Annotated in this window: 94 protein-coding genes and 3 pseudogenes; 47 read left to right on the top strand and 50 right to left on the bottom strand. The window is 73.2% G+C overall.

Going from position 1 to position 112,554, the window contains the following annotated elements:
- Positions 1-158 precede the first annotated feature (158 nt).
- Positions 159-4,103: a fibronectin type III domain-containing protein gene (locus RNC47_RS04175; RefSeq protein ID WP_311595580.1), complete on the bottom strand. Its 3,945-nt coding sequence runs from the start codon at positions 4,101-4,103 to the stop codon at positions 159-161.
- Between the two features lie 218 nt (positions 4,104-4,321).
- Entirely contained in the window at positions 4,322-6,286 is a 1,965-nt protein-coding gene (locus RNC47_RS04170) for a Dyp-type peroxidase (protein ID WP_311595579.1), read from the bottom strand.
- A gap of 229 nt (positions 6,287-6,515) precedes the next feature.
- Between RNC47_RS04170 and RNC47_RS04165 the strand changes: the two genes are divergently transcribed.
- The 3 genes from RNC47_RS04165 to RNC47_RS04155 all read left to right on the top strand — a co-directional run bounded on the left by RNC47_RS04165 (position 6,516) and on the right by RNC47_RS04155 (position 10,219).
- The gene (locus RNC47_RS04165; protein WP_311595578.1) at positions 6,516-7,058 is read left to right on the top strand and encodes a type 1 glutamine amidotransferase domain-containing protein; all 543 of its coding nucleotides are present in this window, start codon (positions 6,516-6,518) and stop codon (positions 7,056-7,058) included.
- On the top strand, positions 7,055-8,245 hold the full coding sequence (locus RNC47_RS04160) for a baeRF2 domain-containing protein (protein WP_311595577.1): 1,191 nt from the start codon (positions 7,055-7,057) through the stop codon (positions 8,243-8,245). The genes RNC47_RS04165 and RNC47_RS04160 overlap by 4 nt, the downstream gene beginning before the upstream one ends.
- 129 nt (positions 8,246-8,374) lie before the next feature.
- A complete protein-coding gene (locus tag RNC47_RS04155) occupies positions 8,375-10,219 on the top strand; it encodes a transketolase (RefSeq protein ID WP_311595576.1) in 1,845 nt (614 codons plus the stop codon).
- Positions 10,220-10,363: 144 nt separating this feature from the next.
- Here the strand turns inward: RNC47_RS04155 and RNC47_RS04150 are convergent, their stop codons facing one another.
- Both RNC47_RS04150 and RNC47_RS04145 read right to left on the bottom strand, forming a co-directional pair.
- Complete coding sequence (locus tag RNC47_RS04150; RefSeq protein ID WP_311595574.1) at positions 10,364-11,428, bottom strand: hypothetical protein; 1,065 nt, start codon at positions 11,426-11,428, stop codon at positions 10,364-10,366.
- Between the two features lie 20 nt (positions 11,429-11,448).
- Positions 11,449-11,817, bottom strand: a complete 369-nt coding sequence (locus RNC47_RS04145; protein ID WP_311595570.1) for a tetratricopeptide repeat protein — start codon at positions 11,815-11,817, stop codon at positions 11,449-11,451.
- 146 nt (positions 11,818-11,963) lie between these two features.
- Here RNC47_RS04145 and RNC47_RS04140 point away from each other — a divergent pair, with 146 nt between their 5' ends.
- Together RNC47_RS04140 and RNC47_RS04135 are read left to right on the top strand one after the other, a co-directional pair.
- Positions 11,964-13,382, top strand: a complete 1,419-nt coding sequence (locus RNC47_RS04140; protein WP_311595567.1) for a DHA2 family efflux MFS transporter permease subunit — start codon at positions 11,964-11,966, stop codon at positions 13,380-13,382.
- Positions 13,383-13,550: 168 nt separating this feature from the next.
- Positions 13,551-14,543, top strand: a complete 993-nt coding sequence (locus RNC47_RS04135; RefSeq protein WP_311595566.1) for an ATP-grasp domain-containing protein — start codon at positions 13,551-13,553, stop codon at positions 14,541-14,543.
- Positions 14,544-14,607: 64 nt separating this feature from the next.
- On the opposite strand, the gene RNC47_RS04130 is transcribed toward RNC47_RS04135, so the two are convergent.
- Entirely contained in the window at positions 14,608-15,453 is an 846-nt protein-coding gene (locus tag RNC47_RS04130) for a LacI family DNA-binding transcriptional regulator (RefSeq protein ID WP_311595564.1), read from the bottom strand.
- Positions 15,454-15,455: 2 nt separating this feature from the next.
- Entirely contained in the window at positions 15,456-17,942 is a 2,487-nt protein-coding gene (locus tag RNC47_RS04125; protein ID WP_311595562.1) for a glycoside hydrolase family 2 protein, read from the bottom strand.
- Between the two features lie 116 nt (positions 17,943-18,058).
- Between RNC47_RS04125 and RNC47_RS04120 the strand changes: the two genes are divergently transcribed.
- Positions 18,059-20,230, top strand: coding sequence for an alpha-galactosidase (locus RNC47_RS04120; protein WP_311595561.1), 2,172 nt, complete (start codon positions 18,059-18,061; stop codon positions 20,228-20,230).
- Between the two features lie 41 nt (positions 20,231-20,271).
- Here the strand turns inward: RNC47_RS04120 and RNC47_RS04115 are convergent, their stop codons facing one another.
- The 5 genes and pseudogenes from RNC47_RS04115 to RNC47_RS04095 all read right to left on the bottom strand — a co-directional run bounded on the left by RNC47_RS04115 (position 20,272) and on the right by RNC47_RS04095 (position 25,775).
- On the bottom strand, positions 20,272-21,201 hold the full coding sequence (locus tag RNC47_RS04115) for an ABC transporter ATP-binding protein (protein ID WP_311595559.1): 930 nt from the start codon (positions 21,199-21,201) through the stop codon (positions 20,272-20,274).
- Positions 21,198-22,088 (bottom strand): ABC transporter ATP-binding protein, encoded by an 891-nt coding sequence (locus tag RNC47_RS04110; RefSeq protein WP_311595613.1) that lies wholly within the window; start codon positions 22,086-22,088, stop codon positions 21,198-21,200. Before RNC47_RS04110 ends, RNC47_RS04115 begins: the two co-directional genes overlap by 4 nt.
- 81 nt (positions 22,089-22,169) lie before the next feature.
- Positions 22,170-22,856: pseudogene (locus RNC47_RS04105) on the bottom strand (ABC transporter permease); the annotation flags it as partial.
- A gap of 223 nt (positions 22,857-23,079) precedes the next feature.
- On the bottom strand, positions 23,080-24,069 hold the full coding sequence (locus tag RNC47_RS04100; RefSeq protein ID WP_311595557.1) for an ABC transporter permease: 990 nt from the start codon (positions 24,067-24,069) through the stop codon (positions 23,080-23,082).
- Between the two features lie 11 nt (positions 24,070-24,080).
- Positions 24,081-25,775 carry an ABC transporter substrate-binding protein gene (locus RNC47_RS04095; RefSeq protein WP_311595556.1) on the bottom strand — a complete coding sequence of 565 codons (1,695 nt, stop codon included), beginning with the start codon at positions 25,773-25,775 and terminating at the stop codon, positions 24,081-24,083.
- Positions 25,776-26,084: 309 nt separating this feature from the next.
- On the opposite strand from RNC47_RS04095, the gene RNC47_RS04090 reads away from it, so the two are divergent.
- Positions 26,085-27,365: an ROK family transcriptional regulator gene (locus RNC47_RS04090; protein WP_311595554.1), complete on the top strand. Its 1,281-nt coding sequence runs from the start codon at positions 26,085-26,087 to the stop codon at positions 27,363-27,365.
- Positions 27,366-27,371: 6 nt separating this feature from the next.
- Here the strand turns inward: RNC47_RS04090 and RNC47_RS04085 are convergent, their stop codons facing one another.
- Positions 27,372-28,013, bottom strand: coding sequence for a hypothetical protein (locus tag RNC47_RS04085; RefSeq protein ID WP_311595553.1), 642 nt, complete (start codon positions 28,011-28,013; stop codon positions 27,372-27,374).
- Positions 28,014-28,288: 275 nt separating this feature from the next.
- Between RNC47_RS04085 and RNC47_RS04080 the strand changes: the two genes are divergently transcribed.
- Both RNC47_RS04080 and RNC47_RS04075 read left to right on the top strand, forming a co-directional pair.
- Positions 28,289-29,494, top strand: a complete 1,206-nt coding sequence (locus RNC47_RS04080) for a cytochrome P450 (protein ID WP_311595552.1) — start codon at positions 28,289-28,291, stop codon at positions 29,492-29,494.
- A gap of 75 nt (positions 29,495-29,569) precedes the next feature.
- On the top strand, positions 29,570-30,670 hold the full coding sequence (locus tag RNC47_RS04075) for a type III polyketide synthase (protein WP_311595551.1): 1,101 nt from the start codon (positions 29,570-29,572) through the stop codon (positions 30,668-30,670).
- A gap of 58 nt (positions 30,671-30,728) precedes the next feature.
- Here RNC47_RS04075 and RNC47_RS04070 read toward each other — a convergent pair whose 3' ends face one another.
- Both RNC47_RS04070 and RNC47_RS04065 read right to left on the bottom strand, forming a co-directional pair.
- A complete protein-coding gene (locus RNC47_RS04070) occupies positions 30,729-31,250 on the bottom strand; it encodes an NUDIX domain-containing protein (RefSeq protein WP_311595550.1) in 522 nt (173 codons plus the stop codon).
- A gap of 46 nt (positions 31,251-31,296) precedes the next feature.
- A complete protein-coding gene (locus tag RNC47_RS04065; RefSeq protein ID WP_311595548.1) occupies positions 31,297-32,403 on the bottom strand; it encodes an FAD-dependent oxidoreductase in 1,107 nt (368 codons plus the stop codon).
- Positions 32,404-32,457: 54 nt separating this feature from the next.
- Here RNC47_RS04065 and RNC47_RS04060 point away from each other — a divergent pair, with 54 nt between their 5' ends.
- Positions 32,458-32,871: an HIT family protein gene (locus RNC47_RS04060; RefSeq protein ID WP_311595545.1), complete on the top strand. Its 414-nt coding sequence runs from the start codon at positions 32,458-32,460 to the stop codon at positions 32,869-32,871.
- Positions 32,872-32,880: 9 nt separating this feature from the next.
- Here RNC47_RS04060 and RNC47_RS04055 read toward each other — a convergent pair whose 3' ends face one another.
- On the bottom strand, positions 32,881-33,954 hold the full coding sequence (locus tag RNC47_RS04055; protein ID WP_311595543.1) for an ATP-dependent DNA ligase: 1,074 nt from the start codon (positions 33,952-33,954) through the stop codon (positions 32,881-32,883).
- 77 nt (positions 33,955-34,031) lie between these two features.
- Between RNC47_RS04055 and ligD the strand changes: the two genes are divergently transcribed.
- Complete coding sequence (gene ligD / locus RNC47_RS04050; RefSeq protein ID WP_311595541.1) at positions 34,032-35,081, top strand: non-homologous end-joining DNA ligase; 1,050 nt, start codon at positions 34,032-34,034, stop codon at positions 35,079-35,081.
- On the opposite strand, the gene rho is transcribed toward ligD, so the two are convergent.
- Positions 35,059-36,204, bottom strand: a complete 1,146-nt coding sequence (gene rho, locus RNC47_RS04045; protein WP_311595539.1) for a transcription termination factor Rho — start codon at positions 36,202-36,204, stop codon at positions 35,059-35,061. The genes ligD and rho overlap by 23 nt on opposite strands.
- A gap of 382 nt (positions 36,205-36,586) precedes the next feature.
- On the opposite strand from rho, the gene RNC47_RS04040 reads away from it, so the two are divergent.
- On the top strand, positions 36,587-38,047 hold the full coding sequence (locus RNC47_RS04040; protein ID WP_311595537.1) for an aldehyde dehydrogenase family protein: 1,461 nt from the start codon (positions 36,587-36,589) through the stop codon (positions 38,045-38,047).
- A 33-nt stretch (positions 38,048-38,080) separates the two neighbouring features.
- Here RNC47_RS04040 and RNC47_RS04035 read toward each other — a convergent pair whose 3' ends face one another.
- On the bottom strand, positions 38,081-39,772 hold the full coding sequence (locus RNC47_RS04035; protein WP_311595535.1) for an IclR family transcriptional regulator domain-containing protein: 1,692 nt from the start codon (positions 39,770-39,772) through the stop codon (positions 38,081-38,083).
- A gap of 167 nt (positions 39,773-39,939) precedes the next feature.
- Between RNC47_RS04035 and RNC47_RS04030 the strand changes: the two genes are divergently transcribed.
- The 8 genes from RNC47_RS04030 to RNC47_RS03995 all read left to right on the top strand — a co-directional run bounded on the left by RNC47_RS04030 (position 39,940) and on the right by RNC47_RS03995 (position 47,070).
- A complete protein-coding gene (locus tag RNC47_RS04030; RefSeq protein WP_311595534.1) occupies positions 39,940-40,764 on the top strand; it encodes a CoA transferase subunit A in 825 nt (274 codons plus the stop codon).
- A gap of 47 nt (positions 40,765-40,811) precedes the next feature.
- Entirely contained in the window at positions 40,812-41,549 is a 738-nt protein-coding gene (locus RNC47_RS04025; protein WP_311595611.1) for a CoA-transferase subunit beta, read from the top strand.
- Positions 41,546-42,730 carry a thiolase family protein gene (locus tag RNC47_RS04020; RefSeq protein WP_311595532.1) on the top strand — a complete coding sequence of 395 codons (1,185 nt, stop codon included), beginning with the start codon at positions 41,546-41,548 and terminating at the stop codon, positions 42,728-42,730. Before RNC47_RS04025 ends, RNC47_RS04020 begins: the two co-directional genes overlap by 4 nt.
- Positions 42,730-43,530 carry a protocatechuate 3,4-dioxygenase subunit beta gene (pcaH, locus tag RNC47_RS04015; protein WP_311595530.1) on the top strand — a complete coding sequence of 267 codons (801 nt, stop codon included), beginning with the start codon at positions 42,730-42,732 and terminating at the stop codon, positions 43,528-43,530. The genes RNC47_RS04020 and pcaH overlap by 1 nt, the downstream gene beginning before the upstream one ends.
- A complete protein-coding gene (pcaG, locus tag RNC47_RS04010) occupies positions 43,530-44,117 on the top strand; it encodes a protocatechuate 3,4-dioxygenase subunit alpha (RefSeq protein WP_311595528.1) in 588 nt (195 codons plus the stop codon). The genes pcaH and pcaG overlap by 1 nt, the downstream gene beginning before the upstream one ends.
- Positions 44,104-45,516, top strand: coding sequence for a 3-carboxy-cis,cis-muconate cycloisomerase (pcaB, locus tag RNC47_RS04005; RefSeq protein WP_311595526.1), 1,413 nt, complete (start codon positions 44,104-44,106; stop codon positions 45,514-45,516). Before pcaG ends, pcaB begins: the two co-directional genes overlap by 14 nt.
- Positions 45,497-46,636 (top strand): bifunctional 3-oxoadipate enol-lactonase/4-carboxymuconolactone decarboxylase PcaDC, encoded by a 1,140-nt coding sequence (gene pcaDC / locus RNC47_RS04000; RefSeq protein WP_311595523.1) that lies wholly within the window; start codon positions 45,497-45,499, stop codon positions 46,634-46,636. Before pcaB ends, pcaDC begins: the two co-directional genes overlap by 20 nt.
- Positions 46,637-46,743: 107 nt before the next feature.
- Positions 46,744-47,070, top strand: coding sequence for an FKBP-type peptidyl-prolyl cis-trans isomerase (locus RNC47_RS03995; protein ID WP_311595519.1), 327 nt, complete (start codon positions 46,744-46,746; stop codon positions 47,068-47,070).
- Positions 47,071-47,103: 33 nt separating this feature from the next.
- On the opposite strand, the gene RNC47_RS03990 is transcribed toward RNC47_RS03995, so the two are convergent.
- The 3 genes from RNC47_RS03990 to RNC47_RS03980 all read right to left on the bottom strand — a co-directional run bounded on the left by RNC47_RS03990 (position 47,104) and on the right by RNC47_RS03980 (position 50,219).
- Entirely contained in the window at positions 47,104-47,886 is a 783-nt protein-coding gene (locus RNC47_RS03990) for an ABC transporter permease (RefSeq protein WP_311595515.1), read from the bottom strand.
- On the bottom strand, positions 47,883-48,857 hold the full coding sequence (locus tag RNC47_RS03985; protein WP_311595514.1) for an ABC transporter ATP-binding protein: 975 nt from the start codon (positions 48,855-48,857) through the stop codon (positions 47,883-47,885). The genes RNC47_RS03990 and RNC47_RS03985 overlap by 4 nt, the downstream gene beginning before the upstream one ends.
- Before the next feature lie 96 nt (positions 48,858-48,953).
- Entirely contained in the window at positions 48,954-50,219 is a 1,266-nt protein-coding gene (locus RNC47_RS03980; RefSeq protein ID WP_311595513.1) for an erythromycin esterase family protein, read from the bottom strand.
- A 141-nt stretch (positions 50,220-50,360) separates the two neighbouring features.
- Here RNC47_RS03980 and RNC47_RS03975 point away from each other — a divergent pair, with 141 nt between their 5' ends.
- Positions 50,361-51,146, top strand: a complete 786-nt coding sequence (locus RNC47_RS03975) for a TioE family transcriptional regulator (protein WP_311595512.1) — start codon at positions 50,361-50,363, stop codon at positions 51,144-51,146.
- On the opposite strand, the gene RNC47_RS03970 is transcribed toward RNC47_RS03975, so the two are convergent.
- Positions 51,106-52,086: a hydroxyacid dehydrogenase gene (locus tag RNC47_RS03970; RefSeq protein ID WP_311595609.1), complete on the bottom strand. Its 981-nt coding sequence runs from the start codon at positions 52,084-52,086 to the stop codon at positions 51,106-51,108. The two genes, RNC47_RS03975 and RNC47_RS03970, sit on opposite strands and share 41 nt — an antisense overlap.
- A 131-nt stretch (positions 52,087-52,217) precedes the next feature.
- On the opposite strand from RNC47_RS03970, the gene RNC47_RS03965 reads away from it, so the two are divergent.
- A complete protein-coding gene (locus RNC47_RS03965; RefSeq protein ID WP_311595511.1) occupies positions 52,218-53,312 on the top strand; it encodes a LacI family DNA-binding transcriptional regulator in 1,095 nt (364 codons plus the stop codon).
- Between the two features lie 8 nt (positions 53,313-53,320).
- On the opposite strand, the gene RNC47_RS03960 is transcribed toward RNC47_RS03965, so the two are convergent.
- From RNC47_RS03960 to RNC47_RS03945, 4 genes are all read right to left on the bottom strand, one after another.
- Positions 53,321-54,292 (bottom strand): carbohydrate ABC transporter permease, encoded by a 972-nt coding sequence (locus RNC47_RS03960; protein ID WP_311595510.1) that lies wholly within the window; start codon positions 54,290-54,292, stop codon positions 53,321-53,323.
- Positions 54,289-55,248 (bottom strand): carbohydrate ABC transporter permease, encoded by a 960-nt coding sequence (locus RNC47_RS03955; RefSeq protein ID WP_311595508.1) that lies wholly within the window; start codon positions 55,246-55,248, stop codon positions 54,289-54,291. Before RNC47_RS03955 ends, RNC47_RS03960 begins: the two co-directional genes overlap by 4 nt.
- Positions 55,249-55,294: 46 nt before the next feature.
- Positions 55,295-56,620, bottom strand: a complete 1,326-nt coding sequence (locus tag RNC47_RS03950; protein ID WP_311595506.1) for an ABC transporter substrate-binding protein — start codon at positions 56,618-56,620, stop codon at positions 55,295-55,297.
- A 300-nt stretch (positions 56,621-56,920) separates the two neighbouring features.
- Positions 56,921-58,885, bottom strand: a complete 1,965-nt coding sequence (locus RNC47_RS03945; RefSeq protein ID WP_311595505.1) for an AfsR/SARP family transcriptional regulator — start codon at positions 58,883-58,885, stop codon at positions 56,921-56,923.
- 128 nt (positions 58,886-59,013) lie between these two features.
- Here RNC47_RS03945 and RNC47_RS03940 point away from each other — a divergent pair, with 128 nt between their 5' ends.
- Positions 59,014-59,892 carry an alpha/beta fold hydrolase gene (locus tag RNC47_RS03940; RefSeq protein ID WP_311595504.1) on the top strand — a complete coding sequence of 293 codons (879 nt, stop codon included), beginning with the start codon at positions 59,014-59,016 and terminating at the stop codon, positions 59,890-59,892.
- Between the two features lie 309 nt (positions 59,893-60,201).
- Here RNC47_RS03940 and RNC47_RS03935 read toward each other — a convergent pair whose 3' ends face one another.
- Positions 60,202-61,374: an 8-amino-7-oxononanoate synthase gene (locus RNC47_RS03935; RefSeq protein WP_311595503.1), complete on the bottom strand. Its 1,173-nt coding sequence runs from the start codon at positions 61,372-61,374 to the stop codon at positions 60,202-60,204.
- Between the two features lie 149 nt (positions 61,375-61,523).
- Between RNC47_RS03935 and bioB the strand changes: the two genes are divergently transcribed.
- From bioB to RNC47_RS03910, 5 genes are all read left to right on the top strand, one after another.
- Positions 61,524-62,585, top strand: a complete 1,062-nt coding sequence (gene bioB / locus RNC47_RS03930; RefSeq protein WP_311595501.1) for a biotin synthase BioB — start codon at positions 61,524-61,526, stop codon at positions 62,583-62,585.
- The gene (locus RNC47_RS03925) at positions 62,578-63,891 is read left to right on the top strand and encodes an adenosylmethionine--8-amino-7-oxononanoate transaminase (RefSeq protein WP_311595499.1); all 1,314 of its coding nucleotides are present in this window, start codon (positions 62,578-62,580) and stop codon (positions 63,889-63,891) included. Before bioB ends, RNC47_RS03925 begins: the two co-directional genes overlap by 8 nt.
- 1 nt (position 63,892) lies before the next feature.
- The gene (gene bioD, locus RNC47_RS03920; RefSeq protein WP_311595498.1) at positions 63,893-64,588 is read left to right on the top strand and encodes a dethiobiotin synthase; all 696 of its coding nucleotides are present in this window, start codon (positions 63,893-63,895) and stop codon (positions 64,586-64,588) included.
- A gap of 464 nt (positions 64,589-65,052) precedes the next feature.
- Positions 65,053-66,231 carry an NAD(P)/FAD-dependent oxidoreductase gene (locus tag RNC47_RS03915; RefSeq protein WP_311595497.1) on the top strand — a complete coding sequence of 393 codons (1,179 nt, stop codon included), beginning with the start codon at positions 65,053-65,055 and terminating at the stop codon, positions 66,229-66,231.
- A 68-nt stretch (positions 66,232-66,299) separates the two neighbouring features.
- Positions 66,300-67,193, top strand: a complete 894-nt coding sequence (locus RNC47_RS03910) for an RNA polymerase sigma-70 factor (RefSeq protein ID WP_311595494.1) — start codon at positions 66,300-66,302, stop codon at positions 67,191-67,193.
- Between the two features lie 235 nt (positions 67,194-67,428).
- On the opposite strand, the gene RNC47_RS03905 is transcribed toward RNC47_RS03910, so the two are convergent.
- The 3 genes from RNC47_RS03905 to RNC47_RS03895 form a co-directional block, all read right to left on the bottom strand.
- Positions 67,429-67,968: a GNAT family N-acetyltransferase gene (locus tag RNC47_RS03905; RefSeq protein WP_311595607.1), complete on the bottom strand. Its 540-nt coding sequence runs from the start codon at positions 67,966-67,968 to the stop codon at positions 67,429-67,431.
- A gap of 41 nt (positions 67,969-68,009) precedes the next feature.
- Entirely contained in the window at positions 68,010-68,378 is a 369-nt protein-coding gene (locus RNC47_RS03900) for a hypothetical protein (protein ID WP_311595492.1), read from the bottom strand.
- Between the two features lie 609 nt (positions 68,379-68,987).
- Positions 68,988-69,794 (bottom strand): nucleotidyltransferase domain-containing protein, encoded by an 807-nt coding sequence (locus RNC47_RS03895; RefSeq protein ID WP_311595491.1) that lies wholly within the window; start codon positions 69,792-69,794, stop codon positions 68,988-68,990.
- Between the two features lie 581 nt (positions 69,795-70,375).
- Here RNC47_RS03895 and RNC47_RS03890 point away from each other — a divergent pair.
- The 3 genes and pseudogenes from RNC47_RS03890 to RNC47_RS03880 form a co-directional block, all read left to right on the top strand.
- Entirely contained in the window at positions 70,376-70,531 is a 156-nt protein-coding gene (locus RNC47_RS03890) for a hypothetical protein (RefSeq protein ID WP_311595490.1), read from the top strand.
- A 119-nt stretch (positions 70,532-70,650) separates the two neighbouring features.
- Positions 70,651-71,404, top strand: a pseudogene (locus tag RNC47_RS03885) (transposase family protein).
- Between the two features lie 16 nt (positions 71,405-71,420).
- A pseudogene (locus tag RNC47_RS03880) lies at positions 71,421-71,921 on the top strand (transposase); the annotation flags it as partial.
- Between the two features lie 67 nt (positions 71,922-71,988).
- Here the strand turns inward: RNC47_RS03880 and RNC47_RS03875 are convergent.
- From RNC47_RS03875 to RNC47_RS03865, 3 genes are all read right to left on the bottom strand, one after another.
- Positions 71,989-72,417 carry a VOC family protein gene (locus RNC47_RS03875; RefSeq protein ID WP_311595488.1) on the bottom strand — a complete coding sequence of 143 codons (429 nt, stop codon included), beginning with the start codon at positions 72,415-72,417 and terminating at the stop codon, positions 71,989-71,991.
- Positions 72,418-72,776: 359 nt separating this feature from the next.
- Positions 72,777-73,211, bottom strand: coding sequence for a VOC family protein (locus tag RNC47_RS03870; RefSeq protein ID WP_311595487.1), 435 nt, complete (start codon positions 73,209-73,211; stop codon positions 72,777-72,779).
- Positions 73,212-73,330: 119 nt separating this feature from the next.
- Positions 73,331-73,933: an LOG family protein gene (locus tag RNC47_RS03865; protein WP_311595485.1), complete on the bottom strand. Its 603-nt coding sequence runs from the start codon at positions 73,931-73,933 to the stop codon at positions 73,331-73,333.
- Positions 73,934-74,209: 276 nt separating this feature from the next.
- Here RNC47_RS03865 and RNC47_RS03860 point away from each other — a divergent pair, with 276 nt between their 5' ends.
- From RNC47_RS03860 to yicI, 6 genes are read left to right on the top strand one after another with little or no spacing between them, the layout of a single operon-like run.
- A complete protein-coding gene (locus RNC47_RS03860) occupies positions 74,210-75,235 on the top strand; it encodes a LacI family DNA-binding transcriptional regulator (protein ID WP_311595483.1) in 1,026 nt (341 codons plus the stop codon).
- A gap of 36 nt (positions 75,236-75,271) precedes the next feature.
- Positions 75,272-76,525: a sugar ABC transporter substrate-binding protein gene (locus RNC47_RS03855; protein WP_311595480.1), complete on the top strand. Its 1,254-nt coding sequence runs from the start codon at positions 75,272-75,274 to the stop codon at positions 76,523-76,525.
- 7 nt (positions 76,526-76,532) lie between these two features.
- Positions 76,533-77,486, top strand: coding sequence for a carbohydrate ABC transporter permease (locus RNC47_RS03850; protein ID WP_311595477.1), 954 nt, complete (start codon positions 76,533-76,535; stop codon positions 77,484-77,486).
- Between the two features lie 6 nt (positions 77,487-77,492).
- Entirely contained in the window at positions 77,493-78,320 is an 828-nt protein-coding gene (locus RNC47_RS03845; RefSeq protein ID WP_311595475.1) for a carbohydrate ABC transporter permease, read from the top strand.
- A 19-nt stretch (positions 78,321-78,339) separates the two neighbouring features.
- Complete coding sequence (locus tag RNC47_RS03840) at positions 78,340-79,764, top strand: GH1 family beta-glucosidase (protein WP_311595473.1); 1,425 nt, start codon at positions 78,340-78,342, stop codon at positions 79,762-79,764.
- Positions 79,761-82,046, top strand: a complete 2,286-nt coding sequence (gene yicI, locus RNC47_RS03835) for an alpha-xylosidase (RefSeq protein ID WP_311595471.1) — start codon at positions 79,761-79,763, stop codon at positions 82,044-82,046. Before RNC47_RS03840 ends, yicI begins: the two co-directional genes overlap by 4 nt.
- 6 nt (positions 82,047-82,052) lie before the next feature.
- On the opposite strand, the gene RNC47_RS03830 is transcribed toward yicI, so the two are convergent.
- Positions 82,053-82,385 carry an SET domain-containing protein gene (locus RNC47_RS03830; RefSeq protein ID WP_311595469.1) on the bottom strand — a complete coding sequence of 111 codons (333 nt, stop codon included), beginning with the start codon at positions 82,383-82,385 and terminating at the stop codon, positions 82,053-82,055.
- Between the two features lie 196 nt (positions 82,386-82,581).
- Between RNC47_RS03830 and RNC47_RS03825 the strand changes: the two genes are divergently transcribed.
- Positions 82,582-83,235 carry an HhH-GDP family DNA glycosylase gene (locus RNC47_RS03825; RefSeq protein ID WP_311595468.1) on the top strand — a complete coding sequence of 218 codons (654 nt, stop codon included), beginning with the start codon at positions 82,582-82,584 and terminating at the stop codon, positions 83,233-83,235.
- Positions 83,236-83,342: 107 nt separating this feature from the next.
- Positions 83,343-83,687 (top strand): DUF3140 domain-containing protein, encoded by a 345-nt coding sequence (locus tag RNC47_RS03820; protein WP_311595466.1) that lies wholly within the window; start codon positions 83,343-83,345, stop codon positions 83,685-83,687.
- 159 nt (positions 83,688-83,846) lie between these two features.
- Here RNC47_RS03820 and RNC47_RS03815 read toward each other — a convergent pair whose 3' ends face one another.
- Positions 83,847-85,049, bottom strand: a complete 1,203-nt coding sequence (locus tag RNC47_RS03815) for an MBL fold metallo-hydrolase (protein ID WP_311595464.1) — start codon at positions 85,047-85,049, stop codon at positions 83,847-83,849.
- 217 nt (positions 85,050-85,266) lie between these two features.
- Here RNC47_RS03815 and RNC47_RS03810 point away from each other — a divergent pair, with 217 nt between their 5' ends.
- Positions 85,267-86,022, top strand: a complete 756-nt coding sequence (locus RNC47_RS03810; protein ID WP_311595462.1) for a histidine kinase dimerization/phosphoacceptor domain-containing protein — start codon at positions 85,267-85,269, stop codon at positions 86,020-86,022.
- Positions 86,023-86,319: 297 nt separating this feature from the next.
- Here the strand turns inward: RNC47_RS03810 and RNC47_RS03805 are convergent, their stop codons facing one another.
- On the bottom strand, positions 86,320-88,035 hold the full coding sequence (locus RNC47_RS03805; protein WP_311595460.1) for an acyltransferase: 1,716 nt from the start codon (positions 88,033-88,035) through the stop codon (positions 86,320-86,322).
- Between the two features lie 170 nt (positions 88,036-88,205).
- On the opposite strand from RNC47_RS03805, the gene RNC47_RS03800 reads away from it, so the two are divergent.
- From RNC47_RS03800 to metG, 5 genes are all read left to right on the top strand, one after another.
- Positions 88,206-89,087 carry a phosphatase PAP2 family protein gene (locus RNC47_RS03800; RefSeq protein ID WP_311595457.1) on the top strand — a complete coding sequence of 294 codons (882 nt, stop codon included), beginning with the start codon at positions 88,206-88,208 and terminating at the stop codon, positions 89,085-89,087.
- Between the two features lie 134 nt (positions 89,088-89,221).
- On the top strand, positions 89,222-90,484 hold the full coding sequence (locus tag RNC47_RS03795; RefSeq protein ID WP_311595456.1) for a transglycosylase family protein: 1,263 nt from the start codon (positions 89,222-89,224) through the stop codon (positions 90,482-90,484).
- A gap of 186 nt (positions 90,485-90,670) precedes the next feature.
- Complete coding sequence (locus RNC47_RS03790) at positions 90,671-91,483, top strand: SAM-dependent methyltransferase (RefSeq protein ID WP_311595455.1); 813 nt, start codon at positions 90,671-90,673, stop codon at positions 91,481-91,483.
- A complete protein-coding gene (locus tag RNC47_RS03785; RefSeq protein WP_311595454.1) occupies positions 91,480-93,645 on the top strand; it encodes a putative bifunctional diguanylate cyclase/phosphodiesterase in 2,166 nt (721 codons plus the stop codon). The genes RNC47_RS03790 and RNC47_RS03785 overlap by 4 nt, the downstream gene beginning before the upstream one ends.
- Before the next feature lie 139 nt (positions 93,646-93,784).
- Positions 93,785-95,509, top strand: coding sequence for a methionine--tRNA ligase (gene metG, locus RNC47_RS03780; protein WP_311595452.1), 1,725 nt, complete (start codon positions 93,785-93,787; stop codon positions 95,507-95,509).
- 10 nt (positions 95,510-95,519) lie between these two features.
- On the opposite strand, the gene RNC47_RS03775 is transcribed toward metG, so the two are convergent.
- From RNC47_RS03775 to RNC47_RS03760, 4 genes are all read right to left on the bottom strand, one after another.
- Complete coding sequence (locus tag RNC47_RS03775; RefSeq protein WP_311595450.1) at positions 95,520-96,146, bottom strand: GTP-binding protein; 627 nt, start codon at positions 96,144-96,146, stop codon at positions 95,520-95,522.
- Positions 96,124-96,549, bottom strand: a complete 426-nt coding sequence (locus tag RNC47_RS03770) for a DUF742 domain-containing protein (RefSeq protein WP_311595449.1) — start codon at positions 96,547-96,549, stop codon at positions 96,124-96,126. The genes RNC47_RS03775 and RNC47_RS03770 overlap by 23 nt, the downstream gene beginning before the upstream one ends.
- Before the next feature lie 11 nt (positions 96,550-96,560).
- The gene (locus tag RNC47_RS03765) at positions 96,561-97,010 is read right to left on the bottom strand and encodes a roadblock/LC7 domain-containing protein (RefSeq protein ID WP_311595606.1); all 450 of its coding nucleotides are present in this window, start codon (positions 97,008-97,010) and stop codon (positions 96,561-96,563) included.
- Positions 97,011-97,104: 94 nt separating this feature from the next.
- The gene (locus RNC47_RS03760; protein ID WP_311595447.1) at positions 97,105-98,595 is read right to left on the bottom strand and encodes a sensor histidine kinase; all 1,491 of its coding nucleotides are present in this window, start codon (positions 98,593-98,595) and stop codon (positions 97,105-97,107) included.
- A gap of 242 nt (positions 98,596-98,837) precedes the next feature.
- Between RNC47_RS03760 and RNC47_RS03755 the strand changes: the two genes are divergently transcribed.
- On the top strand, positions 98,838-99,638 hold the full coding sequence (locus RNC47_RS03755; RefSeq protein WP_311595445.1) for a tyrosine-protein phosphatase: 801 nt from the start codon (positions 98,838-98,840) through the stop codon (positions 99,636-99,638).
- 6 nt (positions 99,639-99,644) lie between these two features.
- Here the strand turns inward: RNC47_RS03755 and RNC47_RS03750 are convergent, their stop codons facing one another.
- The 11 genes from RNC47_RS03750 to RNC47_RS03700 all read right to left on the bottom strand — a co-directional run bounded on the left by RNC47_RS03750 (position 99,645) and on the right by RNC47_RS03700 (position 111,244).
- Positions 99,645-100,661: a polyprenyl synthetase family protein gene (locus tag RNC47_RS03750; RefSeq protein ID WP_311595604.1), complete on the bottom strand. Its 1,017-nt coding sequence runs from the start codon at positions 100,659-100,661 to the stop codon at positions 99,645-99,647.
- Between the two features lie 104 nt (positions 100,662-100,765).
- A complete protein-coding gene (gene hpnE / locus RNC47_RS03745; RefSeq protein WP_311595443.1) occupies positions 100,766-102,145 on the bottom strand; it encodes a hydroxysqualene dehydroxylase HpnE in 1,380 nt (459 codons plus the stop codon).
- A complete protein-coding gene (gene hpnD, locus RNC47_RS03740) occupies positions 102,142-103,089 on the bottom strand; it encodes a presqualene diphosphate synthase HpnD (protein WP_311595441.1) in 948 nt (315 codons plus the stop codon). The genes hpnE and hpnD overlap by 4 nt, the downstream gene beginning before the upstream one ends.
- Positions 103,090-103,099: 10 nt before the next feature.
- Positions 103,100-104,020 (bottom strand): squalene synthase HpnC, encoded by a 921-nt coding sequence (hpnC, locus tag RNC47_RS03735; RefSeq protein ID WP_311595439.1) that lies wholly within the window; start codon positions 104,018-104,020, stop codon positions 103,100-103,102.
- An 89-nt stretch (positions 104,021-104,109) separates the two neighbouring features.
- The gene (locus RNC47_RS03730) at positions 104,110-104,919 is read right to left on the bottom strand and encodes an ABC transporter ATP-binding protein (RefSeq protein WP_311595437.1); all 810 of its coding nucleotides are present in this window, start codon (positions 104,917-104,919) and stop codon (positions 104,110-104,112) included.
- Positions 104,912-105,823 (bottom strand): ABC transporter permease, encoded by a 912-nt coding sequence (locus RNC47_RS03725; RefSeq protein ID WP_311595436.1) that lies wholly within the window; start codon positions 105,821-105,823, stop codon positions 104,912-104,914. The genes RNC47_RS03730 and RNC47_RS03725 overlap by 8 nt, the downstream gene beginning before the upstream one ends.
- Before the next feature lie 83 nt (positions 105,824-105,906).
- Positions 105,907-106,806 (bottom strand): glycosyltransferase family 2 protein, encoded by a 900-nt coding sequence (locus RNC47_RS03720; RefSeq protein WP_311595435.1) that lies wholly within the window; start codon positions 106,804-106,806, stop codon positions 105,907-105,909.
- 17 nt (positions 106,807-106,823) lie between these two features.
- The gene (locus RNC47_RS03715; protein WP_311595434.1) at positions 106,824-107,609 is read right to left on the bottom strand and encodes a CDP-alcohol phosphatidyltransferase family protein; all 786 of its coding nucleotides are present in this window, start codon (positions 107,607-107,609) and stop codon (positions 106,824-106,826) included.
- Complete coding sequence (locus RNC47_RS03710; protein ID WP_311595433.1) at positions 107,587-108,648, bottom strand: iron-containing alcohol dehydrogenase family protein; 1,062 nt, start codon at positions 108,646-108,648, stop codon at positions 107,587-107,589. Before RNC47_RS03710 ends, RNC47_RS03715 begins: the two co-directional genes overlap by 23 nt.
- The gene (locus RNC47_RS03705; RefSeq protein ID WP_311595432.1) at positions 108,636-109,391 is read right to left on the bottom strand and encodes a phosphocholine cytidylyltransferase family protein; all 756 of its coding nucleotides are present in this window, start codon (positions 109,389-109,391) and stop codon (positions 108,636-108,638) included. Before RNC47_RS03705 ends, RNC47_RS03710 begins: the two co-directional genes overlap by 13 nt.
- On the bottom strand, positions 109,388-111,244 hold the full coding sequence (locus tag RNC47_RS03700; RefSeq protein WP_311595603.1) for a DUF5941 domain-containing protein: 1,857 nt from the start codon (positions 111,242-111,244) through the stop codon (positions 109,388-109,390). The genes RNC47_RS03705 and RNC47_RS03700 overlap by 4 nt, the downstream gene beginning before the upstream one ends.
- A gap of 192 nt (positions 111,245-111,436) precedes the next feature.
- Here RNC47_RS03700 and galE point away from each other — a divergent pair, with 192 nt between their 5' ends.
- Positions 111,437-112,441: a UDP-glucose 4-epimerase GalE gene (galE, locus tag RNC47_RS03695; RefSeq protein WP_311595431.1), complete on the top strand. Its 1,005-nt coding sequence runs from the start codon at positions 111,437-111,439 to the stop codon at positions 112,439-112,441.
- The last annotated feature ends 113 nt before the right edge of the window (positions 112,442-112,554 follow it).

Genomic DNA, 112,554 nt, shown 5'->3' with positions numbered 1-112,554 from the left:
CCCTTCACGCGCGGCAGGCCGCGACGCGGCCGAACGGCCGGGCAGGGCCGGCGTGTCCCGCCGGCCCTGCTCCCCCGGCCGGGCCCCGGCCGCGCGCCGGCCGGGGGAGCCAGGCTCACGCCGGAGACCCGCTCCGGCCGCCAGCAGCCCACACCGCTTCAGTCGCCAAGGCCGGCTGCCAAGCCTCCGCCGTCGGCGAAGTGGCTGGTGACGCGGTAGCGGGCCGTGCCGAACGGGGCGTCGTCGGCGTGTGAGAAGCCGCGCTGGCGGTCGCTCAGCCGGGTCCAGTCGTCGCCGTCGGCGGCGGCCCGGTACAGCGAGAACGCGACCGCGTGCTTCGGCTTGTTCCAGTGGACGACGACGCCGCCACCCGCCGCCCTGGCCACCGTGGGCCGGGCCACGCCGTCCTCGACCTGGTCGACGGCGACCGCCCGGAACACGGTGTCCGCGGTGGCGGCGACGCCCGCGTGCACCACCCCGACCATCGGGGTGACCGAGGCGCCGATCCGCTCCCAGCGCTCGCCGTCGGCCGAGACCAGCGCCGTCACCAGGTGCGAGTCGGCGTGCCTGACCAGCCGGACGAACGGCGTGCCGGCGACCCGGTGTTCGACGCCCTCGCCGAGGTCCACCAGCATCGGGCTGCGGGTGATGCCGCCGGACGCGTTCTGACCGGCGTTGCCCTGGCCGATGTCCTCCCGCGAGTCCAGGCTGCGCGTCCGCAGTTCGAGCCGGCCGGCGGCGTTCGCCCCCAGGTGGACGTAGCGGGCCCAGCCGCCGGTGGCGTCCCGCAGCATCACCCCGTTGACCGATCCGGCGGCGCCCGTGAGCCGCGCGGTGACCGCGACCGAGCCGCTGACCAGCCGGCTCACCAGGTAGAGCGAGTCGTGGTGGTCCCGGTCGTAGATGTGGTCGTCGTCGCCGCCGGCGAAGCCGGTGCCGGCCACGCCCGTCACGGTGACGGTGCCGCCGCGCACCACGGCCGAGCCGGCCGCGCCCTCCCCCACGGGGTCGTCGCGCCAGGGGCCGCCGCGCAGCGCCGGGCTGTGCGCCGGCGTCAGGACGGCGGCGACCGGCGTGGCGGCGCGACCGGCGCCCCGCTCGTTCACCGCCTGTATCCGGTAGTGGTAGGTGGCGTCCTGGGCCGGCACCCGGTCGACGTGACTGGTTCCCCGCAGCCCGCGGGCCACCTCGGTGTAGCGGCCGCCGGCGCGCTCGGCACGGCTGACCGTGTACGAGTCGGCGCCGGCCGCCGGCTTCCAGCTGAGGCCGACCGCGCCAGAGCCTGGCGTGGTGACCACGACGTCCACCGGGCCCGGCGCGCCCGGCTCGGTCTCCGTGGTGTCGAGGCGCAGCACGACGGCCGTGCCGGGGTCGAGCGGCAGCGCGCCGTCCCGCACCGGGAGCCGCCGCCCCGACACCAGGTCGAGCACCCGGTCGACCCGGACCCCGGCGGGCAGCGGCAGCTGGTGGACCCGCTCGTTGCGGTGGGCGGCGCGGGTGGTGTTGGCGGCGAAGAGGTAGCGGCCGTACCGGGCGGCGGCCAGCTCCGGGTAGCCCGCGTAGGGGGTGTCCTCACGGAAGTTGTCGCGGTTGGTGCGGCCGACGCCCGGCTGGAAGGCGACCGGGGTCAGCTCGCCGGCCTGGGCCAGCGGCGGGGCGCCCGGCGCGGTGTAACGGTCGTGGAAGATGGCCTCCTCGACCGAGGGGGCGCGCAGCGTGTACTCCCGGTGGCGCAGCACGCCCTCGGTGGCGAACTGCGCCAGGTGGTCGTGCCCCGCGTGTTGGGCGTGCAGCCGGCCGTTGGCCTGGAAGCCGCCCTTGTTCCGCATGATGAGCGAGGCGAAGAGGTGCGTCTCGCCGTCCCGCACGCAGAACAGCAGGTTGTCGATGTCCACCCAGGCGAACCGCTCGGGCAGGTGGTCGCGGCCGACGCCGAGCCTGGCCAGCTCGGCGTCGGTGTAGCGGTCGAGGTCGGTGTGGGGCAGCACCACGCCGGCCGCCACCCGGCCGAAGCGGGGGAACTCGGCGCGGCCCGCGGTGAGGTACTCCCAGGTCTCCACGAAGCGGAGCGTGTAGCGGTGGTTGGGCAGGATGCGGGAGTCGAAGAGGTTGAAGTACTGGTTGTCCACCAGCTGTTGCTGGAGGAAGCCGACCGCCTCGCGGGCGTACTCCCAGTAGGGCTCCCACTCCGCTCCCCGGTAGCGCTCGGGGTGGCGCGCCATGTGGTGTTCGAGGGAGGCGAAGCCCATGGCCTGGGCCGGGCTCTGCTCGTCGGTCGAGTAGGCGACCCGGCCGGGGTAGGCCGAGTTGCGGTCGTCGACCACCTGCTGCATCCGCATCACCCGCCGGCCGGCGGCGTCGACCGACTGGTGGCGGGTCTGGCCCCGGGCGTGGACGCTGCGCAGCGCGAGCCGCAGGATCTCGTCGTTCAGCTCCTCGTCGCCCGCGTGGCCCAGGGTGCGGTAGAACCAGGACGGCAGGTAGTTGGTGGCCTCCCCGTAGTTGCCGACGTAGCCGTTCTCCCGGGTGAGCCCGGCCGCCGTGAGCCCGGTGTGGTGGCGGCCGTAGGGCAGCCGGCGCACCACCTGCCCCGCCTCGTCCAGCTTGCTGGTGGCCAGTCCGCGCATCACCACCCGCAGGTAGTCCTCGGTGTAGTGGGCGTTCCGGTCGTGCTGGAACAGGCTGTGGTAGAGGTCGAGTTCGCGCCCGGCCCGGTCGACGAGCACCTCCTCGCCGAGGAACGGCGCGGCGCCGAGCGCCTCCAGCGCGATGCGGTGGCTCCTGGCCCGGCCCTCGTAGTGCTCGGAGCCGATGACCCGCAGCCCCTCGTGGGCCTTCCAGGCGCCCTCGTAGGTGTACATCACCTGGTTGTGGATGTAGGAGAGCCGGGAGCGCGCGAAGTCGAAGGCCGCCTTGAGCACCCGCTCCCAGGCGCCGAACCTGGTCAGCTCCCCGCCGTCCCAGCCGACGCCGGCGATGCTGTTGTCGCCGTCCACGGTGCCGGTGACGAAGGGCTCGGCCAGCAGCGCGGCGAAGCGGTCGGCGCCGTAGACCTCCTCGTCGGCGATCAGGTTCTCGACGATGTACAGCGCCTCGCCGAGCGCCGAGTGGTACCCGCCCCAGTCGGACTGGTGGCCGCCGTTGCCCAGGCTCCTGACGTTCCCGTAGTACTGCCGGGTGTGGGTGTCGATCGAGGCGAAGATCCGGTTCAGCGCCGCCCGCTTCTGCTCGGGGGTGGCGGCCGGGCACCAGTCCATCGCCAGGGCCTCGGCGTAGTACCGCAGTTCGTCCTGGTAGCGGACGATCGACATGGTGGCGGCCGGGTCGGCGTCCACCCGCCGGGAGAGGGCGTCGAAGGTCTCGATCTGGCGGGCGCGGTACCGCTCGACGAGGGCACGCTCGGCCTCCGGGGTCAGCGCCGGGGCGGCGTCGGTCGACTTCCGGTAACCGGTTACGTCACCCGCCTGCGGATCCACCCAGGGCGCGGTGTGGGTGAACGCCTCCAGGTAACGGCGGGAGCGCGCGGTGACCCGGCCGGTGACCGAGGCGGCCACGGTGCGCACCGTGATCTCGACGGTGCTCCGGCCGAGGGTGGCGGCGAGCGGCAGCAGCGCGGTGGCGAGGAAGTAGCGACCCGTCAGGGCGGCCGCCCTGGTGCCCGCGTTGATCGGCTCGTAGTCGGCGGCGCCCCGGTAGCTCGCCTGCTCGCCGTCGACCAGCAGGATCGTCTTCTGGTCCGAGTCGTCCTCGCCCCAGAATCTGAGCGTGAGGTGGTTCTGCGCGGTGGGGTCGACGGCGACGGTGAACCGCAGGTCGCCGCCGCGCTCGGCGGGGGTGGCGAGCGGCAGCGCCACCCGGGCCCGGCCACCGGTCGGGCCCGGCACGACCTCGGTGTCCTCGGCGACCAGGCCGTGCGCCCGCTCGGAGTCGGGGTCCCCGAAGAGGACGGTGTCCAGCGCCCCGGGTCTGCCGCCCGGCGCGCCGGCGGACGAGGCCGGTGCCGCGGCCAGGGCGGGCGCGGCGGCGCCCAACGGGAGCAGGCCGGTCGCCGTCCCGGCGGCGGCGACTCGGAGCATGGCGCGACGGCTCGGTTCAGGGGTCATCCGATCGTCCTCCTTGGCGATGGAAGTAACCGTTTTCTCGGGAGGCGGCCTCATATAGAAACCGTTTGTCTCCGAGATCGCTGCGCACGCTAGACGCCTGGTTCCAAGAGCGTCAATGCTCGCGACAGCACCAACCGACGCGCGGCGGCCGAAAGTTGGTAAACGATTTCTTCCGAGCCGGGAAGGCAGCGGCGCCGCCCGGGCGGCGCCGCGCCTGCTCAGCGGGCCGTGCCCGTGCTCCAGAGGACCGTGCCGTCCGCCGCCCGGATCAGCACGTCGCCGTCGGTCAACACCTCGAGCGTCGATCCGGGGCTCGGCTCGGCGGGCGCCGACCAGACCGCACCGCCCTCGGAGTCGGCGAGCATCAGACGCCCGTCCGCGCGGAGTTCGGCCCGGACCGCGCCGAGTCCCGCGGCCCCGGCGCGCCAGCGCTCGGTCTCGTTCTCGTCGCGCACCACCAGGTCGCCGTCGGCCTCGAAGCGCAGCCTGGCCTTGCGGGTGCTGACCACCTCGCCGCGCTGGAGGGTGCGGACGGCGGTGAGGACGCGGTCGGCGGCCGGCCCACCGCCCACCGGGACGGTGCCCTTGGCCAGCCGCTCCAGGGCCGAGAGCGAGGGCGCGAACGCGTAGACCGCGCCCTCGGTGCGCACGAACTGGCGCAGGCTCAGCTCCACCGGGTCGCCGCCCTCGGCCCCGCCGGTCGGGAAGGAGACGACGCCCTCGCGCCCGATCATCGCGTCCCTGCCCACCGGCTTCTCCCGGCTGGGGAAGTCGCCGCTGTCCACCCAGGTGCGCTGGACGAACTCGAACTGCGCGATCAGGTCCGCCTGGTAGGAGACGAAGAGCAGCCCGCGCGGGGCGTCGGGGCCGTTGCCCGCGCCGCCGGCCGGGTCGAAGGGCAGGCCGTAGGGGATGCCGCGGCGCATGATCCGCCGGCCGTCGAGGGCGCCCTTGAGCGCCAACGGCTCCTGTGCCTCCGCGTCCACCGTGAGCCCGTCACGCGGGTTGACCTTGCGGATGTGGGAGCAGAGCGGGGTGACCCGCCCCTCGAAGTCGCCGTCGAAGCTGATGTCGTTGTCCGGCTCCGCGCCCGGGGCGGCCGTGACGTCGGCGTCCGGGGACTTGGCGACCGGGGCGCCCGAACGCCAGCGGCCCACCAGCCGGGCCGCCAACCACTCGGTGGTCGCCTCCTCGGGCACCGCGCCCCGCTCCTTGAGCGCCCGCAGCTGGTCGGCGACCTGGGCCCACCAGCCGGGCACGTCCTGCGCGAGCCGCCTGACCACGTGGAACGAGCCGTCGTTCATCCACTCGGGCAGCCAGGAGGGCAGCCGGTGGTCGGTCGGGTGGCCGACCACGAACTCCCCGGCCGCGATGATCCTGGTGCCCGGCTTGCCGCGCTGGTGCTCGGGGTGCTCGGGATCCGGCTCGTCGAAGCCGGCCACGGCCGGCTGGCTGATGCCGTCCTTGAAGCCGAAGTGCTCCTTGCCCCTGCGCTCTCCTTCGAGCGTGGCGCCGTTCTGCTCGAAGGCGACGGCGAGGCCGTGCCTGGCGATCTCCTCCCGCTCGTGGGCGAGGGCGGCGCTCAGCTCCTCCGAGCGGTCGGCGGCGACGGTGAGCACGGCGTGCACCGGCGCGTTCCGCCGGCCGCCGAAGAGCCAGTGGGCCGGGTCGTTCTGCCCGGTGTCGCCCAGCAGCTCGGCGCGCTTGGCCATGCCCTGGGCGAAGGCCTCCTGGGTGCTGCCGCGCGGCACGTCCGCGCAGGGCGCCCCGCCGATGAGCAGCGTGAGACCGTCGTGGGTGAAGCTCACCGATCGCCAGACGGAGCGGAGGCCGCTCGGGTCGTCGCCGGCCGAGTTGTGCCGGGCGCGGCTGAAGGCGGCGTTGAAGGCGGCGACGTCCCGGGTGGTGGCGATCCGGTGGCGGAGCCGGTCGAGCCAACCGCGGGCGCCGCGCTGGTTGCCGAAGGTGAGCAGGAGGAGCCGGACGTGGTCCTTGCGGAAGCCGGCCAGGATGTCGCCCTGGATCTCGGTGCTGCGGCGCAGGGGCAGCGCGCGATCGGCCGCCTGCGCGGGGATGACGCCCGGCGCGCCGGGCGGGGTGGGCACCAGCGTGGTCGCCGGCGACGCCCCGTTGCCGAAGGTGGCGGGCGTGCCGGGCGCCTGCGTGGTCGTGGAGTCGTTCATGAGCATCCCCCGTGTGCGGTGAGTGGTCCCCTGGTGGCGCGGCGCGGTCACGGACGCCACGAGAGGGCCAACGATCACCGGGGGCCGGCGGGCTCCCCGCGGGAGCCAAACCGCCCTTTCGTGGGGCGCTCGGACATCAGCGGGGGCGCGTGGGCGTTTTCCGGGCGCTCCTTGGGTTACTCGGGTCGTCGACCATCGCGATGTCGCGCTACGAGAGACGGTGAATACGATGCTGATCGCCTTCCTGACGGCGCCCGAGGGGGTCGAGCAGGTGGAGCTGACGGAGCCCTGGCGGGCCCTGACCGAGACCGGCGACACTCCGCGCCTGCTCTCGACCAGGCCGGGCCACGTGCAGGCGTTCGACCACCTGGACAAGGCGGACACCTTCCCGGTCGACGAGACGGTGCGCGAGGCCTCGGCCGACGACTTCCAGGCGCTGGTGCTGCCGGGCGGCGTGGCCAATCCCGACGCGCTGCGCATGGACGCGGACGCGGTGGCCTTCGTCCGCTCCTTCTTCGAGGCGGACAAGCCCGTCGCGGCCATCTGCCACGCGCCGTGGACGCTGGTGGAGGCCGGGGTGCTGCCGGGCAGGACCCTGACGTCCTGGCCGAGCCTGCGGACGGACATCCGCAACGCGGGTGCCACCTGGGTCGACGAGGAGGTGCATGTCGACGACTCCGCGCGCGGCACGCTGATCACCAGCCGGAAGCCGGCCGACCTGCCGGCCTTCGACGACGCCATGCTCCGCGAGTTCGGGAAGGTGGCGGCATGAAGCTCGACTTCCTCGATCCCCTGTTGCACCACCCGGGGCCGTGGGCCTCGGTCTACTTCGACACCTCGGCGGTCACGGAGGACGCGGCGGCGCAGCGCGCGCTCCAGGCGCGCGGCGCCTGCGAGAGGCTGGCCGAGCAGGGCGCGGACGAGGCGACCTGCCAGGCCATGTTCGAGGCGCTGAGCGGGCTCGACCCGGACCCGGCGGGGCACGCCGTGTTCGCCACCGAGGGCCGGGTGGCCCTGGACACGCCGCTGCCGGCGGCGCCGCCCGCTCCCCCGCTGACCGACTGGGCGCCGTTGCCCAGGCTCGGGCCGCTGCTCGACTACGCGGCGCGCGACCCGGTGTGCATGGTGGCCTTCGTGGACCGCAAGGGCGCCGACCTCCAGTTGCTCGGCCACGGCCGGCGGCCGCGCCCCGTCGACGAGGTGCGGGGCCAGCAGTGGCCGCTGCACAGGACCGGGCGGGCCGACTGGTCGGAGCGGCACTTCCAGTTCGCGGTCGAGAACACCTGGGAGCAGAACGCCGCGCGGGTCGCCGACACGGTGGCGGGCGACGCGGAACGGGCCGGCGTCGAGGTGCTGGTGCTCGCCGGCGACCCCCGGCAGCGGCGAGCGGTGCGGGACCGGCTGCCCGAGTGGCTGCGGGGGCTGACCGTGGAGTCCGAGCACGGCGGCCGGGCCAAGGGCTCGGACAACCGGCGTCTCGACGCCGAGGTGGCCGAGGCCAGGGCGGACCGGGCGCGGCAGGACGCGGAGCGCGTGCTGGACGAGTTCCACGCCCGCCGCACTCCGACGCACGGCCGGATCGACGCGGCCGAGGGGGTGCCGGCGCTGGTGGACGCGGCGCGTGAGCACCGCATCGCGGCGCTGTTGGTGCGCCCTGGTGGTCCGGATCTGCGCCGCGACGTCTGGGTGGGCGACGATCCCGACCAGGTGGCGGTGCGCAGGACGGACTCGCAGTACCTGGGTGCCCCCTCCCCGCACCAGGCGCGGGCCGACGACGCGCTGTTGCGCTCGGCGGCGGCGACCGGTGCCGAGGTGGTCGCGCTCGGCGACGGGGACGGTGCTGGGGCTGGCGCGGGCTCCGGGCTGCCGGTGGGTGGCCTCGGAGCACTGCTGCGCTGGCCCTACGAGGGCCCGGTGCCGGGCGGGGGCAGCAGGACGGGGCCGGTCAGCGGCGGCTGACCCCGCCCCGTTAGGGGGCTCCGGGGCGGGGGTACTCGCCCTCGCCCCGGAGGCTACGGACACGAAAGCGACTACACGGCGAGCCGGCCGCGCCCGGGGCGGGGCGGCGGGGCGTCGCGGGAGGCAGGCATGACGACGACAGCGGAGATCGATCTGGCGGAGCTCGGCCAGCAGCTTCGGGTGGACTCGGTGCGGGCCACCGGGGCGGCGGGCTCCGGGCACGCCACCTCGTCGATGTCGGCGGCGGACCTGATGGCGGTGCTGCTGGCGCGCTATCTGCGGTACGACTTCGACTGGCCGGACCACCCGGGCAACGATCATCTGATCTTCTCCAAGGGGCATGCGTCGCCGCTGCTGTACTCGCTCTACAAGGCGGCGGGTGCGATCGGCGACGACGAGCTGATGACGTTCCGCACCCTCGGCAGCCGGCTGGAGGGGCATCCGACGCCGCGGCTGCCGTGGGTGGACGTGGCCACCGGCTCGCTTGGCCAGGGCCTTCCGGTGGGGGTCGGCATCGCGCTCGCCGGCCGCCGTCTGGAGCCGATGCCGTACCGGGTGTGGGTGCTGCTCGGCGACAGCGAGATGGCGGAGGGCTCGGTCTGGGAGGCGTTCGAGCACGCCGGCTACGAGCGGCTGAGCAATCTGACGGCGATCGTGGACGTCAACCGGCTCGGCCAGCGCGGGCCGACCCGGCACGAGTGGGACCTGGACGCCTACGCGCGGCGTGCGGAGGCGTTCGGCTGGCACGCCATCGAGGTGGACGGCCACGACCCGGTGGCGATCGACGCGGCGTACGCGGAGGCGTTGAGCGTCTCCGACCGGCCCTCCGTCGTGCTGGCGCGGACGCTGAAGGGGCGTGGCGTGGCCTCGGTGGAGAACCGCGAGGGCATGCACGGCAAGCCGCTGCCCGAGGTCGACGAGGCGATCGAGGAGCTGGGCGGCGAGCGGCGGATGCGGGTCGACGTCCAGCGGCCGGCGGCCACGACGGCGCCGCGGTCCCAGCACGGGGTCCACGCCGAGCTGCCGGTCTTCTCGGTGGGCGAGAAGGTGGCGACGCGGGACGCCTACGGCCGGGCGCTCGCCGCGGTGGGGAGCGACCGCGGCGACGTGGTGGCGTTGGACGGCGAGGTGGGCGACTCGACGCGGTCCGAGTTCTTCGCGAAGCAGCACCCGGACCGGTTCTTCGAGTGCTACATCGCCGAGCAGGAGATGTTGGCGACGGCGGTGGGCATGCAGGTGCGCGGCTGGCTGCCGTTCGTCTCGACGTTCGCGGCGTTCCTGACCAGGGCGCACGACTTCGTGCGGATGGCGTCGGTGAGCCACGCCCAGCTCAACGTGGCCGGCTCGCACGCCGGCGTGTCGATCGGCGAGGACGGCCCCTCGCAGATGGGCCTGGAGGACCTCGCGATGTTCCGCGCGGTGCACGGGTCCACGGTGCTCTACCCGTGCGACGCCAACCAGACGACGCGTCTGGTGGCGGAGATGGCGGCCGAGCCGGCCGGGATCAGGTACCTGCGGACCACGCGGGGCGGCACTCCCGTGATCTACGGCCCCGACGAGCGGTTCCCGATCGGCGGCAGCAAGGTGCTGCGTTCCTCGGACGAGGACCGGCTGACGCTGGTGGCGGCCGGGGTGACGGTGCCGGAGGCGCTGGCGGCGGCGGACGAGCTGGCGGCCGAGGGGATCCCGGTGCGGGTGATCGACCTGTACTCGCTGAAGCCGGTGGACGTGACGACGCTGCGGGCGGCGGCCGAGGCGACGGGCTGCCTGGTGACGGTGGAGGACCACCATCCGGAGGGCGGGCTCGGCGACGCGGTGCTCGACGCGTTCACCGACGGCCGTCCGGTGCCGCGCCTGGTGCGGCTCGCGGTGACGACCATGCCGGGCTCGGCGACGGCGGCGCAGCAGTTGAAGGAGGCCGGCATCGACGCCACGGCCATCACGACCGCCGCGCACCGGGCACTCGCGGTCTAGCGGGGCGCCGCCGGCGAAAGGTCGTCGGCCCAGGCGTCGAGCGTCGGCAGGAAGCGCAGCACCGCCTCGGCGCGGTAGCGCCCCGAAGGGGCGCGGGGAACTGCGCGATCAGCCACGCACGGCCCGCGGATTCCCTGACAGCGCTCACGCGGGGGCGCCGTGCCCGGCCTCCGCTGGCGGCAGCAGTTCGTCGGCCCAGGCGTCGAGCGTCGGCAGGAAGCGCAGCACCGCCTCGGCGCGGGCCCGCAGGTCTTCGGCGGTGCGGATACCGAGGTCGGCGAGCAGCTCGGCGAAGGCGGGCCGGTGCGCCTCCCGGAGCGCGGCCGGCGCGTCCGCGTCGAGGACGAGGTGGCAGCGGGCGAAGGTGGCGGCGAGCCAGAAGGCGATCTCCCGATGGTCGCCGGCCCGGATCCGGGCGAGGCTGCCGTCGACGGCGATGGGCCTGGCGGCCGCGGTGAGGTCGGAGCCGAACGGGAACGGGGTCCTGGCGACCTCGGCCGCCGCGTCGAAGGTGGCGGCGAGGGCCCGCAGGTGGTGTTCGGCGCGCTCCGCGGTGAGCCGGTGGCTGCCGAGGAGCCGCAGCAGTTCCTCGTGGCGGTCCGGGGTGCCGTGCGTGGTGAGGAGCTCGCGCGTGGCCACGTAGCGCAGCCGGACGGTGGGGTTGCGCAGGCCGGCGACCAGCAGGACGTGGGTGGTGACGCCGGTCGGGAAGAGCCAGCCGAGGACCAGCGCCGGCCAGGAGCGCTCGGGGTCCACGCGGCCGTCGGCGAGGTCGCGCAGCCCGTGCTCGACGCGCGCCCTCGCCTCGGCGCGGCGGCGCAGCACCCAGCGCGGCTCGGCGAAGCCGGCGGCGACCCGGGCGCGGAGCCGGCCGAGGTCTCCGGTGGGGTCGGCGATGACCGTGTCGGTCCTGAAGGGGGTGGCCAGGTGGTAGGAGGACAGCACGTGCTCGGGCGAGGCGAGTGACTCCCAGGGCACCACGGTGACCTCGAGCAGCGCGCCCCGGTGGCGGAACTTGCCCGGCTTGGCGGCGGGCCCGGGGCCGTCGACGACGAGCATGACGTCGGTGTCCGAGCCGGGCGGCACCTCGGCGTCGGCCGGCAGGTCGACGGTCGAACCGCTGAAGTACGCGCCGCGGAAGCCGGGCGTGCGGCCGCCGTGTTCCCTGATCCAGTCGGCGGCCGCCGCCCGTGCCTCGTTCACCCTCATGGCGGACGGTCTACCAGACGTCAGGGCGTCTGCTCGAACCGAGCGGCCTCCAGGTAGTCGGGGCGCGGGTCGAGCGCGGCGGCCAGCCGGAAGTGGCGCACGGCCTCCGCGTTCCGGTTGGCCCGCTGGAGGGTGCGGGCGAGGGCGAAGTGGGCGAAGGCGTTGGCCGGCTCGCGCTCGATGATCAGCTGGAACTCCTGCTCGGCGGCGCGGAGCTGGGCCGCCAGGAAGAAAGCGCGGGCACGCAGCAGGCGGGCCGCGGTGTTCTCCGGGTGCGCGGTGATCACGGGGTCGAGCAGCTTGAGCGCGCCGCGCGGGTCGCGGGCGTCGAGCAGCTGCTCGGCGGCCCGGTAGGCGATGACGTTGGTCTCGGGTGAGGTGTTCGGCACGTGCCCTCCTCGTTGGCTGGGCTTCGGTGCGGCGGCACGCGGGAGAACATCGGACCGCGGGCCGGTATTCCCCTGGTATGCCCGCCGGGGCGTCGGTGTCACCCGCCGTGCGGCGCCGCCGGGCCCGGGGCTAGCCTGGGGGCGACATGCCGGAAACCGAGACCCTCTCCCGCGGGCGCCGACTGCTGGTGCTGGCGATCTGCTGCATGAGCCTGCTGATCGTCAGTCTGGACATCACCGCGCTCAACGTCGCCCTGCCGTCGCTGGAGCGGGAGCTGGGCGCCAGCGTCTCGGGGCTGCAGTGGACGGTGGACATCTACACCGTCGTGCTGGCGTCCTTCCTGATGCTCTCCGGTTCGACCGCCGACCGGGTGGGCCGGCGCCGGGTCTTCCAGATCGGTCTCGTGGTGTTCACCGCCGGCTCGCTGCTGTGCGCGCTGGCCCCGAGCCTGGGCTGGCTGGTGGCGTTCCGGGCCGCGCAGGCGATCGGCGGCTCGATGCTCAACCCGGTGGCGATGTCGATCATCACCAACACGTTCCGCGACCCCAAGGAGCTGGCCAGGGCGATCGGCGTCTGGGGCGGCGTGGTGGGCATCTCGATGGCGGTCGGGCCGATCCTGGGCGGCGCGCTGGTGAGCTCGTTCGGCTGGCGGGCCATCTTCTGGCTGAACCTGCCGGTGGGCCTGGCGGCGCTGGTGCTGACCGCGCGGTTCGTGCCGGAATCCAGGGCGCCGCGGCCGCGCCGGCTCGACCCGGTGGGGCAGGTGCTGGTGATCGTGCTGCTCGGCTCGCTCACCTTCGGCATCATCGAGGGCGGCAAGGAGGGCTGGGGCTCCCCCGTGCTGCTGGTGTGCTTCGGGATCGCGCTGCTCGCGGTGTGCGCGCTGCTGTGGTACGAGCCGCGCCGCGCGGAGCCCCTGTTGGAGCTGCGGTTCTTCCGGAGTGTGCCGTTCAGCGGGGCCTTCGCCATCGCGGTGCTGGCCTTCGCCGGTCTCGGCGGCTTCCTGTTCCTGAACACGATCTACCTGCAGAACGAGCGGCACCTGTCGCCGTTCGAGGCCGGGGCGCACCTGCTGCCGATGGCGGTGGTGACGCTGTTCGCCTCGCCGTTGTCCGGCTATCTGGTTGGCCACTTCGGCGCCCGGGTGCCGCTGCTGCCGGCCGGGGTCGCGATCCTGGCGAGCGGGCTGCTGCTGACCCGGCTGGAACCCGACTCGTCGCTCGGGTTGTTGTTCTCCGCCTACGCGCTGTTCGGGATCGGCTTCGGCCTGGTGAACGCGCCGATCACCAACACGGCGGTGACCGGGATGCCCCGCGCCCAGGCCGGGGTGGCGGCCGGGATCGCCTCCACCGGGCGGCAGGTGGGTTCCGCGCTCGGCGTGGCGGTGGTGGGCACCATCCTGGCCAACGGCTCGCGGACCGCCGGCTGGTGGGTGATCGCCGGCTGCGGGGCGCTGGTGCTGGTCGTGGGGGCGCTCACCACGGGGCGCAGGGCGCGGGCCACGGCGGAGCGGGCGATGGCCTCGTTCGCCGCCGAGCGGCCCGCTGGAGCCGCCCGCCCCTGAGGCGTCGTCGCAGGCCAGAAGGGCCGTTCGGACGTTCGACGGTGAAACACGCACGTCACGCGGCGGGGCTATGATCCGCTTCACATCGATGTGATGAGGGGAAGGTGCGCGATAGCACTACGGATTTGGCTCAGCAGCGCGGGAGCGGCCACGACTCAGGTGATCCGGATGTTGCGGGACAATCCCGACGCCACTCCGGTCCGGATCCTCGGCACCAACGTGGACCGCGGCGCGGCCGCCCTCGCGGCCTGCGATGTGGCGGAGGTCGAGCCACATCGCGTCGACAACCACACCTACGCGGAGTTCGCCCTGGACTTCTGCCGGCGGCACGGCATCGACGTGCTGATCCCGCCCCGGCGCCTGGACGCCCTGGCGGGGCGGGCCGACGACTTCGCGGCGGCCGGCACCCGGTTGATGTCCTCGTCGCCGGCCGCGATCGACGTGCTCACCAGCAAGAGCCGCACCTACGAGGCGGCCAGGGCCATCGGCGTGCCGGTGCCCGAGTGGCGGGTGGTGCGGGACGCGGACGGCCTGCGGGCGGCGGTACGGGATTTGACCGGGGCCGGTGAGACGGTCTGCATCAAGCCGGCCGGCGAGTACTCGGCGTTCGGCTTCCGGATCCTGGACGAACGACCGCTCAGCATGCGGGACCTGCTGGAACCGGCGCGGCCGCTGGTCTCCGTGCACGCGGTGGCCGAGGCGCTGAGGCGGGCCGCCGACGAGCGGGAGAAGGTCCCCGCGTTCATCGTCATGCCCTATCTGGACGGGCCCGAGGTCAGCGTCGACTGCCTCTCGGCGCCGGGCGGCAAGCTGCTGGCCGGCATAGCCCGCGCCAAACAGGGCCGCTACCGGCTGCTGTCGGACAACCCCGCCTACCTGGAGATCGCGGAGCGGCTGGTCAGCCACTTCGAGCTCGCCTACCTCTCCAACGTGCAACTGCGCCACCGGAACGGGCAGCCCATGCTGCTGGAGGCCAATCCGCGCCCCTCGGCCGGCATCTTCCAGACGGCCTTCGCCGGGGTGAACCTGCCCTGGGCCGCCGTCCGGCTGCTGCTCAGCGGCGACCCGGGACCGCTCGCCGAACCGCGCCTCGGCGGCCGGGTCGCGGTCACCGAGATCGCCACCGAGGTCCCGGCCGGCGCGCTGGCCGTGGCCAGCTAGAAACCCGTCTGGCCGGCGCCCCCGCAGCGGCCCGCCGGACGGCGGGCCGCCACAGGTGGCCACGTCACCCGGGGGGCGGCGGCGCCGTCGTCCCCCGGGGCACGAACCGGACCGGCGGCGACCAGCGCCGCACCACCGGCACCCCGTCGATCAGCTCGACGGCGGTGAGCCCCACCGAGACGCCGAACTGGTGCACGTCACCGCGCATCGTGGACAGCGCCGGGCTCGCCAGCTGACACATCGTCGAGTCGTCCCAGGCGACGAGCGACAGCTGCTCGGGGACCGCGACGCCGAGCTCCTTGGCCACGCCGAGCCCGGCCACCGCCATCACGTCGTTGTCGTAGAGGATGGCCGTCGGCCGCTCCTCGCCACGGAGCAGCCGCGCCGTCAGCGCGGCGCCGCTCTCCGCCGAGTAGTCGCCCTCCACGATCACCGGCTCGATCCCGGCCTCCCGGCAGGTGTCGAGCAGGGCTTTCGTCCTGGCCACGGTGTGCAGCAGCTGCGCGGGGCCCGTGACGCGGGCGATCCTCCGGTGCCCCAGGTCGAGGAGGCTGGTCAGCGCCTCCCGCACCGGCTCCACGTCGTCGGTGGCCACCGGCGCGATCCCGGGCCCCGGCTCCCAACTGCCCACCACGACGGTCGGCATGCCGAGCTCGCGCAGCACCGCCGGGCGGCGGTCGTCCACGGTCAGGTTGACCAGGACGACCGCGTCGACCAGGCCGCGCTCGGCCCAGCGCCGGTGGGTGGCGATCTCCTCCTCGTGCGTGGGCACGATGTGCAGCAGCACGGAGAGGCCGCGTTCGGCGAGGGTCTCCTCTATCCCGGCGATGAACTCCATGAAGAAGGGCTCGACGCCGAGCAGCCGGGCGGGCCTGGCGAGGACCAGGCCCACCGCTTCCGACCGCTCCACCCTCACGCCCGAACCGGCGGCACGGCCAGCGAGTTGACGCTGCGCAGCACCGGCGCCGCGGTGAACGCCGCGGGGTCGACGGTGGCCGCGGTGCGCACCGTGAAGGTGTGGCTCTCGCCGGGCAGCAGGGTGACCAGCATCTCGTCGACCTCGGCGTCGGGGGCGACCCGGTCGACCAGCAGCGCGACGTCCCTGGCGAAGGACGCGGCCCGCACCTCGACCCGGTAGCCGCCGTCCACCGCGGTGGCCTCGGCGGTCAACGCGGCCGGGTCGTAGGCGAGTTCACGGTCCTCGCCGAACAGATGGAAGGACCGCGCCTCGTCGACGGCTGCCACCAGCACCTCCCGCGCCGGGTCGGCCGGCTTGACCAGCGAATCGGCGATCTCCAGCTCGGCGGCCGAACGCGCCGCCACGACAAGGGAGATGGTAGCGCTGTCCAGCACCTCGCCGCCGAAGCTGAGCCGGCGGACGGTGACGTCGCCCGACCAGGCGGTGGCGGTGTCGTTGACGGCCACCAGGGTGGGGCGTCCCTCGCGCGGCTGGACGGTGAGCAGCCGGGGCGCGAAGGCGTGCCGCAGGCCGTACCAGAGGGGCTTCCTGCGCTCCTCGCCGTCGACGGCGGCCCAGGAGGTGACCGGCCAGCAGTCGTTGATCTGCCACACCAGGGCCCCGGCGGTCCGCGGCCACCAGGAGCGGAAGTGCTCGATGCCGAAGGCGACGGCCCGGGCCTGGTTGAGCTGGGTGGCCCAGTGCCAGTCGGTGAAGTCGGCGGGCTCCGGCAGGTGCGGGGCCATGCCGCGCTCCAGCTTGCCGTTGCCGTCCTCGGCCTTCTGGTGCAGCAGGAACGCGGGCGAGGTCGGGCTCAGTTCCTCGTCGTGGATCCAGTCGCTGAGGGTGGCCCAGGTGGGCGGGCCCTGGAAGCCGAACTCGGAGCAGAAGCGCGGCACGTGGTTGCGGTAGTTGGTGTAGTCGATCCGGTTCCACACCTCCCACTCGTGGCGGGTGCCGTGGTCCTGGTCGTTGGGGTGCTTCTCCTCGGGCGCGAAGCGGGGGCTGTAGGGGCTGCCGTCCGAGTAGGCGCGGGTGGGGTCGAGTTCGGCGACGATCCGGGGGAAGAGCTCGGTGTAGTAGCGCAGGCCCCAGGTGCGGCCCTCGAGTCGCTCCTGCCAGCCCCAGTCCATGTAGCCCCAGAGGTTCTCGTTGCCGCCGTTCCACAGCGCGAGGGAGGGGTGGCTGGTGAGGCGGGCCACGTTCTCCCTGGCCTCGGCCTCGAACTCGTCCCACAGCGGCGCCTCCTCGGGGTAGGAGGAGCAGGCGAGCAGGAAGTCCTGCCAGACCAGGATGCCGCGCTCGTCGCAGACGTCGTAGAAGTCCTCGGACTCGTAGATGCCGCCGCCCCAGACGCGGAGCATGTTCATGTGGGCGGCCACGGCCTGGTCGACGCGGCGTTCCAGGCGCTCGCGGGTGATCCGGGTGAGGAAGTGGTCGTCCGGGATCCAGTTGGCGCCCTTGGCGAAGATCCGCTCGCCGTTGACGACGAAGGTGAAGGGGGTGCCGATCTCGTCCGGGGTGGTGTCGACGGTGACGGTGCGGAAGCCGATCCGCCGGTCCGCCGTGTCCAGCACCGCGTCGGGTTCGCTGTCGCCGGCGGCGAGCACCACCCGCAGGTCGTACAGCGGCTGCTCGCCGTAGCCGACGGGCCACCAGAGGCGGGCGTCCGGCACCTCGACCACGGCGACGCCGGTGGTGGCGCCGGCCGGGACGGTGACGGTCGCGGTGTGCTCGCCGACGGTGGCGGTGAGGGTGAGCTCGGGGTCCGCGCCCAGTCCGGCGCGCTCCACGGTCACGTGCACCTCGGCGCGGCCCGTGCTGTCCTCCCCGACGGTGACGAGCGGGCGGACCTCGGCGAGTCGGGCGACGCGCCAGCGCTCCAGGTGGACGGGCTTCCAGATGCCGGCGGTCTGCAGGTCGGGGCCCCAGTCCCAGCCGAAGCTGCAGGCCATCTTGCGAACCATGTTGAAGGGGTGGTCGTAGGCGTGCGGGCGGGCGCCGAGCTCGCGCTCGACCTCCTCGGCGTACTCCAGGGCCGAGCGGAAGGTGACCACCAGGTCGGCGGGCGAGCCGTCGACGATCTCGCGCACGTCGAAGCGGTGGGCGCGGTGCATGTTGCGGGTGGTGCCGAGCGTCCGGCCGGCCAACTCCACGGTGGCGACGGTGTCGAGGCCCTCGAAGACCAGGTCGACGCGCTCGTCCTCGGCGGCGGGGGCGGCCGAAACGGTGGTGGCGTAGCGCCAGTCGGTGCGGTGCGCCCAGACCAGCTCGGCCTCGTTGCGGTCGAGGTAGGGCTCGGGGATCAGGCCCGCGGCGAGCAGGTCGAGGTGGGCGCTGCCCGGCACCTGGGCCGGTACGGTGCGGCCCGCGATGTCGGCGGGGACCGGCCCGGCAGCCGCCGTGAGGTGCCAACCGTCGTGCAGGGCTTGGCGGATCATCGTTGAAAACTCCCAAAACTCATCTCTGCCTCAGACCGGGTAGAGATTCTTATGCAACCGAATAAAGTAAGTCAACAGATATGGGCACCTTCGAACAGCTAAGGACATCTACCCCCGTGGCACCTCCCTCCGTACCCTCCGGCCCGGCCGGTGACGCCCTCCGCCACCTGCGTGCGGACGGGGTCAGCCTGGTGCTCGACCTCTCCGACGACACCCTCCCCCGGGTCGTGCACTGGGGCGCCGACCTCGGCCCCCTCGCCCCGGCCGACCTCGCCGACCTGCTGCTCGCCAGCCGTCCGCAGCCCATCGGCTTCTCGGTGGACGGCCCGGTCCCGGTGGCCGTGCTGCCCGAGCAGTCGGCCGGCTGGCTCGGCACCCCTGGGCTGGTGGGCAACCGCGGCGGCGGGCACTTCTCCACCGCGTTCCGGGTGCGGGCGAGCGAACTCGACGAGGCCGCCGGCCGGTTCACCGCGCACGCCGAGGACCGGGTGGCCGAGCTGGCGCTCGACCTCACCGTCGAACTGACCCCCGAGGGCCTGGTCAGGCAGCGCGCCACCGTGACCAACCTGGGCGCCACCCCGTTCGCCGTCGACGCCGTGCACCTCACCCTGCCGGTGCCGCCGCACGCGGTCGAACTGCTCGACTTCACGGGCCACCACCTGCGGGAACGCTCCCCGGTGCGCACCCCGTTCACCCAGGGCCTGCGGACCCGGGAGAACCGCACCGGGCGCACCGGCTACGACGCGGCCTTCCTGCTGGCGGCCGGCACCGCGGGCTTCGGCAACCGCGTCGGCGAGGTGTGGGCCGTGCACACCGCCTGGTCCGGCAACCACCGCACCTTCGCCGAACGCACCTTCCACTCGGTCTCGTTGCTCGGCTCCGGCGAACTGCTGCTCTCCGGCGAGGTGACGCTCGACCCCGGCGCCTCGTACGCCACCCCCTGGCAGTACGGCGCGTACGGCACCGGGCTCGACGGCCTCTCCGACCGCTTCCACCGCCACCTGCGGGCGCGCCCCGGGCACCCGGCCACGCCCCGCCCCGTGGTGGTGAACACCTGGGAGGCCGTCTACTTCGACCACGACCTGGACCGGCTGCGCCGGCTCGCCGACGCGGCCGCCGGGATCGGCGCCGAGCGCTTCGTGCTCGACGACGGCTGGTTCGGCTCCCGGCGCGACGACCGGCGTGGCCTCGGCGACTGGTATGTCTCGGACGAGGTGTGGCCGGACGGGCTCGGCCCGCTGATCGACCATGTGACCGGGCTCGGCATGGAGTTCGGCATCTGGGTGGAGCCCGAGATGGTCAACGAGGACTCCGACCTGGCCCGCGCCCACCCGGACTGGATCATGGCCACCGGCGACCGGCTGCCGGGCCTCGCCCGCAACCAGCAGGTCCTCGACCTGGCGAGGCCGGAGGCGTACGCGTACATCCTGGAGCGGCTCGACGACCTGCTCGGCCGGCACCGGATCGGCTACCTCAAGTGGGACCACAACCGCGACCTGGTCGAGGCCGGCCACCAGCCGGGCGGCCGGGCCGGGGTGCACGACCAGACGCTCGCCGTCTACCGGCTGCTGGACGAGCTGCGGCGACGCCACCCGGGCGTGGAGATCGAGTCCTGCTCCTCCGGCGGCGGCCGCGTGGACCTGGAGATCCTTCAGCGCACCGACCGGGTCTGGGTGTCGGACTGCATCGACGCGCTGGAGCGGCAGCGCATCCAGCGCTGGACCAACGCCCTGGTGCCGCTCGAACTGATGGGCACCCACGTGGGCTCGGGGCTCGCGCACACCACGGACCGCAGGCACCCGATCGACTTCCGGGCCGGCACGGCGCTGTTCGGGCACTTCGGCGTGGAGTGGGACCTCAGCCGCGTCGAGCCGGCGGAACTCGACCGGCTCGCCGCGTGGGTGGCGCTGTACAAGGAGCTGCGCGGCCTGCTGCACACCGGGACCGCCGTGCACGCCGACCACCCGGACCCGGCCTATCAGGTGCACGGCGTGGTCGCCGAGGACGGCTCGGACGCGGTGTTCGCGATCGTGGCCATGGCCACCTCCGAGCTCTATCCGCCGGGCCCCGTGCGGTTGCCGGGCCTGCTGCCCGACGCGGTCTATCACGTGCGGCCGTTGCCGCCCGGCGACGTGCCGGACGGCAACGCGAGCCGCTGGGGCGTCCCCCTGCCCTGGTGGACGCCGGAGGGCGTCCGGCTCCCCGGACGCGCGCTGGCCGCCGCCGGCCTGCAGGCCCCCGTCCTGTTCCCGGAACGGCTGGTCCTGCTGCGCGCGACGGCGGCCTGAGCCGGGCCCGGCCCGGCCGCGTGGCCGGGCCGGGCCCACCCTCACGCCTGGTCCCCGCCCGCCGGGTCGGCGGCGGCCACGGCGATGGGCCGGGCGTTCTCGAAGGACTGCCAGGAGCCGGTCGTGTGGTCGTACGACCTGGCCAGGTCCTTCTCCTCGATCGCGCCCGGCAGTTCGGCGAGCGAGCGCCCGCGTACCTCCGGGTTGGGCGCCGCCGAGGCCAGCAGCTTGGTGTACGAGTGCTGCGGGTTGAGGATCACGTCGTCCGCCGGGCCACGCTCGACCACGCGCCCCCGGTACAGCACCAGGATGTCGTCCGAGAAGTGCCGCGCGGTGGCGAGGTCGTGGGTGATGTACAGCACCGCGAGCTGGTCCTCGCGCTGGAGCCTGGCCAGCAGGTTGAGGACGCCGAGCCGGATGGAGACGTCCAGCATCGACACCGGCTCGTCGGCGATCACCACCTGGGCACCGGGCGCCAGCGCGCGGGCGATCGCCACCCGCTGCCGCTGACCGCCGGAGAGCTCGTGCGGCCTGCGCGGCGCGAAGTCGCCGGCCGGCTTGAGGTTGACGCGCTCGAGCAGCTGCTCGACCTTGCGCCGGGTGTCCTGCCCGCCCCTCGCCTTGCCGTGCAGCCGCAGCGGCCGGGCGATGTGGTGCTCGATGCTGTGGAACGGGTTGAGCGAGGCGAACGGGTCCTGGAACACCATCTGGACGTGGTCCCGGTACTCCCGGTCGCTCACCCGGCGGCCGTCCTCCTTGGTGGCGAGGATCTGGCCGCCCGTCGGACGCTCAAGGCGGGAGATCATCCGCGCGATGGTGGACTTGCCGGAGCCCGACTCCCCCACCAGGGCCACGGTGCGGCCCGGGGTGAGGGTGAACGAGACGTGGTCGACGGCGCGCAGCCGGGCGCTGCGCAGCCCCGAGCGGATCCGGAAGTCCTTCACCAGGTCGCGGACCTCGAGCGTGGTCATCGCGCGGCCCCCTCGTTCACGTTGGTTGCTTCAGGGCCGGTGCGCACGAAGGCGCCGCGCTCCCCGGTCAGGCTCGGGAAGGAGCCGAGCAGCTGCCGGGTGTACGGGTGGCTCGGCCGCTCGTAGATCTCGGTGGCCGGCGCGTACTCGACGATCTCGCCGGCCTTCATCACGGCGATCCGGTCGCTGAGTTCGAGCAGCAGCGGCAGGTCGTGGGTGATGAAGACGACGGCGAAGCCCAGCTCGTCGCGGAGCCTGATGATCTCGCGCAGGATGCCGCGCTGGACGACCACGTCGAGCGCCGTGGTGGGCTCGTCCATGATCATGACCTGCGGGTCGAGCAGCATGGCCATCGCGATCATCACGCGCTGCCGCATGCCGCCGGAGAGCTCGTGCGGGAAGGAGTCGAGCCGGCGCGGGTCGACCCCGACCAGGCGCAGCACCTCCTCGCAGCGGGCCCGCCGTTCGGCCCGGCCCATCTCCGGCTTGTGGGTGGTGAGCACGTCCTCCAGCTGCTCCCGGATGGAGATCACCGGGTTGAGCGAGTTCATCGCGCCCTGGAAGACCATCGAGAGCTTGGACCAGCGGAAGGCGCGCAGTTCCTCGTCGCCGAGGTTGAGCAGGTCGATGTCCGCGCCGCCGCGGTCGTGGAAGGTGACCGTGCCGGAGGAGACCTCGGCCGGCGGGCGGTGCAGCCGGTTGATGGCGTAGGCCAGGGTCGTCTTGCCGCAGCCCGACTCGCCGGCCAGGCCCAGGATCTCGCCGCGGGCCAGGGTGATGGACACGTCCTTGACGGCGTGCACGGGCTTCTCGGTGCGGTAGACGACGTTGAGCCCCTCGACGGTGAGCACCAGCTCCCGGCCGGCCTCGGCCGGCTCCGGCGCCACGGCGGTGGCCGCGGCCTTCGCCTCGGCGGCGACGCCACCGGTCTTGGCCTTGGCGGTCTTGGCGTCGGTGCGCAGCTTGGGGTTGATGATCTCGTCGATGCTGAAGTTGATCAGCGAGAGGCCGCAGCCGAAGAGCGCGATCATCAGTCCCGGCGGGCCGAACCACCACCACGCCTCCAGCTGGAGCGCCCAGCCGTTCTGCGCGTAGTAGAGCATGGTGCCCAGGGTGTGGGTGCCGTTGGCGCCCAGGCCCAGGAAGGAGAGGCTGGCCTCGGAGAGGATCGCCGCGATGACGGCGAAGACGAACTGCGAGGCGAGCAGCGGCAGCAGGTTCGGCAGGATCTCCACCGTGACGATGCGCCAGCGCTTCTCGCCGGCGACCCGGGCCGCGGCCACGTAGTCGCGGTTGCGCAGCGAGAGGGTCTGGGCGTGCAGCACGCGGGCCGCGGCCGCCCAGCCGGTGATGGCGAGCACCAGGATCACGGTCGAGAGGCCGCGGTCCTCCGGGGGCACGAAGCCGGCGATGACGATCACCAGCGGCAGGCCCGGGATCACCAGCATGACGTTGGAGAAGAGCGAGAACGCCTCGTCGAGGAAGCCACCGGCGTAGGCGCCGATGATGCCGAAGACGGCCGAGAGCAGCGTGGCGAGCACGCCGACCAGCAGGCCGATCTGGAGCGATCCCCGGGTGGAGTGCGCCAGTTGGGCGAAGACGTCCTGGCCGGTCTGGGTGGTGCCGAGCCAGTACTCGCCGCTCGGCTCGGTCATGCCGATGCTGCTGATGGCGGTCGGGCTGCCCACGAACATGGGCCCGAAGATGCCGAACAGCGCGATGCCGAGCACGAGGAAGAGCCCGACGCCGAGCCGCGCGGACCAGGTCGGCAGCATGGCGCGCAGGCCGCCGCGGCGCCTGACGGGCTTGGCGGTGGCCGCGTCCGGGGTGGTCCCGGGGAGCGGAGTGGGTTGGGTCATTGGTGCCTGCTCCTTCCGCTCAGTTCCTGACCCGGGTACGGGGGTCGATGAAGCCGTAGAGCAGGTCCACGATCAGGTTGGCGCCGAGCACCGCGATCGTGATGACCAGGAAGATGCCCTGCATCAGGGCGTAGTCGCTGTTCTCGACCGCCTGCATCAGCTTCATGCCGATGCCGGGGTAGGAGAAGACCTGTTCCGTGATGATGGAGCCGGAGACGACGAAGCCCAGCGAGATCGCGAAGCCGGCGAGCGAGGGCAGCACGGCGTTCCTGGCGGCGTAGCGGGTCATGATGCGGCGGTCGCGCAGGCCCTTGGCCTGTGCGGTGAGGATGTAGTCCTCGGATCCCGTCGAGACCATCATGTTGCGCATGCCGAGCAGCCAGCCGCCGACCGAGGAGACCACGATGGTCAGGGCCGGCAGGAAGCCGTGCTCGATGGCGGAGCCGATGAACTCCAGGTTCCAGCCCGTGGAGAGCGAGACGTCGTAGCCGCCGTTGAGCGGGAACCAGCCGAGCGAGGTGGAGAAGACCAGGACGAAGATCAGCGCCAGCCAGAAGTAGGGCACGGCCGCCAGCACGGTGGTCGCCGGGATCAGGCTGTCCAACCAGGAGCCGCGCCGCCAGCCGACCAACGCCCCCAGGCCCACTCCGATGACGAACGACAGCACGGTGGCGATGCCCACCAGCAGGATCGTCCACGTCATCGACTGCGAGAGGACCTGGGAGACGGAGGCCGGGTACACGCTTACGGAGACCCCGAGATCACCGCGGACGAGGTTGCCCAGGTAGGAGAAGTACTGGTCCCACAGGGGCTCACCTGAGTTGGTGCCGAGCATCAGCTCGTAGGCCCGACGGGTTTCGGGGCTAACCGAGCCGCCACGCTGCTGGAACTTGGCCAGCAGCGTGTCGACCGGGTTGCCCGGCATCATTCGTGGAATGAAGAAGTTGAGGGTCAGCGCCGCCCACAGGGCGGCCACGTAGAACCCCAGCTTCCGGGCGTAGTACCTCATGGAATTACTCGTCACTCACCGTTGGGCTCGAGGTTCCGGAAGATCTCGGCCTGGTCGGGGCGCTGCCAGATGGCCGGGAACGCGTACAGGTCGACCTCGGTGGGCCAGCCGCTGAACTTGTCGGAGTTGTACTCGCTGACGGTGGCGTTGACGAGGACGGGGATGTACGGCATGTCCTCCTCGATCTGGGCCTGGATCTGGTCGTAGTACGGCTGCCGGGCCTCCACGTCGGTGGAGTCGGTCTGGCGCAGCGCGTCGATCGCGGCGTCGACGTCCTCGTTCGAGTAGCGGGCGAAGTTCGGGTTGGCCGCCTCGCCCACCGGCGCGGTGTTCCCGCTGCTGAAGAAGTAGTTGTAGACCCAGTAGGGGTCGGCCGTCGGGCCGGGGTAGAGCGAGTCGATCATCAGCTGGTAGTTGCCGTTGACGCGCGAGTCGCTCATCTCCTGGAAGGCGACCTCGTTCACGTTCAGCCTGATGCCGGCGGCGAGCAGCTGCTCGGCCATGGTGTTCAGCGTGGTGACGTAGTCGTTCCAGCCGGTGACCACGGTGGCGGACAGCTCGAGCGGCTGGCCGTCCTTCTCGTAGATGCCGTCGCCACCACGGGTCCAGCCGGCGCCCTCGAGGATCTGCTCGACCTGGGCCAGGTCCGCGTTCGCGGGGGCGGTGCGGTCGGTCAGCTCGGCGGAGACGTAGCCGGCGTCACGGTCGGGGAGGGCGAAGCCGGGGGAGATCTCGCCGGCCAGGTCCTGGAAGGCCAGGGCGTTGATCTGGGCCCGGTCCATGGCGTAGTAGATCGCGTGCCGCACGGCCGGGTCGGTCTGCGGGCCCTCGCAGCCGAGGTCGGCGTTCGAGCAGGTGTTGAGCACGATCTGGTGGGTGTTGACCGTGAGCGCCTTGTAGCCCTCGTAGTTCGCCTCGATGTTGGCGATGTCGGGCACCGGGCCGGTGTTGAAGTCGATCTCACCCGCGTTGAGCGAGTCCGCGGCGGCCTGGTTGCCGGAGAGCGAGCGGTACTGGACGTTCTGCACGGCCGGCTCGCCGTCCCAGTAGTTCGCGTTGGCGGTCAGGGTGAACGCCTGCGGCCGGAACTCGCCGAGGGTGTAGGGGCCGGTGCCGACGGGCTCCGTCATCGCCTCGGTGGCCGGGTCGGACACCGAGCTCCATATGTGCTCGGGGACGATCCAGACCTTGCCGAGGAGCTGCGTGGCGTCCATGAAGGACGGCTCCTCGAAGGTGACCCGCACCTGGGTCGGGGAGACCACCTCGGTCTCGCCGGCGAAGCCGATGGTGTTGATCGCCTCGTTGCCGGCGACCATGTCGAACGTGAACTTGACGTCGTCGGCCGTGAAGTCCTCGCCGTCCGACCACTGGACCCCCTCGCGGAGGTTGATGGTCAGCTCGGTGCCGTCCTCGTTCCACTGGAACTCGGTGCCGAGGCGGGGGGCCGGGTCGTCCGCGCGGGCGATGTTGAAGAAGAAGAGCGGCTCGAAGATCGTCCCCGGGCCCTCAATCATGCCGGACGCGGCGTAGGGGTTGAAGTTCGCCACGTAGTCGCCGGACTGACCGTTGTAGACGACCAGGGTGTCGGCGGGGCCTGACCCGCCGCCGTTGTCGCTCGAGCCACCGCAACCGGCGGCCAGCAACCCGACCGAAACGGCACCGATGACCGCGGTACGCGCGCGCCGCCATCTCACGTGCAGGGACATTCTTGTTCCTCTCATGGCCTGCCCCATCGTTGGGGCATGGGCGGGGTCACCCGGGGGTATGTGATTGTTAAGCCGCCGAATTAACAAAGTCAACCCTCCAAAGACACGAACAGACAACGACCCGCGCACAAGTGCGGTCGCAATCCGTCACCAAAGAAGCACTTACCGCCACTCTGGACATCACGCCAGCTTTTCGTGCGAAGCCCCTGGCGCAGCGCTTCGTCAAGCAAATAAACTAAGCAACGCGCAGCGTTACCCCCACAACGCATAGTGAAGTCGCGAACTCCCGTGAACGATGCGGAGGATCCAGTGAGCGGACCGGCGGGAGCCACTCCCCACGCCAGCAGCCGAGCGGCCGTCCTCGACGTTATCCGCGCGGCCGGCACCATCAGCAGAGTCGGTCTCGTCAAGGCCACCGGCTTCACCGGCGCGACGATCTCCACCGTGGTCAGACGCCTGATCGACGACGGCCTCGTCCTGGAGACCGGCCGCGCCGAGTCGACCGGCGGCAAGCGTCGGGTGCTGTTGCAGCTCAACCAGTCCTCCCGGTTCGCCGTCGGGGTGCACCTGGACCACGCGGGGATCACCTACGTGCTCACCAACCTCGGTGGCTCCGTGGTCGCCCGGATGTCCCGCGCCGGCGTCGGCACCGACGATCCACCGGCCGTGGTGGCCCGGATGGCGACGGAGGTCGACGCCCTGATCGAGGGAGCCGGCATCGACCGCAGCAGGATACTTGGCCTCGGTCTCGTCGCACCCGGCCCCATGAATCAGACAAGTAGCATGCGCCTCGTGCCCCCCGCGATGCGACACTGGGAGCATTTTCGGCTCGACCGCGAGCTGTTGGCGGCCACCCGGCTGCCCGTCGTGCTGGACAACGACGCCACGGCCGCCGCGCTCGGCGAACACTGGTCGGGGGATGTGGGCGGCACCGCCACGTTCGCCGCGATCTACATGGGCACCGGCATCGGCGCCGGCCTGATGGTCAACGGCATCACCTTCCGCGGCGCCTCGGGGAACGCGGGCGAGATCGGGCACATCTGCGTCGACGCGAACGGCCCGGAGTGCTGGTGCGGCGCCCGCGGGTGTACCGAGGCGCTGGCCGGCCCGGGCGCCGTGGTCGCCGCGGCGCGCGCCGACGCGGAGCTGGCCGCCGAGGCCGGGCTCGCCGCCGACGCCGAGGAGGAGCGCCCGCGCCGGCTCGCCGACTTCGCGGCCATCACCCGCGCGGCGCTGCGCGGCAACGCCACGGCCAGGGAGCTGCTGGAGCGCTCGGCGGGCCACCTGGCCATCGCCGCCCGCACCCTGGCCAACATCATGGACCTGGAGCAGATGGTGCTCACCGGCCCGAGCCTGGCCATCGCCGGCTCGATCTACCTGCCGGTGGTGCAGCGCGAGTTGGACCGGGCGTTCTTCTCCAGGGCCACCCACCCGGTGACGGTCAGGCTGTCGCGCTCGGCCGCCACCGCGCCGGCGATCGGCGCGGCCGCGCTGGTACTCCAGGCCGAGCTGGTGCCGCTGCGCGAGGGGCTCCGGCTGCCGGACAACCTGGCCGACGCCGAGCCGGGCGGTCTGCGGGCCGTGCGCTGACCGCTGTCAGGGCAGCCGTTCGACGGTGGCGCCCGCCAGCGTCGTGTAGAGCGGGTCCTCGGTGAAGTCGGGACCCGTCTCCTCCCCCAGGTAGAGATCCAGGTGGCGCTCGCCGCCGAGCCCGGGCGTGAACTCGTCGCGGATCTCCCAGGTCGGGGCCGTCAGCCGGGCGCAGACCTCGGGCTCGATCGGCGAACCGTCCTCCGCGGTGCCGCAGTCCACGACGCGCACCTCCCGCCCGCGCGGCAGCACCTCGGCGTCGGCCGCCGCGGAGACGAACGGCAGCAGGGGCTCGCCGTGGCTGTCCCGCGGCGCCTCGTCCAGCCAGTAGCCGGTGCCGTGCGACCAGTTGAGGTAGCGGCCGGCGTGCGGACCGCTGGTGATCCGGCCCGTGCCCTCGTCCCGCACCGCCGCCACGAAGTCCGCCGGATAGCTGCCGAGCGGCTCGTCGCCCCGTTCGCAGTCGAGACGCGGGCAACCGGTCACCGGCGTCGACTCCCCGTCGTGGTACGACTCGACGGCCGTGTAGTACACCGTGACCAGCCAGCCGTCGTCCCCCGGGTGCTCGCCGGCGTCCGCGCCGCCGCACGACAGCAACAGCGCCGCCCCGGCCGCCGCGGCAAGCGATGCGACGGCGGCCCTTCCCATCCCTCGCACTGTGCGCTCCCTACAACCCGTGCCCCGTCACGGGCCCCTGACCCCGGTGACGCACCCGGCGCCCTCCCGGGTTCCCCGGCCCGCCAAGTCCCGGTGAGCACACTACGCAGCGTAGGAATACTGTAAGGAACTGCTCCGGATTCGTCCCACGCAAGGGTTAATTTCCCCCACTCGGCACATGACCCCGCCGCCTCGGGGGGACACCCTCGGTCGTCCAGCCCGATGACTGCCGCGAATGAAAGCGCGCACACGATGGGAGCCCCGGAGTGGATACCTCCGACACCGTATGGTCTTGTCCGTTCGACTTCGCCGACGGGCTCGAGTTCGATCCGTTGCTGAGGCAACTGATGACCGAGGCGCCCATCGCCCGGATCAAGATGTCCTACGGCGAGGGCGAGGCGTGGCTGGTAACGCGCTATGAGGATGTGCGTACCGTCACCACCGACCGCAGGTTCAGCCGGGCCGCCGTCGCCGGCCGGGACTTCCCGCGGATGACGCCCGAGCCGATCGTGCAGTCCGAGTCGATCAACCTGCTCGACCCGCCCGCCAGCAACCGGCTGCGCAAGCTGGTGGCCCAGGCCTTCACCGCGCCGAAGGTCGACGCGATGCGGCCCAAGACGCAGGCCATCGTCGACCGGCTGCTCGACGACATGGAGGAACACGGGCCGCCGGCCGACCTCGTCAAGCACGTGTCGATGGAGCTGCCGCTGACCACGATCTGCGAGGTCCTCGACATCCCGGAGGCCGACCGCCCGGAACTGCGCCGGCGGGCCGTGGCCATGATGAACGTCACGGAGGCCAACAAGCAGAACGCCATCCAGTCCAAGGCCGAACTGCGGGCCTACTTCGCCGAGTTGACCCAGGCCAGGCGAGCGGAGCCGGGCGACGACCTGATCAGCTCGCTGGCCATGGCGCGGGACGGCGACGACATCCTCGGCCCCGACGAGCTGAAGGTCATGGCCATGGTCCTGCTGATGACCGGCCACGACACCAGCACCTACCAGCTCAGCAACATCACCTACACCCTGCTGCGACACCCGGACCAGCTGGCCAAGCTGCGGGCCCGGCCGGAGAAGCTGCCGCAGGCGCTCGAGGAGCTGCTGCGCTTCATCCCGTTCCGCAAGGGAGTCGGCATCCCGCGCATCGCCACCGAGGACGTGGAGATCGGCGGCGTGCTGATCAAGGCCAACGACACGGTGCACGTGTCGTACCTGGCCGCCAACCGCGACCCGGCCCGCTTCGAGTGCCCGGACGAGCTGGACCTCGACCGCTCGCCGGCGCCGCACATGACCTTCGGCTGGGGAGCCCACCACTGCATCGGCGCCCCGCTGGCGCTGATGGAGCTCGAGCTCGCCATCGGCACGATGCTGCGCCGCTACCCGCGGCTGGCGCTCGCTGTCCCGGCCGAGGAGGTGCGCTGGAACAACGAGTCCATCTGGCGCTACCCGTACGAACTTCCGGTCACTTGGTGACCGGACCGACACCGCACCAACCAAGCGACCCCGCGGCCCGCGCCTCCGGCGCGGCCGCGGCTCGGGGAGGGGATCATGGCCACTCTGTGCAGACCGTCCATCGCAGTTCCTGAACACGTGCTCACCCAGGAGCAGACACTCGACCTCGCGCGCACCCTGCATCCCGACCATCCACAGCTGCCCCTGGTGTTGCGGCTCATCGAGAATACCGGGGTGCGCAAGCGGCACATCGTGCAGCCGATCGAGGAGACGCTCCACCATCCCGGCTTCGAGCACCGCAACAAGGTCTACGAGGCGGAGGCCAAGCGGCGCGTGCCGCAGGTGGTCTACCAGGCGCTGGACAACGCCGGCGTCGGCGTCCGGGACATCGACCTGATCGTCTACGTCTCCTGCACCGGATTCATGATGCCCTCGTTGACGGCCTGGCTGATCAACGCGCTGGACTTCAGGTCCGACACCAGGCAGCTGCCCATCGCCCAGCTCGGCTGCGCCGCCGGCGGCGCCGCGATCAACCGGGCGCACGACTTCTGCCTGGCCTACCCGAACGCCAACGTCCTCATCGTGGCCTGCGAGTTCTGCTCGCTCTGCTACCAGCCCGTGGACGTGGGCGTCGGTTCCCTGCTCTCCAACGGCCTGTTCGGGGACGCGGTGGCGGCGGCCGTGGTGCGCGGCCGCGGCGGCACCGGGGTGCGCCTGGAACGCAACGGCTCGCACCTGGTCCCGGACACCGAGGACTGGATCAGCTACGCGGTCCGGGCCACCGGGTTCCACTTCCTGCTCGACAAGCGGGTGCCCAAGACGATGCAGATGCTGGCGCCGGCGCTGCGCGACCTGGCCACGCAGCACAACTGGGGGGAGGTCTCCGGCTTCGACTTCCACATCGTGCACGCCGGCGGGCCGCGGATCCTGGACGACCTCTGCCACTACCTGGGCGTCGACCGGGAGATGTACCGCTACAGCCGGGCCACGCTCACCGAGCGCGGCAACATCGCGAGCTGCGTGGTCTTCGACGCGCTGGAGCGGCTGTTCGCGGACGGCGGCGCGACCGAGTCGGCCCGTGGCGTGATCGCCGGCTTCGGGCCCGGCATCACGGCCGAGATCGCGCTGGGGAGGTGGACCACGGCCCGGCGGACCGTCGGCGGCCAGGGCCGTCGGGCCGAGGCGGGCGTCGCCTGACGACGCCCGCCGGGTGAGCGGGGTGCCGTCCGGGCCACCGGGCGGCACCCCGCGGCGCTCAGCGGCCGGCCGGTGCGCGGGCGAAGAACTCCTCGACCACCTCGGTGTGGGTGGGGAAGGCGAGCGGCGTCGGCTCGTGGATCACCAGCCACTCGGTGGCCTCCGGGGTGGCGACCGGGGCGGGCAGCGTGCCCGACTCCCGGGGCGGCAGCAGCGCGAAGAGGTTGAGCGTGCGCTCGCCGCCGCGCACGCCGAACAGGCTGACGTCCTCGGCGGCCGCGACCAGCCCGGTCTCCTCCCGCAACTCGCGGACGGCGGCCTGCTGCCAGCTCTCGCCGATCTCCATGTAGCCGCCGGGAAGGGCGAGTTCGCCACGGCACGGCTCGATGTCCCGCCGCACCACCACCAGGCCGACCCGCTCGGCGTCCCGCACCGGCAGCAGCGTCACGGCCACCGGCACCGGGTTGGCCCAGCTGGTCTCCCCACAGCCGGGACAGTCCCGCGGCCACCCGGCGTCGGCCAGGTAGGGGCCGCCGCAGTAGGGGCAGTGGGTGATGCTTCGGCCGTAGGTGTAGGCCACGGTCGACCCGCCTTTCTCGTGCCTGCGGTGGATCTTAGGTCCTCCGCTATCGCCACGTCGATGAAATGACCGCCGCTTCGGCCGCCGCGGGACGCGGCGCGGTCAGCAGGATCCGGAGGTCGTGGGCGGCCGCCCGGCCCGCCCGGTTGGCGCCGATGGTGCTGGCCGAGGGACCGTAGCCGACGAGGTGGACGCGGGGATCGCGGTCCACCCGGGTGCCGTGCACCCGGATCCCGCCGCCGGGCTCGCGCAGCCGCAGCGGGGCCAGGTGGTCGATGGCGGCGCGGAACCCGGTGGCCCACAGCACGGTGTCGGCCGGCACCGTGTGGCCGTCCGGCCAGACCGCGCCGTCGGGGGTCAGCGCCGCGAACATGGGGTGCCGCACCAGCACGCCGTCCTCCCTGGCGCGCCGCATCGCCTCGGTCATCGGCAGCCCGGTGACGGAGACCACGCTCCGCGGCGGCAGGCCGCGCCGCACCCGCTCCTCGACCATGGCCACCGCCGCCCGGCCCTCCACCTCGCCGAAGCCGTCGGTGCGGAAGACCGGTGGGCGCCTGGTCACCCAGGTCGTGGCGGCCGCCACCTCGGCGATCTCCAGCAGGTGCTGCACCGCCGACGTGCCGCCGCCCACCACGATCACCCGCTCACCGGCGAACGCGGCGGGTCCCTGGTACTGGACGGTGTGCAGCTGCCGCCCCCGGAAGAGCTCCTGTCCCCGCACCCGGGGCCAGAACGGCCGGTCCCAGGTGCCGGTGGCGTTCACCAGGGCCCGGGCCCGCCACTCCCCCGCCGAGGTGTCGACCAGCAGTCCGCCGTCCCCGTCGCCGGCGTCCCGCACCGCGCGGACGTGCACCGGGCGCAGCACCGGCAGGTCGAAGGCTCGCTCGTACTCCGCGAAGTAGTCGCCGATCACCTCCGCCGACGGGCGGTCCGGGTCGGCGTCGGTCAGCTCCATCCCGGGCAGCGCGTGCATGCCGTGCACCCGGCCGTAGGTCAGCGTCGGCCAGCGGAACTGCCAGGCGCCCCCGGGACGCGGCGCCCGGTCCAGGACGACGAAGCCGCTGCCCGGCTCGAAGCCGAGGCGGCGCAGGTGATAGGCGGTGGAGAGGCCGGCCTGACCGGCCCCGACGACCACGACGTCCACGGAGTTCATGCCTCCTTCAACCGTCGGCGGGCGCGGAGGCTTCCCAGCGGGTTGACTGGGGGCGTGGACTGCGTCTTCTGCTCGATCGTGGCCGGTGAGACGGCCGCCCAGGTGGTGCTCGACGACGACACGGTGGTCGCCTTCCTCGACGCCAGGCCGCTCTTCCCCGGTCACACCCTGGTGGTGCCGCGCCGGCACGCGGCCACCCTCACCGACCTCTCCGAGGCCGAGCTCGGCCCCTTCTTCGCCCGGGTGCGGCGGGTCTCGGCCGCGGTGGAGCGGGCCATGGCGGCCGAGGGCTCCTTCGTCGCGGCGAACAACCGGGTCAGCCAGTCGGTGCCGCACTTCCACGTCCACGTGGTGCCGCGCCGCCGCCGGGACGGCCTCCGCGGCTTCTTCTGGCCCCGCCACCGGTACGCGGACCCCGCGGAGGCCGACCGCGTCGCCGACCTGGTCAGGGCCGAGCTCAGCGGATGAGGGGCCGGCTCAGCCGGGCCTGTGAGGGGTCAGGACCTGGCCCAGGTCGTAGGTGACGGGCTCGACCAGCTGGTCGTAGCCGCAGGTGGCCGGGTCGCGGTCGGGCCGCCAGCGGCGGAACCGCGCAGTGTGGCGGAAGCGGTTCCCCTGCATGTGGTCGTAGGCCACCTCGCACACCCGCTCGGGGCGCAGCGGCACCCAGGACAGGTCCTTGCCGCCCGACCACCGGCTCGGCGCGCCCGGCATCCGGCGGCCGGCGTGCGCCTCGGCGCGCGCCCACTCGGCCCACGGGTGGCCCTCGGCCGACTCCAGGACCAGCGGCGCGAGCTCGTCCATCAGCTCCTGGCGGCGCTTCATGGGGAAGGAGGCGCTGACCCCGACGTGCTGGAGCCGGCCGCCCGCGTCGTGCAGGCCGAGCAGCAGCGAGCCGACCACGGGGCCGCTCTTGTGGTAGCGCAGCCCGGCCACCACGCAGTCCGCGGTCCGCTCGTGCTTGACCTTGACCATGGCCCGCTCGTCGGGGCGGTACGGCAGGTCGAGCGGTTTGGCGACGATGCCGTCCAGGCCCGCGCCCTCGTACTCCTCGTACCACCGCTCGGCGGTGGCGAGGTCCCGCGTCGCCGGGGTGACGAAGACCGGCTGGTGGGTGTCGCGCAGGGCGTCGAGCAGGGCGGCGCGCCGCTCGGTGAGCGGGGTGTCGAGCAGCGAGTCGTCGCCGTGGGCCAGCAGGTCGAAGGCGACGAAGCTGGCGGGGGTGCGCTCGGCGAGCATCCGGACCCGCGAGTCGGCCGGGTGGATCCGTTCGAGCAGCGCGTCGAAGTCCAGCCGGGGCCCGCGCACGATGACGATCTCGCCGTCGACGACGCAGCGCCCGGGCAGCGTGGCCCGCAGCCCCTCGACCAGTTCCGGGAAGTAGCGGGTGAGCGGCTTGGTGGTGCGGCTGCCGATCTCCACCTCGTCGCCGTCCCGGAAGACGATGGCCCGGAAGCCGTCCCACTTGGCCTCGTAGTGCATGCCGGGCGGGATCCGCGCCACGCTCCTGGCCAGCATGGGCTTGACGGGAGGCATCACCGGAAGGTCCATGATCGGATTCTGCGGGCGGTCCCTGGCGGGTGCCCGCCGACAGGCGCATCCGAGTGCCGCCACCTAACGTGAGGGTCATGGCCGAGGCGATGGAACTCACGGTGGGTGGGCGGACCGTTCGGGTGTCCAATCCGGGGAAGGTGTACTTCCCCGAGCCCGGGTACACCAAGCTGGACGTGGTCCGCTACTACGTCACGGTGGCCGAGGGCGCGCTGCGTGCCCTGCGGGACCGGCCGACCACCCTGGAGCGCTATCCGGACGGCGTGACGGGCGAGTCGTTCTTCCAGAAGCGGGCGCCGAAGAACCTCCCGGAGTGGATCCCGACGGGCCGGATCTCCTTTCCCAGTGGGCGTCACGCGGACGAGATCTGCCCCACCGAGCCGGCGGCCGTGGTCTGGGCGGCGAACCTGGGCTCGCTCACCTTCCACCCGTGGCCGGTGCGCCGCGACGACACGGACCACCCCGACGAGCTGCGGATCGACCTCGACCCGCAGCCCGGCACCTCCTACCCGGACGCGGTCCGGGCCGCCGGCGCGCTGCGGGAGCTGCTCGACGAGCTCGGGCTGCGCGGCTGGCCCAAGACCTCCGGCGGGCGCGGGCTGCACGTGTTCGTCCCGATCGCGCCGGAGTGGACGTTCCCGCAGGTGCGGCGCGCGGCGATCGCGATCGGCCGGGAGCTGGAGCGGCGGGCGCCGGAGCGGGTCACCACGGCGTGGTGGAAGGAGGAGCGGGGGCGGAAGATCTTCGTCGACTACAACCAGACGGCCAGGGACCGCACGATCGCCAGCGCCTACTCGGTGCGGCCGACGGCACGCGCCACGGTCTCGGCGCCGCTGCGCTGGGACGAGGTCCAGGACGCGCGGCCCGAGGACTTCGACCTGAAGACCATGCCGGGGCGCTACGGCGAGCTGGGTGATGTGCACGCGGACATGGTCGACCACGCGTTCCGGCTCGACGCGGTGCTCGAACTCGCCGAGCGGGACGAGCGGGAGCACGGCCTCGGTGACCTGCCCTACCCGCCGGACCATCCCAAGGTCGCCGGCGAGCCCAAGCGCGTCCAGCCGAGCCGCGACCGCGACCGGCGGCGGGAGTCCGGGCGGGACGCTAGGCCGGAGTCGTCCGACTGACCCGGGTCAGGAACTCGGCGTTGCTCGCGGTGTCACGCAGCCGTTCGAGGAACTGCTCCGCCGCCTGTCGCGACTCCCGGTCGGCCAGCGCCCGCCGCAGCCGGCGGACGGCGTCGAGCTCGGCGGGGGGCAGCAGCAGCTCCTCGCGGCGGGTGCCCGAGGGGTCGAGGTCGACGGCCGGGTAGACGCGGCGTTCGGCGAGGACGCGGTCGAGGCGGAGCTCCATGTTGCCGGTGCCCTTGAGCTCCTCGAAGTAGAAGTCGTCGGCGCGGGACCCGGTGTCCGTCAGGGCGGTGGCCAGGATGGTCAGCGAGCCGCCGCCCTCGGTGGCCCGGGCCGCGCCGAAGAGCCGCTTCGGCTGGTGGAGGGCGGCCGCGTCGACGCCGCCGCTGAGGATCCGGCCGCTGGCCCGGCCCGCGGTGTTGTGGGCGCGGCAGAGCCGGGTGAGCGAGTCGAGGAGGATGACGACGTCCTGGCCGAGCTCCACCAGGCGCTTGGCGCGCTCGACGGCGAGCGCGGCCACGGCGATGTGGTCGGCGGCCGGCCGGTCGAAGGGCGAGGAGATCACCTCGGCGGCCACGGACCTGCTCAGCTCCGTGACCTCCTCGGGGCGTTCGTCGAGCAGCAGCAGCATCAGCCGGCACTCGGGGTGGTTGCGGGCGATGCCGTCCGCGATGGCCTTGAGCACGAGGGTCTTGCCGGCCTTGGGCGGGGCGACGATCAGCCCGCGCTGGCCCCTGCCGATCGGGGCGAGCAGGTCGATGACGCGGGTGACGAGCTGCCCCCTGGTGGTCTCCAGGCGCAGCCGCCGGTGCGGGTGGACCGGCAGCAGGTCGGCGAACGTGGGCCGGGCGGCGAGGAGTTCGGGCGGCAGGCCGTTGACGGTGGCCAGCCGGGTGAGCCGGGGTCGCCGGCCGTCGCCGACGGTGCCGGTGACGGCGTCGCCCGGTCGCAGCCCGTGCCGGCGGGCCAGGTCGGTGGGGATCGTGGGGTCGTCGGGACCCGGCAGGTAGCCGGCGAGGCGCAGCCGGTGGCCGCCGCCGGTGGTGTCGACGACGCCGCTGACGGTCGTGGCCGTCTGCTCGGCGGGGGGTCCCTGCGTCGGGGAGAGGGTGGACGTCATGCGTGGTCCTTCGAAGTCGGAGAAGAACGGGGTCGTTCGTGGGAGGGCGCCGTGAGCACGGCTGATCGACGACGCGGGGCGCCGGGGGCGCGATCGCGTCGGGGGGAAAACCGGCCTCGCGGTACGCCGGTCGTGGCAGGACGGGCGCCGGATGGCCGTTCACAGAGGGGCACGGGCGCCGGAACGGGGCGCGCTCACATGCCACCACCGAGGGTACACCGGCCGTCGTGCGTCCGGTAAGGGCGCCCGGCGGCAGAGGCCGCGCGACACCTTGACAGCCGCCCGGCCCGCTCGCAGACTCCCCCCGCCGAAAGCCACGAAGAAAAGTTCACCTGGCGAACGGGCGGCGTACGGAGCGGACGCACGGAGCAAAGGAGCTCTCATGACCAGGCACCGCGAGCTGTTCATCGGCGGCAAGGACGTGCCGGCCGCCGACGGCCGCACCACACCGGACGTCGACCCGTACTCCGGCGGGCTCTTCGCCACCGTCGCGGCCGCCGGACCCGCGGACGTGGCCCGGGCCGTCGCGGCGGCGGACGCCGCCTTCCCCGACTGGGCCGCCACCTCGCCCGCCGAGCGCCGGGAGGTGCTGCTGCGCGCCGCCGACCTGTTGCGGGCGCGGGAGGCCGAGGTGGTGGCGCTGATGGCCGGCGAGGCGGGCGGCACGGCGGGCTGGGCCGCGTTCAACGTGTGGCTGGGCGCCGAGACGCTGCGCGAGGCGGCCGCCGCCGTGACGGCGCCGCGCGGCGCGGTGCTGGCCGCGCAGGAGCCCGGCGCGCTGGGCCTCGCGGTGCGCGAACCGGTGGGCGTGGTGGCCGGGTTCGTGCCCTGGAACGCCCCCGTGATCCTGGGCGTGCGGGCCGTGGCCGCGCCCCTGGCGGCCGGGAACACGGTGGTGCTGAAGCCGAGCGAGCAGGCGCCGCTGGCCTGTGGCTACCTGATCGCCGACGTGCTGCGCGAGGCCGGCCTGCCGGCCGGGGCGCTCAACGTGGTCAGCAACGCGCCGGAGGACGCCGCCGAGGTGGCCGAGGCGCTGATCGCGCAGCCGGCGGTGCGTGCGGTCAACTTCACCGGATCGACCGAGGTGGGCCGGCTGATCGGCGTCCACGCCGCCCGCCACCTCAAGCCGGCGGTCCTCGAACTGGGCGGCAAGAACGCGATTTTGGTGCTGGCCGACGCGGACGTCGACCACGCCGTGGACGCGGCGGTCTTCGGGGTCTTCCTGAACGCCGGTCAGATCTGCATGTCGGGCGACCGGGTGCTGGTCCACGAGTCGCTGGCCGACGCGTTCACCGAGCGTTTCGTGGCCCGGGTGGCGGCCCTGCCGCACGGCTCGCCGGCCGAACCGGAGACCGTGATCGGCCCGCTGGTCAGCGCGGACTCGGCGCGCCGGGTCGCGGCGCTGGTCCGGGACGCGGTGGCCGGCGGGGCCGAGGTCCTGACCGGCGGCGGCGAGCCGGACGGCGCGCTGCACCCGGCGACGGTGCTGACCGGGGTGACACCCGCGATGCGGCTGCACCGCGGCGAGGCGTTCGGCCCGGTCTGCGCGCTCGCCACCTTCCCGGACGACGACGCGGCCGTGGCCCTGGCCAACGACACGGAGCACGGCCTGACCTGCGGCATCCTCACCGAGGACGCGGGCCACGGGCTGGCCGTGGCCCGCCGGATCCGCACCGGCATCGCGCACGTCAACGACCAGACGGTGGCCGACGAGCCGCAGGCGCCGTTCGGCGGCGTGGGTGCCAGCGGCTACGGCCGGTTCGGCGGCCGGTGGGGTGTGGAGGCGTTCAGCACCACGCGCTGGATCACCCTCGCCGACCGGCACGCGCACTACCCGTTCTGACCCCGCCTGCCCGACTTCCCGCCGGCCGCGCGGTCACGGGATCCGGACGCGGGTGAAGCGGCCGGCGACCCGCAGGTCGTGTTCGATGCCGGCCGCCGCGTCGCGCAGCGCGGGCAGCAGTTCGACCACGGCCTGCTCGGCGGTGCGGCGGCTGGCGTGCATGGAGACGTTGACCGCCGCGACCACGCGTCCCGCGCGGTCCCGCACCGGGACGGCCAGCGACCGCAGGCCCTCCTCCAACTCCTCGTCCACCAGGGCGTATCCGGCCTCGGCCACCCGGTCGAGCTCGGCACTCAGCCGGTCCCGGGAGGTGATGGTGCGGCGGGTGAGCGGCCGCAGGTCGAGCCGGTCGAGGCGGGCGGCGCGCTCCGCGGGCGGCAGCCCGGCGAGCAGCACCCGGCCCATGGAGGTGGCGTGGGCCGGGAAGCGGGTGCCGACGGTGATGTCCACGCTCATGATGCGGACGGTCGGCACCCGGGCCACGTACTGGATCTCGTCGCCGACCAGCACGGACATGGACGCCGAGTCGTGCGCCCTGGCCACCAGGCCGACCAGGTGCGGCTGCGCGAGGCGGGAGAGCGGCAGCCCGGCGAGGTGGGCGTAGCCGAGTTCGAGCACCCGCGGCTCGGGGTGGAAGCGGCGTCCTTCGCAGCGGACGTAGCCCAGGTGTTCGAGGGTGATGAGCGCGCGCCGCACGGTGGCCCTGGCGAGCCCGGTGGCCTCGGCGAGCGCGGCGAGCGTGGCGCCGGCCGGGGGGCCGCCCGGCACGCGGTCGAAGGCGGCGAGCACGCCGAGGCCGCGGGCCAGCGACTCCACGAACCCCGGGCCGAGTTCGCGCTTGGCGGCCCTGGTGAGCTCGCCGTGCCTCCGGTCGGTCGACCCGCCGTCCCGGCGGGGCGGTGGCGGGCCGGCCAGCACCGCCTCCATGGCGGCCACCGACTCGCGCAGCCTCGGCAGCAGTTGCCCGGTGAGCGAGCGCACGTCGTGTCTGCTGGTGTGGCTGACGACGCTGGCCGCGCCCACCGCGCGCCCCGTGCCGTCCCGCACCGGGAGGGCGACGGCGACCAGACCCGGCTCGATCAGCTGGTCGTCCTCGGACCAGCCGCGCCGCCCGGCCGCCGCGATCCGTCGCTCGAAGGAGCCGGCGGCGCGCGCCGCCTCGGGCGGCACGGCCGGGAAGCCGGCGCCCAGCGGATCGCGCTCCCGGCGGTCGCGCCAGCGTGCCCAGTCGTCCGGGCCCCAGTCGGCGGCGAACAGGGCGCCCGGCGCGCCGCTCTCGGCCGGCAGCAGGTCGCCGATGCGGAAGGCGAGCGACATGGTGCGGCGCCTGGTGGCCTGGTAGACGAAGCGGACCCCGTCCCGGTCGGGCACGGCGAGCGAGACCGACTCGTCGAGCTCGTCGGCCAACCGGTCCACGAGCGGCCCGAGTTCGCCGGGCAGCCGGATCGCCGCGAGGTAGACGTTGCCGAGCTCCATCAGCGGCGGCGCGAGCACCGCGTACCGGTCCTCCAGCCGGACGTGGCCGAGCCGCGCGAGGGTGCTCAGCGTGCGGTCGACGGTGGAGCGGGCGAGGCCGGTGGCGCGCACCAGGTCGCCCACGCTCAGCCGCCCGTCGGCCACGGCGAGCCGGCGCAGCACGGCGAGCCCCCGGACCAGGGGTGTCACCGACTCCGGCGGCGGGGCGCCGGCGGCGGCGGGGACGGTCTCGGCGGCCGGTCGGGTCATCGTGCTCTCCAACGCCTCTCCGCGTCCCGGGTGGTGCGCTCCGACGTTCGGGCGGAACCGTACTCGTCCCGGCCATTGACAGCGTGGTGAGGCCGGATCCAGACTCGGAACGAGGCTTGGCGAACTTTAGTTCACTGTACGAACGGCGCCGGGAGGCCGTCAACGACATGGCTGAGATCCGTGACCTCAGGGAGGCCGTCGGGGAGCTGATCCACGACGGCGACACCGTGGCGATGGAGGGCTTCACCCATCTGATCCCCTTCGCCGCCGCGCACGAGGTGATCCGCCAGGGCATCACCGACCTCACGCTGGCCCGGATGACCCCCGACGTGATCTACGACCAGCTGATCGGGGCCGGTCTCGTCGCCAGGCTGGTCTTCTCCTGGGGCGGCAACCCGGGCGTCGGCTCGCTGCACCGCTTCCGGGACGCGGTGGAGAACGGCTGGCCACGGCCGCTCGAGCTGGACGAGCACAGCCACGCCGGCATGGCCAACCGCTATGTCGCCGGGGCCTCCGGGTTGCCGTTCGCGGTGCTGCGCGGCTACCGGGGCGGCGACCTGCCGGAGCACAGCGCCACCATCTCCACCGTCACCTGTCCGTTCACCGGTGAGGAGCTGGCCGCGGTGGCCGCGCTCACCCCGGACGTCACCGTCATCCACGCCCAGCAGGCGGACCGCGCGGGGAACGTGCGGCTGTGGGGCCTGACCGGGGTGCAGAAGGAGGCGGTGCTCGCGGCCCGCCGGGTGCTGGTCACCGTCGAGGAGCTCGTGGACGAACTCACGCCGCACCCCGGCGGGTTGACCCTGCCGGGCTGGGTGGTCGACGCGGTCGCCGAGGTGCCGGGGGGCGCCCACCCCTCGTACGCCGCCGGGTACTCGACGCGGGACAACGCCTTCTACCGGGCCTGGGACGCCGTGTCGCGGGACCGGGCCGCCTTCACCGCCTGGCTGGAGTCCGAGGTCCTGGGCGGCGCGCCGGCGGTGCGCCGGTGACCGCCGCGAGCGGGGCGACGGCCACCGAGGCCGGCCCGGACGAGCTGATGGAGGTCAACGCCGCCCGCGCGCTGGCCGGGGCCCGCACCTGCTTCGTCGGCATCGGCCTGCCGAGCACCGCCGCCAACCTGGCCCGCCGCACCACGGAACCGGACCTGGTGCTGATCTACGAGTCCGGCGCCATCGGCGCCAAGCCGAGCCGGCTGCCGCTGTCCATCGGGGACGGCGAGCTCGCCGACACCGCCGACGCGGTGGTGTCGGTGCCCGAGATGTTCAACTACTGGCTGCAGGGCGGCCGGATCGACGTCGGCTTCCTCGGCGCGGCCCAACTGGACCGCCACGCCAACGTCAACACGACGCTGGTCGACCGGGGTCCCGGGCGTTCGCCGGGCCGGCTGCCCGGCGCCGGCGGCGCCCCCGAGATCGCCGCCAGCTGCGGCCGGGTGCTGCTCGTGGTCCGGCACACGCCCCGCAACCTGGTGCCGCGCCTCGACTTCGTCACCACCATCGGGCACGGCTCAGGACCCGGCGACCGGGCGGCGCTCGGCCTGCCGGGGCGCGGACCGGTGGCCGTCATCACCGACCTGGGCGTGCTGCGCCCCGACCCGGCCACGGCCGAACTGGTGCTGACCGAGCTGCATCCGGGCGTCACCGTCGAGCGGGCGCGCGCGGCCACCGGCTGGCCGCTGCGCACCGCCGCCACCGTGGCCACCACGCCGCCGCCCACGCCGGTCGAGCTGGCCGTGCTGCGCGAGCTGAAGTCCACAGCCCAGGAGGAGCGTTGAGCATCCGCGAGGTGTACGTGGTGGACGCCGTGCGCACCCCGGTCGGCCGGTACGGCGGCGGCTACGCGGCCGTGCGGCCCGACGACCTGGCCGCACACGTGCTCCGGGCGCTGCTCGACCGCAGCCCGGAGCTGGATCCGGCGTCCGTTGACGACGTGATCCTGGGCAACGCCAACGGCGCGGGCGAGGAGAACCGCGACGTGGCCCGGATGGCCGTGCTGCTGGCGGGGCTGCCCACCTCCGTGCCCGGCGCGACCGTCAACCGGCTGTGCGGCTCCGGTCTCGAGGCGGTGATCCAGGCGGCCAGGGCCGTCGCCGTGGGCGAGGCGTCGGTGGTGGTCGCCGGCGGCGTGGAGTCGATGAGCCGCGCGCCCTGGGTGCTGCCCAAGCCGGACCGCGCCTTCCCCACCGGGCACCAGGAGCTGTACTCGACCACGCTCGGCTGGCGGCTGGTCAACAGCCGGATGCGGCCCGAGTGGACGGTGCCGCTCGGCGAGGGCGCCGAGCTGATCGCCGACAAGCACGGCATCGACCGGGCGCGGCAGGACGCGTTCGCGCTGGCCAGCCACGCCAAGGCGGCCGCGGCGTGGGTGGCCGGCGACCACGCGGCCGAGGTCGTGCCGTACCCGGGCGCCGAGCTGCCCCGCGACGAGTCGATCAGGGAGGGCTCGACCCCGGATGCGCTGGCCCGGCTGAAGCCGGTCTTCCGGGCCGACGGCACCGTGACCGCGGCCAACTCCTCGCCGCTCAACGACGGCGCCGCCGCGCTGCTGATCACCGACGCGGCCGGCCTGGCGGCCACCGGCCGGGAGCCGCTGGCCAGGATCGCCGCCTCGGCGGTCACCGGGATCGACCCGCCGTACTACGGGCTCGGACCGGTCACCGCGCTCCCCCGGGCCCTGGCGCGGGCCGGCCGACGCCTCGCCGACCTGGACGTCGTCGAACTCAACGAGGCGTTCGCCGCCCAGGTGCTCGGCTGCCTGGCCGAACTCCCCGACCTCGACCCGGACATCGTCAACCCGCGGGGCGGCGCCATCGCCATCGGGCACCCGCTCGGCGCCTCCGGCGCCCGGATCGCCGGCGCCGTCGCCCACCAGCTCGCCGCCCGTGGCTCGGGCACCGGCGCCGCCACCCTCTGCGTCGGCGTCGGCCAGGGCCTCGCCCTCGTACTGGAGCGCTGATGGACCTCACCCGGCAGGAGCTCACCCAGCGGCGACTCACCCAGCGGGACGTCGACCGCGAGATGGCCGAGCACGAGGCGGCCTACCTGCGCGCCCGCGCGGCCGGCGCCCCGCCGGCCGTCCACCCGCCCCGCGACTACCGCCCCTACCGCAGCAGCGCGGCGCGCCACCCCACCCGGCCACTGGTCACCGTCGACGGCGGCGACCCGGAGCTCGTCGAGCTGGCGGGCCCGGTCTTCGGCCCCAGCGACGTCACGGAGCTCGACAGCGACCTCACCCGGCAGCACCCGGGCGAACCGCTCGGCGAGCGGATCACCGTGTCCGGGCGGCTGCTCGACGGCGCCGGCCGCCCGGTGCGCGGCCAGCTGATCGAGCTGTGGCAGGCCAACGCCTCGGGGCGCTACGCCCACCAGCGCGACCAGCACCCGGCGCCGCTCGACCCCAACTTCACCGGCGTCGGACGCACCCTCACCGACGACGCGGGCGGGTACCGCTTCACCACCATCAGGCCGGGCGCCTACCCGTGGCGCAACCACGTCAACGCCTGGCGCCCCGCCCACCTGCACTTCTCGGTCTTCGGCACGGCCTTCACCCAACGCCTGGTCACCCAGATGTACTTCCCCGGCGACCCGCTGCTCCCCCACGACCCGGTGCTGCGCTCCGTCGCCGACGAGGCGGCCAGACAGCGCCTGGTGGCCACCTACGACCACGGGCTCTCCCGCCCCGAGTGGTCCCTCGGCTACCGCTGGGACATCGTGCTCGACGGCCCGTCCGCCACCTGGACCGAGGAGGGCCGCTGATGCCGGGCACGCCCACCCACCCGACGCCTTCGCACACCGTGGGCCCGTTCTTCGGTCACGCGCTGCCCTTCCCCGGCGGCGGCGAACTCGCCCCGCCCGGGCATCCGGCGGCCGTCACCGTGCACGGCCGGGTCGTCGACGGCGCCGGCGCGCCCGTGCCCGACGCGCTGGTCGAGCTGTGGGGCCCCGACGAACGCGGTCGGCTGCCGCGCACGCCCGGGTCGTTGCGCAGGGACGCGGTCACCGGTGGCTTCCTCGGCCGGCACGCGGCGGACTTCACCGGTTGGGGCCGGGTGCCGACCGACGCGGAGGGACGCTGGTCGGCCCGCACCCTGCGGCCCGGCGCGCGTGCCGGGCACGCGCCGTACCTCGCCGTGTGCCTCTTCGCCCGGGGCCTGCTGCACCACCTGTTCACCCGCCTCTACTTCCCCGAGGACACCGTCGCGCACGCCGCCGACCCGCTGCTGGCCGCGCTGCCCCCGGAGCGGCGCCGCACCCTGGTGGCCACGGCCGGGCCGCACGGCGCCTACCGCTTCGACATCCGGTTGCAGGGCGGGGAGGAGACGGTCTTCCTTGAGTTCCGCTGATCCGCCGCCCGGGGGCCGGGAGGAGGCCGCGGCGGCGGGCGAGTTCGGCCTCCTGTCGCCCGGCCGCGCCGGCTCGGCCGTCGAGGCGGCCACCGGGGACCGCGCGTTCCTGACGGCCATGCTGGACGCGGAGGCGGCGCTGGCCCGCGCCCAGGCCGCGCTCGGCCTGGTGCCGGCCGAGGCGGCCGACGCGATCGGCGCGGCCGCCCGCGCCGACCTGTTCGACGTGCGCGCCCTGGCCCGTGCCGCGCGCGCGGGCGGCAACCCGGTGATCCCGCTGGTCGCCGCGCTCACCGAACGGGCCGGCACCGACGCGGTGCACCGGGGGGCGACCAGCCAGGACATCCTGGACACCGCCGCCATGCTGGTCGCGGCCCGCGCCCGGCGGCTGATCCTGGCCGACGTGGACCGGGCGGCCGCCGCGCTGCGCGCGCTGGCCACCGCCCACCGGGACACCCCGATGGCCGCCCGCACCCTCACCCAACACGCGGTCCCCACCACCTTCGGGCTCAAGGCGGCCGGCTGGCGCGCACAGCTGACCGCCGCCGGGGACCGGCTGGCCGCGCTCCGGTTGCCCGCCCAACTGGGCGGCGCCGGCGGCACGTTGGCTGCCTTCGAGGAGCTGTCGCCGCAGGCCGGCGCCGGTCTCGCGCTGCTCGCCGGCTACGCCCGCGAGCTCGGCCTCGCCGAACCCGTCCTGCCCTGGCACGCGTCGCGGGCCCCGGTCGCCGAGCTGGGCTCCGCGCTGGCCCTGGTGACCGGTGCCCTCGGCAGGATCGCGGTCGACGTGCTGGTGCTGTGCCGCACCGAGATCGGCGAGCTGGCCGAGGGCGGCGGCGGCCCCTCGTCGGCCATGCCGCACAAGAGCAACCCGGTCCGCGCCACCCTGGTGGCGGCCGCCGCCCGGCAGGCGCCCGCGCTCGCCGCCGTGCTGCTGGGCGCGCTGGCCGCCGAGGACGAGCGGCCCGCCGGCGCCTGGCACGCCGAGTGGCAGCCGCTGCGCGAGTTGCTGCGGCTGACCGGCGGCGCCGCCAGGGACACCGCCGAACTCGTCGCACAGCTGACCGTCCGCCCCGACCGGATGCGGGAGAACCTGCACCGCACCGGCGGCCTGCTGGTCAGCGAACGCCTGGCCGGCGCGCTCACCCCGGAGCTCGGCCGGGACGCCGCCCGGGCGCTGCTGCGCGACGCCGCCGCACTCGCCACCCGGGACGGCGTCCCGCTGGCCGACGCGGTGCGTGCCACCGCCCCGCTGCCGCCGTCGCTCTCCGTCGAGCGGCTGCGGGAACTGACAGAGCCCACCCACTACACCGGCGCGGCCGGCCCGCTCACCGACCGGGCGCTTCGCGACCACCCGCGCCGCCACGAGGAGGACCCCCGTGCTGCACCACCGACTTGACGGCCCGCCCGACGGCCACCCGCTGATCCTCGGCCCGGCACTCGGCACCTCGCTCGCCGTCTGGGAGCCCCAGCTCCCGGCGCTCACCCGCCGCCACCGGGTGCTCCGCTTCGACCTGCCGGGCCACGGCGGGCAGCGGGACCAGGGGCCCGCGCCGGACAGCGTCGCCGGCCTCGCCGAACTGGTGCTCGCGCTGGCCGACGCCCAGGGCTGGGACGCCTTCCGCTACGCCGGCATCTCGATCGGCGGCGCGATCGGCCTCCAGCTCGCCCTCGACCACCCCGAGCGCGTCGCCTCGCTCGCCCTGCTCTGCAGCTCCGCCCACTTCGGCCCGCCCGAGCCCTGGCACGCCAGGGCCGCCACGGTGCGCGCCGAGGGCTCGGGCGCGCTGGTGCCGGGCCGGCGGGAGGCCTGGTTCACCGCCGGGTTCACCGACGAGGCCCGCGCCGCCGCGCTCCTCGCCGACCTGGCCGCGGTCGACCCGGACCGCCACGCCGCCTGCTGCGCCGCCCTCGCCGACTACGACCTGCGGCACCGGCTCCCGGAGGTCACCGCGCCCACGCTGGTGCTCGCCGGCCGCGCCGACCCGGCCACCACCACCGCGCACGCCAGGGAGCTCGCCGACGCCATACCCGGCGCCAGCCTGACCGAGCTCGCCGGCGCCGCCCATCTGGCCAACGTCGAGCGGCCGGCCGCCGTCTCGGCCGCGCTGCTCGCCCACCTGTCGCCGGGCGACCCGACCGACCGGTACGCCGCCGGCCTGGCCGTGCGCCGCGCGGTGCTCGGCGACGCCCACGTGGACCGGGCGCTGGCCGACACCACCGACTTCACCGCCCCGTTCCAGGACCTGATCACCCGCTACGCCTGGGGCGAGATCTGGACCAGGCCCGGGCTCAGCCGCCACATCCGCAGCTGCGTCACGCTGACCGCGCTGGTGGCCGGCGGCCACCACCGGGAGCTCGCCCTGCACGTGCGCGCCGCGCTGCGCAACGGCCTCACACCCGAGGAGATCCGCGAGGTGCTGCTCCAGTCGGCGGTCTACCTGGGGGTGCCGGCGGCCAACGCCGCGTTCGCCGCCGCCGAGGCGGCGCTCACCGACCAGCCGCCGGCCGGGGAGTGACCGCCGTGCCCACCCCCGCCGCCGGCGGCGGGAGGCCGCCCCCGGGCGGGGAGGGCGGCGGGCGACACGTACGCTGAACGCCGATCATCTAGCGGAAGGCGGCACGTATGGGTGTCACGTTCGAACGCCTGTCTCCCGGAGACGGCGAGCACTTCCCCAAGCCGGGGGACACCGTGCGGATCCACTACGTCGGGACGCTCGAGAACGGCACGAAGTTCGACTCCTCCCGCGATCGCGGCGAGCCCTTCGTGACGCAGATCGGCGTCGGCAAAGTGATCAAGGGCTGGGACGAGGGCGTGCCCCAGCTGTCCGTCGGGGAGAAGGCCGTCCTGGTCTGCACCCCCGACTACGCGTACGGCCCCCGGGGCTTCCCGCCCGTCATCCCGCCCAACGCGACCCTCCGGTTCGAGGTGGAGCTGCTCGGCATCCAGTGACGCGGCGGCCGGGCCGGTGCCGTGGCCCGGCGCTCACTGTCGGGGCTCCCAGCGGAACCAGCGGCGTACGGCGCTCCCCGCGAGCGCCGTCCACACCAGCGCCATCGCCACGGCCCGGCCCAGCTCGGCCGCCGTGCGGCCGCCGAGCCAGCCGCCGGAGACGAGCTCGACCACGCCCGTCATCGGCAGCAGCAGGAAGGCGTCCGCCAGCCGGTCGGGCAGCACCTCGAGCGGCACCAGGAGCCCCGAGCAGACCACCGACACCATGAACAGCGGCATCCCGGTGAGCTGCGCGCTGTCCACCGTCCGTGTCACGCCCGCGGTCGCCGCGGCCAGCGCGGTCAGCAGCACGACCCCGAGCAGCACCCCGAGCACCAGCACCACGGGCTGCCGTGGCGCCGACACCTCCAGCAGCAGGGCTCCGGTGCCGACCAGCACCACGCACTGGGCCAGCGCCAGCACGACCGAGGGCAGCGCGGCGCCGGCCAGGATCTCCAGGTCGGACAGCTCGCCGGTGCGCAGCCGCTTGAGGACGCGCTCCTCGCGCCGCGCCACCAGCACCGGCAGGAACCCGAGGTAGACGACCAGCATCAGCACCATGCCGATGCCGCCGGTCAGCACCGCCTCCATCCTCGTCAGCCCGGTGTCGGCCAGGTCCATCTCGCGGGTGGCGGAGTAGGACATGGCCACCATGCCGACCGGCATCAGCAGCGCGACGAAGACCGCGGACCGGCTGCGCAGCAGCAGGGTCAGCTCGGCGCGTGCCACGGCCCGCAGCCGCCGCCGGGTGCCGGCGTCGAACGTGATCCCGCTCATCGGCCCGCCGTCCCCTCGAAGGCGAGCGCGCCGTTCGCGCCACCGCCGCCGCCGTCGTCGCCCTTCAGGTTCTCCTGGGCGACGCCGAGGAAGACCTCCTCCAGCGTGGCGGACCTGGCGTCGAGGTCGGACAGCCGCAGGCCCGCCTCCCGGGCCCACAGCAGCAGGTCGGTGAGCGTGGCCTGGAGGTCCGGCGTCCGCACCTCGACGCGCTGCCCGGCCGCCGTCGCGGCGGTGCCCCACCCGGCGAGCGGCAGCCGCTCGGCCGGGACGCCGGCCGGCAGGGTGAAGCGGATCCGCGCCGGGTGCCGCTCCATCACCTCGGCCAGGGTGCCGGACACCACGATCCGGCCACGGCTCATGATCGCCAGCCGGTCGGCCAGCGTCTCGGCCTCCTCCAGGTAGTGCGTGGTCAGCAGCACTGTGACGCCCTCCGCGCGCAACCGCCGGACCAGCTCCCAACTCCGCCGCCTGGCCTGCGGGTCGAGCCCGGTGGTCGGCTCGTCGAGGAAGAGCACCTCGGGGCGCGCCATCAGGGCCAGCGCCAGGTCGAGCCGGCGCCGTTCGCCTCCGGAGAGCTGCTTGACGCGCACGTCCGCCCGGGCCGCAAGGCCCACGAGGTCGAGGGCCTCAGGGACCGGCCGCGGCGCGGTGCTGCAGCCGGCCCACATGCGGGCGGTCTCGGCCACGGTCAACTCGGAGGGGAAGCCGCCGTCCTGGAGCATCACGCCGGTCCTGGGGCGCACCCGGCCACGCTCGGTGAAGGGGTCGAACCCCAGCACCCTGACCTGTCCTTCGTGGGGCGCCGCGAGCCCTTCGAGCACCTCAACGGTGGACGTCTTGCCGGCCCCGTTCGTGCCCAGCAGGGCGAACACCTCGCCGCGCCGGACGGTGAAGTCCAACCCCCGGACCGCCTCGAAGTCGCCGTAGCGACGGCGCAGCCCCCGGACCTCGATCACGATGTCGTTCATGGCCCCAAGCCTGGTGGCCGCCCGGCACGGGGACCAGTGCGAACCGTCACGGCCTCGGTTGACAAATGTCATCCGAGGCCGTGCCGGTGGGGTTCGTCAGGAGCGCCGCGGCAGCCCGTCGACGAAGAGGATGCCGTCGGTGCCGGCCAGGGTGGCGGGATCGAGGGGGAAGTAGCCGTGGCGCGGGTTCCCCGCCTCGCGCGGCCGCAGTCCGGCGACCAGGTCGGCGAGATGCGCGGCGTCGATCACCAGGCCGGGATCCGGGTGGGCGGCCAGGACGCCCTCGACGGTGTCGGGCGGCGGCACGTCGAGACCGAGGTGCAGGGCCGCGCCGAACGCCGAGGCCAGGAAGGCGTACTCGGCGCCGAGCCGGCCGGCGAGGAGCGCGCCCGCGCTCCACCACCGCAGCACACGGCCGTCGAGCGGCCCCGGCCAGTGCAGGGTCATGCTGCTCTCGGCGCGCTGGAGGTGGACGTTGTTGGCGAACACGAGGGTGGGGCCGCGCCGGTCCTCCCGCTCCCGGACGGCGACGAGATTCTCGGCCATCCAGGCGTCGCGCAGGCGCACCAGCCGCTCCATCCGGTCCAGGGACGGATCGGCCATCGCCGTGTGGTAGCGAAGCAGCCAGGTGGCGGTGCGGCCGTGCAGCCGGGCCCGCCACCACTCGTCGGGAGAGCCGGCGGCGGCCAGGCGTGGGGCCTGGGCGGCCAGCAGGGTGGTCAGGTCGTCGGCGATCAGCCGCAGTCGGGCCACCTCCGGCGCGGAGCCGACCGAGCGGGCGGGGTCGAGTGCGGCCCGGGGGTCGGACCAGCGCTCGTCCGGACCGAGCAGCCGGTCGATGGTCTCCAGGTCGTGCGGCAGCGTCGCGGCGTCGAGGCGCGCCGCGAGGAACCGGTGCAGCGCGGTGAGCGCGGGGCGCGGGCTGGCGGCCTCCGATATCTCCACCGAGCCGTCGAAGCCGTAGCACCGCACCCGGTCCCCCGCCGGTCGATCCCGGTTGAACTCCCGAAGCCAGGCGAGCAGTTCACGGTTGGCGGGGGACGCACCCCAGCCGTGGCTGATGCCGTGCTCCAGCGCCTCGTCGAGCGTGCCGGCGCCCTCGGTGACGAAGGCGTCCACCAGCGGGCCGGTCGCCGCGTCGCTCTCGATGGCGATCGAGCGGTAGCCGTGGTGCGCGACGAGCTGGCGGAGCACGTGGTTCCGCAGCCTGGGGAAGATCTCCTCCCCGTGGATGGGCTCCCCGAGCGCCAGCACGCGGGGGGTGGTCGGGCGGTCGGCGAGGAAGCGGGAGACGGCGCTCCCCACCTCGTCCTCCTCGGCGAAGGCCCAACCGGCGTCGGTCGGCGTGGGATGGGTGTTCATGGCGGTTCGGTGTTCCCTTCGGCTTGTCCTCCACGTACCGCGGGGCCCCGGTGGTCTCAACCCTATCGTTGAACTCCCGTTGTAAGGTTTGTTCGCCTTCCACTGTGGGGAAGGCCGAAAAGCCTCAACACGGGGGACGGTATGAGTCGAACGCGACTGCGCCCTGTCGACCTGGCACGCGAGCACGGGATCTCGACCCAGGCGGTGCGGAACTACGAGGAGGCGGGCATCCTTCCGCCGGCCGAGCGCACGCCGCACGGCTACCGGGTCTTCACCCCGCTGCACGCCGCGGCCCTGCGGGTGTTCACCGCCCTGGTGCCGGCGCACGGCTACCACCAGGCGACGGCCATCATGCGGGCCGTCAACGAGGGCGCCACCGAGGACGCGCTGGAGCTGATCGACGCCGGCCACGCGGGGCTCCTCGACGACCGGCGGACGCTGGCCGCCGTCGAGCGGGCGCTCCGCGACCTGGCGCCGCCGGAGCCGGATCCCGACGAGTCACGGTCGATGTTCGTCGGCGAGCTCGCCCGGCGGCTGGGGATCCGGCCCGCGACCCTGCGCAAGTGGGAGCGGGCCGGCCTGGTGCGCCCGCGCCGCGAGCCGGGCACCGGCTACCGGGTCTATGGCCCCACGGACGTCAGGGACGCCCAGCTGGTGCGCCAACTCCGCCTCGGCGGCTATGTGTTCAGCCAGATCGCGCCGCTGCTCGACCAGGTGCGGACCGCCGGCGGCGTGGCGCCGCTGCGCGGCGCGCTCGACGACTGGCGCGCCCGGCTCGCCCGACGCGGCCTCGCCATGCTGGCGGCGGCCGCCGAACTGCACGACTTCCTCACCGAACAGGGCCGGACGCCCGCCCCGCCGCACGGTGGACGTGCGGGCGACACGCTCACGCCATCCGGGCCAGATCGGTCTCCCGCACCACGTTGACCAGCGGCAACCCGGAGTTGAGCCGGGCCAGTTCGTCCAGCACCACGTCGGCGAGCCGGTACAGCTCACCGCCCTGGGCGCCCGCGAGGTGCGGGGTGAGCCAGACGTTCTCCAGCGTGTAGAGCGGCGAGTCGGGCGGCAGCACCTCCGGCTCGGTGACGTCGAGCACGGCCTCGATCCGACCGGAGACCAACTCGGCGACCAGCGCGTCCTGTTCGACCAGCGAGCCGCGGGCGGTGTTGACCAGCACCGCGCCGTCGGGCAGCAGCGCCAACCGGCGCCGGTCGATCATCTCGCGGGTCTCGGGGATCGCCGGGGCGTGCAGGCTGACCAGCTCGCACCGGGCCAGCAGTTCGTCGAGCGGCAGCAGCCGGACCCCGAGCTCGCGGCCCTCCGCCTCGGTCAGGTAGGGGTCGGCGAGCGCCACGTCGAACGAGAACGGCCGCAGCAGCTCCACCACCCGGCGGCCGATCCGCGACGCCCCGACCAGGCCGACCCGCCGGCCGTGGTTGCCGACCCCCGGGAACTCGCGCAGCACGTCGACGTAGGCGCGCCGCTCCCGGTAGCGGGCGGTGGCCGCCCGCACCCGCTTGAGCGCCAGCAGGATCATGGCCAGGGTGTACTCGGCCACCGGCTCCGCGTTGGCGCCCGCGGCCGTGGTGACCGGGATGCCGCGCCGCCAACACCCCGGCGACACATGGCTCTTCACCGAGCCGGCCGCGTGCAGCACGGCGCGCAGCCGGGGCGCGGCGTCCAGCGCCGCCTCGTCGAGCACCGGGCTGCCCCAGCCGGTGATGAGCACCTCGGTCTCGGCCAGCACCTCGCGGGCCGCCGGCGAGTGGAACTCGGTGAGCACCGTGGACTCCCGCAGCTCGGCCAGCTTCCGCAGCCGGTCCCACTGCGTGGGGCTGAACAGGCGCCCCGGCAGGTCGGCGGCCATGGCGAGGGCGGCCCTGGGCTGTGGGTGCTCCACGAATCCTCCGTTGATTGGGCTGAGCAAAAGAAACCGTTTTCTAACTCTGTGTGGATCGTAAGCGGCTGAGAGAAGGCGAATCAAGGTAACGTTGGCCCGTGGCAACGACTGGACCGCAGAAGCCGGTTTCCGGCACTCAGGGGCGGCGCAGCACCATCCGGGACGTGGCGCGGCAGGCCGGCGTCTCGGTGGCGACCGTCTCCCGGGTGCTCGCCGACAACTACCCGGTGACGCACGCGACGCGGGCCAAGGTGCTGCGCGCCGTGCGGCAGCTCGACTACGTCGCCAACGCGCACGCCAAGGCCCTGGCGGGCACCGGGGTCGAGACGCTCGCCCTGGTGCTCGACGACATCACCTGGAGCGCCTTCGCGCAGATCGGCGCCGGCGTGGAGCAGGAGGCCGCGAGGCGCGGGCGGTTGTGCCTGGTGTGCACCACGCAGGGCGACCGGCAGCGGGAGTTGGCGGTCGTCAACCTGATGCGGGAGCAGCACGCGGCCGCGGTCATCCTGGTCGGCGGCATCCAGTACACGGCCGAGTACCGGGAACGCATGAGCCAGTTCGCGCGCTCGCTGGACAGCGTCGGGTCGCGTCTCGTGCTCTGCGGCCGGCCGCCGCTCGGCGAGGACCTGCCGGCCACCGTCGTCGAGTACGACAACGAGGGCGGCGCGTACGGCGCCACCGCGCACCTGCTGTCGCTCGGGCACCGCGGGATCCTCTTCGTCGGGGTGCAGGAGGGCCAGTCGACGGCAGACGGCCGGCTCGTCGGCTACCGCAGGGCGCTGGCCGACTACCAGGTACCGGCCGTCCCCGCGCTGGAGCGCGAGGCCGTCTTCCAACGGGACGCCGGGCTGCGCGCGGTGCGCGAGGCGCTGCGCGAACGGGTCGCGTTCACGGCCGTGTTCGCGGCCACCGACATGGTGGCCCTCGGCGCCCTCGAGGCGCTGCGCGAGGCGGGCCGCCGCGTTCCCGAGGACGTGTCCCTGGTCGGCTACGACGACATCCCGATGGTCAGCGAGCTGACCCCGCGGCTGACCACCGTGCACGTGCCGTACCAGGAGCTCGGGCGCACCGCGGCCCGCCTGGTGCTCGACCGCCGGGAGGGGATCGGCGGGGCCGAGGACCGGGTGCGGCTGAGCACCCACGTGGTGGTCCGCGGCTCCACCGCTCCCCCGCCGGCGCCGGTCCCGGCCTGAGCCGGCGGTCACTTGAGGGCGCCGAGGGTGACGCCGGTGCGCCAGTAGCGCTGCATCGAGACCATGAAGACCACCAGCGGGATCACGGAGAGCAGGGCCCCGGTCAGCACCAGCGCGGTGAGGTCGACGCCGGCCTCGTCGCGCTTGCTGTTCCAGAAGTACAGGCCGAGGTTGAGGCTCCACTTCTCCTCGCCGCGCAGCATGGTGAGGGGCAGGAAGAACTGGTTCCAGACCTGCACGAAGGAGAGCAGGAAGACGGTCGCCCCGCCGGTCGACATCAGCCGGACCACGATCTGGAAGAAGATCCGCAGCTCCCCGGCGCCGTCGATACGGGCCGCCTCGATGATCTCCTCGGGCACCGCGCCGTCGGTGTAGACCTTGGCCAGGTAGACGGCGAACGGACTGATGAAGGACGGGATCAGCACCGCCCACACGGTGTCGACCAGGCCGATCCGGGAGAACAGCAGGTAGAGCGGCATGGTCAGCATGGCGTACGGGATCAGGAAGGAGCCGATCACCGCGCCGAGCAGCAGGCCGCGCCCGGGGAACTGGAAGCGGGAGAGCGAGTAGCCCGCGGCCAGCGCGACCAGGGTGCTCACCAGGCCGCCGACGCTCGCGTACATCAGCGAGTTGAGCAGCCAGCGCAGGTAGATCCCGTCGTTGTAGGTGAAGACCTGCTCGATGTTCCGGAAGAGGTTGAAGTCGCCGAACCACAGGCCGTTGGTGTAGAGCAGGTCGCGCTGGTCCTTGGTGGCGGAGACCACCAGCCACCAGACCGGGGCGACGGAGTAGAGCACGAGGGCGCCGAGGCCGACCAGCACCAGGAGTCGGGAGAGCCTGGACTGCCGGGTGCCCACGGGGAGTTCGTCGCCGGGATCGGTCCTCCTCCCGCGGCGGGTCCTGGCGGGGGGTGTCCGGCGGGAGTCGGCCGGCGGCGTGGGGGCGGGCGCGGTCAGCTGGGTCTGTCCGGTCGCGGTCATGACGAGGGCCTGTTCGTGAACTTGTAGAAGAGGAAGGAGATCGCGCCGACGACGAGCGCCAGGATCACCGAGAGCGCGGCCGCGTAGCCGTAGTCGTTGCTGTCGAACGCCTGGTAGTAGATGAGCATGATCGGCGTGTAGCTCTTGGTGACGGTCTCGGGCGCCACCTGCCGGAAGAGCAGCGGCTCGTTGAAGATCTGCAGCATCCCGATGATGGCGAGCATGCCGGTGAGCACCAGGGCGCCGCGCACGAACGGGACCTTGATCGACCAGGCGATCCGCAGCTCGCCCGCCCCGTCGACGCGCGCGGCGTCGAACACCTCGCGCGGCACGGCGCGCAGCGCGCCGTAGATGATCAGCATGTTGTAGCCGACGCCGTGCCAGGTCAGCAGATTGCCCATGGAGACCCAGAGCATCTCGGAGGCGTAGAAGTCGGCGTCGACGCCCAGCAGGCCGAGGGCGTCGGTGAGCGGGCCGAGCCGGGGGCTGTACAGGTACATCCACATCAGCGCGGCCACCACGCCCGGGATCATGTACGGCACGAGGAAGGCGAGCCGGAAGCGGTGCGCCGTCCTGGTGGCGATCTGGTCGAGCAGCAGCGCCATGGCGAGGGCCAGCGCCAGCATCAGCGGGATCTGGACGCAGGCGAAGACCAGCACCCGGCCGACCGAGGCCCAGAAGGCGCCGTCCTCGATCGCCCGCGAGAAGTTGTCGAGGCCGACGAAGACCCGCTCCTGGCCACCGATCCCGAGGCCCGAGCTGCGCTCGCTGAACAGGCTCTCGTAGACCGCGTAGCCGACCGGGATCACGAAGACGAAGAGGAATCCGACGAAGAAGGGGGCGGCGAACGCCGCGCCCTTGACCGCGCGGAGCGTGTGCCAGCGGGACGTCCGGCGGGGGCCGCGACGCGCGTCCGCGGCCCCTTCCGGCTCCGCCGTGGTGGCGGTGATCGACATCTGGGATGTGCCTAACGTTACGGGTGACGGGTTTCGGCTCTGCGACTCACTCGACGACGTTCACGCCCTGCTGCCTGAGGTCGTTCACGGTCCACTCCTGCATGTGGGTGAGGATCGACTCGACGGTGATCTCGCCGTTCATCGCCTTGCCCCACTGGTCGGCCAGCTCCTCGTACATCGCCCGGGAGTTGGGGCCGTAGATCCAGCCGTCGGCGTACTCGGAGGACTCCTGGATGACGGGCACCGTCTCGTCCGCGTACTCGCCGAACAGCTCCCGCGGCACCAGCGCGTCGAGGTACGGCTCGGGGTCGGCCACGGCCGGGTACCAGCCGGCGCCCTCGGCCGGGTCGGCCATGGCCGTGACCGGCTCGGCCTGGGTGGCCAGCCAGACGGCGGCCTCGACCGCGGCCTCCTTCTCCTCGCACAGGGCGGGCACCATCAGGCCCGAGGTGTCGGCGGCCGAGAGCGGCGCCTCCTGGCCGCCCAGGGTCAGGTTGGGCGCGGGCTCCCACTCGCCGAGGGTCTCGTCCGCGTTGTTCTGGTGGCCGCTGAGCTGCCAGGTGGACAGCTGCCGCATGGCGATCCGGCCGGCGTCGTACTCCTGCATCATGGCCGGGTACTCGGCGTACGAGATCCGCTCCACCAGGTCCTCGTCGAGCAGTTGCTGCATGATCTCCGAGGCGGTGCGGGACGCCTCGTCGGTGAAGTCGATCCGCCAGGCGTCGCCCTCGATCGAGTACCAGCGGGCGCCGGCCTGCCAGGCCATGTTCATCCAGGTCGACGGGTCCTCGCCGGCCAGGTTGAAGATGTGGACGCCGTCCTCGCGCAGCACCTCGCCGACCTCGATGGCCTCCTCCCAGGAGGTCGGGTAGTCGAGGCCGCGCTCCTCGAAGGTCGGCGCGTGGAACATGGTGAAGACCGGCTGCCGTTGGTTGGGCACGCCGTAGACCACGTCGGCGATGGACAGCGCCTCGATCGCGCCGTCGGCGAACTCGCCGGCGCTCGGCTCCAGGTACTCGCCGATGTCGGCGATCACGCCCTGGGCCAGCAGCATGCCGCCCTGGCGGTTGTCGCTCTGCGCCAGACAGGGGGCGCCGGCCGGGTCGCCGGCGGCGTGCGCGTTGTTGAGCGAGTTCGACATCTCGGCGGCCGGCACGTTGACCAGCTCGATCTGGACGTCCTCGTGCGCCTCGTTGAACGCCCGGACCGCGACGTCGGCCCCGGCCTTGTCGCTCCACAACCGCAACGTGACGGGCCCGCCGGCCCCGGCGCCGGAGCCGCCGTCCCCCTCCCCGCCACCGCAGGCGGCGAGCGTGGCCACCAGGCCGAACGCCGCGCCGCCGAGCACCCAACGCCTCTTCGCGCTGCTCATGTACCGCTCTCCTTCGAGTCTTCCCTGGTGCTGCGCGGGGCCGGTCCTCGTCGAGTAACCGGTTACCAGAAATCGTTTTCTACTCACTGACTGTTCCGCCACCTCTCGAAAACGGTTTCTGCTGCTTCCCCACGCGGCCACCCCGCCCAACCCGGCTGAGAGGCGGCCCGCCGAACGATCGATTCAAGCCCGCACCTTGATGCACCGGCACGTTAGGCGCCGGATCGGCGGACGTCAATGCCCGGGACAGATACCGGTTACTTTCTGCCGGCCCGGCGAGGAGATCCGGCGGGGCTCGGGTCAGGTCGGGCCGTTCAGGGCGGCCTCCAGGGCGGTCAGGTGGGTGGCGACCGGGCCGAGGGTGAGGAGGCCGCTGGCGGCGCCGGCGAGCTCGGCGCTGGCGGGGAGCAGGTGGTGGTGGGCGCGGCGCATGAGCGGGCGGTCGTCGAGGGCGATGGCGGCGCGGCCGAGCAGGCACCACAGGGCCTCGGCCAGCAGGTCGGGCGGCGGTTCCGGGGCGCGGCGCAGCGCGTCGGCGGCGGCGGTGCGGCGGTCGGCGGCCAGCAGCACGAGGGGGCGGGTCCACGGCGCGTAGGGGCCGAAGTCGGCGTGCTCGTCGCCGTCCGGTGGGAGCCCGCGGCCGATCCGCAGGCAGAGCAGGGCGAGCGGCAGCAGCCCGTGTTCGAGCCCGGGCATGCCGGCGCCTTCGAGTGCCGCGGCCGCGTCCCGGTAGGCCGCCTCGGCTTCGGCGAGCGGGGCGCCGGTCGCGGCGCGGCGCAGCGCCGCGTACCAGCGGGTGAACACGCCGACCAGCGGCAGCTCGTGCCGCTCGGCGAGGCGGTCGGCGGCGGCCGCGTGCCGGTCGGCGCCGGTGAGGTCGGCGGCCGCGCAGTGGGCCTGGAGGCGGACGAGGTGGCCGAGCACCTGGTAGGTGGTGAGGCCGTGTCGGTCGGCGAGGGTGACGAGTTCGGCGCCGATGGCGTCGCGGCGCGGCGCGAGCCCGGTCCTTCCGCAGCTCTGCATGAAGACGCCGTTGAGGGCGAAGGCGAGCAGCGCCGGGTCGTCGAGGCGGCGCGCGAGCTCCTCGGCCCGCCGGGCGGCCTCGGGTCCGCCGGGGTCGCGGCTGCCGCGTGACTCGACGGCGATGGTGGCGAGCAGCCGGGCCCTGGCGGCCTCGTGTCCCTCGGCGGGGAGCGCGGCCAGGGTGCGTCGGGCGGCGGCCACCACGCGGGCGGTCTGCTCCGGGTCGTCGACGCGGGTCCAGACGGCCGGCACGTCGTAGGCGCCGACCACGCGGGCGGTCAGTTCGGGATCGCCGAGCTCCTCGGCCGCCGCGACCGCGGCCACCCGGTGCCGGCGGGCGGCCGTGAGGCCACCGCCACCGGTGACGGCGAGGTCGCGCAGCAGGCCGACGGTGGACGCCAGGCGGGCCCTGGCGCCGGTGGGCACCGCCCGGTCGTAGGCGGCGGCCGCCTCGGCCCAGACCCGCTCCGCGCCGCCGGGGTCCGGGGCGAGGTGGGGGGCGTGGCGGAGGATGTCGGTCTCCAGGCGGCGCAGTCGTGGCCCCGGGTCGATGCCGAGCCGGTCGGCGAGCAGGGCGCGGGCGCGGCGCAGCACCGTGAGCGCGTCGCCCTGCCGGCCGGCCCGGTAGAGGGCGAGGGCCAGCAGCCGCCACCCCTCCTCGCGCCAGGGGTGCTCGGTGACGTGCGCGTCCAGGTCGGGCACGGCGTCCGCGGCCCGGCCGAGGGCGAGCCGGGCCTCGGCGAGGCGCTCGACGGCGCGCAGCCGAAGCTCGGTGAGCCGGGCCCGCTCGGCCCGCGCCCAGTGCGCGTCGGGGAACTCGACGTAGGCCGGGCCGCGCCAGCGGCCGAGGGCGTCGGCCAGCCGGGGCGCCGCGCGGTCCGGTGGCAGCTCCCCGGCGGCGCCGAGCTCCGCCTCGAACCGCCAGGCGTCGACCGCGTCGGGTTCGGCGCGCAGCGCGTACCCGGGCCCCTCGGTGACCAGCAGCACGGCGGGGGTACGGGGCCTGCGGTCGGGTTCGAGTTCGCGGCGCAGCGCCGCGACGAAGGTGCGCAGGGCGCCGACCGGGTCGGCGGGCGGCGCGGTCCACAGGTCGTCGACGAGGCGGTCGACGGGGACGACGCGGCGGCGCGCGACGAGCAGCCTGGCCAGCACGGCGCGGTGCCGCGGCCCGCGCAGGGCGAGCGGGCGGCCGGCGGCGTCCCAGGCGGTGACCGGCCCCAGCACCCCGAAGTCGACCCGCACCCTCGGCCTTCCTCTCCGGCGTTCGTACCCGGTCACGGTACTGCGGCAGTGCGGCGTGCTCATCGGTTGCTCATCCGCGTCCCGGAGTGTGGTGGCAGCGAGGTACCGCACGAAGGAAGGAACGCACCATGTCGCCTGTCATCCCCGGCTTCGCGTACCGGCGGGTCGCCGTCGCCGAAGGGGTGTCGCTCAACGTCGCCGTCGGCGGCTCCGGCACGCCGGTCGTGCTGCTGCACGGCTTTCCGCAGACGCACCTGATGTGGCGGCACGTGGCCGCCGACCTGGCGGCGGACCACACGGTGATCTGTCCCGACCTGCGCGGCTACGGCGCCAGCGACAAGCCGGCCGAGTCGGCCGCCGGCGGCTACGCCAAGCGGACCATGGCGGCCGACGTCGTCGCGCTGGCCAGGGCGCTCGGCCACGAGCGCTTCGCGCTCGCCGGGCACGACCGGGGCGCGCTGGTGGCGTTCCGCGCCGGCCTCGACCACCCGGACGCGGTCACCCACCTGGCCTGCCTCGACGTGCTGCCCACCCTGGACATGTGGGAGGTGATGAGCGGCGCCGCGGCCGCCGTGGGCTTCCACCTGTATCTGATGGCCCAGCCGCCGGGCTTGCCCGAGCGGATGATCTCCGCCAGCGCGGACGCGTTCTTCGGGCACTTCCTCGACCTGTGGGGCAGGGACCCGGCGGCGATCCCGGCGGACGTCAGGGACGCCTACCTGGCGGCCTGCCGTGGAGCGGTGGGCTCGATCGTCGCGGACTACCGCGCCTCGGCCGGCGTGGACGTGACACACGACCGGGCCGACCGCGCGGCCGGCAACCGGCTGCGGATGCCGGTCACCGTGCTGCAACAGGACTGGGGCGCGGCGCTCGGCTACGACGCGACCGCGCTGTGGGCGGCGTGGGCGCCGGGGCTCCGGCACACCACCGTGGACTGCGGGCACTTCATGGCCGAGGAGGCACCGGCCGAGGTGGTCGCGGCACTGCGGGAACTGCTGACCAGGTGACGGCGGCCTGGCCGGCCGGGCTTGACCGGGCCGGTCAGCCGGTTGGCGGCCGGGTTGGCGGGGTGACGGGAGCCCGCCGGCCGAGCGGCCCGGCGGCCGCCTCCGCTGGCCCGGGCGTCATCCGTCAACGCTCGGGAGTCAGCCACCGGCGGCGTCCATGCCGGGCACGTTGGTCAGCTGTCGCTGGCGCAGCCGGGCCACGCCGTGACCGCCCGTCAGCCATCGCCCACCGCCCGCCCGTCAACCGCCGCCAGCGGCAGTGGCCGCACCGCTCGTCAACCGCTGCCGGCGGCAGGGCCGCACCGCCGCTCAACCGTCGCCGGAGGCGCAGGTGGGGGCCGTGCCGGTGACCACGGAGAGCGCCCGGGCCAGGTCGGTGTCGGTGAGGTCGGCGCGGGCGGTGAGGCGCAGCCGGGAGACGCCGTCCGGCACCGAAGGGGGGCGGAAGCAGCCGACGGCGAGTCCGGCGGTGCGGCACTCGGCGGCCCACCGCACCGCGGCCTGCGGCGAGGCGGCGCGGACCGCGACCACGGCCGCGTCGGGTGGCGAGACCGGGAGCCCTGCGGCCGCCAGGCCCTGGTAGAGGCGCCTGGCGGCCGCCCGGGCCTGGGTCGCGAGGACCGGCTCGCGGCGCAGCAGCCGCAGCGCGGCCAGCGCGGCGCCGGCGGCGGCCGGGGCGAGCCCGGTGTCGAAGACGAAGGTGCGGGCGGCGTTGACGAGGTGCGCGATCACCCGTTCGGGGCCGAGGACGGCGCCGCCCTGGCTGCCGAGCGCCTTGGAGAGCGTCACGGTGGCCACCACGTCGGGCGCGCCGGCCAGGCCGGCGGCCGCCACCGCGCCCCGGCCGCCGTCCCCCAGCACGCCGAGCCCGTGCGCGTCGTCCACCACGAGCGCGGCGCCGGCCGCGCGACACGCCTCGGCCAGCCCGCCGAGCGGGGCGAGGTCGCCGTCGACCGAGAACACGGCGTCGGAGACGGCCACCGCGCGCCGTGGGCCCCGCTCGTCGAGTGCCTTGCGGAACGCCGCCGGGTCGGCGTGCGGCACCACCGCGACCTCGGCGCGGGAGAGCCGGCAGCCGTCGATCAACGAGGCGTGGTTGCCGGCGTCGGAGACGACCAGCGTGTCCCGGCCGGCGAGCGCGGCGAGCGCGGCGAGGTTGGCGGCGTAGCCGGAGGAGAACACCAGCGCGGCCTCGAAGCCGCAGAACTCCGCGAGTTCGGCCTCGAGTCGGGCGTGCAGCTCGGTGGTCCCGGTGACGAGTCGTGAGCCGGTGGCGCCGGCACCCCAGCGCCGCGCGGCCGCGGCGGCGGCCTCGACCACCTCGGGGTGGCGGGCGAGCCCGAGGTAGTCGTTCCCGGCCAGGTCCAGGACGGTGGAGTGGGCGGAGCGCGGCCGCAGTCGGCGCGTCAGCCCGGCGCACCTGCGCTGCTCGGCGACGGCGTCGAGCCAGTCGAAGACCCGTCCTGACGCGTCGTCACGCATGCGGCAGCCCCTCCGGAGATTGTTGGATGCTCATAAAACCTAGCCCGCGCCGTCCTGGGGAAACAGGCGGCAGTGGACACTATCGCCCCTGTCGCTTTATGGGCTTCCTCCTTTGCCGTGGGGGTGCCGGCTGCGCCAGGATCGACCTCATGGAGCTGCTCAACACCCTGGTGGCCAAGGGGCTCAGCCGTGAACTGCCCACCCGCGAAGAGGCGTTGGCGGTGCTCGCCACCTCCGACGACGAGCTGCTCGACGTCGTGGCGGCCGCCGGCAGGGTGCGCCGCCGGTGGTTCGGGCGGCGCGTCAAGCTCAACTACCTGGTGAACCTCAAGTCCGGCCTCTGCCCGGAGGACTGCTCGTACTGCTCGCAGCGGCTCGGCTCGACCACCGGGATCCTCAGGTACAGCTGGTTGAAGCCGGACCAGGCGGCCGACGCGGCCAGCGCCGGGGTGGCCGGCGGCGCCAAGCGGGTCTGCCTGGTGGCCAGCGGGCGCGGGCCGACGGACGGCGACGTGCGGCGGGTCTCGGAGACGGTCGCCGCCATCCGCGAGCGGCACGCCGACGTCGAGGTGTGCGCCTGCCTCGGGCTGCTCTCGGACGGCCAGGCCGAGCGGCTGCGGGAGGCCGGGGTCGACGCCTACAACCACAACCTGAACACCGCCGAGGCGACCTACGGCGACATCTGCACCACGCACGGCTTCGACGACCGGGTGGACACCGTCCGGCGGGCCAGGTCCGCCGGCCTCTCCTCCTGTTCGGGGCTGATCGCCGGCATGGGCGAGCGCGACGAGGACCTGGTCGACGTGGTCTTCAGGCTCCGCGAGCTCGACGCCGACTCGGTGCCGGTCAACTTCCTGATCCCGTTCGAGGGTACGCCGCTCGCGAAGCGGTGGGACCTCACCCCGCAGCGCTGCCTGCGGATCCTCGCGATGGTGCGCTTCGTCTGCCCGGACGTGGAGGTGCGGATCGCCGGCGGCCGGGAGGTCCACCTGCGGTCGATGCAGCCGCTCGCCCTGCACCTGGCCAACTCCGTCTTCCTGGGCGACTATCTGACCAGCGAGGGCCAGGCGGGCAGGGCCGACCTGGAGATGATCGCGGACGCCGGCTTCGAGGTGGAGGGCGCCGACGACCGGACGCTGCCGCCGCACCGGGCCGACCTCGTCGCGGTGCGCCGTCGCGGGGCCGGCACCGAGGTGGCGCCGAATGCCTGACGAAGGGCCGCTGTCACCTGGGGAGTTGCTGGACCTCGACCGCCGGCACGTCTGGCACCCGTACGGCCCGATGCCGGGCACGGCCGAGCCGCTGGTGGTCGAGTCGGCCGCCGGGGTCCGGCTGCGGCTGGCGGAACCGGCGTTCGGGCAGCGCGAGTTGGTCGACGGCATGGCGTCCTGGTGGTCGGCGCTGCACGGCTACAACCACCCGGTGCTCAACGCGGCCGCGCGGGACCAGTTGGACCGGATGAGTCACGTCATGTTCGGCGGCCTCACCCACGAGCCCGCGGTGCGGCTCGCCACCCGTCTGGTCGGGATCACCCCCGAGCCGCTGCGGCACGTCTTCCTCGCCGACTCGGGCTCCGTCTCGGTCGAGGTGGCCATCAAGATGTGCCTCCAGTACTGGCGCTCCCTCGGCCGCCCCGCGAAGCGGCGGCTGCTGACCTGGCGCGGCGGCTACCACGGCGACACCTGGCACCCCATGTCGGTGTGCGACCCGGACGGCGGCATGCACCGGCTGTGGTCGGGCGCGCTGCCCCGGCAGATCTTCGCGGGCGCCCCACCGGCCGGCTTCGACGCGCCGCCGGAACCCGGCTACGCGGCGTCGCTCCGCGAGCTGGTCGCCACCCACGCCGGGGAGTTGGCGGCGGTGATCGTGGAGCCCGTGGTGCAGAACGCCGGCGGCATGCGGTTCCACTCCCCCGACTATCTGCGGGTGCTGCGCGAGGCGTGCGACGAGCACGACGTGCTGCTGGTGTTCGACGAGATCGCGACCGGCTTCGGCCGCACCGGCGGGGTGCTGTTCGCCGCCGACCACGCGGGCGTGGCCCCCGATGTGATGTGCGTGGGCAAGGCGTTGACCGGCGGCTACCTGTCGATGGCCGCCACGCTCTGCACGCCCCGGGTGGCCGAGGGCATCTCACGCGGCGAGGTGCCGGTGCTGGCACACGGGCCGACGTTCATGGCCAACCCCCTGGCCGCGGCGGTCGCGGGCGCCTCGGTCGACCTGCTGCTGGCGGGCGACTGGGCGGCCGAGGTGAAGCGGATCGAGACCGGGCTGCGGGACGGGCTCGCGCCGGCCGCCGAACTCCCCGGGGTACGGGACGTCCGGGTGCTCGGCGCCATCGGCGTGATCCAGCTCGACCACCGGGTGGAGATGGCTGCGGCGACGGCGGCCGCGGTCTCGCGGGGCGTGTGGCTGCGGCCGTTCGGCGACCTCGTCTACACCATGCCGCCGTACGTGACGGACGACGCGGACCTCGCGCTGATCTGCGGGGCCGCGTGCGCGGCGGCCGAGGCCGGCTGAGATGGACGGTCCCTTCCTCTTCGTCAGCGGCACCGGCACGGAGATCGGCAAGACGGTGGTCACGGCGGCGGTCGCGGTCACGGCACGGGCCGGTGGCCGCTCGGTGGCGGTGCTGAAGCCGGCCCAGACCGGCCTGGCGGCCGGTCAACCCGGCGACGTGGCCGAGGTGATCCGGCTCGCCGGACCGGTCACCGGCCGCGAACTCGTCCGCTTTCCCGATCCGTTGGCGCCGGCCACGGCCGCCAGGCGGGCCGGGCTGCCGCCGGTCGGCCCGGCGGAGATCGCCAAGACGGCCGAGGCCCTGGCCGAGGACCACGACCTGGTGCTGGTGGAGGGCGCCGGCGGGCTGCTCGTCTGGTTCGACGAGTCAGGCAGCACGCTCGCGGACGCGGCCCGCCGCCTCGACGCGCCGGTCCTGGTGGTGACGACGGCCGGGCTCGGCACGCTCAACACCACGGCCCTGACCGTCGAGGCGCTGCGCGCCAGGCGACTCGCCTGCCCGGGGGTGGTCATCGGCAGCTGGCCCGACCGGCCCGACCTGGCGGCCCGCTGCAACGTCGACGACCTGCCGCGCGTCGCGGACGCGCCGCTCCTCGGCTCGATCCCGTCCGGCGCGGGCGCGCTCCCGCCACCCGCGTTCCGGAACGACGCGCCGGGCTGGCTGGCGCCCCGACTGGGCGGCCACTGGACCGGCTGACCACCGAGGCCGGGCGGGAGGGGAGCCGAGCAGACCCGTCGCAGTGTGGTTTCCGCTGGTCACAGCCGGTGGGACAGACCCGCTCTCCGAAATCCCCCACCGGCGTCCAGCTGAACGCCAAGCGGGGGTCATGCGTTGAGCTGAATCTGGGCGACTATCAGTCTGCGCCGTCGAGGACTTGGCGCTGGGTCGCTCGCCGAGTCCCGCTTCCTCGGGGGTGAGAGGTACGTCGGGGCATCACATGCGCGCCGGCTTGGGCGGCAGTCGGAGACCGTCCACTTCGGCGTCCTGCTCTGCCTCGGCCGGGCCCGGTACAGCGAGGCAACCGACGGGTTTTTGCCAGCACACCAACGGCGCACCTGGTGTGACGTGGTTCACATCGGCGGCCTGTCACGCCCGGTGCGGGCTGCTTGTCCCATAGGCGCCACCGACACCGAAGCCGGTGCCCGACCTTGGGAGATCCAATGAACAACGGCCGCCACATCGTCGTCCTTGGCGCTGGCTACACGGGCATGTTCAGCGCCATCCGGCTGGCCCACCGCACTCGACGGACCAGCGTGAAGATCACCCTGGTCAACCCAACCAGCCGGTTCGTCGAGCGGCTGCGGATGCACCAGATCGCCGCCGGGCAGGAGCTGGCCGACCACCAGATCCCCGACCTGCTCGCCGGGACCGGCATCACGTTCGTCCAGGGCACCGCCACCGCCATCGACCCCGAGGCCCGGCAGATCACCGTCGACGGTGCCAGGACCCTCGGCTACGACACGCTCGTCTACGCGCTGGGCAGCTCGACCGACACCGGCAAGGTCCCCGGCGCCGACACCCACGCGTTCACCCTCAACAACCCGGAGATCGCCGGTCGGTTCGCCGCGCGGCTCACCGAGATCGCCGCGTCCGGCGGCACGGTCACCGTCTGCGGCGGCGGCCTGACCGGCATCGAGGCGGCCACCGAGATCGCGGAGGCCCACCCCGGCCTGCACGTCACGCTGATCAGCCCGGACGAGCCCGGCGGCATGATGGGTGCCAAGGCCCGCGCCCATCTCCACCGCGCGCTGGAGCGCCTAGGCATCACCCTGGAGACCGGTGCCCGCGTCACGAAGGTGCTGCCCGAGGCCGTCGAGCTGGCCGACGGCCGGATCGTCCGCTCCGACGCCTGCCTGTGGACCACCGGCGTCAAGGTGTCGCCGCTCGCCGCTGCCGCCGGGATCACCACCGACGACCACGGCCTCATCCTGGTCGACGCCACCCTGCGTTCGGTTTCCCACCCGCAGATCCACGCCATCGGCGACGCCGCCGCCATCCGTTTGGCCTGGGGACAGATACACGGCACCTGCCAGAGCGGCCTACCCACGGCCCAGTACACCGCCGACACCATCGCGCGGCTCGTGTGCGGCAAGGCGGTCAAGCCGTTCCGCTTCGGCTACTTCCACCAGCCGGTCAGCCTCGGCCGCCGTGATGCCGTCATCCAGTTCACCAAGGCCGACAACACCCCCCGCCGCATCCACCTCACCGGCCGGAGCGCCGTCGCGTACAAGGAGATGGTCAGCGCCAGCCCGCTCAAAACCTACCGATTCAGCAAGCGCATGAACGTCACCACCATCATCACCAAGGGCGGCCGCGCCACCCGCAAGCCCGCGGCATGACGGGCGCACCGGCAGCACCGTGCTCTCGGGCCTTGCCGCCCTGGGTACGGCGCTGGCAGCATGAGCCGATGGTCGACGCGAGGGACGAACAGGACCCGTACATCGAACACCGCAGGCTACTGTTCGCCACCGCCTACCGCATGCTGGGCAGCGTCACCGACGCCGAGGACGTCCTCCAGGACACCTGGCTGAGCTGGAGCACCGCAGACCACGGCGCGATCCGTCACCCCAAGGCCTACCTGGTGCGCACGGTCACCAACCTCTCGTTGAACCGCCTCACCTCCGCACGGGCAACCCGCGAAACCTACGTCGGTCCGTGGCTCCCCGAGCCCCTGCTGACCTCCCCCGACATCGCCGCGGAGACCGAATTGGCCGACAGCGTCTCCACCGCGATGATGGTCGTCCTGGAAACCCTCAGCCCCGTCGAACGCGCCGTCTTCCTGCTCCGCGAGGTCTTCGGCTACTCGCACGCCGACATCGCCGAGACCCTCGAACGTCCCGAGCCGACAGTCCGCCAGATCGCCCACCGCGCTCGCGAGCACGTCCAGGCGCGCCGCCCCCGCTTCGACGCCGACCAGACCCAGCGCCGGCAGGTCACCGCCCGGTTCATGGAGGCCTGCGCGGGGGGCGACCTGAACGCCGTCATGGAGCTGCTCGCCCCCGAGGTCACCGCTTGGTCCGACGGCGGCGGCAAGGTCACCGCCGCCCGCCGCCCGCTCCACGGCACCGACCACGTCGCGCGCTGGATCGTGGGTTTCCTGGCCAAGCCCGAACTGGCCGCCCTGACCATGGAGCCAGCCATCATCAACGGCGAGCTCGGCGTCCTGGCCACCCTGGACGGACAGACAATCGGCGCCCTCTCGTTCGACCTCCTCGACGGCCGCATCCAAAACCTCCGCTTCCAGGTCAACCCCGAAAAGCTCAGCGGCCTGACCCTCGACAACAGCTTGGCGCTGCCCTGAAGCGTCCCGTCCTCAAGCACCACCCGCGGGACCTGGACCGGGACGAGCTGTCCAGGACGGCCGCGGCCCGTCGCTTACGACGCCGAAGGCGCCCCTGACGGAGCCGAGTCGCCCCGAACCGTTCACTGGCGGGCGAATCGGCCCCAGTTGACGGAGGCAACGGTCTGGGCAGCGCAGAGCATCGCCGGCCATTTTCAGAGATCCTCATCAGCCGGTCCACCGGCAAGATCGCGGTCTACAGCTGGAGTGCCAGGTCGCGCTGATACCAGGTGCCCTGCTTACCGCCGAGGTCGGCCGGGGCTGCCGGGCCCACCGGGATGAACCCGGCCTTGGTCAGCACCCTCTGGGACGCGGCATTAGCGTGGGAGGTGGCTGCGCGCAGTGTGTGCAGCCCGTGCCGTGCGGCCGCAAGCTGGCACAACTCCCGGACGGTCGCGGTCGCAACGCCGCTGCCGGCGACGTGTTGCGCGACCCAGTAGCCGAGGTTGGCAGTTCCGTCCTTGAAGTCGTACAGGTTGAACCGGCCCAGAATCGAGCTGTCCGTGGCAACCAGCACATAGAAGGCGCAGCCGCCGGCCTCTTGCTCGGCCAGCATGGCGCTGTGCCGGTCGGCGAACTGCTCGTAGAACTCGTCGCCCCGGTCGGAGATCGAGGCAGCGAAGTAAGCGCGGTTCGCCAGCTCGAAGGCCAGGACCGCCGGGGCATGGCCAGCATCCAGCTGACCCGCCGCCTCACCCGGAGACGCCCCGCCCGGTCGACTACCCCGCCACTCCAGCTGACCCAAGCTGCCTGAGCGCAAGTGCCGTTCCGCCGCGGTTACTCGTCAGCCGATCCGCAGTCCCTCCATTCGCCGTCCTCCTTGACCACGAAGAACCGCAGCTCGTTGTCCGGATATACCTCAAGATGCATTGTGGCGATCGCCCTCGTATCGCTGATCTGCTCGACCTCGTCAAGTATCAGCTCAACCGCGCCCACCATCCGCGGACCGGTGGCCTCGCGCAGCGATCCGTCCGGCTCGCTGTATCGGCGCCTCTCCTCCTCGCACGCATTGGCGAAGATGTCCTCGTTGGAGGCATCCGGGTCGTTCATGGTGTCGACCAACCGCTGAGCCGCTGCTTGCGGGCTGTTCTCCTCCTCTCCCAGGAAGATCACAACGGCGGCCACCGCAACGGATATCAGCGCCACGGCGCCTGTGAGTAAGACGGCTCTCTTCCGTAACCACATGGACCCGGATTGAGGTATATACGGCTGATCAGCCGAGCCTGAACCTGCCTGCGAATCCTCGGGTCCATCTGAATCGCTCCTGTTCATGCCCATCTAATATCACCGCCGGGTCGGGAGGGGTCCCGAGCCAGGTCTGCCTCGCCTCGCCTCCCAGGAGGGGAGACTTCCTCTGGGCAGCGATTGCTCTGATGCCCCGATGCCTTACCCGGCACAAGCTGCTGCAGCTTAGTGACACCAGTGAGACCGGCGACGAGCACGAGTTGTCAAGCACACCAACGAGTGCCTCCCGTCGCCGCATCGCAAGCCACGGCGCGTGAGGTTCAGACACAGCTTCTCAGCCTTCGCCCACCGCAACACGCTGTAGGGGGTGATCTCCAGGCACGCGGCGATTGTGCTCAGCGCTATCGTCAGCCGAACACCGAACGGGCGTCCTGGCCGGACTGGTTGTCCTGCGCAAGTGATCTTCGCGAATCCACAGAAGCGGTGAGCTGGGGTCCGCAAAGATGCGGTTGTCACTGCCGTGGAAAGCGTGCAGCTCTATCTTGCGGATTCGCTGCGTAGAGTCCCCGTTCATGGGCGGGGCGTCTTCTCGCCATGGACGGCCGTGTATTCGGCTGCGAGCCACGGGCCCAGGTCTTCGACGAGCATGCTGAGCACTGCCGGATCGACCGAGGGGGTGCGGGCGGTGGCTGCGGCTGTGTGCATCTGCTCAGCGCGCTGGGAGTAGTAGCGGCCGAAGAGTTCGGCTGCCTCGCTGAGGTCGCTGGTCCAGCCGCCCCAGCGGGGCATGATCAGCGTGAACCCGGAACGGACGAGCTTGCGTCCAACGCCTCGGTTGAGGGTTTTGCGCTCGGCATCCGTGGCGGCTGCGGCGGCTCGGGTGCGCCAGTGCGGTAGCACGAGGGCGAGGTCGCCGTTTGTCTCACGAGCGAGCAGGGCCGTCGGGCGGTAGCGGGGCAGGTATTCCGCCAGGTCCTCTCCGAACAGCGGCGTGCAGAGGCAGGCGACCATGAAGCCCAGGTCATGACGTTCGAGGTCGCTCAGCACCGTTCGTGTGCTCAACAGCCCGATTCCCGCCCCGTCGATTTGGTGGAAGGCGTCATCGAGTGCCGCCTCGATGGCCTTGGCGTCGGCCCGGTCGGCGTCAGTGGGCTCGTCGTGGAGGGCGAGCAGGACGTCGAGGTCGGAGATCCCGGGGATGGCGGTGCCGCGGGGGATGCTGCCGTAGAGGTAGGCGCTGTGCAGCCGGGCGTTGCCGAACGTCTCGGTGAGGTGAAAGCGGAGGGCTTCGACGACGGGGGCGAACGCTGCCGACACGCGATCCGGATCACCTTCGCGTGCGATCGTCCCGTCGTGATCCAGCCCTCGCTCGTTCATGGGATCACTGTGCCGTGTGGCGTTGTGTTCCGCCGAGCGGTTTTCCGGCGGATGCCGCTGCGGCTGAGTGCGTGACGGAGGCCGACGCCGGGCCGGTGGCTGGCTTGGTTTGGTGCTCTCGTGAGATCTGGGTCTCCAGCAGTTCGCCGACGAGAGCGGCACCGCCGCTACACCCTCATGCCAGCGGCCTATCATCCACGTCACACTCTCCTCCAGGCGGCAATGGACTAGCGGCCTCCATCAACTCTGTGCGTTCGCCAGCTAGGCCGAAAGGGAAAGCCGAGGTCCTAGGCGATCACCGCCAAGTCGGTGTCTAGGTAGTCAGCGATCCATGACAGAGTATTTTCCATCCTCAGCCTGGGCCGGTCAGGTGAAGGGTGAGGAGGGCATAGCGCGGGGTATGGCGTGTGCCGGCTCAAGTCGTACGGCGACGGGCCCTGGAACCGGTCGTCTTTCGACTCAACAGGCAGCTGATTGCGGCCACTTGATCACCGCATCCTGACTGTGGCCATGTGGCAGCTGTATGGTCCGATCACGTACGAGGATCAATTCGAAGGGACGGGTCTGACATGGGTTGGCTCATGCTGCAACTCGTCGCTGTACTCATCGCGTTCGTCGCACTGCTCCTTCTGGTCGGAGTCACCGCGGGATCGCTGGAGGTCTTCATCTGGCTGGTACTGCTGGCCCTGGCCTTCTCCTTGGTGATCCGTCATCACCGCCGCCGTACGACTCAATGAGCCTTTCCAACCTGCCTCGTGGCAGCTGACGTTGAGGGTGAGGGCTGGGTGCGGAGATGGGTGAAGCTCCTGGTAGACGGGTTGTCGACCAAGATTAACCTGTCCGCGCGGAGCTTCATGTGCTTGTCTACCCATCGGGGATCGATCTGTCCAGTTCGACTCTTCGTCGCCTGTCCGGCCTGCTGGCCGCCCGACGTCCGGAGCGTGGGACGTGGCGCCGCCTCCCGGCAGGCAAGCCCTGCTGGTCCTGGCCCATCTGCGGTGCGGGCACACCTACGCGCAGCTCGCCGCCGGGTTCGGTGTCGGCATCACCACCGCGTACCGGTCACCGAGGCGGTCGACGTACTCGCGGCCCTCGCACCTGACATCACCACAGTGGCCCGCTCCGCAGCCTGCAAGGCGTTCGTGATCCTGGACGGGACGTTGCTGCCGATCGACCGGATCGCCGCCGACCGCCCCTACTACTCCGGCAAGCACCACCGGCACGGCATGAACGTCCAAGTCCTCGCCGATCCGTTCGGACGCCTGTTGTGGGCCTCGCCCGCCCTGCCCGGAGCGGTCCACGACATCCGCGCCGCCCGTACGCACGGCATCATCGACGCGCTGACCAGCGTGGACCTGCCCTGCTGGGCCGACAAGGCATACCGGGGTGCTGGAGGCACCGTCCGCGTCCCCTACTGGGGACGCTGGGAGAAGCTGTCAGCGGGACAGCAGGCCCACAACCGCTCTCACGCGAAGATCCGAGCCCTGGGCGAACGAGCCGTCGCCCGACTCAAGTCCTGGCGGCTCCTGCGAAAGCTGCGATGCGGTGCGACCCGCATAACCAACCTCGTCAAAGCCATCCTCACCCTTCGCCTGGACCCCGCAGCCTGAGGTTGGAAAAGGCTCACTGGCCCTGCAACAGCGCAAGCGGTTCCGTAAGGACTCCGTGCTGATCGTGGACGGAACCCTGGTGCCAACCCGCGACCACAGCATCGCCGAGCAGTCGAAGAACTACCGGCAATCGACCAACCGCCAGGTCGTCATCGACGCCGACACCCGGCTCGTCGTCGCCGTCGGCCGGCCGCTGCCCGGCCACCGCAACGACTGCAAGGCGTGGGAACCTTCCGGTGCGAAGGCCGCCGTCGGCCGGGCCACGGTCAGCGCAGACGGTGGCTATCGGAGAACCCGCCTGCTCATTCCGCACCGCCGTGAATGCGGCCAGACCGAACTGCCAGCTTGGAAAGAGGAGCACAACACCTCCCACCGCACGGTCCGGGCCCGCGTCGAGCACGTCTTCGCGCGGATGAAGGCATGGAAGATCCCTCGTGACTGCCGCCTGAAAGGCGACGACGTTCACACCGCCATGCTCGGCATCGCCCGGCTGTACAACCTCGCCCTCGCGGGGTAACTCCCGCCCTATACGAGACCAGAGAGGCCCAAGGGAGGTGGCTCCCCGCCTCCCCGTCAAAGGGTGTTCAGTCGATACAGAACTCGTTGCCCTCGATGTCCAGCATCGGGATGCACGAGTCGTTGCCGTCGTACAGCGTTTGCACGTGGACCGCGCCGAGCGGGATCAGCCGTTCGCATTCGGCCTCGAGTGCGGCAAGGCGTTCCTCACCCACGAGTCCCGTGCCGACCCGCACATCGAGATGCACCCGGTTCTTGACAGCCTTGCCCTCGGGGACGCGCTGGAAGTACAGTCGCGGGCCCACACCCGAGGGGTCGACGCAGGCGAACCACGCATCCCGCTCCTCAGGAGACTGCGAACGCTTGAAATCATCCCAGGTGGCGAACCCCGCGGGTGGCGGCGGTACGACGTAGCCCAGCACCTCGCACCAGAAGCGGGCGAGGCGCTCGGGCTCCGCGCAGTCGAAGGTGACCTGGAACGTCCTGATCTCTGACATCAACGCACCGTACCGCGTACCAGGGGGACCCCGTCGCTCATTTCCCCAGGCGGATCCGCCCGCAACCCGTCGTATCCTTGGCCGCCTTCAAACCGAGCAGTCCAGGAGGACGACGCGACCGTGGTGGCGGAGCGCCCAGTAGTCCCCAGGATCCAGTCCTGACCAACCACCTTCAGACCAAGATCAGTTGCGGGACAACCCTTAGCCCGAGGGCCCGTTCGAGCTCGACGACGAGGGGCGCGCGAACTACCTCGGCTGATGGTCAGACTCGACGGGGGTGGGACCACGGCGCCGGGCATGGGCATTCGTGCTCGGGTTGCTGGTCTACGGACGTGCCACCTCGCGGACGTGGAGCACACTCAGTCGAGACAGAACTCGTTGCCCTCGATGTCCTGCATCACCAGGCACGACTCGTTGTCCTCGTCGGCAGGCAGCAGTCGCACTCGCACCGCGCCGAGCGCGACCAGTCGTGCGCATTCGGCCTCGAGCGCGGCCAGCCGCTCCTCACCCACGAGTCCGGTGCCGACCCGGACGTCGAGATGCACCCGGTTCTTGACGACCTTGCCCTCGGGAACACGCTGGAAGAACAGTCGCGGGCCCACACCCGAGGGGTCGACGCACGCGAACCACGCCCCCTGATCCCCAGGCGGCAGTGAGCGGTTGACATCGTCCCACGTGGCGAACCCCTCCGGTGGCGGCGGCACGACGTACCCCAACACCTCGCACCAGAAACGGGCGACGCGCTCAGGCTCAGCGCAGTCGAAGGTGACCTGGAACTGTCGTACCGATGCCATCGGTCAAACGTAGCAGGGCCGTCCCCGGCGATCGCCGTCCATGACGCGGCGGCGACAGCCGACCGTCACGCCCCGCCGGGGAAGGCCAGAACCGGGGGCGATAACGCGTTGGCGTGTTCTCACGCCGTCCCGCCGCCGTCGGGGGCCGGTCGGCCGGCGCGGGCCGGCTGGGGGGCGCGGCGCAGTCGCTGGTCCAAGGCGTCCAGCAGGCCCGGCAGTTCGGGCGCGACGGCGAGGTCGTCCAGGGTGGCCGTGGGGAGGAAGCCGGAGTCGGCGATGCGGCGCAGCGCGTCGAGCAGCGGCGTCCAGAATCCTCCGGCGTCGAGGAGGCCGACGGGCTTGGTGTGGAAGCCCAGTTGGCGCCACGACCACACCTCGAAGATCTCCTCCAGCGTGCCGAGCCCGCCCGGGAGGGCGACGAAGGCGTCGGCGTGCTGGGCCATGATCGCCTTGCGCTCGTGCATCGAGTCGCACAGGAGCAGCTCCGTCACCTGCTCGTGCGCCCACTCCCGCTCGACCATGCCGCGTGGCATGACACCGATGACCTCGCCGCCCGCCTCCAGCGCGCTGTCCGCGAGCACCCCCATCAGCCCTCTGCGGCCGCCGCCGTAGACGACGCCGATCCCGCGTCGTGCCAGCTCCGCGCCCACCCCGGCGGCCAGTTCGGCGTACGCGGGGTCGTTCCCGTCGGACGAGGCGAGGAAGACGGCGAGGCGGCGCATGGGACCTCCGGGACGGCTGGTGCGGGGCTATCGGTGTACCACGGGCGCGCCGGCGCCGGCCACGGGTCCTCCCGTGCGGCGCTCACGGGCGGGCGGGCGGATCCGGAGCCATCGGTTCGTGACGTCCACCGTCCGCAGCGGAGGCCGTACGGAAAGTTGCCGAGCCAGGACTCTTGCCCGCGCCGCGTAGCCCCGCTTAACATCCCGTCCACACGGTCGAATCGATTCGACGAATCGATTCGACAACCGAGCGTAGATCGCCGCAAGGGAGCGGGAATGGCCACGATCAAGGATGTCGCGGAGCGCGCGGGGGTTGCCCCGAGCACCGTGAGTTACGTCCTCAGCGGTTCCCGCAAGATCTCGGAGCAGACGGCGAAGGCCGTCCACGAGGCCATCGCCGAGCTCGGTTACCACCCGCGCGCCAGCGCGCGCACGCTGCGCAGCGCCCGCAGCGAGGTGCTGGTGCTGGCCGTGCCGCGGGAGCCGGGCAAGTACCGGGCGATGGACGGCCGGTTCGCCATCGAGATCAGCGACGCGGCCCGTGGCCACGGCTACGACGTGCTGATGATGACCGAGCCGGACGGCGTCGACGGGCTGCGCCGCATCGCCCGCAGCGGTCTCGCCGACGCCGCGGTCCTGATGGCCGTGCGCGAGGCCGACCCCCGGATCGCCGCGCTGCGCGAGTTCGGCTTCCCCACCGCCCTCCTCGGCCACGGCGACGAGCGCGACGAGACCGAGGTGCCCTGGGTCGACCTCGACTGGGAGGCCGCGGTCGCCCTCGCCGTCCGGGAGTGCGTCGCCGCCGGCCACCGGCACGTCGTCTTCTGGGCCTCGGCCGAGCACGAGATCTCCGCCCGCCGCGGGTACGCCATGCACGGCCTGGACGGCGCCCGGCGCGCGGCCGTCGAGACCGGGGCCGATGTCCGCGTGCACCCGTCGACCGCCGACCCCGAGCTGCTGCGGGCCCGGCTGCGCGAGGTGCTCGGCGCCCGTCCCGCGCCCACCGCGCTGGTGGTCCAGCACCTGATCCCGCTGCCCCTGATCCTCGACGAGATCGCCGCGCTCGGCCTGCGGGTGCCGGAGGACCTGGCCGTGGTGCTGGTGGGCAGCCTGCCCGACGAGCACGCGCTGTTCGCCTTCCCCCGCATCGACCTTCCGGTGAGCAGGATGGCGACCGCCGTCGTCCAGCTCGCCGTCCGGGCGATCGGCGCCGACGCGGAGCCGGGCCCCGCACGCCACGAGCTGATGTCCCCGGGGATGGCCCCGGGCCCCGTCGTCGCCAAGCCGTCCCCCTCCCGCTGATCCACCCTGAGCCGTGAATTGGAGACCACCAAGCCCATGCGATCGAGCTCCATACGATCAAGAGCGTGGCGCACGCCGGTGCCCGCCGCAGCGCTGACCCTGGCGGGTGCCATGGTCGCGTTCGGGCTCACCGGCTGCGCCGCGGAACCCGACCCGGGCACGGTGACCGTGCTCAACTCGGCAACGGACACCGCGGAACACGAGGCCAACCAGGACTTCTTCGACCGGTGCGCCGAGCCGCTCGGCCTGCGTGTCGAGCAGATCAGCGTGCCGGCCGACCAGGTCGCGTCGAAGGCGCTGCGGATGGCCTCGTCCGACTCCCTCCCCGACATCCTGGAGCTGGACGGCTCGCAGGTGCCGCAGTTCGCCGAGACCGGCGGGCTGCTGCCGATCGGCGAGGCCGGCGTCGACACCTCGGTGTTCTCGGAGAGCGCCAACTCGCTCGGTTCCTTCGACGGCACCCAGTACGGGGTGGCCCGCTCGGTCAACTCGCTGGCGTTGATCTACAACGTCGACATGCTCGCCGAGGCCGGCCTGGAGCCGCCCACCACCTGGGAGGAGCTGCAGACCACCGCGGCCGCGCTCACCCGGGGCGACACCTACGGCATGGCGTTCAGCGCCAGCCCCAACGCCGACGGCGTCTACCAGTTCCTGCCGTTCTTCTGGTCGGCGGGCGGCGACGAGGCGCACCTGGACGACGGCGCCGGGGTGCCCGCGCTCCAGCTGTGGAAGGACCTGGTGGACGCCGGTTCGGCCTCGCGGTCCGTCGTCAACTGGAACCAGCAGGACGTCAACGACCAGTTCATCTCGGGCCGTGCCGCGATGATGATCAACGGCCCCTGGCAGGTGCCGGTGCTCGACGGCCAGACGGACGTCGACTGGGCGGTCGCCAGCATCCCGGTGCCACAGGCCGGCGGGGACCCGGTGCCCCCGATCGGCGGCACCGTGATGACCGTGCCGCGCAACGACGACGCCCCGGAGCGCGTCAGCAACGCGGGCCGCGTCCTGGAGTGCCTCAACTCGGAGGAGAACCAGCTGGCCTGGGGCGAGCGCGTGAACAACGTGCCGACCAGGGCCGAGGCCGCGCAGGCGTACCGCGAGGCGAACCCGAAGCTGGCGCCGTTCGCCGACCTGGTGCTCACGGCGCGGTCGCGGACCGCCGAGGTCGGCACCCGCTGGCCGGTGGTCGGCGACGCGCTGGCCGGCGCCTTCCAGTCCGTGCTGACCGGCAGGTCGTCACCCGAGCAGGCCCTGGACGCCGCGCAGCGCCAGGCCGCGGCGGGAGAGTGAGGACGCCATGACGATCACGTCGCTTCCCACCGAGGAGCGGGCGCCGGAGCGCGCCCCCGCGCGGCGCTCGGGCGCCGGGCGCCGCCGCCTCTACCAGTGGCTGTTCGTGGCCCCCGCGCTGGTGTACCTGCTGGCGTTCTTCGGGTACCCGCTGGTCCGCAACGTGCTGATGAGCTTCCAGGAGTTCACGCCGACGACCTACTTCACCGGTGAGTCGCCGTTCAACGGCCTGGACAACTGGCGCGAGGTCTTCGACAACGAGCTGTTCGGCGACGCGCTGTGGCAGACGATCCTGTTCACCGTGGGCTCGCTGGTGGGCCAGTTCACCATCGGTCTCGGCCTGGCGGTGTTCTTCTCGCGGCGCTTCCACCTCTCCGGCGTGATCCGGGCCGTGCTGCTGCTGCCGTGGCTGGTGCCCATGGTGGTCTCGGCCGTGGTCTGGCGCCGGATCATGGACGAGGACCACGGGATCCTGAACAGCTTCCTGGAGACCGTCGGCCTGTCGGGCGACGGCGTGCCGTGGCTGAGCAGCCCGAGCGTGGCGCTGCTCTCGGCGATCCTGGTGAACATCTGGATCGGCATCCCGTTCAACATGGTGATCCTCTACGGCGGTCTGCAGGAGATCCCGCGTGAGCTGTACGAGGCGGCGTCGCTGGACGGCGCGGGCCCGTGGCGCACGTTCCGCTCGATCACGCTGCCGATGCTGCGCCCGGTGGTGACGGTGGTCCTGGTGCTCGGCTTCATGTCGACGATCAAGATCCTCGACCTGATCCTGGCGCTGACCGGCGGCGGCCCGGCCGACTCGACCCAGACGCTGGGCACGCTCACCTACCAGCTGTCGTTCCTCCAGCTCGACTTCGGCCAGGGCGCGGTGGTCGGCAACGTCCTCATTCTCATCAGCGCCGTGTTCGCGGTGCTCTACCTGCGGATCAACCGCAGCGACAACCAGCAGGGGAAGTGACCAGTGATGAATCGCACTCCCGCCCGCGCGCGGGCGCGCCGCGCCTGGAACACGGCGGCCGCGCTGCTGATCCTGGCCGTGATGCTGTTCCCGGTGTACTGGATGCTCAGCACCTCGCTCCAGCCGCACTCGAGCATCGCCTCGGCCGACCTGATCCCGTCCTCGCCCAGCTTCGACAACTTCTCGGCGGCGCTGGACAGTCAGGGCGGTTCGCTGGTGACCAGCCTGGTGGTGTCGCTCGGCGCGGTGGCGGTCTGTCTGGCGCTGGCGGCGCCGGCGGCCTACGGGCTGGCGCAGTTCGGGCTGCGCGGCAGCCGCGGCATCGTGTTCGGCACGCTGATCACCCAGATGGTGCCGGGCATCGTGGTGGCCAACGCGCTCTACAGCGCCTACGCGGAGCTCGGCCTGGTCAACTCCTACCTCGGCCTGATCCTGGCGGACGCCTCGCTCGGCCTGCCGTTCGCGATCGTGCTGCTGCGCGCGTTCATGGTGTCGATCCCGACCGAGGTGGTGGAGGCCGCGATGGTGGACGGCGCCAACCGGTTCACCGCCTTCGTCCGCATCGTGCTGCCGATGAGCCGTAACGCGCTGATCACCTCGGGGTTGTTCGCGTTCCTGTTCGCCTGGGCGGACTTCATCTTCGCGCTGACGTTGAACACCACGGACGACGTGCGCCCGGTGACGCTGGGCATCTATCAGTTCATCGGCGCCCATGTCAGCGACTGGGGCGCGGTGATGGCCACCGCCGTGCTGTCCGCGATCCCCGCGGCGATACTGCTGGTCGTCGCACAGAAGTACATCGCCGCCGGGATCGCCGGCGGCTCCGTCAAGTAGAGCAAGGGCGCCATCGCTTATGACTGCCAACGGACCCGCCGCGTCCGCGTCTTCCGAGTCCTCGTCGTTCCCCACGTTCCCGCCCGGCTTCTACTTCGGCGCGGCCACCGCCAGCTACCAGATCGAGGGCGGCCACGACGAGGGCGGCCGCGGCCCGTCCATCTGGGACACGTACTGCCGGGAGCCCGGCCGGGTCGCGAACGGCGCCACCGGTGACGTGGCCTGCGACCACTACCACCGGTACCGGGAGGACGTGGCGCTGCTGCGTGACCTGGGCGTGGACAGCTACCGCTTCTCGGTGGCGTGGCCGCGGATCCAGCCGACCGGTTCCGGCAAGGCCAACGAGGAGGGGCTGGACTTCTACGACCGGCTGGTCGACGAGCTGCTGGCCGCCGGGATAGCGCCCGCCGCCACGCTCTACCACTGGGACCTGCCGCAGGCCCTGGAGGACCTGGGCGGCTGGCGGGTGCGCGGGACGGCGGAGCGGTTCGCCGAGTACGCGGCGCTGGTCGTGGACCGGCTCGGGGACCGGGTGACGCGCTGGATGACGCTCAACGAGCCGTTCTGCTCGGCGTTCGTCGGATACGCGATCGGCCGGCACGCGCCGGGCGCGCGCGAGGGCCGGGGCGCGCTGGCCGCCGCCCACCACCTGCTGGTCGGGCACGGACTCGCGGTGCGGGCGCTGCGCGCGGCCGGCGCCGACGAGGTCGGCATCGTGCTCAACCCCGACCTGCTGCTGCCGGCGAGTGGTTCGGAGGCCGACCTGGGCGCGGTGCGGCGCGCCGAGACCCTGCACAACGCGGTCTGGCTCGACCCGCTGTTCGCCGGCCGCTACCCGGAGCACGAGGCGGAGACCTGGGGCGAGCTGGCGGACGGCTCCTGGCGCCTGGACGGTGACCTGGAGATCATCGGCGCCCCGCTGGACTTCCTCGGCATCAACTACTACCGGCCGATCACGGTGCGGGACGTGCCGCTGCGCGACCCCGACCCGGCGACCCGCACCGCGGTCGACATCCGGGTGGAGGAGACCTGGCGGGACGACGTCCGGCACACCACGATGGGCTGGCCGGTGGTGCCGGAGACGTTCACCCGGCTGCTGACGGAGCTCACCGAGCGTTACCCGACGGTGCCGCCGCTGGTCATCACCGAGAACGGCTCGGCCGAGGCCGACGAGGTGGCGGCGGACGGCCAGGTGCACGACGCCGACCGCGTCGACTACCTGCGCGACCACCTGCACGCGCTGGCCGCGGCCATCGAGGCGGGCGTCGAGGTGCAGGGCTACTACGTCTGGTCCCTGATGGACAACTTCGAGTGGGCCTTCGGCTACGACAAGCGCTTCGGCATCGTTCGGGTCGACTACGACACCCTCGAACGCCTGCCCAAGGACAGCTACCGCTGGTACCGGGACATGATCGCCAACCACAAGACGCAGGAGATCTCTTGAAGTTCACCGACGGCTACTGGCTGATGCGCGCGGGCGTCCAGGCGTCCTGGGCCAAGCAGCTCGCCGACGCCCGGACAGAGGACGACCGACTCACCCTGTACGCGGCGGTGCGCACGGTGGAGCGTCGCGGCCAGACGCTCAACAGCCCGCTGCTGACCGTGGAGTGCTTCTCGCCGGCGGAGGGCGTGATCGGCGTGCGGTCCGTCCACCACGACGGCGAGGAGGACCACGGGCCCCGGTTCGCGCTGGCCGAGGACCCCGGGCATTCCGGCAAGACCTCGGCCGACGGCTCGGTCCTGGAGCTGTCGAGCGGCCCGTTGACGCTGCGCGTCGACGCGGACCAGCCCTGGCGGCTCGACTTCGTCGCCGACGACCGGGTGCTGACCTCGGCCGGGTCGCGCGGCACCGGCTTCGCCACGGACCCGGACGGGCGGCACTTCTCCATAGGCCAGCTGTCGTTGGGCGTCGGCGAGCTGGTGTACGGCCTCGGTGAGCGGTTCACGCCGTTCACCAAGAACGGCCAGACCGTGGACGTCTGGCAGGCGGACGGCGGCACGGCCAGCGAACAGGCCTACAAGAACGTGCCGTTCTACCTCACCAACCGCGGCTACGGCGTCTTCGTGAACCACCCGGGCCTGGTCTCCTACGAGATCGGCTCGGAGTCCGTGGGCCAGGTGCAGTTCAGCGTCGAGGGCCAGTCGGTCGAGTACCTGGTGATCTACGGCCCCACGCCCAAGGAGATCCTCGACCGCTACACGGCCCTGACCGGCCGGCCGGCGCTGCCGCCGGCCTGGTCCTTCGGCCTGTGGCTGTCGACGTCCTTCACCACGGACTACGACGAGGAGACGGTCACCCGCTTCGTGCGCGGCATGGCGGAGCGCGACATCCCGCTGAGCGTCTTCCACTTCGACTGCTTCTGGATGCGCGAGTACCAGTGGTGCGACTTCACCTGGGACCCGGCCGTCTTCCCCGACCCGGAGGGCATGCTGGCCCGGCTGAAGGAGCAGGGCCTGCGGGTCTCGGTGTGGATCAACCCCTACATCGGGCAGAAGTCCCCGCTGTTCGCGGAGGCCAGGCGGCTCGGCTACCTGGTGCGCAGGGCCAACGGCGACGTGTGGCAGTGGGACATGTGGCAGGCCGGCATGGCGCTGGTCGACTTCACCAACCCGGACGCCCGCGAGTGGTTCGCCGGCAAGCTGCGGGTGCTGGCCGGCCAGGGCGTCGACTGCTTCAAGACCGACTTCGGTGAGCGGGTGCCGACCGACGTGGTCTGGCACGACGGCTCGGACCCGGAGCGGATGCACAACTACTACACACAGCTCTACAACGAGACCGTCTTCCGGGTCCTCACCGAGGCCCGCGGCGAGGGCGAGGCCGTGCTGTTCGCCCGCTCGGCGACCGCCGGCGGGCAGCAGTTCCCGGTGCACTGGGGCGGCGACTGCGAGTCGACGTTCGACGCGATGGCCGAGTCGCTGCGCGGCGGGCTCTCGCTCGGCCTGTCGGGGTTCGGCTTCTGGAGCCACGACATCGGCGGCTTCGAGGGCACCCCGACGCCGGCGATCTTCAAGCGCTGGGCCCAGTTCGGGCTGCTCTCCTCGCACAGCAGGCTGCACGGCAGCAACTCCTACCGGGTGCCGTGGGACTACGACGAGGAGGCGGTGGCCGTCACCCGGGACTTCACCCGGCTCAAGCACCGGCTGATGCCGTACCTCTACCGGGCCGCGGAGCAGGCGCGGGACGCGGGCACGCCGGTGATGCGGGCGATGCTGCTGGAGTTCCCCGACGACCCGTCCTGCCACGTGCTCGACCGGCAGTACATGCTGGGCGGCGACATCCTGGTGGCGCCGATCTTCACCGAGGACGGGACGGTCGAGTACTACGTGCCGGCGGGTACGTGGACCCACCTGCTCTCGGGCGAGCAGGTCACGGGCCCCGGCTGGCGGCGGGAGCGGTTCGGCTTCGACAGCCTGCCGCTGCTGGCCAGGCCGGGCTCGGTGATCCCGTTCGGCGCCGAGGACGAGACGCCCGAGTACGCGTGGGCGGATGGGGTCACGCTGCGGGTGCACACGCCGGCCGACGGGGTGGAGACGGTGACCACCGTCCCGACGCCCGGCGGCGCGCCGGCCACGTTCCGCACCCGGCGGGACGGGGACACCGTCACGGTGACGGCCGAGGGCGCGCCGGGTGCCTGGCGGGTCAAGATCGCGGGCCCCGAGGGCTACGCGGAGCCGGTCGCGGCCGAGGCCGGCACCGGGTCGCTCACCCTCCCGGTAGCCGGCTGATCCCGGCTACCCGGTCCCTCCGCTCGCGTCGATCCGGTCCAGCAGCGGAGGGATCCAGTGCCGCCCGTAGGCGGCGCGCAACGCGGACAGCCGCCAGTCGCGGCCGGTGACCCGGCCGCGACAGCGGCGGCTGCCGCAGCGGCAGTCCATCGCCCACCCGTCGACCCCGGTGTGGGTGGCGTAGTCGCTGGTCAGCTCCTCGCCGACGGCGATGTCGCGCCGGGCGACCAGGGTGAAGGCGTCCACGTGCCACAGGTTGGGCTCGCAGGAGTGGTTGCCGTACCGCACCGGCTCGGCGGGGTCGATCAACCACCCGTCTCCGACGGTGATGCTGCCCAAGCGCCGCGCAGCCTCACCGGCGCCCAGCGAGGCGGTGGACGGGGCACGGCGCGACCAGCCAGAGCCGTCCTGCGGTCATCTGTCCACCTCGTCCAGCGAAGCGCACCCGGTTTCCGGACTTTCCGCTTCGTTTGGGGCCAGGTCGTCGGGGAACCCGAGGCGCGTCCGCGAGAGCTGGTTGCGGAGGTGGTCAGGTATGACCAAGCGGACCGAGAAGACCGCGCACGCCGTCATCGACACGTGTGGCGAGACCTACGCCGAGCAGGCGGGTATCCGGCTGCGGAACAGCCCGGCGGCGCTCTACCAGCTGCTGGTGCTCTCCCACCTACTGTCCGCCAGGATCAGCTCGGGGGTGGCCGTCGCCGCGGCCCGGGCGTTGTTCGACGCCGGTATGCGGGACCCGCGACACATGGCGGACGCCACCTGGCAGCAGCGGGTCGACGCGCTGGGCGAGGGCCACTACCGGCGCTACGACGAACGCACCTCGACCCAGCTCGGCGACGAGGCGAACCTGCTCCTCGAACGCTACGGCGGCGACCTGCGGCGGCTCCGCGAGGAGGGGGACGTGGCCGAGCTCCTCCAGCAGTTCCCGGGGATCGGGCCGACGGGCGCCGACATCTTCCTCCGCGAGGCACAGGCCGTCTGGCCCGAGTACGCGCCCCGGGTGGACGACAGGATGCGGGCCGGTGCCGAGCGGGTGGGCCTGCCGCGCTCGCCGGGGGCGTTGTCCCGTCTGGTGAGCGAGGAGGAGCTGCCGCACCTGGCCGCGGGCCTGGTGCGGGTGTCGCTGGACAAGGGCCTGGCCGACGAGGTGCGCGCGGCGTCCCGCTCCACGGCCAGTTCCGGCTGAACCAGCACAGGCACGGCCGAAACCGACATCCCCCAGCTGACGATCCCTCATATGATCAACCGGGGGACCCGCTGGGCAACACCCAAGGACTACCCGGGAGGCTCACCATGGCCGACATCGAGGCGCTCGAGCTCGACGCGCTGTGGACCGACTTCCACTCCGTCGTCAACATGACGTCCCAGGAGCTCGCGGCCTGGTTGCGGACCAGCAGCGCCGGCGAGAACAGCGAGGAGGTGCCCGACCACTCGGGCTCCGAGCGCGGGCGGGGCGTGCTGGCGATCCTGCGGAAGCGGCAGATGGATCTCACCGACGCCGACATCGCGCTGATGCGCGACGTCGTGGACGCGGTGCGCGAGGAGCGGGACGCGGGGCCGAGGGCGGCCCTGCCGGAGCCGGAGTGGCGCTACCGGCTGATGTCCCTCGGCCACGACCCCCTGCGCGCCCCCAGCTGACAACGGGCCTGGCGGCCGGCCCGCGTTGTCACCGGTGACCGCCGGGCGTACGGCGCGGCGCCGTCGCTTGGCGGGCCGCCGCGCCAGCCCGGCGGCCCGGCCGCCGGCGCGGCGCCACCGCCCGTCAGCGGCTTCGGCGCCGCACAGCGCAGCGCAGCGTCACCCGCGGCGTACCGGCTCGGGTACGGGTTCGACGGATGGCTCGACCGACGTTCGCGGCGTGGCCTCCGGTGCCGGCCGGGCCAGCGCGCGCCACCAGGGGGCGCGTGGGAGGTCGCCGGCCGCGGGCTCGAACGACTCGCCGGGGCGGGGCGTCGTCACCGCCACGCCGGCCGCCGAGGCCGCCCGCAGGGACCACTCGGCCGGCTCCTCCCACGGGTGCGGCGCGAGGTTGAAGGTGGCCCAGTGGATCGGCAGCAGGACCCCGTGCGGGCGGCCGCCCGACAGGTCGAGGTGGGCCCGGACGCCCTCCTCGGGCGTCATGTGGACGTCCGGCCAGAACTGCGGGCTGTAGGCGCCCATCTGCATCATCGTGGCGTCGAACGGGCCGAGCCTGGCGCCGATGTCGGCGAAGCCGGGGAAGTATCCGGTGTCGCCGCTGTGGAAGACCCGGTGCCGGGGGCCGGTCACGGCCCAGGAGGCCCAGAGGGTGGCGCCCTGGTTGCGCAGGCCGCGACCGCAGAAGTGCTGGCCGGGGGTGGCCGTCAGGGTGAGCTCGCCGACCGGCGCCGACTCCCACCAGTCGAGCTCGATGATCCGCTCCGCCGGCACCGACCAGTGCTCCAGGTGGGCACCGACCCCGAGCGGCACCGCGAAGACCGTGTCGGTGCCGGCCAGCGCCCGGATGGTGGGCATGTCCAGGTGGTCGTAGTGGTCGTGCGAGACGACCACCGCGTCCAGCCGGCCAAGCTCAGCCAGGGACATCGGCACCGGGTGCAGCCGGCGCGGGCCGGCGAAGCCGAACGGCGAGCAGCGCTCGCCCCACACCGGGTCGAACAGCACCCGGTGCCCGTCGATCTCGACCAGCGCCGTGGCGTGCCCGAGCCAGGTGAGCCGCAGTCCGCTGGCCGGCGGGGAGCTGGGGTCGAGGACGGCGGGCCGGACCACGGGTGGCGCCTCGGTGGGGGTGCGCCGGGCCCAGCGGGCCCGGTCGAAGGACTCGCGCAGCAGCGGCAGGGCCTCCCTGGCCCGCAGGGTGCGGGTGGGCCGCTCGTTGCGGAAGGCGCCGTCGCGGAACTGCGGGGAGCGGCGGATCCTGGCCAGCCGCTCCCCGGTCGGCTCGGCGCCGAAGGAGGCGGGGCGGAGTCTGGCGAGCGGGGATGCGCGGTGCGGTTTCTCGGCGGCCGGTGTCTGCTCTGCCATGTGGACCTCCCTGATGCGGGTCGTTGGCCACTGTAGATGATCGCTGTGACGACTCGTCACCCTCCGCGAGCGGCCGGGGCGACGAGGGACGCCTGCCCCGTCGAGGGTGCGTCATCCCGGGGCGGGATGGCGTCCGCCTCAGAGGTGATCTTCCGGCGTGCCGAATACACCACCGGTTCGACTCGCGGCCGGTGGTGGCCCCCTTAGGCTTGCCCCCATGGACGTGGCGCGTCGTGACCGGATGGACGCCTGCCTGGCCGTGCTGGTGCTCGCGCTGTGCGCGGTGAACGTCGGGCTCGACGAGGAGTTGCGCGGCGGGAGGCTCCCGGTGACCGTGGCTCTTTCGCTGGGGGCGGCGGTCGCGGTGGCGCTGCGCCACCGGCTGCCGGAGCGCATGCTGGTGCTGACGCTCGTGGGCTGCGTGGTCCAGGGCGCGTTGGACATCGGGGTGCTCGCCACGGTGCCCGCCGTCTACGCCGTGGTGTCCACGGTGGCGGTGCACGGGGCGCCCTGGGCGGTGGTCCTGGCGCTGGCCGGCGGCGTCGGAGCCGCCGTGTCGGGGGCGGTGTGGAGCATCGCCAGGGACGAGATGCCGGTCGGCGCGGCGGCGCAGCTCGGCGTCGCGGTGCTGTTGCCGTTCACCCTGAGCTGGGCCCTCGGCTTCCGGAGGCGGTGCCAGCGGTGCTACCGGAGCCAGTTGGCCGAGCGTGCCGACAGCGTGGAGCGGATCGACGAGGCCCGCCGGCAGGCGGCGTTGGCCGCGCAGCGCGCCGAGATCTGCCGGGAGATGTACGACATCACCGGGCACCGGGTGGCCGGCATGGTGGTGCAGGCCGAGGCGGCGGGGCGGGTGCTCGACCGGGCGCCAGGACAGGCGCGCCAGGCGCTGCGGACCATAGCGCACGCCGGCCGGGAGTCGGAGACCGAGCTGCGCAGGACGCTGGGCCTCCTGCGCGGCTCGGAGCGGCGCTAGGGCCTGTCTTTGGGATCTTCGTGGATCAGCGAGCGGCGGATGACGCCCGTCTGGCAAGGCGCCCCACGCGGCGGAGCCGCATGTCGGCCGCAGCGCAGCTCGTACTTGGCCGTACTCGCGCGCAGCGTCGATATGCCGCTCCGCGGCGTGGGGCAACGCAGCCAGCCGGGATGCCTGGGGGCACCTCCCAGCCTCCCCCAGACTCCGTCCGGGGGGACCCCCATGGCTGGGGGCCCGTCGCGAGCCCGCGAAGATCCAAAAGACAGGCCCTGACCGCCGCCTTCCGGGTCGGCGGGGTCAGACGGGGGTGGTCAGGGCGCGGGCCGGCTCGGGTCGGTGCACGCCGCGCGGCCGGTAGCCGAGCAGGTCGGAGCGGCCGGTGAGGTCGGCCAGCAGCCACAGGATGGCGAGCCACATCTCGGTGCCCTGCAGGCCGGGTTCGCGTCCCGGCCCGGTGCTCTCGGGGGCGGGGCCGAAGCCGAAGCCGCTCCCCTCCCGCCAGCGGCCGAGCGCCCGGTCCAGTTGGTCCTCGGCCCAGGCGCGGGCCTCGTCGGCGCGGTGCCCGGTGGCCCGGCCGGCGAGCCACAGCGGGTGGGCCACGTCCAGCACGTTGCAGGCGTTCTCCCGTTCGCCGCCGAAGTAGCGCGGGTCGCGGGCGTGGTCGAGCACGGTGTCGATCACCCGCTCCGGGTGCGGCACCGCCACGCCGAACTGCGCGAAGGAGCCACGGGTGAGCCGGTAGTAGCCGTTGACGACCTGGAGCCGCCCGCTGTCCCCGGCCGGTCGGCCCCACATCCCGGTCCACGGGTCGACGCGGGTGAGCAGCCAGCCGAAGAGGGCCTCCAGGGTGCCGGGCGCGCCCGGTTCCGCGCCGAGTTCCAGGTTCCACAGGGCGGCCGTGGCGAAGGAGTCGATCCAGCTGCCGGCGTGCCAGGCGCGGTCGGCCCAGGGCAGCCGGTCGAGCCGGTCGGTCAGTTGCCGGGGCGTCACGCCGGCGACGGCGCGCACGGGGTGGGCGGGGGCGCTGTCGAGCAGCCGCAGCGCGTAGCCCACGGACAGGACGTGGTAGAGCGCGGCCCCGTCGTCCACGAGGCCGTCGGCGGCCGGGGCGGGCAGGGTGGCGCCGAGTTCGGGCACCAGACCGGTGACCGGGTCCTGGGCGGCGCGCAGCCGCTCGACGTGGGCGACGGCCGGCAGTTGAGCGGGGGGCGCGCCGAGCAGCAGGTCGGCGACCTCGACGGCGTCGCAGTGCGCGCGGACGGTGGGCCGGGCGCCGGGGCGGTCCACGTACCGCTCGCCGTCCCAGGCGCGGGCCAGCAGGGCGGGGGCCTGCTCGCGGGCGGCGACGGCGAAGTCGGCGAGGCGCGCGTCGAGGTCCGCGCCCCGCCGCGTCCCCTCGGCGCCACCGGGGCGGCGCGCGGGGCGCCCGCGGGTGTCGCGGCGGTCGCGGATGAAGCGGGCCGGGTTGCCGGCCACCATGGCCCAGTCCGGCACGTCTCGGGTGACGACGGCGCCGGCGCCTATCACGCAGTGGTCGCCGATGGTGACCCCGTCGAGGATCACCACGTGCGAGCCGATCCACACGTCGTCCCCGACCGTGATGCCGCGGCTGGTGGTGGGTTGCCGGTGGACGCGGCGGTCGGGCGCCGTGGAGTGGTTGAAGCCGAGGAGGGAGGTGTGGGCGCCGATGCGGACGGCCTCCCCCAGGGTGACCTTGCCGCGCACGGTCGTGAACGGGTTGAAGGTGCAGTCGGCGCCGGCGTCGATGTCCCCGGTGAGATAGGCGTGCGCGGCGACGTAGGAGGCGTCGCCGAGCCGGAAGCGGTCGGGGTGGAGGGCGGCGAGCGGTGAGAGGTAGCAGCGGTCGCCGATCTCCGCGCCGGTCGCGGCGGTGAGCCGACGTTGGTGGGCGAGTTGGGCCGCGCGCTGCTCGGGGGTGGCCTCCTTCTCGAAGAGCCAGGGGCAGTAGTCGAAGCGTCCGTCCTGGGGGACCCGATCGTCCTGAGCGTTCATGATGTGGCTCCCGGTGTCGCCTACCGAATCCGGATGATGTTCGCACTTTCCCGGGTAGGGATGACCGTGCCCCCGTAACCTGTGCGAAAAAAAGAAGATCGAAACGGGGCCGAAAGGCCCCTCGCCGTCTCCAGACCGCGCTCCGCCCCTGTCATTCGGGAATACTGCCTATGCCGAGCACCGATGTGCTGAAGCGAGTCCTCACCGCGCGCGCCTCCGAGGACGCGACGCGGCCCAAGCGGCCACCGCTCGTCCGTGAGCTCCCGCTCGTCGTCTTCCTCTACCTGGCCTACAAGTTCGGCAGACGGGCGGCCAACGGCCAGTTCGGCGAGGCGCTCGACAACGCGGAGTGGGTGTGGCGGCTGGAGCGCGCCCTCCGGCTCCCCGGCGAGAAGGCCGTGCAGGACCTGCTGCTGCACAGCGAGGCGGTCATCCGCTTCGTCAACGTGTACTACGCGACGGTGCACTTCCCCGCCATCGTGGTCTTCCTGGTCTGGATGTACTGGCGGCGCCCGGGACACTTCGTCTGGGTGCGCTGGGTGTTGACGTGGCTGACCGGGGCGGCCCTCGTGCTGCACCTGCTGTTCCCGCTGGCCCCGCCGCGGCTCTTCCGGCAGACCAGGATGATGGACACCGGCGTGGTGTACGGCCCTGCGGTCTACGGCAAGCCGGAGGCCGACTCGATGGCCAACCAGTTCGCCGCCATGCCCTCGCTGCACGTCGGCTGGGCGGTGTTCATCGCCGTCGCGCTGATCGTCGTGACGCGCGGCCGGCTGCGCTGGCTGTGGCTGCTGCACCCGCTGATCACCCTGGTCGCGGTCGTCGGCACCGGTCACCACTACTGGCTGGACGGCCTGGTCGCCGTCGCGATCCTCGCCGTCGTGCTGGCCGTGCTGCGGCCGCCCCGCCCGCCGGCCCGGACCTCGGCGCCGGCGCGCGGCGGCGTCACGCGCGCCGACGGTCCGGGCGCGGAGGCCCGGGACGGCGGCGCCGAGCCGGCGCCGGGCGGCACCCGGGGCGCCGAGGCGCACCGGCATCACGCGTCCCCGTGAGCCCCCGTCGTGCCACCCCTGCTCCCTTGTCGCGCCGGATCGGCACCCATATCGTTGGTCCGCCGGACAACTCCCGTGATCAAGCCATAATCTGACGGGCGATGGAGCAGTCGGCTCGGGGAGGGATCTACTCAATGACCACACGTGGACGCCACCGCCGTTACCGGCCCAACGCCGTCTCCCGCGCGTCGCTCACGGTCACCGCCTCCGGGGCCGGCCTCGCGTTACCGCTGGTCACCGCGGCCGCCTCGTCGGCGGCGCCGGTGGACACCTGGGAGCGCGTCGCCGAGTGCGAGAGCGGCGGGGACTGGGACATCAACACGGGCAACGGCTTCTACGGCGGGCTCCAGTTCCAGCAGAGCACCTGGGAGGCGTACGGCGGCGGCGCCTACGCGGCCCGGGCCGACCAGGCCACCAGGGACCAGCAGATCGCGGTCGCCGAGGAGGTGCTCGCCGGGCAGGGCCCGAGCGCCTGGCCGCACTGCTCGACCGTGGCCGGGCTCGTCGTCGACGGCGTCGAGCCCGACATCTCCCCCCGGCCCGAGGCGGAGCCGGCCGTCGAGCCGGCCGTCGAGGCCGAGCCCGTGGCCCAGGCCGCCCCCGCGGCCGCGCCGGCCGAGGAGGACGTGGCCCAGGCCGACCGCTACGAGGTGGTGCGCGGCGACACGCTCTTCGGCATCGCCACCAGCCACGAGGTCAGCGGCGGTTGGCAGTCGCTCTACGAGCTCAACCGCGCCACCATCGGCGGCGACCCGGACCTGATCTTCCCCGGCCAGCGGCTGGCGCTGCGCCCGGGCGACGCGCCGGCCGAGGAGCGGCGCGCCGAGCCCGAGGCCGAGCCCGAGGCCCAGGAGGAGCCGGAGGCGGCGGCCGAGCCGGCGCCTGAGGAGGCCGAGGAGGCGGAGGCGGAGCGGGCCGAGGAGGCCGAGGCCCGGGAGGAGCCGGCCGAGGAGGAGCCGCAGGGCGAGCGCGAGGAGCGGCCCGCCGAGGCCGCCGCCTACACCGCGCCGGTCGACGCGGGCACCGGCACCGCCTACCACGCCACCGGCAGTTCCTGGTCCCGCGGCTACCACACCGGCGTCGACTTCCCCGTCGCCACCGGGACCACGGTCAGGTCGGTGGCCGCCGGCGAGGTGGTCTCCGCCGGCTGGGCCGGCTCCTTCGGCTACGAGGTGATCGTCCGCCACCCGGACGGCAGGTTCAGCCAGTACGCCCACCTCTCCGCCATCTCCGTCTCACCGGGGCAGCCCGTGGGCAGCGGTCAGCGGGTCGGGCGCTCCGGCTCCACGGGGAACTCCTCGGGGCCGCACCTGCACTTCGAGATCCGCACCGGCCAGGCCTTCGGCACCGACATCGACCCGCTCGGCTACCTCAGGGAGCACGGCGTCACCGTGTGACCCGAATCGGCCGCCGGGCTGGCTTGATGCCGTCGCCCGGCGGGCCGACCTATCGGGACAGATGGCGCGCTAACCCCCCGGGGGACCGATGTCACTCCCCGGTTTCCTTCCCTCGTCTGGCGCGAAGTCAGTACCCTCGACCGTCGGGGCCAATTCGTGCATATGCAGGGGACATTGGAGACGCCGATGGAACGACCCGCCTGGGCGCCGCACGGCATCGACCTTTCGGTGCCGAGCGTTTCCCGGATGTACGACTTCTACCTGGGCGGTTCGCACAATTTCGAGGCCGACCGGGCGGCCGCCCGAGAGGCGATCGAGGCGTTTCCCGGGCTCCCCAAGATCATGCAGGCGAATCGTGCCTTCATGCGGCGCGCCGTGCGCTTCGCGATATCCCGGGGCGTCACCCAGTTTCTCGACATCGGCTCCGGTATTCCGACGTTCGGGAATGTGCACGAGACGGCCCTGGCCGCCAGCGCCGACGCGCGCGTGCTGTACGTGGACAACGACCCGGTGGCCGTCGCGCACAGCCGGGCGGTGCTCGCGGACGAGGAGCGGGCCGAGGTGCTGGCCGCCGACTTCCGCGACCCGCTGGGCATCGTGGGCGGCGAGACCACCCGCCGTTTCCTCGACCTCGACCGTCCGGTCGCGCTGCTGCTCGTCGCCGTGCTGCACTTCTTCGACGACGAGGCCAAGCCGCGTGAGCACGTCGCGACGCTGCGGGACGCGCTGCCGCCCGGCAGCCTCCTCGTGGTCAGCCACGCCGCCACCGAGAGCCTGCCCGGCACGCGCGAGCGCGGGAAGCGGCTGAGCGAGGTCTACCGCAGGGGCGGCGCCACCCTGGTGATGCGCACCAGGGACGAGGTCGCGGCCTTCTTCGAGGGGTTCGAGCTGTTCGAGCCCGGGGTGGTGCCGCTGCCCGACTGGCGCCCCGAGGTGCCCGTCGCGGAGGAGGACCCCGTCGCCTATGCCGGATACGCGGGAGTAGGACGAAGAGCGTGACCGCCTCGCCTTCGGAACCCACCGGCGGCCTCCCGGCCGACCTCGGCCCCGAGTCGCCGGACGGGCCGCGCCGTTTCGCCAGGATCCTGTGCCGCGCCGTCTTCCCGGTCACCGCCACGTCGATGACCAGGCCGGAGTTCGAGGACCTGCTCACCGGCCTCGCCGCCGAGCTGGCCGCCGCCCTGCACGGCCGCCCCTTCGACCCCACGCCGGCGCGCGCCGTGGGCCAGGCCCTGGTGGCCGCGCACTGCACCGGGCCCGACTCGCTGCCCCGGGTGCTCGGCGTGATCGACGCCTACCTCGTCCTGTACTGCGCCGACCCGAACGTGCTCGCCCCCGACGAGGCGCGGAACCGCTGCGCCAGGCTCCAGCACGCCATCGCCGCCGGCTTCGCCGGCGCCCTGCAGGAGCGGACCCGCGCCGAGCAGGAGGCGCTCTCCCGGGCCGCGATCACCGCCCAGACCGAGATAGCCGAGGCGCTGCACGAGAGCGAGACCCGGTTCCGCGCGGTCTTCAACGACGCGGCGCTCGGCATCGCCATCGCCGACATGTCGGGCACCATCCTCAACGTCAACGACGCGCTCGCCCGGATGTTCGGCGGCTCGGCGCACCACGTCCGCAGCCGCAACCTGCTCGACCTGACCCACCCGGAGGACTCCCCCGAGGTCTGGCGGATGCAGCGCGAGCTGATGCGCGGCGAGCGCGAGCACTACCAGGTCGAGAAGTCCTACGCCCGCGCCGACGGCACGGTGCTGTGGACCAACCTCACGGTCTCGCTGCTGCGCGACGCCGACGGCGAGCCGCGCTACATGATGACGATGATGGAGGACATCTCGGAGCGGCGCCTGCTCCACCTGCGGCTGCGCTACCAGGCCACCCACGACGAGCTCACCGACCTGCCGAACCGTTCGCTGTTCTTCGAGCGCCTGGAGCAGGCCATCGCGTCCGGCTCGGGCTGCGACCGCGTCGGCCTGTGCTACCTCGACCTGGACGGCTTCAAGGCGGTCAACGACAGCCTCGGGCACGCCGTCGGCGACCAGCTGCTGATCGCGGTGGCCGAGCGGCTGCGGGCCCGCGCCACCGGGCCTGGCCAGCTGCTGGCCAGGATCGGCGGCGACGAGTTCGTCGCCCTGGTCATCGACCCGCCGACGCCGCGGGCCGTGACCGAGCTCGCCGAGCGCGCCCTGGAGGCGTTGTCCTCGCCGGTGGAGCTCGGCGGCCGGGAGCTGATGGTGCGGGCCAGCATCGGCGTGGTCGAGGGGTCGACCCGCGACCTCACCGCGGCCGAGGTGCTGCGCAGCGCGGACATCACGATGTACCGGGCCAAGGCCGAGGGCGGCAACCGGTTCGCGCTGGCCGACCCGGACTCCGACGCGCGCGCCATCAGCCGGCACCATCTCACCCACCACCTGCCGGCGGCGCTGCGCGGCGCCGAGTTCTTCATCGAGTACCAGCCGCTGGTCAAGATGCGCGACGGCAGCCTGGAGGGCGCCGAGGCGCTGGTGCGCTGGAGTCACCCGCGGCACGGGGTGCTCGGCCCCGACCGGTTCATCCCGCTCGCCGAGCACACCGGGCTGATCGTGCCGCTGGGCCGCTGGGTGCTGCGGGAGGCCGTGCGGCAGGCCTGCCAGTGGCAGGTGCGCGGCATAGGGGGCGCCAGGCCGCTGAAGGTCAACGTGAACCTCTCGCCGCGCCAGCTGCACCACCCGGAGCTGGTCGAGGACACCATCGCGGTGCTCGAGGAGGCCGGCCTGCCGCCGAGCTCGCTCTGCCTGGAGGTCACCGAGACGGCGATGATCAGGGCCGACGAGAACGAGCTGCGGCCGCTGCGGCAGCTGGCCGACCTGGGCGTGGGCATCGCCCTCGACGACTTCGGCACCGGCTACTCGAACCTGGCCAACCTGCGCCGGCTGCCGGCGAGCACCCTCAAGCTCGACCGGTCGTTCACGCAGGGACTGCAGCGCGCCCCCGCCGACCCGGTCGACCTGAAGATCGTCGAGGGCATCGTCTCGCTCGCCCACACCCTGGAGCTCTCGGTGACCGTGGAGGGCGTGGAGACCTCCACCCAGGCCGACCAGCTGCGCGACCTGGGCTGCGACTCGGCGCAGGGCTGGTACTACGCGCGGCCGGGACCGCCCGAGCGGCTCCCCGAGGCCGTCTGAGGGCGCGTCCCGGCAGCTGAAACTCCGGTGAGCGGGCCCGGTGCGGCTCGGTAGGATGAGTGACGTCCACTCACAGTGACCCGTCACCGTCCGTGACCCGACTCACTGCGCGTTACCTCACTCATTGGAGCATCCGAGGATGACCCGACACCTCATCACCAGTGCGTTGCCCTACATCAACGGGATCAAGCACCTGGGGAACATGGTCGGCTCGATGCTCCCGGCGGACGTGTACGCCCGCTACCTGCGGCAGCGGGGTCACGACGTGCTCTACATCTGCGCCACCGACGAGCACGGCACCCCGGCCGAGCTGGCGGCCAAGGCCGCGGGGCTGCCGGTCGCCGAGTTCTGCGCCCAGCAGCACGCCGCGCAGAAGGCCGTCTACGACGGATTCGGCCTGGAGTTCGACTACTTCGGTCGCACCTCGTCGCGGCAGAACATCGAGATCACCCAGCACTTCGCCCGCCGCCTCAAGGAGAACGGCTTCATCGAGGAGCGGACCACCCGGCAGGTGTACTCGCTCGCCGACGGCCGCTTCCTGCCCGACCGGTACATCGTGGGCACCTGCCCCTACTGCGGCTACGAGGCGGCCCGCGGCGACCAGTGCGAGAACTGCACCCGGGTGCTCGACCCGACCGACCTCCTGGAGGCGCGCTCCGCGGTGAGCGGGTCGACGGAGCTGGAGGTCCGCGAGACCAAGCACCTGTTCCTGCTCCAGTCGAAGCTGGAGGGCGAGGTGGCGGCCTTCGTCGAGGCGCACGGCAAGGAGTGGCCGACGCTGGCCTCCTCCATCGCCCGCAAGTGGCTGACCGAGGGCCTGCTCGACCGGTCGATCACCCGCGACCTGGAGTGGGGCGTGCCGGTCCCGGCCGACGTCTGGCCCGACCTGGCCGCCGAGGGCAAGGTGTTCTACGTCTGGTTCGACGCCCCGATCGGCTACATCGGCGCCACCAAGGAGTGGGCGGACGCGGCCGGCGAGGGCGAGACCCGCGACTGGCGCTCCTGGTGGTTCGAGGCCGACGAGTCCGTCCGGTACACGGAGTTCATGGCCAAGGACAACGTCCCCTTCCACACCGTGATGTTCCCGGCGACCCAGCTGGGCACCAGGGAGCCGTGGAAGAAGGTCGACTACGTCAAGGCGTTCAACTGGCTGACGTACTACGGCGGCAAGTTCTCCACCTCGCAGAACCGCGGCATCTTCGCGGACGCGGCGCTGGAGCTGCTGCCCGCCGACTACTGGCGCTACTTCCTGATGGCGGGCGCCCCCGAGTCGGACGACGCCTCGTTCTCCTGGGAGCTGTTCTCCTCGGTGGTCAACAAGGACCTCGCCGACACCCTGGGGAACTTCGTGAACCGGGTGCTGTCCTTCTCCCGCAAGCGCTTCGGCGACCAGGTGCCGGCCGGCCACGCGGCGGGCGAGGCGGAGCGGCGGCTCGGCGACGAGGTCGCCAGGCTGCTCGCCGAGTACGAGGAGCACCTGGAGGCGCTGCAGTTCCGCAAGGCGGCCTTCGCGCTGCGCGCGCTGTGGAGCGCGGGCAACGCGTACCTGGAGGAGAAGGCGCCCTGGCTGGAGATCAAGTCCGACCCGGAGGCAGCGGCGCTGACGCTGCGCACCGCGATGAACCTGATCCACCTCTACGGGGTGCTCTCCGAGCCGATCATCCCGTTCACCTCCCGGGCGCTGCGCGCCGTCTTCGACGCGCCGGAGGCGGCCGCGGCCGCGTGGGTGAGCGGCGAGGAGGCGCGGGCGCTGAGCGCCATCCGCGCGGGCACCGGGTTCACCGTGCCGCCGGTGCTGTTCGCCAAGATCACCGAGGAGGACCTGGAGTCCTTCAAGGAGCGCTTCGGCGGCCAGGAGGGCTGAGGCCCCCCTCCTAGGGACGAGCGGCGGGCGACCGGCCGGGGCGGTGCTCCCGGTCGGTCGCCCGTCCGCCGCTCCCGGCGTCGATCAGGTGCTGGACGAGGGCGACGAGCACCTGGGTGGCCGAGGCCGACTTGCGCGCGTCGCACGGCACCACCGGCACCTCGGGGCGCAGGTCCATGGCGGCCCTGATCTCCTCGGGCGGATAGCGCAGCGCCTGGTCGAACTGGTTGACCGCGACGACGAAGCCGAGGCCGCGCCGCTCGAAGAAGTCAACGGCGGGGAAGCCGGCTTCGAGGCGCCGGGTGTCGACCAGCACCACGGCGCCGAGCGCGCCCTGGCACAGCTCGTCCCACATGAACCAGAACCGCTCCTGCCCCGGGGTGCCGAACAGATAGAGCACATGCCGCTCGTCCAGCGTGACGCGGCCGAAGTCCATGGCGACGGTGGTGGTGTGCTTGCGCTCCACCCCCACCAGGCTGTCGGTGCCGGCGCCCGCCTGGGTGAGCAACTCCTCGGTGCACAGCGGCTCGATCTCGCTGACGGCGCCGACCAGCGTCGTCTTGCCGACGCCGAAGCCGCCCGCGACCAGGATCTTGACGGCGGTGGGAAAGGGGTCACAGGCGTGCGCGGAGTCCATGCAACACCGCCTCCAGCAGGTCTCGGTCGGTCACGGAACGGCCCGGTGGCACAGGCGAGTTGACGGTCACGGCACCGAGCTCGAACAGGTCGGCGAGCAGCACCTTGGTGACGGCCACCGGCAGCCGCACCTGGGCGGCGATCTCGGCCACCGGGGTCGACGCGGGACCGGCGCACATCCGGAGCACCTGGGTGTGCTCCGGGCCGAGCCGCCGGCGTATGGGCCGCCCGGTGGCGACCACCAGGGTCAGCAGGTCGAGGCCGACCGTGGGCCTGGTGCGGCCGCCACAGGCGGTGAAGGGGCGGATCAGCCGGCCGGCGCTCTCGTCGAACCAGGGCACCTCGTGCGGCGGATCGTGGAGGGCGGCGGGCCCGGGGGCGGCGTCCGGGTGGGTGTCGGGCATGCGGATGGCGGTCAACGGGCCGCTCGCTGCCGCGCCGGGGTGGCGAGGAACGGCCGGACGCTCCTCACCATCAGGGCCATCTCGTAGCCGAGGATCGTCGGGTCGGCGTCGGGGCCGGTGAGGACGGCGAGGCAGGCGCCCTGGCCGGCGGCGCAGACGGACAGCAGGGCGCCGGCCAGCTGGACCACCACCTGGCGGACCTCGCCGCCGGTCTCCCAGGTCCCCGGCTCGGTGGCCGACGGCGCCTGCGGGAGGGTCGCCGCGCTCCTGGCCAGCGAGTACAGGCCGGCGGCGAGCGCCGCCAACTGGTCGGCGGTGCTCGGTTCCAGGCCGTGCTCGGCCTTGACCAGGCCGTCGGCGGACAGCAGCAGCGCGCTGCGGGCGTGTGGCACCCGCTCGACGAGACCGGTCAGCAGCCAGGACACGTCGGCCTGCCGGCCGAAGGGCACGTCGCTCTCCATGGTCATGGTCGCCTTGATCTCCTCGGGCAGAAAGCGGGTCGGACTGGTCGGCTGGGACGTGGAACGGGGGCGGAGGGGCGGGCGGACCGGCCGGTCAGGCCAGGTCCTCCGGCCCGTCGGCGAGGCTGGCGCCGCGCCGGAAGGCGGCCATCAGGCCGGGGTCGACACCGGCCCCCGGCGCGGCGAAGGCGCCCGGCGTCGCCGGCGGGGCGTCGCGGAGCTGGGGCACCAGATGCTGCTGGCGCTGCCGCTGTGGCAGGGGCGGCCGGGCCTCGGAGGCGGCGATCGGGACGGCGGGCGCGCCGGCCGGCACGGCGGGGGGAGGCGGGAGGTGCGGGGGTGGGGGCGGTGTCGTGGCCGGCCGGGAGGACGGCACGTAGACGCCCTCGGACTCGTCGCCGAGCAGCTCGTGCGGCAGCACCACGACGGCCTGGACACCGCCGTAGATGTTGCTCTGCAACTGGACCACCACGTCGTGCCGCCTGGCCAGCGTCGAGACCACGAAGAGGCCCACCCGGCCGTCCTCGAGCAGTTGGGCGACGTCGAGCCGCTCGGCCCCGGACAGCACCGCGTTCATCCGGTTCTGCTCGGTCGCGGTCATGCCGAGCCCGCGGTCCTCCACCTCGATGACCAGGCCGGCGGTCACCCGCTGGACGCGCAGCAGCACCTGGGTCTGGGGGGCGGAGAACTCGGTGGCGTTCTCCACGAGTTCGGCGAGCAGGTGGACGACGTCGGCCACGGCGTGGCCGCGCACGGTGCCCTCGATGGGCGGCACCAGCCGGATCCGCGCGTAGTGCTCGACCTCGGCCATGCACGAGCGCAACACCTCGGACATGGCGACCGGGCGGCTCCACTGGCGCCGGGAGATGGCGCCGCCGAGTACCGCGAGGTTCTCGGCGTGCCGCCGGATCCTGGTGGCCAGGTGGTCGATCTGGAACAGGCCCTTGAGCAGGTCGGGGTCCTCGACGTCGTTCTCCAGTTCGTCGAGGTACTCAAGTTGCCGGTGGACGAACGACTGCATGCGTCTGGCCAGGTTGACGAAGACCTCGACCCGCTCGTCCGCCCCGCCCGCGAGGCCCGCCGTCGCCGCCTGGGCGACCGCCGCCTCGGCGGCGTAGCCGGCGACGGCGATCTCGTGCCGCAGCTGGTCGAGCGGCGCCTCCTCGGGCTCGGCCGGCGGCGGCCCCTCGGGCGGCTTGAGCCGCTCGCCGCGCTCCACCTTCCGTAGCAGCGCCTGGAGTTCGACCCTGACCCGGGTGGCCTGCCGCCGCAGCAGGGTGAGCCTGGCGAGCAGCGCGCCGGCCTCGCAGACGGCGGCCACGGCGGCGCTCGCGGCGACGGCGAGGGTCAGCACGCCGGCCCCGAGGAGCACACCGGTGAGGGTGACTCCCCCGCCGGGCGCCTGGCGTGACCCGCTGAGCAGGTAGCCGACCACGGCCACCGCGACGACGGCGACGAGCCCGGCGGGCAGGAGGGCGAGACACAGCAGCCGGCGTCTGGTTCCCGGCTCGGTGCGGCTCGGTCCCGGGACGGCCAGCCTGCTGTGGCGGGCGGAGTGTGCCCCGTGGCGTAGCTGTTCGGGCATAGGTGTCCTTATCGGCGGTTCATCGTGCGTAAGGCAACGCTATGCGTCAACGGCGCTGCGGAGAGACACGGTTCGCGCAATCGCCACCCCTCGCCAGCTTCCAACGAGTGATTCCGCCGGGGTCCGACTTGACACCGGTTCGACGAACGGACGGCATTGACCGGATATCGACCGCGATCGGTGTTTCATCGGATCGCCATGTCGTAGGGTCTGGGGTCGTTCAGGACAGCCGAGGAGGGGCCGTGACGCAGCAGTCCACCGAGCCGGTGCTCACCGGAGTGGTCAACTTCCGAGACGTGGGCGGGCTGCCGACGGAGGACGGGCGGCGGGTGCGGCACGGGGTGCTCTTCCGCAGCGGTCACCTGGCCCACGCGACCGCGGCCGACCAGGCGTTCCTCGGCGCGCTCGGCCTGCACACGGTCTTCGACTTCCGCAACGCGGCCGACCAGGAGCTCGACGGCCACGACGTGCCGCTGCCCGGCGTCCGCCTTGTCAACATCCCACTGAACGATCCGGCCGAAGGCGCCGCGTTCTGGGCGCTGGTGCGCGACGGCAGCCTGGCCGAGCTGCGCGCCGAGCTGACCGGCCGGCAGGCGCCGGGGCTGATGATCGCCTCCTACCGGCAGATGGTGCTCGGCCGCACCGCGGAACACGGCCGGGTGCTGCGCGCGCTGGCCGCCGGTGGCGTGCCCGCGCTGCTGCACTGCGCCGCGGGCAAGGACCGGGCCGGGCTGACCGTGGCGCTGGTGCTGCTCGCCGTGGGCGTGGAGCGGTCGGCGATCGTCGCCGACTACCTGAAGTCCAACGCCCCGCACCGGCGTTACCGGCTGCGGCGACCGGGGGACGGCGCGCCGCCGGCCGAGCTCGCCGAGGTCGAGGGCCTGCTCGCGCCGCTGTTCGACGCCCGCGCCGAGTACCTGGAGGCCGCCTTCGAGCAGATCGACGCGAGGTGGGGCGGGGTCGACCAGTACCTCGCGGCCGGGCTCGGCCTCACCGACGCGGACCGCGAGTCGCTCACCGAGCTCCTGCTGACGGCGGCCTGACCCCCGCTACTTGCGGCGGACCACCACGAAGTCGGCCAGCGCGGTCAGCTGGTCGCGCACGCCGCCCGACATGTCCAGGCCGTCGAGCGCGGCCAGGGCCGTGCGGTGCTGGCGCCTGGCCTCCTCCTCCGTCCAGCTCCTGCCGCCGGCCTCCTCGATCAGCGCGGCCCTGGTGGCGAACTCGGCCTCGTCGAAGTCCTCGAACTCCTCCGCGCTCTTCTTGGCGTCGGCCGTCAGCAGCGCCGTCAGCCGCTCGGCGGCCGGCCCCTCGGCGGCCAGCGCGGCCACCACGGGCAGCGACTTCTTGCGCTGCCGGAGATCGCTCCAGGTCAACTTGCCGGTGGTGGCGGGGTCGCCCCAGATGCCCAGGAGGTCGTCGACGGCCTGGAAGGCGAGCCCGAGGTGGTGGCCGTAGGTCTCCAGCGCGTCGGCGAGCGCGTCGTCGGCGCCGCCGATCACGGCGCCGATGCCGGCGGCGCAGGCCAGCAACGCCCCGGTCTTGTTGCCCTCCATCTCCAGGCACTCGGCGACGCTGACCCGCTCGCGGTGCTCGAACGCGATGTCCTGCGCCTGGCCGTCGACGAGCTTGCGGCTGGCGGCGGCGAGGCGCCGGGCGGCGCGGGCGGCGTGCTCGGTGCCGCCCTCCAGGATGACCTCGACGGCCAGCGCGAACAGCGCGTCGCCGACCAGGATCGCCTGGGCGGGACCGTGCACCTTCCAGACGGTGTCCCGGTGCCGCCGCTGCTCGTCGCCGTCCATCAGGTCGTCGTGCAGCAGCGAGAAGTTGTGCACCAGCTCGACGGCGACGGCGCCGGGCACGCCGACCTCGGCCGGGGCGCCGGCGGCCTCCGCGGAGAGCAGGGCGAGCGCGGGCCGCACGGCCTTGCCGCTGTCGGCCTCGGTGGGCCTGCCGTGCGCGTCGATCCACCCGAAGTGGTAGGCGGCGACGGTGTCCATGGGCGGGGCGAGCCGGTCGACGGCGGTGCGCAGCGCGGGAGCGGCCAGTGCCCGCCCGCGCTCCATCAGTGCCAGGGCGGCACCATGGCCGTGGGGTTCTGCGGGGTTCACGAGCTCTCCTTGGGAAGTCACTGAGAAGTCTGGTTTCTGCGTGGCGGGGGGCGGCGCCGTCATATCCGCACCGCCCGCGCGGCCGCGAGGCCGCTGCGCACCGCGCCCTCCATGGTCGCCGGCCAGCCGGTGGCGGTCCAAGCGCCGGCCAGGTAGAGCCCGGGCGCCCTGGTCACCGGGCCGGGGCGCAGCCGGCCCACGCCGGGCACCGGGGCGAAGGTGGCGGCGCGCTCCCGGGTGACGAAGAAGTCCCGGACCCGGGCGCCCGCGGCCCGCGGCAGGAGCCGGGCGAGCTCGGGCAGGTAGCGCTTGCGGAGCACGTCGGTCGGCAGCTGGATCTCGTCCCGGGCGGCGGACTGGGACAGCGCGAGGTACTGGTCGCGGTGGCCCGGCCGCTCGGCGAGCCCGGCGGGGCCGGTGCGGTCGAAGACCCACTGGACCGGGCTGCCGAGCGCCGCGAGGAAGGGCCGGCGCAGCACCGGCCGGTCGTAGATCACGTGGATGTTGAGGATCGGCGCGTCGCCGATGCGCAGCAGCCGCCCCTGGTCGGCGAGGGCGCCCTCGGGCAGCAGGCGGTGCGCGGCCTCCTGGGGCACGGCCAGGACGACCGAGTCGGCCGTGACCTCGTCGGGGCCCGGCTCCGGGCCGCGCCGCCGGCTGTCGACGGTGACCCGCCAGCCGCCGGGCGCGGCGCGCAGCCGGCGGACCTTGGTGTCGGTGAGCACGGTGACCCCGGCCCGGTCGAGGGCGGCGCGGGCGAGGGTGTCGTGCAGCTGGCCGAGCGGCACCGAGGGGAGGCCGATGTCGGCGGCGCCGGGTCCCGAGAGCAGCCCGGTGCGGAAGACCATGGCGGCGAGGCCGAGCGAGATGTCGTCGGCCCTGGCGTTGAGGGCCGCCACACCGATCAGGTCCCAGACGGCCTCGATCCCCCGGTCGCGCTGCCCGTGCCGGCGCAGCCAACCGCCGAAGTCCTGGTCGTCCAGGGCCGGATCGGCGGGGTCGAGGCGGCGCAGCGCGGCGACGGCACGGACCACGGCCGCCCGCTCGGCCGGCGGCAGGTGCGGGTAGCGGGCGAGGGTGCCGGCCAGATGGAGGGGGACCGGCAGGGCGGCGCGGCGGATGCGGCCGAGCCGCCGCCGCTCGGCGTCGAACACCGGGACGTCGAGGCGGGGTTGCAGCGGGGCGAGCGCGGTGCCGCCGACGCGGTCGAGGAAGCCCCGGTAGGCGGTGCAGCAACGCAGGTAGACGTGCTGCCCGTTGTCCACGGTGAGCGGCCCCACGGCGCTGTCGCGGCGGAAGGAGAAGGCGAGACCGCCCAGCCTGGGGCGGGTTTCCAGCAGGGTGACGCGCCGGCCCCGGTCGGCGAGGGCGAGGGCGGCGGCGGTGCCGGCCAGGCCACCGCCGACGACCACGGTGTGCCCGCGCGGCCGGGCGCTCACGGGTGGGTCCGCCCGGCGACCCGGCGCGCGTCGAGCCCGGACAGGCCCCGCACGGCCACCAGGACCTTCTGGGCGGCGGGCAGGCCGACGCGGCCGCGCAGCACGGCGCGCGGGTCCTCGGCGATGCGGTCGAGCAGCCGGTGGTAGGTGCCGGCCATGGCGGCGACGCAGGCGCCGGAGCGGCGGTCGAGCATGGGCAGCAGCCGGAAGCCCTCGGCGAACAGCTCGCGGGCGCGGGTGACCTCGAAGCGGACCAGGCCGACGAAGTCCCCGCCGGCGGCGGGCGGGACGAGGCTCGGGGAGCCGTCCTCGTCGACCAGTCCGAACTTCCGCAGGTCCTCGGCGGGCAGGTAGGTGCGGCCGTTGTCGGCGTCCTCGCGGATGTCGCGGAGGATGTTGGTGAGTTGGAGCGCGAGGCCGAGCGTGTCGGCGAACTCGTCGGCGCGCTCGGCGTGCCGCGCGCCCGGCACGGTGCCGAAGACCCCGAGCGTGAGCCGGCCGATGGCGCCGGCGACGCAGCGGCAGTAGGAGCGCAGTTCGTCCCAGGTCTCGTAGTCGCGGCCCCGCACGTCCATCAGGACGCCGTCGATCAGCTCGTCGAGGCCGCCGAGCGGGATCGGGTAGACGTCGCTGGCGTGGGCGAGGGCGACGGCCACCGGGTCGACGTCGTCCTCGGGCACGCCTCCGGAGCGCACCCGGTCCAGCAGGGCGCGGGCCTCGGCGAGCCTGATCTCCTTGATGTCGGCGGCGAGGTCGCCGTCGCCGATGTCGTCGACGCGCCGGGCGAAGGCGTAGATGGCGCAGAGCGCCTGCCGCTTGGCCGCCGGCACCAGACGGGCGCCGTACTTGAAGTTCCTGGCGTGCTGGCCGGCGACCGCCTCGCAGTACTGGTAGGCGGCGACGACGGCGGGCGACGGGTTCTTGCTGGTCGGGCTGTTGGTCACGAGGTTGAGCTCACGCGCCCCTTCTGAGTGTGGTTCCCGCCGCGTACAGCAGGCCGCCCTTGCTCGCCTTGGGCGGCCCGGCCAGCACGTCGTACCCGGCGTCGGCGATGGCCTGGGCGGCCGCCCTGCCGCCGCCGATGAATCCGGCGAGCACCAGCCGCAGCCGACCGCGGACGCTGCCCACCAGGGGCGCGCCCTCGTCGAGCAGCCTACGTGCCCGATCGGTGAGATGGGCGACGAGGGTGCGGACGGACGCGTTGGCGCTCGGCGCCGCGAGGTCGGCCTCGGTGACGTGGAAGCGGGCCATGGCGTCGGCCGGCAGGTAGATCCGCCCGCGGTCGAGGTCCTCCGCGACGTCCTGCAGGTGCTCGATCAGCTGGAGCGCGGTGCAGATCGCGTCGGAGCGGCGGATCCGCTCCGGCGTGGCGGTGCCGGTGACGCCGAGCACCATCCTGCCCACCGGGTTGGCCGAGAGCTCGCAGTAACCGAGGAGTTCCTCGAAGGTGGCGTAGCGGTGGGTGTGCTGGTCGACGCGGTTGGCCTCGATCAGGGCGCGGAACGGCTCGGCGTCGAGGCCGGCGCGCTCCACGGTGGGCACCAGGCGGGCGACCAGCGGGTGGCGCGGCGGCCCGAGGCCCTGCTCGTGGCGGGCGGCGGCGAAGGCGCGATCGAGGTCGGCCTCCAGCGCGTCGAGCATGTCCTGCCGGTCGTCGGTCCGGTCGGCCGGGAGGCCGAGCAGCAGCGCGTCGGCGCCGCCGGGGGGCAGGTCGCCGTCGCCGATGTCGTCGACGAGTCGGGCGTAGCCGTAGAGGGCCGTCAGGTCGTCCCGCCAGGCGCGGGGCAGGAACCTGGGGGCCACCGGGAAGTTCTCGTGTGCCGACTTCGCGAGCACCGCGTGGGTGCCCGGGTTCGCCGTCGCCAAGCTGCTCATCCCTGTATTTCTACCCTGTGCTCGCCGTGCTTGGCGAAGGAGGCCGGCCCGGGCACGCCACGGGCGCGCCCGGGCCGGGTGGTCGCCGGCTACTTGCCGGTCTCCTCCTCGTACGCCTTGAGCACCTGGTCGGTCGGGCCGTCCATGATCAGCTCGCCCTTCTCCAGCCACAGCACCCGGTCGCAGGTGTTGCGGATGGACTTGTTGTTGTGGCTGACCAGGAAGACGGTGCCGGCCTCCGCGCGCAGCTCGCGCACCCGCTCCTCGGAGCGGCGCTGGAACTTCTTGTCGCCGGTGGCCAGGGCCTCGTCGATCATGAGCACGTCGTGGTCCTTGGCGGCGGCGATGGAGAACCGCAGCCTGGCCTGCATGCCGGAGGAGTAGGTCCGCATGGGCAGGCTTATGAAGTCGCCCTTGTCGTTGATGCCCGAGAAGTCCACGATGCCCTCGTACCGGGCCCTGATCTGCTCGCGCGACATGCCCATGGCCAGGCCGCCGAGTATCACGTTCCGCTCGCCGGTGAGGTCGTTCATCAGGGCCGCGTTGACGCCGAGGAGCGACGGCTGGCCGTCCGTGTAGACCCGGCCGCGCTCCGCCGGCAGCAGGCCCGCGATGGCGCGCAGCAGGGTCGACTTGCCCGAGCCGTTGGTGCCGATGAGGCCGATCGCCTCGCCGCGGTAGGCGACGAAGCTGACGCCGCGCACGGCGTGCACCTCGCGCACCCGGGCCCGCGGCTCGCGGCGGACGATCCGGCGCAGCGCGGCGGTGGCGTTGCCCCTGGCGCCGTGGCCGTAGACCCGGTAGACGATGTGCAGGTCGTCCGCGATGACGGTCGGCACCCGGCCGTCGTCCGCCACGCGGACGGGGACGTTGGAAGCGGGGATGTTTGATTCAGCCACGGCCGTACTGCTCCTCCGCCTTCCAGAAGTACACGAAGCCGCCGATTCCTATGACGGCCGCCCAGGCCACAGCGTAGACCCAGGTCACCTGCGGGATGCCGTCGGCGTAGGCCCCGTCCATCAGGGAGTAGCGCATGAGGTCGATGAAGACGAGGGCCGGGTTGGCCTCCAGGACGTCGATCAGCCAGCTCGGCGCGTCGGTGCCCTCGATCTTGTAGCGCAGCGGGAAGATCACGCCGGAGCCGTACATCCAGGTGCGCAGGATGAACGGCATCAGCTGGGTCAGGTCCGGGGTGTTGCTCCCCATCCTGGCGAAGATCATGGCGAGCCCGGTGTTGAAGACCAGCTGGAGGGCCAGCACGGGGACGATCATCACCCAGGAGAAGCGGGGGTAGTGCTGGAAGCCGATCATGACGACGGCCAGCACGACCATCGAGTAGAGCAGCTGCTGGAGCTGCTGCAGGGAGAACGAGATCGGCAGCGAGGCCCGGGGGAAGTGCAGGGCCCGCACCAGGCCGAGGTTGCCGGAGATCGACTTGACCCCGGAGATCACCGAGGCCTGGGTGAAGGTGAAGACGAAGATCCCGGTGACCAGGAACGGGATGTACTCGTCGTTCTTCATGTTGTCCCGGCCGCCCATCACGAGGCCGAAGATCAGGAAGTAAACGAAGGCGTTCAGGAGTGGCGTGAACACCTGCCAGAGTTGGCCGAGTTTCGCCTGGCTGTACTGGGCCATCAACTTCGCCTGGGAGAAGGCGACGATGAAGTGTCGGCGTCCCCACAACTGCCGTACGTACCGGGGCAACGAGGGCCGGGCACCACTGACGGACAGACCATGACGGGCCGCGAGCTCGGCCAGTGTCACATCATGTGGGGGTGCGCTGGTGCGCGTGGTCTCACTCACCTTGAAAACTCTCGTCCTCGCAGGGCAGCAGGCGGATGGCGCCGCGGAGCAGCGGCTCCTGGATGGTCTCAGATCCGAGCTTGTCAGATGACGGGAGGTCGGCCGAGACGTGTCAGGCGCCACACCGTACGCCAACGCATGGGCCTCCGGCGACCACAAGGCGTCCGCCAGCCCTCCACGAAGCCCCGGAACCAGGCGCCGAGCGCCGCGGGCGAGCGGGTTCTGGCCACGGTGAGCAGCAGCCAGACCAGCAGGTAGAGGGGGATCAGCGGCAGCGGCAGGTTGCGCCTGGCCAGCCAGACCCGGTTCCTGGCCACCATGCGGTGGTAGACCGCGTGCCGGGAGGGGGCGGTGGTGGGGTGGTGCAGCACCAGGTCGGCGCGGTACTCGATCCGCCAGCCCGCGTCCAGCGCCCGCCAGGCCAGGTCGGTCTCCTCGTGGGCGTAGAAGAAGTCCGCCGGCAGGCCGCCGACCTCCTGGAAGACCCGGGTGCGCACCGCGTTGGCGCCGCCGAGGAAGGTGGTCACCCGGGAGGACCGCAGCGGGTCGGAGGCGCGCAGCCGGGGCACGTGCCGGCGCTGGGTGACGCCGGTGACCGGGTCGGCGATGCGGAAGCTGACGATGCCGAGGCGCTGGTCGGCGGCGAAGGCCTCCCGGACGAGCTCGGCCGTGCCGGGGTCCGGGAGGTGGCCGTCGTCGTCGAGGAAGAGCAGCACGTCGACGTCGCGGCCGCCGGGGCCGAAGGCCTCGATGCCGACGTTGCGCCCGCCGGGGATGCCCAGGTTCTCCGGCAGCTCTATGCCGCGGACGGTCTCGGGCAGGTCGGGGAGCGCGGCGCCGTTGCCGACGACGACGATCTCGATCGGGTCGCCGTGCTGGTCGGCGACCGAGTCGAGCAGCGCGCGCAGCTCCTTGGGGCGGTCGCCCATGGTGAGGACGACCGCGCCGAGCCTCGGCGGGCCCGCCTCCCCGTTCCCGTCCATCCCCCCGGACATCTCCGTCACCGCAGTCTGCTGGAGGCGAGGATGGACACCAGGTGCAGCAGGGTCTGGAGCACCGCTATCGCGGCCAGCAGGGCCACGCCGAACCGGGTGAAGAACAGGTCGCCGCGGACCAGGTCGAGGATCCCGACGAGCAGGATCAGCAGCGAGGCCTCCACGCCGCCGACCAGCCGGTGGAACTTGAGGGCGGCGGCGGCGCGGCGGGCCAGGGCCACGCCGGAGGAGCGGGGCACGGCGGCCTCGTCCTTGACGGCGGCGAGGCCGCTGCGGGTCCTGGCGACGTCGACCAGGTCGGTCTCGGCCTTGATCAGGATGGCGCCGAGCGCGGCCACCGTGCCGAGGAAGGCCCAGAGCCAGTTGGGCGCGGCCTCCTCCTGGGCGAAGACGTCCGCGGCCCGCACGCCGAAGCCGACCAGCAGCGCGGCCTCGGCGAGGTAGTGGCCGATCCGGTCGAGGTAGACGCCGGTGACCGAGGTCTGGGCGCGCCACCTGGCGACCTCGCCGTCGACGCAGTCGAGCAGCAGGTAGAACTGGATCAGCAGGGCCGCCAGCAGCGCGCCGGCGAGCCCGGGGACCAGCAGCACGGCCCCGGCGGCGACGCCGGCCACCACCATCAGGTAGGTGAGCTGGTTGGGGGTGATCCGCGAGTTGACCAGGTGCCTGGTCCAGCGCAGCGAGATCTCCCGCATGTAGAGGCGGCCGGCCCAGTGCTCTCCGCTGCGCCGGTCCTTGACCCCGGCCGGGTGCACGACCGGCCGGAGTTCAGCTACTGATGGCTTTGACATAGTCCGCGTACGCGTCCCTGATCTCGTCGGTGGTCAGGTCGAGGTGCTCGAGGATGGTGTAACGGCCCGGCCTGGTCTGGGGCGCGAACGCCACGGCCGCCACGAACTCCTCGGTGCTGAAGCCGATGTCGCCCGGCAGGACCGGCAGGTGGTGGCGCCGCAGCACCTCGACGATCAGCCGGCACTGCTCGCGCTCCCCGCGCAGGTGCATCGCGAAGGCGGCGCCGAGGCCGACCTGCTCGCCGTGCAACGCCGCGCGCCTGGGGTGGAGGATGTCCAGCGCGTGCGAGATCTCGTGGCAGGCGCCGGAGGACGGCCTGGTGTGTCCGGCGACGGTCATGGCGATGCCGGAGAGCACGAGCGCCTCGGCGAGCACCGTGAGGAAGGCGTCGTCCGCGCAGTCGCCCGGGTGGCGGAGCACGGCCTCGCCGGCCTGCCTCGCCATGGCGGCGGCCAGGCCGTCGATCTGCTCGCCGGTCTCGCGGTGCGAGAGCTCCCAGTCGGCGATGGCCGAGATGTTGGAGACCACATCGCCGATACCCGAGCTGACGAAACGCGCCGGCGCCTGGCGGATCACGTCCAGGTCGACGACGAGCGCGATGGGGGTGGGCACGCCGTAGGAGCCGCGCCCGGCGTCGTTGTCCAGGATGGAGACCGGGGAGCAGATGCCGTCGTGCGACAGGTTGGTGGCCACGGCGACCATCGGCAGCCCGACGCGGGCCGCGGCGTACTTGGCGACGTCGATGATCTTGCCGCCGCCGAGTCCGACGATGGCGTCGTAGTGGCCGGACCGCATGGCGTCGGCGAGCTGGACGGCGGCGTCGATGGTGCCGCCGGCCACCTCGTACCAGTCGGCGCCCGGCAGCGCGGGGGCGAGGCGCTGGCGCAGGGTGGCGCCGGAGCCGTTGCTGATGGCCACGGCCAGCCGGCCGGACGAGGAGATCCGCTGGTCGGCCAGGAGCCCCGCCAGGTTGTCCAGGGCCCCGGCGGCGATGTCGACCGAGACCGGGGAGGGGATGAGGCGGGTCAGTACCGGCACGCGATCTCCCTGCCCTTGGCGAGGTCGTCGTGGTTGTCGATCTCGACCCAGCTGACCTCGCCGATGGGGGCGGTGTCGACCTGGAAGCCGCGGTTGACGAGCTCCTGGTAGCCGTCCTCGTAGTAGAGCTGCGGGTCGCGCTCGTACGTGGTGCGCAGCGCGTCGGCCAGCTCCTCGGCGGCCTCGGGCTCGATGAGGGTGACGCCGATGTACTCGCCGGTGGCGTCCGCCGGCTCCATCAGCTTGGTGATGCGGCGCACGCCGGTGGCCGGGTCGGCGACGACCTTCATCTCCTCGTCGGCGAGCTTCTTGACCGTGTCGAGCGCGAGGATGATCTTCTGCCCCTGGCCCCGGGCCGCGAGCAGGGTCCGCTCGACGGACGGCGGGTGCACGGTGTCGCCGTTGGCGAGGATCACGCCCTGCTTGATGACGTCCCGCGCGCACCAGAGGGAGTAGGCGTTGTTCCACTCCTCGGCCTTGTCGTTCTCGACGAGGGTGAGCTTGACGCCGTAGCGGCTCTCCAGGGCGGCCTTCCGCTGGTAGACGGCCTCCTTCCGGTAGCCGACGACGATCGCCGCCTCGTCGATGCCGACCTCGGCGAAGTTGGCCAGCGTCAGGTCGAGGACGGTTCTCGGCTCGCCCCCGTCGGTGGGCTCGACAACCGGCACCAACGCCTTGGGCAGGGTGTCCGTGTAGGGGCGAAGGCGGCGTCCGGCGCCGGCGGCCAGCACGAGGCCGATCATGCGGGTTCTCCTGTTTCGTCGTGTACGGCGGGTGCCTGGGAGGAGATCCAGAAGCGGATGCTCTCGCCAAGAACCAGAAGCGCGAGACCGCCGGCGAGGACGGACAGCGCGGTGGTGAAGCCCGCTCCGGTCGCCCAGAGGGCGGCGAAGGCGGCGACCACCAGGACGCGCCCCTCGTGTCCGCCGGTGGCCTGCACCAGCCAGCGCGGGGGCGCCCCGGCGCCGCCGCGGAGGCGGTACACCGTGTCGTAGTGATGGTAGGCGCTGGCGGCCACCAGGCAGAAAGCAGCCGGCAACGCTCCGTTCACCCCGTGGTCGGCGGCGTCGGCCGCGAGGATCAGCACGGTGAGGTACTCGCCGGCCCGGAAGAGCGGCGGCAGCAGCCAGTCGAAGGGGCGGCGGGGCTCGGCGGCCAGCGCGCGGCCGGCGCAGAGCACGTAGAGGGCGGCGGCGCCGACCGCGTACCAACCGCCGGCGACGCCGGGCAGCAGCAGGGCGCCGAGCAGCGCGCCCGTGCCGGCCAGGGCCCAGAGGGGGGCGGCGAGCGCCGGTCGCCGGACGGGGGTGCGGGGTGCGGCGACGGCCTCGGCGAGCGGGCCGTTGTCGGCGAGGCCGACGAGCGCGCGGGCCGCGTCCTCGCCGACGGCGGGCAGCCGGCGGGAGCGCAGCAGCCGGCCCGCGGTGGTGTAGCAGGCCGCGAAGCCGCTGGCGGCGAGCAGCACGACGAAGGTGACGCGGGGGGTGGTGAGCGCGGTGAGCAGCGCGATGAGGGCCCAGCGCTCGCCGATGGGCAGCACGATCATGCGGCGCGCCCAGACGGTCCAGCCGATGCGGTCGAGCCGGCCGGTGAGGGCGGCGGACGCGGCGCCCGAGGAGCCGCCCTGGGCGGTGGTGTGGGCCTCGTTGAAGGCGAAGTCGACGATGTGGCGGCAGCTCTGGAGCACCATGGCGCCGAGCGCCAGGGCCCACACGTCGTCACCGCCGCGGGCGGCGCCGAGGGCGAGGCCCGCGTAGTAGGCGTACTCCTTGGCCCGGTCGAAGGTGGCGTCGAGCCAGGCACCGAGGGTCGAGTACTGGAGCGAGTAGCGGGCGAGCTGGCCGTCGGTGCAGTCGAGCACGAAGGAGAACAGCAGCAGCAGGCCGGCGGCGACGAAGCCGCCCCTGGTGCCGGTGGCGGCGAAGCCGGCGGCGACCAGGGCGGTGAGCAGCGAGGCGGTGGTGACCTGGTTGGGGGTGAGGCCGCGGCGGGCGCACCAGCGGGCCAGGTAGCGGGAGTAGGGGCTGACGAAGTGGGTGGTGAAGAAGCCGTCCCGCGACTTGACGGCGGTGCGCAGCCGGACGGCCTCCTCGTCGACGCCGGCGACGGCGGCCGCGGCCGCGTCGCGCTCGGCGCCGGTGGTGGGGACGGCCGCGACGAGGGTGCCGAGCTCGGGGCGGTGCACGGGGGTGCCCTGGGCCTCGACGCGCTGGGCGAGCCGGTCGGGCAGGCAGTCGGTGGCCGGCGGGGCGGCGACCGAGCCGCCGCCCTCGGCCTGCTCGGCGGCCGGGCGGGCGGCGCCGTCCTGGGTGGCGGCGGCGGTCAGCGCGCCGCGCTCGCCGGGGAGCACGGTGACCGCGCCGGGGATGGCCGCCGCGCCGAAGCGGGGGTCGGTGAGGCCGAGGCGGAGGCTGTGCCGGTGCCCGACGAAGCGGGGGTCGACCACGGCGACGCGCTGCCCGGCGGGAACCGCGGCCAAGGCCTGGGCGAGGTCGGCGGGCCGCTCCGCCACCCGCACGGCGAATCCCAGCGCCGTCAGGTCGTGTTCGAGCGTTGACCCGGGGACGGGTGGACCGGTGAGGATCGCGGTCGACAGCTGACTCACTCCTTGAGGCGGGGTCGCGCTCTGCGACCCGCACGTCGGCAGAGATTATCTGATGAGAACCCAGCGGCAAGAATGGCGTTGGCCTCAGGAAACCCGGAGTTCATGTCGCTCCCCGCCGCGGGTGCGGATGCGACCCTACGCGATCGCTCGGACACGATGCGCGCCCACGGTTAGGCTGCGGCCATGAGCTGGCTGATCACCGGTGGCGCCGGGTACATAGGGGCACATGTCGTCGAGGTCCTGCGGGCCGCCGGGGAGCGGGTCGTGGTGCTCGACGACCTCTCCACGGGGCGGGTCGAGCGGCTGCCCTCCGAGGTGCCGGTGGTGGTCGGCTCGGTGCTGGACCGGGCGCTGCTCGACCGGGCGCTGGGCGAGCACGGGGTGACGGGCGTGGTGCACCTGGCGGCACGCAAGCAGGTCGGGGAGTCCGTGGCCGACCCGCTCGGCTACTACCGGACCAATGTGCACGGGCTCACGGTGCTGCTGGAGGCGGTCGTGGCGGCGGGGGTGCGCCGGTTCGTCTTCTCGTCCTCGGCGGCCGTCTACGGGATGCCGGGGGCCGGCGACCTGACGGGCGGCCTGGTGACCGAGCAGACCCCGTGCCGGCCGATGAACCCGTACGGCGAGACGAAGCTGGCCGGCGAGTGGCTGGTCCGGTCCACCGGACTGGCGCACGGCATCGGCACGGTCTGCCTGCGCTACTTCAACGTCGCGGGCGCGGCTCGGCCCGAGCTGGCCGACGCCGGGGCGGCCAACGTCATCCCGATGTTCTTCGAGCGCCTCTCGCGGGGCGAGCCCCCGATGATCTTCGGGGACGACTACCCGACGCCGGACGGCACCTGCGTCCGGGACTACGTGCACGTCTCCGACCTCGCGGAGGCGCACCTGGCGGCGGTCCGCCACCTGGAGCGCGCCGAGGACCCGGCGACCGCCGGCGACCTGACGGTGAACATCGGCACCGGGCGGGGCGCCTCGGTGCGCGAGATGGCCGACCTGGTGGCCGAGGTCACCGGGGTGCGGGAGCCGGCGCCCGAGGTCGTGGGCCGGCGCCCGGGCGACCCGGCGCGGGTGGTGGCCTCGGCCGCGCTGGCGCGCGACCGGCTCGGCTTCGAGGCGCGCCGCGACCTGGCCGAGATGGTCGCCTCGGCCTGGGCCGGCTGGTCGGCGCGGCACCCCGGGTCGGCCTGACCTCGGGCTTTGCCCGCGACCCGGTGGACCCGCACCGGGAACGGGAAACCCGCAGGTCAGGGCAATGACAACGGTGTTCAGTGCCGCGTTGCCATATACCCCCCACCCGTAGT

Source organism: Streptomyces millisiae (assembly GCF_031845425.1).
GTDB lineage: Bacteria > Actinomycetota > Actinomycetes > Streptomycetales > Streptomycetaceae > Streptomyces > Streptomyces millisiae.
The sequence above is the reverse complement of the archived record's forward strand: the minus strand, read 5'-3'. Positions and strand labels throughout refer to the sequence as shown.

What these genes read in the sequence shown, in the direction of transcription:
- RNC47_RS04175 (WP_311595580.1), bottom strand. Translation starts at nt 4,103, where the DNA reads ATGACCCCTGAACCGAGCCGTCGCGCCATGCTCCGAGTCGCCGCCGCC.
- RNC47_RS04170 (WP_311595579.1), bottom strand. Translation starts at nt 6,286, where the DNA reads ATGAACGACTCCACGACCACGCAGGCGCCCGGCACGCCCGCCACCTTC.
- RNC47_RS04165 (WP_311595578.1), top strand. Translation starts at nt 6,516, where the DNA reads ATGCTGATCGCCTTCCTGACGGCGCCCGAGGGGGTCGAGCAGGTGGAG.
- RNC47_RS04160 (WP_311595577.1), top strand. Translation starts at nt 7,055, where the DNA reads ATGAAGCTCGACTTCCTCGATCCCCTGTTGCACCACCCGGGGCCGTGG.
- RNC47_RS04155 (WP_311595576.1), top strand. Translation starts at nt 8,375, where the DNA reads ATGACGACGACAGCGGAGATCGATCTGGCGGAGCTCGGCCAGCAGCTT.
- RNC47_RS04150 (WP_311595574.1), bottom strand. Translation starts at nt 11,428, where the DNA reads ATGAGGGTGAACGAGGCACGGGCGGCGGCCGCCGACTGGATCAGGGAA.
- RNC47_RS04140 (WP_311595567.1), top strand. Translation starts at nt 11,964, where the DNA reads ATGCCGGAAACCGAGACCCTCTCCCGCGGGCGCCGACTGCTGGTGCTG.
- RNC47_RS04135 (WP_311595566.1), top strand. Translation starts at nt 13,551, where the DNA reads ATGTTGCGGGACAATCCCGACGCCACTCCGGTCCGGATCCTCGGCACC.
- RNC47_RS04125 (WP_311595562.1), bottom strand. Translation starts at nt 17,942, where the DNA reads ATGATCCGCCAAGCCCTGCACGACGGTTGGCACCTCACGGCGGCTGCC.
- RNC47_RS04115 (WP_311595559.1), bottom strand. Translation starts at nt 21,201, where the DNA reads ATGACCACGCTCGAGGTCCGCGACCTGGTGAAGGACTTCCGGATCCGC.
- RNC47_RS04100 (WP_311595557.1), bottom strand. Translation starts at nt 24,069, where the DNA reads ATGAGGTACTACGCCCGGAAGCTGGGGTTCTACGTGGCCGCCCTGTGG.
- RNC47_RS04095 (WP_311595556.1), bottom strand. Translation starts at nt 25,775, where the DNA reads ATGTCCCTGCACGTGAGATGGCGGCGCGCGCGTACCGCGGTCATCGGT.
- RNC47_RS04085 (WP_311595553.1), bottom strand. Translation starts at nt 28,013, where the DNA reads ATGGGAAGGGCCGCCGTCGCATCGCTTGCCGCGGCGGCCGGGGCGGCG.
- RNC47_RS04075 (WP_311595551.1), top strand. Translation starts at nt 29,570, where the DNA reads ATGGCCACTCTGTGCAGACCGTCCATCGCAGTTCCTGAACACGTGCTC.
- RNC47_RS04065 (WP_311595548.1), bottom strand. Translation starts at nt 32,403, where the DNA reads ATGAACTCCGTGGACGTCGTGGTCGTCGGGGCCGGTCAGGCCGGCCTC.
- RNC47_RS04055 (WP_311595543.1), bottom strand. Translation starts at nt 33,954, where the DNA reads ATGGACCTTCCGGTGATGCCTCCCGTCAAGCCCATGCTGGCCAGGAGC.
- ligD (WP_311595541.1), top strand. Translation starts at nt 34,032, where the DNA reads ATGGCCGAGGCGATGGAACTCACGGTGGGTGGGCGGACCGTTCGGGTG.
- rho (WP_311595539.1), bottom strand. Translation starts at nt 36,204, where the DNA reads ATGACGTCCACCCTCTCCCCGACGCAGGGACCCCCCGCCGAGCAGACG.
- RNC47_RS04040 (WP_311595537.1), top strand. Translation starts at nt 36,587, where the DNA reads ATGACCAGGCACCGCGAGCTGTTCATCGGCGGCAAGGACGTGCCGGCC.
- RNC47_RS04035 (WP_311595535.1), bottom strand. Translation starts at nt 39,772, where the DNA reads ATGACCCGACCGGCCGCCGAGACCGTCCCCGCCGCCGCCGGCGCCCCG.
- RNC47_RS04030 (WP_311595534.1), top strand. Translation starts at nt 39,940, where the DNA reads ATGGCTGAGATCCGTGACCTCAGGGAGGCCGTCGGGGAGCTGATCCAC.
- RNC47_RS04025 (WP_311595611.1), top strand. Translation starts at nt 40,812, where the DNA reads ATGGAGGTCAACGCCGCCCGCGCGCTGGCCGGGGCCCGCACCTGCTTC.
- pcaH (WP_311595530.1), top strand. Translation starts at nt 42,730, where the DNA reads ATGGACCTCACCCGGCAGGAGCTCACCCAGCGGCGACTCACCCAGCGG.
- pcaG (WP_311595528.1), top strand. Translation starts at nt 43,530, where the DNA reads ATGCCGGGCACGCCCACCCACCCGACGCCTTCGCACACCGTGGGCCCG.
- RNC47_RS03995 (WP_311595519.1), top strand. Translation starts at nt 46,744, where the DNA reads ATGGGTGTCACGTTCGAACGCCTGTCTCCCGGAGACGGCGAGCACTTC.
- RNC47_RS03990 (WP_311595515.1), bottom strand. Translation starts at nt 47,886, where the DNA reads ATGAGCGGGATCACGTTCGACGCCGGCACCCGGCGGCGGCTGCGGGCC.
- RNC47_RS03985 (WP_311595514.1), bottom strand. Translation starts at nt 48,857, where the DNA reads ATGAACGACATCGTGATCGAGGTCCGGGGGCTGCGCCGTCGCTACGGC.
- RNC47_RS03980 (WP_311595513.1), bottom strand. Translation starts at nt 50,219, where the DNA reads ATGAACACCCATCCCACGCCGACCGACGCCGGTTGGGCCTTCGCCGAG.
- RNC47_RS03975 (WP_311595512.1), top strand. Translation starts at nt 50,361, where the DNA reads ATGAGTCGAACGCGACTGCGCCCTGTCGACCTGGCACGCGAGCACGGG.
- RNC47_RS03970 (WP_311595609.1), bottom strand. Translation starts at nt 52,086, where the DNA reads ATGGCCGCCGACCTGCCGGGGCGCCTGTTCAGCCCCACGCAGTGGGAC.
- RNC47_RS03960 (WP_311595510.1), bottom strand. Translation starts at nt 54,292, where the DNA reads ATGACCGCGACCGGACAGACCCAGCTGACCGCGCCCGCCCCCACGCCG.
- RNC47_RS03955 (WP_311595508.1), bottom strand. Translation starts at nt 55,248, where the DNA reads ATGTCGATCACCGCCACCACGGCGGAGCCGGAAGGGGCCGCGGACGCG.
- RNC47_RS03950 (WP_311595506.1), bottom strand. Translation starts at nt 56,620, where the DNA reads ATGAGCAGCGCGAAGAGGCGTTGGGTGCTCGGCGGCGCGGCGTTCGGC.
- RNC47_RS03940 (WP_311595504.1), top strand. Translation starts at nt 59,014, where the DNA reads ATGTCGCCTGTCATCCCCGGCTTCGCGTACCGGCGGGTCGCCGTCGCC.
- RNC47_RS03935 (WP_311595503.1), bottom strand. Translation starts at nt 61,374, where the DNA reads ATGCGTGACGACGCGTCAGGACGGGTCTTCGACTGGCTCGACGCCGTC.
- bioB (WP_311595501.1), top strand. Translation starts at nt 61,524, where the DNA reads ATGGAGCTGCTCAACACCCTGGTGGCCAAGGGGCTCAGCCGTGAACTG.
- RNC47_RS03925 (WP_311595499.1), top strand. Translation starts at nt 62,578, where the DNA reads ATGCCTGACGAAGGGCCGCTGTCACCTGGGGAGTTGCTGGACCTCGAC.
- bioD (WP_311595498.1), top strand. Translation starts at nt 63,893, where the DNA reads ATGGACGGTCCCTTCCTCTTCGTCAGCGGCACCGGCACGGAGATCGGC.
- RNC47_RS03915 (WP_311595497.1), top strand. Translation starts at nt 65,053, where the DNA reads ATGAACAACGGCCGCCACATCGTCGTCCTTGGCGCTGGCTACACGGGC.
- RNC47_RS03910 (WP_311595494.1), top strand. Translation starts at nt 66,300, where the DNA reads ATGGTCGACGCGAGGGACGAACAGGACCCGTACATCGAACACCGCAGG.
- RNC47_RS03895 (WP_311595491.1), bottom strand. Translation starts at nt 69,794, where the DNA reads ATGAACGAGCGAGGGCTGGATCACGACGGGACGATCGCACGCGAAGGT.
- RNC47_RS03890 (WP_311595490.1), top strand. Translation starts at nt 70,376, where the DNA reads ATGCTGCAACTCGTCGCTGTACTCATCGCGTTCGTCGCACTGCTCCTT.
- RNC47_RS03875 (WP_311595488.1), bottom strand. Translation starts at nt 72,417, where the DNA reads ATGTCAGAGATCAGGACGTTCCAGGTCACCTTCGACTGCGCGGAGCCC.
- RNC47_RS03870 (WP_311595487.1), bottom strand. Translation starts at nt 73,211, where the DNA reads ATGGCATCGGTACGACAGTTCCAGGTCACCTTCGACTGCGCTGAGCCT.
- RNC47_RS03865 (WP_311595485.1), bottom strand. Translation starts at nt 73,933, where the DNA reads ATGCGCCGCCTCGCCGTCTTCCTCGCCTCGTCCGACGGGAACGACCCC.
- RNC47_RS03860 (WP_311595483.1), top strand. Translation starts at nt 74,210, where the DNA reads ATGGCCACGATCAAGGATGTCGCGGAGCGCGCGGGGGTTGCCCCGAGC.
- RNC47_RS03855 (WP_311595480.1), top strand. Translation starts at nt 75,272, where the DNA reads ATGCGATCGAGCTCCATACGATCAAGAGCGTGGCGCACGCCGGTGCCC.
- RNC47_RS03850 (WP_311595477.1), top strand. Translation starts at nt 76,533, where the DNA reads ATGACGATCACGTCGCTTCCCACCGAGGAGCGGGCGCCGGAGCGCGCC.
- RNC47_RS03845 (WP_311595475.1), top strand. Translation starts at nt 77,493, where the DNA reads ATGAATCGCACTCCCGCCCGCGCGCGGGCGCGCCGCGCCTGGAACACG.
- RNC47_RS03840 (WP_311595473.1), top strand. Translation starts at nt 78,340, where the DNA reads ATGACTGCCAACGGACCCGCCGCGTCCGCGTCTTCCGAGTCCTCGTCG.
- RNC47_RS03825 (WP_311595468.1), top strand. Translation starts at nt 82,582, where the DNA reads ATGACCAAGCGGACCGAGAAGACCGCGCACGCCGTCATCGACACGTGT.
- RNC47_RS03820 (WP_311595466.1), top strand. Translation starts at nt 83,343, where the DNA reads ATGGCCGACATCGAGGCGCTCGAGCTCGACGCGCTGTGGACCGACTTC.
- RNC47_RS03815 (WP_311595464.1), bottom strand. Translation starts at nt 85,049, where the DNA reads ATGGCAGAGCAGACACCGGCCGCCGAGAAACCGCACCGCGCATCCCCG.
- RNC47_RS03810 (WP_311595462.1), top strand. Translation starts at nt 85,267, where the DNA reads ATGGACGTGGCGCGTCGTGACCGGATGGACGCCTGCCTGGCCGTGCTG.
- RNC47_RS03805 (WP_311595460.1), bottom strand. Translation starts at nt 88,035, where the DNA reads ATGAACGCTCAGGACGATCGGGTCCCCCAGGACGGACGCTTCGACTAC.
- RNC47_RS03800 (WP_311595457.1), top strand. Translation starts at nt 88,206, where the DNA reads ATGCCGAGCACCGATGTGCTGAAGCGAGTCCTCACCGCGCGCGCCTCC.
- RNC47_RS03795 (WP_311595456.1), top strand. Translation starts at nt 89,222, where the DNA reads ATGACCACACGTGGACGCCACCGCCGTTACCGGCCCAACGCCGTCTCC.
- RNC47_RS03790 (WP_311595455.1), top strand. Translation starts at nt 90,671, where the DNA reads ATGGAACGACCCGCCTGGGCGCCGCACGGCATCGACCTTTCGGTGCCG.
- metG (WP_311595452.1), top strand. Translation starts at nt 93,785, where the DNA reads ATGACCCGACACCTCATCACCAGTGCGTTGCCCTACATCAACGGGATC.
- RNC47_RS03775 (WP_311595450.1), bottom strand. Translation starts at nt 96,146, where the DNA reads ATGGACTCCGCGCACGCCTGTGACCCCTTTCCCACCGCCGTCAAGATC.
- RNC47_RS03770 (WP_311595449.1), bottom strand. Translation starts at nt 96,549, where the DNA reads ATGCCCGACACCCACCCGGACGCCGCCCCCGGGCCCGCCGCCCTCCAC.
- RNC47_RS03765 (WP_311595606.1), bottom strand. Translation starts at nt 97,010, where the DNA reads ATGGAGAGCGACGTGCCCTTCGGCCGGCAGGCCGACGTGTCCTGGCTG.
- RNC47_RS03760 (WP_311595447.1), bottom strand. Translation starts at nt 98,595, where the DNA reads ATGCCCGAACAGCTACGCCACGGGGCACACTCCGCCCGCCACAGCAGG.
- RNC47_RS03750 (WP_311595604.1), bottom strand. Translation starts at nt 100,661, where the DNA reads ATGGAGCGCGGGCGGGCACTGGCCGCTCCCGCGCTGCGCACCGCCGTC.
- hpnC (WP_311595439.1), bottom strand. Translation starts at nt 104,020, where the DNA reads ATGAGCAGCTTGGCGACGGCGAACCCGGGCACCCACGCGGTGCTCGCG.
- RNC47_RS03720 (WP_311595435.1), bottom strand. Translation starts at nt 106,806, where the DNA reads ATGGACGGGAACGGGGAGGCGGGCCCGCCGAGGCTCGGCGCGGTCGTC.
- RNC47_RS03715 (WP_311595434.1), bottom strand. Translation starts at nt 107,609, where the DNA reads ATGTCAAAGCCATCAGTAGCTGAACTCCGGCCGGTCGTGCACCCGGCC.
- RNC47_RS03705 (WP_311595432.1), bottom strand. Translation starts at nt 109,391, where the DNA reads ATGATCGGCCTCGTGCTGGCCGCCGGCGCCGGACGCCGCCTTCGCCCC.
- galE (WP_311595431.1), top strand. Translation starts at nt 111,437, where the DNA reads ATGAGCTGGCTGATCACCGGTGGCGCCGGGTACATAGGGGCACATGTC.